84 protein-coding genes and 3 pseudogenes (1 of these 87 running past the window's edge) are annotated in these 115,343 nt (G+C 72.7%); 42 read left to right on the top strand and 45 right to left on the bottom strand.

The window, feature by feature from the left end:
- Together AB0E02_RS13080 and xylB are read right to left on the bottom strand one after the other, a co-directional pair.
- A protein-coding gene (locus AB0E02_RS13080) for an ROK family protein (protein WP_362138311.1) crosses the window boundary here: on the bottom strand, positions 1–526 show its 5' end (the start). The gene continues 761 nt to the left of window position 1, outside the view; only the first 526 of its 1,287 coding nucleotides appear in the window; its start codon is at positions 524–526; its stop codon lies beyond the left edge, outside the window.
- Positions 527–695: 169 nt separating this feature from the next.
- Positions 696–2,126: a xylulokinase gene (gene xylB / locus AB0E02_RS13075; protein ID WP_362138309.1), complete on the bottom strand. Its 1,431-nt coding sequence runs from the start codon at positions 2,124–2,126 to the stop codon at positions 696–698.
- Positions 2,127–2,279: 153 nt separating this feature from the next.
- Between xylB and xylA the strand changes: the two genes are divergently transcribed.
- A complete protein-coding gene (gene xylA, locus AB0E02_RS13070) occupies positions 2,280–3,443 on the top strand; it encodes a xylose isomerase (RefSeq protein WP_362138307.1) in 1,164 nt (387 codons plus the stop codon).
- Positions 3,444–3,456: 13 nt separating this feature from the next.
- Here xylA and AB0E02_RS13065 read toward each other — a convergent pair whose 3' ends face one another.
- Entirely contained in the window at positions 3,457–4,434 is a 978-nt protein-coding gene (locus AB0E02_RS13065; protein WP_362138305.1) for an acetylxylan esterase, read from the bottom strand.
- A gap of 135 nt (positions 4,435–4,569) precedes the next feature.
- Here AB0E02_RS13065 and AB0E02_RS13060 point away from each other — a divergent pair, with 135 nt between their 5' ends.
- A complete protein-coding gene (locus AB0E02_RS13060; protein ID WP_362138303.1) occupies positions 4,570–5,379 on the top strand; it encodes a hypothetical protein in 810 nt (269 codons plus the stop codon).
- Positions 5,380–5,400: 21 nt separating this feature from the next.
- Here AB0E02_RS13060 and mmuM read toward each other — a convergent pair whose 3' ends face one another.
- The 4 genes from mmuM to AB0E02_RS13040 form a co-directional block, all read right to left on the bottom strand.
- The gene (gene mmuM / locus AB0E02_RS13055; RefSeq protein WP_362138301.1) at positions 5,401–6,321 is read right to left on the bottom strand and encodes a homocysteine S-methyltransferase; all 921 of its coding nucleotides are present in this window, start codon (positions 6,319–6,321) and stop codon (positions 5,401–5,403) included.
- 114 nt (positions 6,322–6,435) lie between these two features.
- Entirely contained in the window at positions 6,436–9,453 is a 3,018-nt protein-coding gene (locus AB0E02_RS13050; RefSeq protein WP_362138299.1) for a glycoside hydrolase family 2 TIM barrel-domain containing protein, read from the bottom strand.
- 191 nt (positions 9,454–9,644) lie between these two features.
- Complete coding sequence (locus AB0E02_RS13045; protein ID WP_362138297.1) at positions 9,645–11,048, bottom strand: SWF or SNF family helicase; 1,404 nt, start codon at positions 11,046–11,048, stop codon at positions 9,645–9,647.
- Entirely contained in the window at positions 11,045–13,996 is a 2,952-nt protein-coding gene (locus AB0E02_RS13040; RefSeq protein WP_362138295.1) for a DEAD/DEAH box helicase, read from the bottom strand. Before AB0E02_RS13040 ends, AB0E02_RS13045 begins: the two co-directional genes overlap by 4 nt.
- A gap of 199 nt (positions 13,997–14,195) precedes the next feature.
- Here AB0E02_RS13040 and AB0E02_RS13035 point away from each other — a divergent pair, with 199 nt between their 5' ends.
- On the top strand, positions 14,196–14,378 hold the full coding sequence (locus AB0E02_RS13035) for a hypothetical protein (RefSeq protein WP_362138293.1): 183 nt from the start codon (positions 14,196–14,198) through the stop codon (positions 14,376–14,378).
- Positions 14,379–14,502: 124 nt separating this feature from the next.
- Here the strand turns inward: AB0E02_RS13035 and AB0E02_RS13030 are convergent, their stop codons facing one another.
- The gene (locus tag AB0E02_RS13030; protein WP_362138290.1) at positions 14,503–15,285 is read right to left on the bottom strand and encodes a hypothetical protein; all 783 of its coding nucleotides are present in this window, start codon (positions 15,283–15,285) and stop codon (positions 14,503–14,505) included.
- A gap of 191 nt (positions 15,286–15,476) precedes the next feature.
- Here AB0E02_RS13030 and AB0E02_RS13025 point away from each other — a divergent pair, with 191 nt between their 5' ends.
- Positions 15,477–16,373 carry an oxygenase MpaB family protein gene (locus AB0E02_RS13025; RefSeq protein WP_362138288.1) on the top strand — a complete coding sequence of 299 codons (897 nt, stop codon included), beginning with the start codon at positions 15,477–15,479 and terminating at the stop codon, positions 16,371–16,373.
- A gap of 28 nt (positions 16,374–16,401) precedes the next feature.
- Here the strand turns inward: AB0E02_RS13025 and AB0E02_RS13020 are convergent, their stop codons facing one another.
- A complete protein-coding gene (locus AB0E02_RS13020) occupies positions 16,402–17,013 on the bottom strand; it encodes a methyltransferase domain-containing protein (protein WP_362138286.1) in 612 nt (203 codons plus the stop codon).
- Positions 17,010–18,497: a cytosine permease gene (locus AB0E02_RS13015; protein ID WP_362138284.1), complete on the bottom strand. Its 1,488-nt coding sequence runs from the start codon at positions 18,495–18,497 to the stop codon at positions 17,010–17,012. Before AB0E02_RS13015 ends, AB0E02_RS13020 begins: the two co-directional genes overlap by 4 nt.
- Positions 18,498–18,745: 248 nt before the next feature.
- Between AB0E02_RS13015 and AB0E02_RS13010 the strand changes: the two genes are divergently transcribed.
- Positions 18,746–19,360 (top strand): ATP/GTP-binding protein, encoded by a 615-nt coding sequence (locus AB0E02_RS13010; RefSeq protein ID WP_362138282.1) that lies wholly within the window; start codon positions 18,746–18,748, stop codon positions 19,358–19,360.
- A gap of 51 nt (positions 19,361–19,411) precedes the next feature.
- Here AB0E02_RS13010 and AB0E02_RS13005 read toward each other — a convergent pair whose 3' ends face one another.
- Positions 19,412–19,840, bottom strand: a complete 429-nt coding sequence (locus tag AB0E02_RS13005; protein ID WP_362138280.1) for a PPOX class F420-dependent oxidoreductase — start codon at positions 19,838–19,840, stop codon at positions 19,412–19,414.
- A 167-nt stretch (positions 19,841–20,007) separates the two neighbouring features.
- On the opposite strand from AB0E02_RS13005, the gene AB0E02_RS13000 reads away from it, so the two are divergent.
- Together AB0E02_RS13000 and AB0E02_RS12995 are read left to right on the top strand one after the other, a co-directional pair.
- Entirely contained in the window at positions 20,008–20,415 is a 408-nt protein-coding gene (locus tag AB0E02_RS13000) for a roadblock/LC7 domain-containing protein (protein WP_362138278.1), read from the top strand.
- A gap of 88 nt (positions 20,416–20,503) precedes the next feature.
- Positions 20,504–21,385: a DUF6397 family protein gene (locus AB0E02_RS12995; protein WP_362138275.1), complete on the top strand. Its 882-nt coding sequence runs from the start codon at positions 20,504–20,506 to the stop codon at positions 21,383–21,385.
- Here AB0E02_RS12995 and AB0E02_RS12990 read toward each other — a convergent pair.
- Both AB0E02_RS12990 and AB0E02_RS12985 read right to left on the bottom strand, forming a co-directional pair.
- Positions 21,382–22,245 (bottom strand): acyl-CoA thioesterase II, encoded by an 864-nt coding sequence (locus AB0E02_RS12990; RefSeq protein WP_362138273.1) that lies wholly within the window; start codon positions 22,243–22,245, stop codon positions 21,382–21,384. The genes AB0E02_RS12995 and AB0E02_RS12990 overlap by 4 nt on opposite strands.
- A 52-nt stretch (positions 22,246–22,297) precedes the next feature.
- Entirely contained in the window at positions 22,298–24,811 is a 2,514-nt protein-coding gene (locus AB0E02_RS12985; RefSeq protein WP_362138271.1) for a DUF3516 domain-containing protein, read from the bottom strand.
- Positions 24,812–25,552: 741 nt separating this feature from the next.
- Here AB0E02_RS12985 and AB0E02_RS12980 point away from each other — a divergent pair.
- Positions 25,553–26,344 carry a metal-dependent hydrolase gene (locus tag AB0E02_RS12980; RefSeq protein ID WP_030810261.1) on the top strand — a complete coding sequence of 264 codons (792 nt, stop codon included), beginning with the start codon at positions 25,553–25,555 and terminating at the stop codon, positions 26,342–26,344.
- Between the two features lie 325 nt (positions 26,345–26,669).
- On the opposite strand, the gene AB0E02_RS12975 is transcribed toward AB0E02_RS12980, so the two are convergent.
- Together AB0E02_RS12975 and AB0E02_RS12970 are read right to left on the bottom strand one after the other, a co-directional pair.
- Positions 26,670–28,451 (bottom strand): ABC transporter ATP-binding protein, encoded by a 1,782-nt coding sequence (locus tag AB0E02_RS12975; protein ID WP_362138269.1) that lies wholly within the window; start codon positions 28,449–28,451, stop codon positions 26,670–26,672.
- A gap of 29 nt (positions 28,452–28,480) precedes the next feature.
- Positions 28,481–30,880 (bottom strand): ABC transporter ATP-binding protein, encoded by a 2,400-nt coding sequence (locus AB0E02_RS12970; RefSeq protein ID WP_362138453.1) that lies wholly within the window; start codon positions 30,878–30,880, stop codon positions 28,481–28,483.
- A gap of 542 nt (positions 30,881–31,422) precedes the next feature.
- On the opposite strand from AB0E02_RS12970, the gene AB0E02_RS12965 reads away from it, so the two are divergent.
- Both AB0E02_RS12965 and AB0E02_RS12960 read left to right on the top strand, forming a co-directional pair.
- The gene (locus AB0E02_RS12965; protein ID WP_362138267.1) at positions 31,423–32,166 is read left to right on the top strand and encodes a hypothetical protein; all 744 of its coding nucleotides are present in this window, start codon (positions 31,423–31,425) and stop codon (positions 32,164–32,166) included.
- Positions 32,167–32,538: 372 nt separating this feature from the next.
- Entirely contained in the window at positions 32,539–33,927 is a 1,389-nt protein-coding gene (locus AB0E02_RS12960; protein WP_362138265.1) for a cation:dicarboxylase symporter family transporter, read from the top strand.
- 52 nt (positions 33,928–33,979) lie between these two features.
- Here the strand turns inward: AB0E02_RS12960 and AB0E02_RS12955 are convergent.
- A pseudogene (locus AB0E02_RS12955) lies at positions 33,980–35,436 on the bottom strand (Gfo/Idh/MocA family oxidoreductase).
- Positions 35,437–35,722: 286 nt separating this feature from the next.
- Between AB0E02_RS12955 and AB0E02_RS12950 the strand changes: the two are divergent.
- Positions 35,723–37,093 (top strand): alpha-amylase family protein, encoded by a 1,371-nt coding sequence (locus AB0E02_RS12950; protein WP_362138263.1) that lies wholly within the window; start codon positions 35,723–35,725, stop codon positions 37,091–37,093.
- A 5-nt stretch (positions 37,094–37,098) separates the two neighbouring features.
- Here AB0E02_RS12950 and AB0E02_RS12945 read toward each other — a convergent pair whose 3' ends face one another.
- Positions 37,099–40,029, bottom strand: a complete 2,931-nt coding sequence (locus AB0E02_RS12945) for an FAD-binding and (Fe-S)-binding domain-containing protein (protein ID WP_362138261.1) — start codon at positions 40,027–40,029, stop codon at positions 37,099–37,101.
- Between the two features lie 33 nt (positions 40,030–40,062).
- Complete coding sequence (locus tag AB0E02_RS12940; RefSeq protein WP_362138258.1) at positions 40,063–40,518, bottom strand: MarR family transcriptional regulator; 456 nt, start codon at positions 40,516–40,518, stop codon at positions 40,063–40,065.
- Positions 40,519–40,614: 96 nt separating this feature from the next.
- Between AB0E02_RS12940 and AB0E02_RS12935 the strand changes: the two genes are divergently transcribed.
- On the top strand, positions 40,615–42,447 hold the full coding sequence (locus AB0E02_RS12935; protein WP_362138255.1) for an ABC transporter ATP-binding protein: 1,833 nt from the start codon (positions 40,615–40,617) through the stop codon (positions 42,445–42,447).
- Between the two features lie 75 nt (positions 42,448–42,522).
- Here the strand turns inward: AB0E02_RS12935 and AB0E02_RS12930 are convergent, their stop codons facing one another.
- Complete coding sequence (locus AB0E02_RS12930; protein ID WP_362138254.1) at positions 42,523–43,743, bottom strand: SGNH/GDSL hydrolase family protein; 1,221 nt, start codon at positions 43,741–43,743, stop codon at positions 42,523–42,525.
- A 270-nt stretch (positions 43,744–44,013) separates the two neighbouring features.
- Between AB0E02_RS12930 and AB0E02_RS12925 the strand changes: the two genes are divergently transcribed.
- A complete protein-coding gene (locus AB0E02_RS12925) occupies positions 44,014–44,616 on the top strand; it encodes a DUF6461 domain-containing protein (RefSeq protein ID WP_362138252.1) in 603 nt (200 codons plus the stop codon).
- A 211-nt stretch (positions 44,617–44,827) separates the two neighbouring features.
- Positions 44,828–45,418, top strand: coding sequence for an NUDIX hydrolase (locus AB0E02_RS12920; protein WP_362138250.1), 591 nt, complete (start codon positions 44,828–44,830; stop codon positions 45,416–45,418).
- Here the strand turns inward: AB0E02_RS12920 and AB0E02_RS12915 are convergent.
- From AB0E02_RS12915 to AB0E02_RS12895, 5 genes are all read right to left on the bottom strand, one after another.
- Positions 45,312–46,034, bottom strand: a complete 723-nt coding sequence (locus tag AB0E02_RS12915; RefSeq protein WP_362138248.1) for a hypothetical protein — start codon at positions 46,032–46,034, stop codon at positions 45,312–45,314. The genes AB0E02_RS12920 and AB0E02_RS12915 overlap by 107 nt on opposite strands.
- A 153-nt stretch (positions 46,035–46,187) precedes the next feature.
- A complete protein-coding gene (locus AB0E02_RS12910; RefSeq protein WP_362138247.1) occupies positions 46,188–47,591 on the bottom strand; it encodes a hypothetical protein in 1,404 nt (467 codons plus the stop codon).
- 137 nt (positions 47,592–47,728) lie between these two features.
- Positions 47,729–48,409: an LUD domain-containing protein gene (locus tag AB0E02_RS12905; RefSeq protein ID WP_362138243.1), complete on the bottom strand. Its 681-nt coding sequence runs from the start codon at positions 48,407–48,409 to the stop codon at positions 47,729–47,731.
- Positions 48,406–49,908 (bottom strand): lactate utilization protein B, encoded by a 1,503-nt coding sequence (locus AB0E02_RS12900; RefSeq protein ID WP_362138241.1) that lies wholly within the window; start codon positions 49,906–49,908, stop codon positions 48,406–48,408. The genes AB0E02_RS12905 and AB0E02_RS12900 overlap by 4 nt, the downstream gene beginning before the upstream one ends.
- Positions 49,905–50,696 (bottom strand): (Fe-S)-binding protein, encoded by a 792-nt coding sequence (locus AB0E02_RS12895; RefSeq protein ID WP_362138239.1) that lies wholly within the window; start codon positions 50,694–50,696, stop codon positions 49,905–49,907. Before AB0E02_RS12895 ends, AB0E02_RS12900 begins: the two co-directional genes overlap by 4 nt.
- 121 nt (positions 50,697–50,817) lie before the next feature.
- Between AB0E02_RS12895 and AB0E02_RS12890 the strand changes: the two genes are divergently transcribed.
- Entirely contained in the window at positions 50,818–52,122 is a 1,305-nt protein-coding gene (locus AB0E02_RS12890) for an MFS transporter (RefSeq protein WP_362138237.1), read from the top strand.
- On the opposite strand, the gene AB0E02_RS12885 is transcribed toward AB0E02_RS12890, so the two are convergent.
- Both AB0E02_RS12885 and AB0E02_RS12880 read right to left on the bottom strand, forming a co-directional pair.
- The gene (locus AB0E02_RS12885; protein ID WP_362138235.1) at positions 52,082–53,350 is read right to left on the bottom strand and encodes an NAD(P)-binding domain-containing protein; all 1,269 of its coding nucleotides are present in this window, start codon (positions 53,348–53,350) and stop codon (positions 52,082–52,084) included. The two genes, AB0E02_RS12890 and AB0E02_RS12885, sit on opposite strands and share 41 nt — an antisense overlap.
- 101 nt (positions 53,351–53,451) lie before the next feature.
- Positions 53,452–53,891, bottom strand: a pseudogene (locus AB0E02_RS12880) (alkanesulfonate monooxygenase); the annotation flags it as partial.
- Positions 53,892–54,060: 169 nt separating this feature from the next.
- Here AB0E02_RS12880 and AB0E02_RS12875 point away from each other — a divergent pair.
- From AB0E02_RS12875 to AB0E02_RS12865, 3 genes are all read left to right on the top strand, one after another.
- The gene (locus tag AB0E02_RS12875; RefSeq protein WP_030804470.1) at positions 54,061–54,483 is read left to right on the top strand and encodes a secondary thiamine-phosphate synthase enzyme YjbQ; all 423 of its coding nucleotides are present in this window, start codon (positions 54,061–54,063) and stop codon (positions 54,481–54,483) included.
- Between the two features lie 579 nt (positions 54,484–55,062).
- On the top strand, positions 55,063–56,550 hold the full coding sequence (locus AB0E02_RS12870; protein ID WP_362138451.1) for a HEPN domain-containing protein: 1,488 nt from the start codon (positions 55,063–55,065) through the stop codon (positions 56,548–56,550).
- A gap of 1,402 nt (positions 56,551–57,952) precedes the next feature.
- Complete coding sequence (locus AB0E02_RS12865) at positions 57,953–58,762, top strand: universal stress protein (RefSeq protein WP_362138233.1); 810 nt, start codon at positions 57,953–57,955, stop codon at positions 58,760–58,762.
- Positions 58,763–59,225: 463 nt separating this feature from the next.
- Here the strand turns inward: AB0E02_RS12865 and AB0E02_RS12860 are convergent, their stop codons facing one another.
- The 4 genes from AB0E02_RS12860 to AB0E02_RS12845 all read right to left on the bottom strand — a co-directional run bounded on the left by AB0E02_RS12860 (position 59,226) and on the right by AB0E02_RS12845 (position 63,530).
- A complete protein-coding gene (locus tag AB0E02_RS12860; protein WP_362138231.1) occupies positions 59,226–59,840 on the bottom strand; it encodes an ATP/GTP-binding protein in 615 nt (204 codons plus the stop codon).
- Positions 59,788–60,150 (bottom strand): DUF742 domain-containing protein, encoded by a 363-nt coding sequence (locus tag AB0E02_RS12855; RefSeq protein ID WP_362138449.1) that lies wholly within the window; start codon positions 60,148–60,150, stop codon positions 59,788–59,790. The genes AB0E02_RS12860 and AB0E02_RS12855 overlap by 53 nt, the downstream gene beginning before the upstream one ends.
- A 487-nt stretch (positions 60,151–60,637) precedes the next feature.
- Entirely contained in the window at positions 60,638–61,114 is a 477-nt protein-coding gene (locus tag AB0E02_RS12850; protein ID WP_362138229.1) for a roadblock/LC7 domain-containing protein, read from the bottom strand.
- Entirely contained in the window at positions 61,095–63,530 is a 2,436-nt protein-coding gene (locus AB0E02_RS12845) for an ATP-binding protein (RefSeq protein ID WP_362138447.1), read from the bottom strand. The genes AB0E02_RS12850 and AB0E02_RS12845 overlap by 20 nt, the downstream gene beginning before the upstream one ends.
- Positions 63,531–64,170: 640 nt before the next feature.
- Here AB0E02_RS12845 and AB0E02_RS12840 point away from each other — a divergent pair.
- Together AB0E02_RS12840 and AB0E02_RS12835 are read left to right on the top strand one after the other, a co-directional pair.
- Positions 64,171–65,307 carry a substrate-binding domain-containing protein gene (locus AB0E02_RS12840; protein WP_362138227.1) on the top strand — a complete coding sequence of 379 codons (1,137 nt, stop codon included), beginning with the start codon at positions 64,171–64,173 and terminating at the stop codon, positions 65,305–65,307.
- A gap of 178 nt (positions 65,308–65,485) precedes the next feature.
- Complete coding sequence (locus AB0E02_RS12835) at positions 65,486–67,108, top strand: toll/interleukin-1 receptor domain-containing protein (protein ID WP_362138225.1); 1,623 nt, start codon at positions 65,486–65,488, stop codon at positions 67,106–67,108.
- A 33-nt stretch (positions 67,109–67,141) separates the two neighbouring features.
- Here the strand turns inward: AB0E02_RS12835 and AB0E02_RS12830 are convergent, their stop codons facing one another.
- Both AB0E02_RS12830 and AB0E02_RS12825 read right to left on the bottom strand, forming a co-directional pair.
- A complete protein-coding gene (locus AB0E02_RS12830) occupies positions 67,142–68,554 on the bottom strand; it encodes an amino acid permease (protein WP_362138223.1) in 1,413 nt (470 codons plus the stop codon).
- A 488-nt stretch (positions 68,555–69,042) separates the two neighbouring features.
- Entirely contained in the window at positions 69,043–69,693 is a 651-nt protein-coding gene (locus AB0E02_RS12825; RefSeq protein WP_362138220.1) for a helix-turn-helix domain-containing protein, read from the bottom strand.
- A gap of 299 nt (positions 69,694–69,992) precedes the next feature.
- Here AB0E02_RS12825 and AB0E02_RS12820 point away from each other — a divergent pair, with 299 nt between their 5' ends.
- The gene (locus AB0E02_RS12820) at positions 69,993–71,546 is read left to right on the top strand and encodes an MFS transporter (protein ID WP_362138218.1); all 1,554 of its coding nucleotides are present in this window, start codon (positions 69,993–69,995) and stop codon (positions 71,544–71,546) included.
- Positions 71,547–71,702: 156 nt separating this feature from the next.
- Here the strand turns inward: AB0E02_RS12820 and AB0E02_RS12815 are convergent, their stop codons facing one another.
- Positions 71,703–72,671 (bottom strand): alpha/beta fold hydrolase, encoded by a 969-nt coding sequence (locus AB0E02_RS12815; protein ID WP_362138216.1) that lies wholly within the window; start codon positions 72,669–72,671, stop codon positions 71,703–71,705.
- A 375-nt stretch (positions 72,672–73,046) separates the two neighbouring features.
- Here AB0E02_RS12815 and AB0E02_RS12810 point away from each other — a divergent pair, with 375 nt between their 5' ends.
- Together AB0E02_RS12810 and AB0E02_RS12805 are read left to right on the top strand one after the other, a co-directional pair.
- Positions 73,047–74,306, top strand: coding sequence for a helix-turn-helix domain-containing protein (locus AB0E02_RS12810; RefSeq protein WP_362138214.1), 1,260 nt, complete (start codon positions 73,047–73,049; stop codon positions 74,304–74,306).
- Between the two features lie 2 nt (positions 74,307–74,308).
- The gene (locus AB0E02_RS12805) at positions 74,309–74,890 is read left to right on the top strand and encodes a GNAT family protein (protein WP_362138212.1); all 582 of its coding nucleotides are present in this window, start codon (positions 74,309–74,311) and stop codon (positions 74,888–74,890) included.
- A gap of 37 nt (positions 74,891–74,927) precedes the next feature.
- Here the strand turns inward: AB0E02_RS12805 and AB0E02_RS12800 are convergent, their stop codons facing one another.
- The 3 genes from AB0E02_RS12800 to AB0E02_RS12790 form a co-directional block, all read right to left on the bottom strand.
- Entirely contained in the window at positions 74,928–78,956 is a 4,029-nt protein-coding gene (locus AB0E02_RS12800) for a hypothetical protein (protein WP_362138210.1), read from the bottom strand.
- 39 nt (positions 78,957–78,995) lie between these two features.
- Positions 78,996–81,818, bottom strand: coding sequence for a hypothetical protein (locus AB0E02_RS12795; RefSeq protein ID WP_362138207.1), 2,823 nt, complete (start codon positions 81,816–81,818; stop codon positions 78,996–78,998).
- A gap of 210 nt (positions 81,819–82,028) precedes the next feature.
- Positions 82,029–82,547, bottom strand: a complete 519-nt coding sequence (locus AB0E02_RS12790; protein ID WP_362138205.1) for a hypothetical protein — start codon at positions 82,545–82,547, stop codon at positions 82,029–82,031.
- Positions 82,548–82,703: 156 nt separating this feature from the next.
- Between AB0E02_RS12790 and AB0E02_RS12785 the strand changes: the two genes are divergently transcribed.
- Both AB0E02_RS12785 and AB0E02_RS12780 read left to right on the top strand, forming a co-directional pair.
- The gene (locus AB0E02_RS12785; RefSeq protein WP_362138203.1) at positions 82,704–84,731 is read left to right on the top strand and encodes a tetratricopeptide repeat protein; all 2,028 of its coding nucleotides are present in this window, start codon (positions 82,704–82,706) and stop codon (positions 84,729–84,731) included.
- A gap of 252 nt (positions 84,732–84,983) precedes the next feature.
- Positions 84,984–86,105, top strand: a complete 1,122-nt coding sequence (locus AB0E02_RS12780) for a hypothetical protein (RefSeq protein ID WP_362138201.1) — start codon at positions 84,984–84,986, stop codon at positions 86,103–86,105.
- Here AB0E02_RS12780 and AB0E02_RS12775 read toward each other — a convergent pair.
- Positions 86,078–86,311, bottom strand: a pseudogene (locus AB0E02_RS12775) (DUF2267 domain-containing protein); the annotation flags it as partial. The gene AB0E02_RS12780 and the pseudogene AB0E02_RS12775 sit on opposite strands and share 28 nt — an antisense overlap.
- A 203-nt stretch (positions 86,312–86,514) precedes the next feature.
- Here AB0E02_RS12775 and AB0E02_RS12770 point away from each other — a divergent pair.
- Positions 86,515–87,147: a GPP34 family phosphoprotein gene (locus AB0E02_RS12770; protein ID WP_362138198.1), complete on the top strand. Its 633-nt coding sequence runs from the start codon at positions 86,515–86,517 to the stop codon at positions 87,145–87,147.
- A 17-nt stretch (positions 87,148–87,164) separates the two neighbouring features.
- Here the strand turns inward: AB0E02_RS12770 and AB0E02_RS12765 are convergent, their stop codons facing one another.
- Positions 87,165–87,923, bottom strand: a complete 759-nt coding sequence (locus tag AB0E02_RS12765; RefSeq protein WP_362138196.1) for a dienelactone hydrolase family protein — start codon at positions 87,921–87,923, stop codon at positions 87,165–87,167.
- Positions 87,924–88,380: 457 nt separating this feature from the next.
- On the opposite strand from AB0E02_RS12765, the gene AB0E02_RS12760 reads away from it, so the two are divergent.
- From AB0E02_RS12760 to AB0E02_RS12750, 3 genes are all read left to right on the top strand, one after another.
- On the top strand, positions 88,381–89,763 hold the full coding sequence (locus AB0E02_RS12760; protein ID WP_362138194.1) for a family 2B encapsulin nanocompartment shell protein: 1,383 nt from the start codon (positions 88,381–88,383) through the stop codon (positions 89,761–89,763).
- On the top strand, positions 89,750–91,342 hold the full coding sequence (locus AB0E02_RS12755; protein ID WP_362138192.1) for a SufS family cysteine desulfurase: 1,593 nt from the start codon (positions 89,750–89,752) through the stop codon (positions 91,340–91,342). Before AB0E02_RS12760 ends, AB0E02_RS12755 begins: the two co-directional genes overlap by 14 nt.
- A 241-nt stretch (positions 91,343–91,583) precedes the next feature.
- Positions 91,584–92,060 (top strand): J domain-containing protein, encoded by a 477-nt coding sequence (locus AB0E02_RS12750; protein ID WP_362138190.1) that lies wholly within the window; start codon positions 91,584–91,586, stop codon positions 92,058–92,060.
- 22 nt (positions 92,061–92,082) lie between these two features.
- Here the strand turns inward: AB0E02_RS12750 and AB0E02_RS12745 are convergent, their stop codons facing one another.
- On the bottom strand, positions 92,083–92,226 hold the full coding sequence (locus AB0E02_RS12745) for a hypothetical protein (RefSeq protein WP_199812497.1): 144 nt from the start codon (positions 92,224–92,226) through the stop codon (positions 92,083–92,085).
- A gap of 316 nt (positions 92,227–92,542) precedes the next feature.
- Here AB0E02_RS12745 and AB0E02_RS12740 point away from each other — a divergent pair, with 316 nt between their 5' ends.
- Positions 92,543–92,746, top strand: a complete 204-nt coding sequence (locus AB0E02_RS12740; RefSeq protein WP_362138188.1) for a hypothetical protein — start codon at positions 92,543–92,545, stop codon at positions 92,744–92,746.
- A 271-nt stretch (positions 92,747–93,017) separates the two neighbouring features.
- Here AB0E02_RS12740 and AB0E02_RS12735 read toward each other — a convergent pair whose 3' ends face one another.
- A complete protein-coding gene (locus AB0E02_RS12735) occupies positions 93,018–93,614 on the bottom strand; it encodes a TetR/AcrR family transcriptional regulator (RefSeq protein WP_362138186.1) in 597 nt (198 codons plus the stop codon).
- Positions 93,615–94,152: 538 nt separating this feature from the next.
- Between AB0E02_RS12735 and AB0E02_RS12730 the strand changes: the two genes are divergently transcribed.
- The 7 genes from AB0E02_RS12730 (at position 94,153) to AB0E02_RS12700 (ending at position 104,619) form a co-directional block, all read left to right on the top strand.
- The gene (locus AB0E02_RS12730; protein ID WP_362138184.1) at positions 94,153–94,824 is read left to right on the top strand and encodes a 2Fe-2S iron-sulfur cluster-binding protein; all 672 of its coding nucleotides are present in this window, start codon (positions 94,153–94,155) and stop codon (positions 94,822–94,824) included.
- Positions 94,821–95,813: a xanthine dehydrogenase family protein subunit M gene (locus AB0E02_RS12725; RefSeq protein WP_362138182.1), complete on the top strand. Its 993-nt coding sequence runs from the start codon at positions 94,821–94,823 to the stop codon at positions 95,811–95,813. Before AB0E02_RS12730 ends, AB0E02_RS12725 begins: the two co-directional genes overlap by 4 nt.
- Positions 95,810–97,975, top strand: coding sequence for a xanthine dehydrogenase family protein molybdopterin-binding subunit (locus tag AB0E02_RS12720; protein WP_362138180.1), 2,166 nt, complete (start codon positions 95,810–95,812; stop codon positions 97,973–97,975). Before AB0E02_RS12725 ends, AB0E02_RS12720 begins: the two co-directional genes overlap by 4 nt.
- Entirely contained in the window at positions 97,956–99,113 is a 1,158-nt protein-coding gene (locus tag AB0E02_RS12715; RefSeq protein WP_362138178.1) for an XdhC/CoxI family protein, read from the top strand. Before AB0E02_RS12720 ends, AB0E02_RS12715 begins: the two co-directional genes overlap by 20 nt.
- 748 nt (positions 99,114–99,861) lie before the next feature.
- The gene (locus tag AB0E02_RS12710; RefSeq protein WP_362138176.1) at positions 99,862–100,785 is read left to right on the top strand and encodes an LLM class F420-dependent oxidoreductase; all 924 of its coding nucleotides are present in this window, start codon (positions 99,862–99,864) and stop codon (positions 100,783–100,785) included.
- Between the two features lie 279 nt (positions 100,786–101,064).
- Complete coding sequence (locus AB0E02_RS12705; RefSeq protein ID WP_362138445.1) at positions 101,065–103,665, top strand: SpoIIE family protein phosphatase; 2,601 nt, start codon at positions 101,065–101,067, stop codon at positions 103,663–103,665.
- 198 nt (positions 103,666–103,863) lie between these two features.
- Complete coding sequence (locus tag AB0E02_RS12700) at positions 103,864–104,619, top strand: GNAT family N-acetyltransferase (protein ID WP_362138174.1); 756 nt, start codon at positions 103,864–103,866, stop codon at positions 104,617–104,619.
- Between the two features lie 16 nt (positions 104,620–104,635).
- Here AB0E02_RS12700 and AB0E02_RS12695 read toward each other — a convergent pair whose 3' ends face one another.
- A complete protein-coding gene (locus AB0E02_RS12695; protein WP_362138171.1) occupies positions 104,636–106,117 on the bottom strand; it encodes an MFS transporter in 1,482 nt (493 codons plus the stop codon).
- Between the two features lie 162 nt (positions 106,118–106,279).
- Here AB0E02_RS12695 and AB0E02_RS12690 point away from each other — a divergent pair, with 162 nt between their 5' ends.
- On the top strand, positions 106,280–107,152 hold the full coding sequence (locus tag AB0E02_RS12690) for a helix-turn-helix transcriptional regulator (RefSeq protein ID WP_362138169.1): 873 nt from the start codon (positions 106,280–106,282) through the stop codon (positions 107,150–107,152).
- Here the strand turns inward: AB0E02_RS12690 and AB0E02_RS12685 are convergent.
- On the bottom strand, positions 107,097–108,392 hold the full coding sequence (locus AB0E02_RS12685; RefSeq protein ID WP_362138167.1) for a cytochrome P450: 1,296 nt from the start codon (positions 108,390–108,392) through the stop codon (positions 107,097–107,099). The two genes, AB0E02_RS12690 and AB0E02_RS12685, sit on opposite strands and share 56 nt — an antisense overlap.
- Complete coding sequence (locus AB0E02_RS12680) at positions 108,389–109,234, bottom strand: alpha/beta hydrolase (RefSeq protein WP_362138165.1); 846 nt, start codon at positions 109,232–109,234, stop codon at positions 108,389–108,391. Before AB0E02_RS12680 ends, AB0E02_RS12685 begins: the two co-directional genes overlap by 4 nt.
- Before the next feature lie 147 nt (positions 109,235–109,381).
- Here AB0E02_RS12680 and AB0E02_RS12675 point away from each other — a divergent pair, with 147 nt between their 5' ends.
- The 4 genes from AB0E02_RS12675 to AB0E02_RS12660 all read left to right on the top strand — a co-directional run bounded on the left by AB0E02_RS12675 (position 109,382) and on the right by AB0E02_RS12660 (position 112,445).
- Positions 109,382–110,155 carry a DUF72 domain-containing protein gene (locus AB0E02_RS12675; protein ID WP_362138163.1) on the top strand — a complete coding sequence of 258 codons (774 nt, stop codon included), beginning with the start codon at positions 109,382–109,384 and terminating at the stop codon, positions 110,153–110,155.
- 67 nt (positions 110,156–110,222) lie between these two features.
- A complete protein-coding gene (locus AB0E02_RS12670) occupies positions 110,223–110,489 on the top strand; it encodes an acylphosphatase (RefSeq protein WP_362138161.1) in 267 nt (88 codons plus the stop codon).
- Positions 110,490–110,983: 494 nt separating this feature from the next.
- The gene (locus tag AB0E02_RS12665) at positions 110,984–111,190 is read left to right on the top strand and encodes a hypothetical protein (protein ID WP_362138158.1); all 207 of its coding nucleotides are present in this window, start codon (positions 110,984–110,986) and stop codon (positions 111,188–111,190) included.
- Between the two features lie 121 nt (positions 111,191–111,311).
- Positions 111,312–112,445, top strand: coding sequence for a PP2C family protein-serine/threonine phosphatase (locus tag AB0E02_RS12660; RefSeq protein WP_362138156.1), 1,134 nt, complete (start codon positions 111,312–111,314; stop codon positions 112,443–112,445).
- Here the strand turns inward: AB0E02_RS12660 and grpE are convergent.
- Together grpE and dnaK are read right to left on the bottom strand one after the other, a co-directional pair.
- Entirely contained in the window at positions 112,402–113,094 is a 693-nt protein-coding gene (grpE, locus tag AB0E02_RS12655; RefSeq protein ID WP_362138154.1) for a nucleotide exchange factor GrpE, read from the bottom strand. The two genes, AB0E02_RS12660 and grpE, sit on opposite strands and share 44 nt — an antisense overlap.
- On the bottom strand, positions 113,091–114,974 hold the full coding sequence (gene dnaK, locus AB0E02_RS12650; RefSeq protein ID WP_362138152.1) for a molecular chaperone DnaK: 1,884 nt from the start codon (positions 114,972–114,974) through the stop codon (positions 113,091–113,093). Before dnaK ends, grpE begins: the two co-directional genes overlap by 4 nt.
- Between the last annotated feature and the right edge of the window lie 369 nt (positions 114,975–115,343).

Raw genomic sequence — 115,343 nt, 5'->3', positions numbered from 1 at the left:
CCGCCCGCCAGCCGAGGTTGGGCGCGTGCACCACGGTCGTCCCGCCGCGGGCCACCAGCCCCGGCACCGCCACCGCGAGTCCGGCGGGCCGCAGCCCCTCCGCGGCGATCCGCCCGGTCACCTCCGCGAGCAGCGCCACGAGCCGCTCCAGTACGGGCCCGGGCGCGCTGTTCCGGTTCGCCGCGCCGACCGCCGCCCGGGCCCGTATCCGGCCGCGCAGATCGATCGCGCACACCGCGAGGTGATCCACGCCTATCTCCGCCCCGAGCCCCGCCGGGCCGCGGTCGCTGACCACCAGTTCGCTCCCCGGCCGGCCCCGGCCGCGGGGCGCCGCCGGCCCCGACTCGGCCAGCAGCCCGGCCCGCAGCAGCTCGTCCACCAGCGGCGCCACGCCCGCCCGGGTCAGCCCGATCCGCGCCGCCACCGCCGGCCGTGACAGCGGCCCGTGCGCGGCCACGGTCTGCAGCACCCGGGCGAGGTTGCGCCGCCGGATGCCGGCCTGGGTGTCGTTGCCGGGCGGGGTCACGGGTCTCCTTGGAGGTGTCGGGCCGAGTCCCCCGGCGTGAGGGAGGCGTCGGTGTCACGGCAGGGGGCGCCCGGGCCACCGCAGGGCGGCAGGGCGGGTGCGTACGGGCGGACCGCACCGGCGGATCGGTACCGGCGGATCGGTACGGCCGAGGACTCAGCGGCGGGATTCAGCGCCGCAGCAGGGCGTCCGCGTCGGTGAGGGTGGCGGCCAGCCGGTCCAGGGCGGCGTCGTCCCGCGGCTGGGCCTCGTACTCCGTGCCGCGCGCGGTGCCCCACCGGCGGGCCACCGCCGCGGGGTCCTCGCCCAGCAGCAGCCCGGCCGCCTGGGCCGCCGCGCCGAGCGCGACCAGCTCCTGGGCCTCGGGCACCACCACCGGGCGGCCGGAGAGCCGGCGGACCGTCTCCCGCCAGGCCCGGCCCTTCGCGCCGCCGCCGATCAGCAGCAGCGGCGTCCCGGCCGCGGCGTCCGCGTCCAGCACCTGCTCCAGCGCCCGCAGCAGCGCGAACACCGCACCGTCGTAGGCGGCCTGGAGCAGCTGCCCGGCCGTGGTGCCGTGCCGCAGTCCGTGCACCAGGCCCGACGCCCCGGGCAGATTCGGCGTGCGCTCCCCGTCGAGGAACGGCAGCATCACCACCTCGCCGCCCGCCTCCACGGCCTCCCGGTCGCGGCCCAGCAGCGCCGCCACCCGGTCCACCGCGAGCGTGCAGTTCAGGGTGCAGGCCAGCGGCAGCCAGTCGCCCCGGGCGTCGGCGAAACCGGCGACGGTGCCGGTCGGATCGGCCGGGCGGTGGGTGGAGACCGCGTAGACCGTACCCGAGGTGCCCAGGCTCAGCACCGGCTGTCCGGGGCGCAGGCCGAGGCCGAGCGCGGCCGCCATGTTGTCGCCGGTGCCCGCGGCCACCAGGGCGCCCCGGGGCAGCGGCAGCTCACCGGCGTGCACCGTCCCGGCGGCCTCGCCCGGCCCGGCGACCCGGGGCAGCGCCTCCGGGGGCAGCCCGACGTGCGCCAGGATCTCCGGGTCGTACGCCCCGGTGGCCGAGGCCCACCAGCCCGTGCCGGAGGCGTCCCCACGGTCGGTGACCGCCTCGCCGGTCAGCCGCCCGGTGAGGTAGTCGTGCGGCAGCCGCACCGCGGCGGTGGCGGCGGCCGCGGACGGCTCGGTCTCCCGCAGCCAGGCCCACTTGGCCACCGTGAACGCCGGGCCCGGCACGCTCCCCACCCGGTCCGCCCAGGCCCGGGGGCCGCCCCGCTCGGCGATCAGCCGCTCGCTGTGGCCGGCGGCGCGGACGTCGTTCCACAACAGGGCCGGGCGCACCGGCTCGCCGGCCGCGTCCAGCGTGACCAGCCCGTGCTGCTGCCCGGCGACCGACACCGCGGAGACCTGCCGGGCGGCGTCCCCGCACTGCGCCAGCGCCTCGCCCAGCGCCCGCCACCACTGCCGGGGGTCGCTCTCCTTGCCGGGACCGCCGCCGACCGTGTGCGGTGCCTGCCCGCGCGCCACGACCACACCGGTCTCCGCGTCCACGACCAGCGTCTTCGTGGACTGCGTCGAGCTGTCCACCCCGAGGACGAGCGGTCCCGCTGCCTGTGCGCCCATCGTGCTCTCTCCCTTGGCGGCCCGCTGCCACGAAGACTGCGGAGCCTGCTCGCACGGTCTGCTTCCAGGGGGTTCCCCGGTGTGCCGCCGCATATTAGTTTGGCCGCCGCGGAATTTGTAAAGTGCCTTGACGAAATGGCCGAGGGAGATGCGATGCGTTGTGAGCCGGTGCCCGGGGACAAATTCAGCTTCGGTCTGTGGACCGTCGGCTGGCAGGGCCGCGACCCCTTCGGGGACGCCACCCGCCGCGCCCTGGACCCGGTCGAGACCGTGCACCGCCTCGCGGAGCTCGGCGCGTACGGCGTGACCTTCCACGACGACGACCTGATCCCGTTCGGCGCCGACGACATCCGGCGCGAGACGGCCGTCAAACGCTTCCGCCAGGCGCTGGACGGCACCGGCCTGGTCGTCCCGATGGCGACCACCAACCTCTTCACCCACCCGGTGTTCAAGGACGGCGCCTTCACCGCCAACGACCGCGACGTCCGCCGCTTCGCGCTGCGCAAGACGCTCCGCAACATCGACCTCGCCGCCGAACTGGGCGCCCACACCTATGTGGCCTGGGGCGGCCGGGAGGGCGCGGAGTCCGGCGCCGCCAAGGATGTGGCGGCCGCCCTCGACCGGCTCAAGGAAGCCTTCGACCTGCTCGCCCAGTACGTCGTCGAGCAGGGCTACGACCTGCGGTTCGCCATCGAGCCCAAACCCAACGAGCCGCGCGGCGACATCCTGCTGCCCACCGTCGGCCACGCCCTCGCCTTCATCGGCCGCCTCGAACGCCCCGACCTCTTCGGCGTCAATCCGGAGGTCGGCCACGAGCAGATGGCCGGCCTCAACGTCCCGCACGGCATCGCCCAGGCCCTCTGGCAGGGCAAGCTCTTCCACCTCGACCTCAACGGCCAGAGCGGCGTCAAGTACGACCAGGACCTGCGCTTCGGCGCCGGCGACCTGCGCGCCGCGTTCTGGCTCGTCGACCTGCTGGAGACGGCCGGCTACGACGGGCCCCGGCACTTCGACTTCAAACCGCCGCGTACCGAGGACCTCGACGGCGTCTGGGCCTCCGCCGCCGGCTGCATGCGCAACTACCTGATCCTCAAGGAGCGCGCCGCGGCCTTCCGGGCCGACCCGGCCGTCCAGGACGCACTGCGCGCCGCCCGGCTGCCCGAGCTGGCCCGCCCCACCGCCGAGGACGGCCTGGCCGGGCTGCTCGCCGATCCCACCGCCTACGAGACCTTCCGGCCGGAGGCGGCCGCCGCCCGCGGGATGGCCTTCGAGCACCTGGACCAGCTGGCCCTGGACCACCTGCTCGGCGCGTCCTGAACCGGCCGGCCGGTCAGGCCGCCGGCCGCCCGAAGAGCCGGCGGACGAAGGCGAGTTCGGCGGTGCGCTGGTCGGTGCCGCCGGTTTCGTGGGCGTTGAACCGCCACACCTTCAGTTCCTTCTCGCCCGCGTAGTGGTGGTACGCGGCGAAGCCGGTGGACGGCGGCACCACGTCGTCGCGCAGCGCGGTCGCGAAGAGCGCCGGTGCGGCGGCCCGGACCGCGAAGTTCAGCCCGTCGAAGTGGTCCAGGGTCGCCAGGGCCCGGTCGACGTGGTCCCGGGCGCCGGCGAAGTAGCGGCCGAGCTCGCCGTACGGGCCGGCGTCGGTGACCTCGACGGCGCGGCGGATGTGCGTCAGGAAGGGCGCGTCGATCAGGGCCCCGGCCAGGCCCGGGGCCAGGCCGGTCACAGCCAGGGCGAGCGCCCCGCCCTGGCTGTGACCGGCGACCACCATCCGCTCCTCGTCCACCTCCGCGTGGCCGCGCGCGGCCTCCACGGCCCGTACCGCATCGGTGAACAGCCGCCGGTAGTAGTGGTCGTCGGGATCGAGCAGGCCCTGGGTCAGCCGGCCGGGAACGCCCGGGTTGCGGTAGCCGGCCGGGTCGGGGGTGTCACCGGGGCGGTCCGGGCCGCTCTGGCCGCGGACGTCCATGACCAGGGTGGCGTAGCCCGCCGCGGGCCACAGCAGCCAGTCGTGCGGCCGGCGCCGGCCACCGCCGTAACCGAGGTACTGCACGATGCACGGCAGCGGCCCGGCGGCCGTCCGCGGGATCAGGAACCAGCCACGGATCCGGTGCCCGCCGAAGCCCGAGAACTCCACGTCATAGGTGCGCAACAGGGCCAGCCCGGCGTCGAGCGCGGTGAACCGCGCGGCCAGGTCATGGGCGCGCGCCTCGGCGAGCGTGCGCTCCCAGAACGCGTCAAATCCGGGCGGCTCGGGCAACGGGGGGCGATAGGTGCGCAGTTCGTCCAGCGGTAGGTCGGTGAACACGCAGAACCTCCGGGCCGTAGGGTGGCTTGCTGCCTGTCGCCAACGGTGCCCAGCAGGCGGACATTTCAGACCGGAAGTGTTCCAGGTTGGTCACCGCGTCCCGTGAACCCCAGTAAAGAAGCGATCATTTCCGTTATGAGCTTTCCGCCCCCGCCGCCCGGCCAGCCGCACCCGCCGAACCAGCCGCCCCCCGGCAACCCGGGCGGGTTCGGACCGCCGGCCGGCGGATACGGCCCGCCGCCCGGCGGCAACCAGGCCCCCGGTGGCTTCGGTCCGCCCGCGGGCGGCTACGGCCCTCCGGGCCCGGGTGGCCCGGGCGGCCCCGGCGGCTGGCAGCAGCCCCCCGGCCCGCCCAACGGCGGCGGCAACGGCAAGCTCATCGCCGCCATCATCGGCGGTGGCGCGGTCGTGCTGGCCGCCGTCATCGCCGTCATCGTGATCGCCAACAGCGACGACAGCGGCAACAACCGCGCCCAGCCGTCGTCCAGTTCGAGCGCCTCCGCCACCCCGTCCGAGAGCGCCTCCGCCACCCCCTCCGACGACCCCTACGCCTCGCCCAGCGGCGACCCCGAGAGCTCGCCCAGCCCTTCCGCCGGCACGAGCCCCTTCTACCTGCAGAAGGTCGGCGACTGCTACGACCTGGACCCGGGCGGCAGTGGCAACAACACCGAGGCCTCCTGCAACAGCCCGCACGACGCCGAGATCGTCACCACCCACCGCCTCGGCGAGGGCCTGACCAGCGATTCCGACATCCAGGACAAGGCGTCGTCGCTGTGCCGGGACGAGCTGGAGCGCAAGGCCTCCCGCCAGCCCACCGGCACCGCCGAGGGAACCTACGTGCAGTACCCCAACCTCAAGGGCTACAAGCTCGGCATCAAGACCGTCAGCTGCAGCCTGATGGGCAACCGCAGCAACACCCGGAAGCTCACCAAGCCGCTGTCCTGAGCACCGCCCGACCGATGCGTGTCAGCGGCCGAGGCCGGCCGCCAGCTGCGCGATGGCGTCCGGCCCGACCCGGCAGCAGCCGCCGATCAGCCGGGCGCCGTCCGCGACCCAGCCGGCGACCCGGCCGGCGGTGAACTCCGGTATGCCGCACCACGTCCGCGCCTCGGCGTCCCAGCGCTCGCCGCTGTTCGGATACACCACCACCGGCTTGCCGGTGACCTGCGCGGCCAGCGGCACCGCCCGGTCCGCGTCGTCCGGCGCGCAGCAGTTCACCCCCACGGCGATCACCTCGTCCACCTCCGCCGCGAGGGCGAACGCCTCGGCCAGCGGCTGTCCGGCCCGGGTGGTGTCGCCGGCGACGCTGTACGACAGATACGCCGGCACGCCCAGCCCGCGCACCGCCCGCAGCAGCGCCCGGGCCTCGTCGGCGTCCGGCACCGTCTCCAGCGCCAGCACGTCGGGGCCGGCCGCCGCCAGCACCTCCAGCCGCGGCCGGTGGAAGCGCTCCAGCTCCGCCACCGACAGGCCGTACCGGCCGCGGTACTCGGAACCGTCCGCCAGCATCGCGCCGTACGGACCCGCCGAGGCGGCCACGTACAGCGGTCCGGGGGCGCCGCCCGCCCGCGCCCGGCCGGCCGCCTCGCGGGCCAGCGCGACGCTCCGCCCGAACAGCTCCGCGGCCTCCTCGGCGCCGATGCCGCGCCGCGCGAACCCCTCGAACGTCGCCTGGTAGCTGGACGTGATCGCGACCCGCGCCTCCGCCTCGTAGTACGCCAGATGCGCCCGCACCACCGCCTCCGGCTCCTCGGCCAGCAGCCGCGCCGACCACAGCTCGTCGCTCAGGTCGTGCCCGGCGGCCTCCAGTTGGTTGGACAGCCCGCCGTCGAGGACCACCGGCCCCGCGGCGAGGGCGTCGGCGAGCGTCGGGACCGTGCTGGCCATGGTGCGAACCCTCCTCGTGTGCTGCCGGGCGGACCTTTTCCCAGCTCCTTCGGATCGTAGCCCCGCCCACTGACAACGCCCGTGACCTGCGCCGACGGCAAGACCCGAGGCCGCTCAGGGCAGCGAGGCGAAGACGAACGAGAACCGTGCCGAAGCCGCCGTCAGCCGGTACTGCGGCAGCACCCCCGGCCCGCACGACTGACTGCCGATGCCGTGCTGGGCGTGGTCGAGATGCAGCCACAGGACGTCGCCCGGCCGCAGGTCCGGGGTGTGCCGGGCCGCGGTCAGCTCCTCGTCGGACCAGCGGCGGGCGGCGAAGGCGAAGTCCGGGTCTCCCTCGACCCGGAGGCCCGAACCGTCCGACCGGGTCAGTTCCAGCCGGCGCACACCGGGCCGGGAACCGTTCTCCTGCGGCCGGACGTACGGCGTCTGCAGCTCTTCCACCGACCGCGACCAGCGACCGGTGCGGACCGCCGCCCGGGTGTCCGGATAGCCCTCACCGGGCCCGCCGCCGTACCACTGTGCCCGCCCCAGGCTCCCGCACACCGCCATCCGCACCCCGAGCCGGGGCAGCGGAACCGGCCAGTCGCCCTCCGGATCGACCGCCAACTCCAGCCGCAGCAGGTCGCGTCGGGCCGTCCACCGGTAGACCGCGCGCAGCGCGAGCGGGGAACCGGCCGCGGCCACCCGGGTCCGCACCACCAGGGCGGGCCCGTCCGGTCCGACGGCGTCCACGCGGTGCCGCATCCGGTGCAGGCCGAGCCGGCGCCATTCGGTGGCCGGCCGCGGCCCGGGCTGCCAGGGCGCGGCCTCGTCGTTGTCGGTCGGCGCCCGCCAGACGTGCAGCCGGGGGCCGCCGATCCGCACCCCGTCCAGATAGTCCAGCGTCCCGGTCGTGGCGTCGAAGGTGCCCGGCCCGAGGACGAGCACATTGCCCTCGCCGCGGCGCGGGGTGGCGGTGGGCACCGGAGGCACGTACGCCGGGCGCGGTACGGCCCGGAACTGGCCCCACGCCACCTCGTGCCCGGCCGGTGCCCAGGCGGTGTCCCCGGCCAGTACGGCCCGCACCGTCCAGAAGGCCTCCCGGCCCTCGTCCCGCTCCTCCGCCATGTCCGGCAGCGCCGTCACGACCGACTCGCCCGGTGGCGGCGTGGGCAGCTCCAGCCACCCGCTGCCGCACGGGTTGCCCTCCACCTCGTAGCGCCACAGGAACGAAAGGTGCCCGAGCCCGGCGAAGTCGTACAGATTGGTGATCCGGACCGTCTGCCTGCCGTCGTCACGGTCGGGCCCGGCCTCTATCCGCACCGGCTCGACGACCTTCTTCAACTCGACCAGCCCCGGCGACGGCGTCCGGTCCGGCAGCACCAGGCCGTCACAGACGAAGTTCCCGTCGTGCAGTTCCTCACCGAAGTCGCCGCCGTAGGCGTGGTACACCTCGCCGTCCGGCGTCCGCTGCCGCAGCCCGTGGTCGATCCACTCCCACACGAAGCCGCCCTGACAGCGCTCGTAGGTCTCGAACAGCCGCTGGTACTCACCGAGACCGCCCGGACCGTTGCCCATCGCGTGCGCGTACTCGCAGAGGAGGAACGGGAGGTGGCGGCGCCGGGCGTCCAGCGCGGGGTCGTCCAGCGGCGCCTCGGTGCGCCGGCCGATCCGCGTCACCTCGGCGTGATCGGCGTACATCCGGGAGTAGACGTCGGTGTCGGCGCAGCTGCGATCGCCCTCGTAGTGCAGCGGACGGGACGGATCGCGCTCGCGCATCCACCCGGCCATGGCGGACAGCCCGCGGCCCGTCCCGCACTCGTTGCCCAGCGACCACAGCACGATGCTGGGATGGTTCTTGTCCCGTTCGACCATCCGGCGGGCCCGGTCCAGCAGCGCCGGCTCCCAGCGCGGGTCGTCGACCGGATTGTCCCGCCAGCCCTGCTGCCCGAACCCGTGCGTCTCCAGATCGCACTCGTCGACGACCCACAGCCCCAGCTCGTCGCAGAGGTCCAGGAACGCCGGGTGCGGCGGATAGTGGCTGGTGCGCACCGCGTTGATGTTGTGCTGCTTCATCATCAGCAGGTCCTGGCGCATCACCTCGGGCCCCACGGTGCGTCCGTACCGCGGATGGAATTCGTGCCGGTTGACGCCGCGCAGCAGGATCCGCCGGCCGTTGACCTTCAGCAGCCCGTCCTCGACGCACACCGTACGGAACCCGATCCGCAGCGGGACGGTCTCCCCGGAGGTGACCAACTCGCCGGTGTACAGCCGGGGTTCCTCGGCCGTCCAGGGCTGCACCGGCACCGTCGCGCTCTCCCCGGTCGCCAGGTCCAGCCCGAGCTCCGGTACGGTCACCCGCCCGGCCGGGGTGCACTCCACCCGCAGGGTGCCACGGCCCGTACGGTGATCGAATCCGGCATGGACGAAGTGGTCGGCGACCGACCCTTCCGGACGCCGGTGGACCGAGACGTTCCGGAAGATCCCGGGCAGCCACCACTGGTCCTGGTCCTCCAGATAGCTGCCGGCCGACCACTGGTGGACCCGCACCGCCAGCACATTGCCGTGCGGCCGCAGCAACTGCCCCACCTCGAACTCGTGCGGCAGCCGGCTGCCCTGGAAGTGCCCCAGTTCCTGCCCGTTGAGCCAGACCCGGGCGCAGGACTCCACCCCGCCGAAGTGCAGCACGGCCGGCCCCTCGCCCCAGCCCTCCGGCAGATCGAACACCTGCCGGTGGTCACCGGTCGGGTTCTCGTCCGGCACCCGCGGCGGGTCCACCGGAAAGGGATAGGCGGTGTTGGTGTACACGGGGGCGCCGAATCCCTTGAGCACCCAGGTGCCGGGCACCCGCAGCTCGTGCCACTCCTTGTCGTCGAAGTCCGGCCGGGCGAACGCCTCGTCCTCGGCGTCGGCGCGCGGCGAGAGACGGAACCGCCAGGTGCCGTGCAGCGACATCCGTGGCGCGTCCGAGGACGCGTACCAGGCGCGCGGCGGCAGCGTCCCCCGGCCCGGCGAACGGTCCTCGTAGTACGGGAGCCGGTCGTCCGCCGGACCCGGGCGGCCCGGTGCGGGCTCCGTCCGGCGGCCGGACGGCGGCGGGGGCCGGTCGTGCGGCGCATGCTGCGGCGGGTGCGGGGAAGTCCCGGTCACTGGTCCTCCTGCTGCGGGCGACGTGCCTGGCGTTGGGGGGATCGCCCTCAGCGAATCACGCGCGGGGGCACGGCGCAGCCGGATGACCGGATTCGGGTGGCCGGGGGCTCTGCGCGGGCCCGGCCGCCCGGGGAGCGAACGGCCCCTCGGGGGGCGGGACCTGACCCGCCCCGCCCCCGAGGGGCCCCGCCTCAGCCCTCCGCCGACGCCTCCGCCAGCGCCGCCGCCGGATCGTCCGAGGCCGGGCCGGCGGGCACCCACTGCCCGCGCTCCTTGCGGTACGGCCACCAGCGGCCGTCCCGCCCGTACCGCAGTTGGGCGGCGCCGCCGATCACCGTCCAGCGGTTGCCGGTGGCCCGCAGCCGGGGCCGGGTCCCGTCGTCGTCCCAGGCGGCCGCGAGCCGGTCGGCCGCCCGGGCCAGCGCCGCCGCATCCGGGGCCCACTCCTCCTCCAGCACCGCCAGCCCCGCGGTACCGCCCAGCTCCCAGGCGCGTACGGCCCGCGCCAGACCGCGTGCGTCCCGCCCCGAACCGGCCGCCAGCCGCCGGGATACGACCTGGTCCGGACCGGCCGCCGCCAGCCGCACCGCGTCCTGACCAGGCGTCAGTGCGGGCGGCTGCGGAGTGTCCGCGTGCCAGGGGGAGAGCGCGTCCGCCAGCAACCGCTGGGCGCGCGCCGCCGCGTCCCCGATCAGGAACTCCAGCGCCGCCACCTCCACCCCCGGCGCGGGCCGGGTGCCGCCGCCGAGCACCGGAGCGGCGCCCGGCCCGTCGACCGGCGGGGGCGGCGCCGGCAGCGGCGGCAGGATGTCGCGCGCCGCGTACGCCTCGGCGGCCGGAACGCCCGCGCCGGGCCCGGGCTGCGCCGGGACCCCGGCCGCCGCGGGAGTGGCCGCCCGGGCCGCGCTGCGCGCCTGCAACTCCCCGAGCAACCCCCGCTCGCCGCGGCCGCGCACCAGCAACAGCACGAAAGGGTCCTGGTCCAGCAACCGCGCCACCTGATAGCACAGCGCCGCCGTATGTGCGCAGTGGTCCCACGCCCCGCAGCTGCACTCCGCCTCCAGGTCACCGATGCCCGGCAGCAGTTCGATGCCCGCCGCGGCCGCGTCCTCCACCAGCGCCGGTGGCATGTCCCGGTCGAGCAGTGCCGCGATGTGCCCGGCCCGGTCCGCGACGAGATCGAGGAGGCGGTCCCATGCGTCGTCGTCCAGCCGCTGCAGGAGCACGTCGGACCGGTGCCGGGTGTGGTCCCGGTCCTGGACGACCGCGGTCAGCCGTCCCGGGCGCACGGAGACGGCACCGACCGCACCGGCCCGGGCGTGCCGCCGGCCCAGCTTCAGCTGCTGCCCGTCCAGGGCGGTGTCCTCCAGCGCCTTGAGCCACGCCTGCCCCCACCACGTACGGGCGAAGCCCCGGCCCTGGGCGGGCGGCAGCGCGGCGAAGGTGCGCTCGGCGTCCGGGGCGTCTTCGTGAGGACCCTCCCCGGCTATGCCTTCCTCGTGGGCGTCGCCCCCGTAGGCGCCGTCATTGTCGTCACTGGCGGCACTGTCGTCACTGTCCTCGAATCGCCCCGTCATCGCTCCTCGTCCGGTCATCGCTCGCTCCCTCGCAGTGCGACCAGGTCCGCCAGCTCGGCGTCGGTGAGTTCGGTCAGTGCGGCCTCGCCGGAGCCGAGCACCGCGTCCGCCAGCTGCTGTTTGCGCAGGAGCAGGCCGGCGATCCGGTCCTCGATCGTGCCCTCCGTGATCATGCGGTGGACCTGCACCGGCTGGGTCTGCCCGATGCGGTACGCGCGGTCGGTGGCCTGCGCCTCGACGGCCGGGTTCCACCAGCGGTCGAAGTGCACGACATGGCCCGCCCGGGTGAGGTTGAGCCCGGTGCCGGCCGCCTTCAACGACAGGAGGAACACCGGAACCTCGCCGTCCTGGAAGCGGCGCACCATCTCCTCCCGGCGCGCCACCGTCGTTCCGCCGTGCAGAAGTTGCGAGGCCACGCCGCGCGCCGCCAGATGCCCTTCCAGCAGCCGCGCCATCCGTACGTACTGGGTGAACACCAGCACGCTCGCCCCCTCGGCGAGGATCGTGTCCAGCAGCTCGTCGAGCAGCTCGACCTTCCCCGAGCGGCCGCCGATCCGAGGCTGCTCCTCCTTGAGGAACTGCGCGGGGTGGTTGCAGATCTGCTTGAGCGAGGTGAGCAGCTTGACCACCAGCCCGCGGCGGGCGAACCCGTCCGTCCCGGCGATCTCGTCGAGCCCCTCGCGCACCACCGCCTCGTAGAGCCCGGCCTGCTCCGTGGTCAGCGCCACCGCACGGTCGGTCTCCGTCTTGGGCGGCAGCTCCGGCGCGATGCCCGGATCGGACTTGCGCCGGCGCAGCAGGAACGGCCGCACCAGCCGGGCCAGCCGGCCGGCCGCCGCGGCCGCCTCGGGGGACGCCGCCGGACCGCCCTCGACGACCCGCGCATACCGCGTCCGGAACCGTCCCAGCGACCCCAGCAGGCCGGGCGTCGTCCAGTCCAGGATCGCCCACAGCTCGGTCAGGTTGTTCTCCACCGGGGTGCCGGACAGCGCCACCCGGGCCTTGCCCGGAACGGTCCGCAGTGCCTTGGCGGTCGCCGAGAACGGGTTCTTGACGTGCTGCGCCTCGTCCGCGACGACCAGCCCCCAGGGCACCTCCGCCAGCTTCCCGGCGTCCAGCCGCATCGTCCCGTAGGTGGTGAGGACGAACTCGCCGTCCGCCAGGTCCGCCAGATTGCGGCGCCCGGCGTGGAAGCGGCGCACCGCGGTGCCCGGCGCGAACTTCTCGATCTCCCGCTGCCAGTTGCCCATCAGCGACGTCGGGCACACCACCAGCGTCGGGCCGGCCGACGCGGGGTCGGCCTGCCGGTGCAGATGCAGCGCGATGAGGGTGATCGTCTTGCCCAGCCCCATGTCGTCGGCGAGACAGGCGCCCAGTCCCAGCGACGTCATCCGGTGCAGCCAGCCCAGGCCGCGCAGCTGATAGTCGCGCAGTGTCGCGCGGAGCGCGGGCGGCTGGCTGACGGGGCCGGTGTCGGTGCCCTCCGGGTCCGCGAGCCGGTCGCGCAGCCCGGCCAGCCACCCGGTCGCCTGCACCGCCACCCGGTCACCGGCGCCGTCCTCGGCGCTCCCGGTGAGCGCGGCGCCGAGCGCGTCGAGCGGGGTGACCTTACGGTCCTGCCGGTCCCGGGCGGCCCGCACGGCCTCCGGGTCGATCAGCACCCACCGGTCGCGCAGCCGCACCAGCGGCCGCCCGGCCTCGGCCAGCCGGTCCAGTTCGGCCCGGTCCACCTCCTGGCCGCCCACCGCGAACCGCCAGCTGAAGGAGAGCAGGGCATCCGCGGACAGCAAGGAGGGCGGCCCCGATTCCCGGCCGCCCACCGGGTCTTCGGTATCGGGCGGCCCCACCACGGCGCGGCTGGTCAGCGTGCGCGCCAGCTCCTTCGGCCAGTGGACCTGCACCCCGGCCGAGGCCAGCGCCCGGGAGGCCGGGCCGAGCAGTTCGGCGACCTCCTCGTCGGCGAGATCCAGCGCGTCGGGCACCGCCGCCGACAGCAACGGGCCGAGCGGCGCCCAGACCTCGGCCGCCCGGCGCAGCGTGCGCAGGGTGTCCATCCGCGCCCGCGGACCGAACGCCTGCCCCGCCGTCGACGCCCCCGCCCACACCTCGGCGGCATCCGCCACCAGGGCCGGATCGGTGAGGCTGTGCACCTGCAGGACCGCGCGGAAGCTGACCTCGCTCGCCGGGGCCGGCGTGGCCCCGTCCACCGGACCGCCCACCGCCGCGTCCGTCTCCAGGCCGTGCGCCTCCACCCGCAGGGAGATCCGTACGCCGGCGTCATGGCCGGCGGCCACGTCCGCAGCCCAGTCCCGCTGTTGGGGGATGTGCTGCGGCGCGGCCGCGGCGAAGGCGGGCGACCCGGTGGCCAGCGCGGCGGCGGGGGAGCGCGGCAGCCCGTCCGCCACCGCGTCGAGGAACGCCCGCAGGTGCCGCTCCGGCTCGGGCAGCTCCACCGGGTCCGTCCCCGGCAGCGGGACGGCGTGTGCGTACGGCGGCATCGCGGCGGCGAGCTCCCGCAGCCGTTCGATGTCGGCCGCATCGAGCGGGCCCAGCCGCCAGGCGTCGTGGCCCTTCGGGCTCACGCCGGGCAGCAGCCGGCCACGGGCGGCCAGCTGGAGAGCGAGGACCGCCGCGGCGCCCCAGAAGGCGGCCGCCGGATGGGTGGTCCGGCCGGCCCGCAACCGGGTGAGGACGGGCACCGCGTCGGCCACCGGCAGCACCAGCGCCGGCACCTCGCCGGCCTGGACGCCGCCGTCCTCCTCCGGCAGTACGACGCTCAGCCGCTCCACCACGGGCCCGCTCCCGTCCGGCGCGCCCTCCTCGGTGAGGGCCGCCGCCACCGGCTCACCATCGGGACGCCAGAAGGCGATCCGGCCGGCCCGGGGTGGATCCGACGGCAGGAAGACCGCCGGGCAGCGGGCGAGCCCGGAGAGCTGAGCGGGGGTGGCCGCACGCGTGGATGTCACAGGTTCCCGAACTCCTCAAGTTTGACTACCGGCGCCTGGAGCGCCCGAGGGTACCGGACGCCGGGCCCGAACGAAGAACGCGCACTCCCCGGGGCCGCACCCGGCAACCCGTGCGGCACGACAGGGAACCCGCGGCGCGGAATCGGCGTTCAATGGAGTACGACAGAGCGCGGCACCGGCCGCGGAAGGGACGTGAAGGATGTCCACACAGGCGAAGGTCGCGATCGGCGGCGTCGCGGTGGGAGTGGTCCTGCTGTGGCTGCTGCCCTTCTGGGCGGCCCTCTTGGTCATGGTCGGAGTCCCGGCCGTCGCATATCTGGCCCTCGACTCCTCCCAGCGCCGCCGCCTGCGCCGGGTCGGCCACAAACAGCTCGGACGCTGACGCCGGAAGCGGGGCGGGCGGGCCCCGTGGGCCGGCATGCCCGGGGCCCGGACCGGCCGGCGGCTCACCGGCCGACGGCTCGCCTCGGTGGCCCGGGCAGCCGGCGGTGCGCCGGGGCGCCGGCTCAGACCGGCCGGGCCGCCAGCTCGTCCAGCGAGGAGAGCAGCCCGGGCAGTTCGGGCCCCCGGCCCACCGGATGCACCTCGCCGGGCTCCTCGTCCAGCAGCACGAACGCGATGTCGTCGGTGCGCGCCACCATGCTCCAGCCCGGCCCGTCGACCCGCAGCGTGCGCGCCTCACCCGCCGCGAACGACGACCGCACGCGCCCGGGCGGCGGCGGCTCCGCCAGATAGCCACGCGCTTCCTTCAGCACCCGGCGCACCCCCTCGTGCGCCGCGTCCCCCGGTTCCGCGAACGTCACCTCACCGTCCACCTGCTCGCGCCACATCGCCCACTGCAGCGCGATCTCGTCCGCACCGAGCCGCCGTTGGGCCGGCCCCCACTCCTCCGCGTCCGGCGGGCAGAGGGGCGCCGGCTCACCCTCCTGCCGCTCCGGATCATGCGGCGCCGGCACCCCCGGCGCCGACACGGCGAGCGCCAGCGGCCAGCCCGGGAGCGCCGCGACGATGCTGCCCTCCCCGGGCGAGAGGTCGTACTCCATCCCGCAGTCCCACGCCGCGATGGCACAGGCCACCAGCGACACGTCCTCGGTCACCACCGTCCAGCGGGCGCCGCCGCCGTCCTGCCCGAGGACCAGCCCGTAGCCCTCGGCGTACGGTTCGAGCCCGAGGCCCGCGCACACCTCGGGGTAGTCGTCGCCGAGCACGCTCGGGAACTGCCCGGGCGTCAGCAGCACCGCCGTCAGCACGAACAACTGGTCGTTGTCGGCGCTCTCGGTCGTGGGCACGCGGACCTCCCCTTCCCAACCTTTGCGGAGTACGTCGGCGCACCTTAATTGCCCCGTCGGGAGCTTGTCACCACTCCTACGCTGGGCTTATGCCTTCCTACAGGGTCGGGGGGAGGTGGTGTGCCCGGTCTGCCGGGGCTCCCGGGCCGCTCCTAGACTGGGCGCTCCGGCGAGGGAAGGACGGTTGTCACGTGCGGCGCTACGACTGGCTGAAGGAGATCCGCAGGCTCGATCCCGAGCGCGACTGCTTAACGATCTACCGCATCATCGCCACCCATGAGTTCCCCTGGGACCTGACCCGCGCCCTGGAACTGGCCCTCTACCGCACCTACGCCGTGCCGAGCATCGGCCGGCTGCTCGCCGAGACCGCCGAACTGACGGACCGTACGCAGAAGCGCTACGACGACACCGCCCTCCTCCTGGACGCCGTACTGGAGCACGGCTTCGACGGCGAGGACGGCCGGACGGCCATCCGGCGCATCAACCAGATGCACCGCAGCTACGACATCTCCGACGAGGACATGCGCTATGTCCTGTGCACCTTCGTGGTGACGCCCAAGCGCTGGCTCGACGCCTACGGCTGGCGGCGGCTGACCCCGCACGAACAGCGTGCCGTCGCCGCCTACTACCGCACCCTCGGCCGCCACATGGGCATTCCCGAACTCCCGTGCACCTACGAGGACTTCGAGCAGTGCCTCGACGCCTACGAGGCGGCGCACTTCGGCTGGGACGAGGGCGCACGACGGGTCTCCGACGCCACCTTGGACCTGATGGCCGGCTGGTACGGCCCGCTCGCCCCGATGGTGCGCCGCGCGAGCATGGCCCTCCTGGACGACTCGCTGCTGGACGCCTTCCGCTACGACCGGCCGGCTCCCGCGCTGCAGAAGACGGTGCGCGGCGCCCTGAAGCTGCGCGCGAAGGCCGTCCGGCTGCTGCCGCCCCGCCGCACCCCGCACTACGCCCGCCAGAACCCCGAGATCAAGGGCTACCCGAACGGCTACCGGGTGGCCGAACTCGGCACCTTCCCGGTCTCCCGGCGCCTCGGCGGCTGCCCGGTCCCGCACGGGGAGGGCCCGGTGGCCTCCTGACCCCGGATGCCACGGGCCGGGCCGCGCCTCAACCCCGGCGGACCGCCAACGCCAGATAGCGCGCGTCCCGGTCCTCGTACCGGATCAGCTCCCAGCCGCAGCGGGCGAGCAGGGGCCGCAGGTTCGGCTCCGCCCGGAGGTCGTCGGGTGTCACGGCCCGCCCCTTGCGCGCGGCGAGGGCGGCCCGCCCGATGGGGTGGAAGAGCGCGAGCCGGCCACCGGGCCGGACGACCCTGGCCAGTTCGGCGAAGCCCGCCTCCGGGTACGGCAGATGGGAGATGAGCCCGGCGGCGAAGACCGCGTCCAGCGCGGCGTCCGGCAGCGGCAGCCGCGTCGCGTCCGCGAGCAGCAGCGGCGCGCAGCGGTCCCGCCCGGCCCGTACGGCGGCCGCCAGCATCTCGGGCGTCAGATCGGCGCCCAGCACCGTCCCCTGCGGCCCCACGGCCTCCCGCAGCGCCGGCAGCGCCCGGCCCGTGCCGCAGCCGGCGTCCAGCACCTTCTCGCCCCGTTGCAGTCCCAGCTCGGCGACGCCGGCGGCGTAGGCGGGGCCGTCGTCGGGGAACTTGTCGTCCCAGCCGGCGGCACGCGGCCCGAAGAACGCCCGCACCTCGTGCGGCCGCTCACCGTGGTGGTCGGTCATCGGTCTCCTCCAGAGGTGTGACGACGGGCACCGAGCGATGCGGTGCAGGCGTACAGCACGCCGGCGACGGGCAGGGCCACCACGACGCCGAGGTTCATGGCGCCCAGCGGGCCCCGCGCGGCGCCGTCGGTGAGCAGGAAGCCCACCACCGTGGCGATGTGGGGGTCGGCGGAGGTGATCAGGCCCAGCCCGACGACGGTGCCCACGCCGAGCGAGAACACCGCCGGCCGGCCCAGGGCCCTCACCCGCACCAGGTCGAAGCCGGTGTGGCGGCGGCGCCACTGCTCCACCAGGAACACCGCCGACCAGGCCGACATCGCCACCCCGATGACGGCCAGGAACGCCTGGAAGGTCGCGAAGAAACTGGGCGAAACGAACAGCACGTACCAGCCGCCGGCAGCCATCAGCACGCCGTCCGCCAGAACGGCCAGATGCCGCCGGATCGGAATGCCCAGGGCCAGCATCGACATGCCCGAGCTGTAGATGTCCATGATCGCCCCGGAGGCGAAGCCCCCGATGGCGGTGAGCAGATACGGCACCAGGAACCAGGTGGGCAGCTCGGCCGCGAGCGCCCCCACCGGGTCGGCGGCCGCCGCCCCGGCCAGTTTCGGATCCCCGGCGTTCAGCACCACCCCGAACACCAGCAGCACCAGCGGCGGCAGCACCCCGCCGAGCGTGGTCCACCCCGTGATCGCCCGCCCGCTGGTCGTCCGCGGCAGATAACGGCTGTAATCGGCACCGCAGTTGACCCAGCCCAGGCCCAGCAGCGTCATCGCGAACACGATGCCGCCGACGAACGTGCCGAGGCCGCCCGCCCGGCCGTGCCCCAGCGCGGACAGGTCGATGCGGTCGGCCATCAGCACCAGGTACACCACGGTCAGTGCGGTGATCGCGGCGGTCAGGTACTTCTGCACCCGCATGATCAGCGCATGCCCGTAGATGCCGACCACCACGACCACCACCGCCGTCGCGGCAAAACACAGCGCCTGCGCCGTAGTTGTCGGCGTCCGTGCGTCGGCCCGGGCGAAGACGCCGGGAGCGACGCGCGCCAGGATCGCCGCGCCACCCAGAGAGGACAGCGCGACCAGGACGGTCTCCCAGCCGACGTTGGAGACGTAGCTGAACAGCGTGGGCAGCTTGTTGCCCTGCCGCCCGAAGGAGGACCGGCCGATGGCCATGGTGGGAGCACCGGTGCGCGTCCCGGCTATCGAGATCAGCCCGACCAGGAGGAACGAGAGCACATAGCCGAGCGCCCCGGAGGCGATCGCCTGCCAGGGGCTGAGACCGAGGCCCATGAGGTAGACGCCGTAGGCGAGGGACAACAGGGAGAGCCCGGACGCGGCCCAGGGCCAGAACAGCGACCTGGGGCTGCCGTGCCGCTCGGTGTCCGGCACCGGATCGATGCCATGGCGTTCGACCGCACCGGCGGAGACCTCCGCCGCGGCGGACGGGACGGTCCGCTCCTCCGACTGCTGCTGCGTCATGCGGACATGATCCCGCACCGGCCCCCGCAGTGGCGGCCCGGTCCGTCTATCACGGATACGGAGGCCGCCGGGCTTCCTGATCGCAAGACTGAGCGGCTTTGGCAATTTCGGGGACATTCCGATCAGTGGGCGGTACGGTCCTCGCCATGGATTTCGGACGGCGCTCTGCCGCCGAAGGCTCCCCTCGCCGAGCCGTGCATCCGCATTCCCCGTGACGCGCAGGACCCGCATCCTTAAGGAGACGGCCGATGAACGCCGCACCAGGGACCCCGGAGGGCGCAGCCCCGGGCCCCGGCCCCGAACTGGCCCTGAAGATCTTAGTCGCGGGCGGTTTCGGGGTGGGCAAGACCACCCTGGTGGGCTCGGTCAGCGAGATCCGCCCGCTGCGCACCGAGGAAGGACTCAGCGAGGCCGGGGAGGGGGTGGACGACACCGGGGGAGTGGACACCAAGGCCACCACCACCGTGGCGATGGACTTCGGCCGCATCACCATCCGGGAGGGGCTCTCCCTCTACCTCTTCGGCACCCCGGGGCAGGACCGCTTCTGGTTCCTGTGGGACGACCTCTCCGAGGGCGCGCTGGGCGCCGTGGTCCTCGCCGACACCCGCCGGCTGCAGGACTGCTTCCCGGCGGTCGACTACTTCGAGCGCCGAGCGATCCCGTTCCTGGTCGCCGTCAACTGCTTCGCCGACACGCGGTCCTACGGGGCGGACGAGGTGGCCCGCGCGCTGGATCTGGACCGCGGCACCCCGGTCGTCCTCTGTGACGCGCGGGACCGCGACTCCGGCAAGGAGGTGCTGGTCCGGCTCGTCGAGCACGCCGGCCGGCGGCACTCCCCCCGGACACCGGCCCCGGTGGGATGACCTGCGGACGGGCGGGGCGCGGCCCCCGGAGGGCCCGCGCCGCGCACCGGTTCAGTCCGCGATCGCCGCGAGTCCGACGACCTTGTCGATCGTGACCCGCACCACCACCTCGCCCGGCACGCCGTTGCGCGCGCCGTATTCCTCCGCACGGTCCTCGCCCATGTAACGGGTCGCGATCCGGGTCGCCCAGTGCCGTACGTCGGCCAGGTCGTCGCTGATCTCCGCCGAGCCCTGCACGGTCACGAAGGAGAACGGCGGCCGGTCGTCGTCGACGCACAGGGCGAGCCTGCCGTCGCGGGCCAGATTGCGTCCCTTGACCGTGTCCGCACCGGTGTTGAACACCAACTCGTCGCCGTCCAGGAGGAACCAGATCGGGGCGAGGTGCGGGCTGCCGTCCGCCCGCACGGTCGCCAGCTTTCCGGTCCGGGTGCCCTCGGAGAGGAACCTGCGCCACTCGTCGTTCGTCATCTTGTGTGCCATGCCGACATCCTCTCCGCGCGTCGGCGCGGGCGCCGCCTGGCACGCCGGGCCGCGGGCCGCTTGCCGAGACGGCGGAGGTGGGACAGGCTGGCACGGCAGTCCGCGGAGGGACCATGGGCTGCCGTCCGGCCAGGACCGCGGCCGGGGACACGGGGAGGAAGCGTCACATGGCATTGAGCAGCGGACTCGACTGGCTGCTGGACGACCTGACCAAGCGGGTGGAGAAGGTACGGCACGCGTTGGTGCTCTCCAACGACGGGCTGGTGACCGGCGCGAGCGAGGGCCTGGGGCGGGAGGATGCCGAGCATCTCGCGGCGGTCGCCTCGGGACTGCACAGCCTCGCCAAGGGATCGGCGCTGCACTTCCGCGGCGGGCAGGTCCGGCAGACCATGATCGAGTTCGACGACGGGGTGCTGTTCGTGACGGCGGCCGGGGACGGCAGCTGCCTGTGCGTGCTGGCCGGCGCGGACGCCGACCTGGGGCAGATCGCCTACGAGATGACGCTGCTGGTCCATCGCGTCGGCGAGCACCTGGGCGTCGCGGTGCGCCGGCCGGAGAGTTATCCACAGGTCTGAGGCGGGGGTTGACGCACTGTCACCGCCTGCGGCTATGGTCGTGACTGTCAGTGATCGACGCTGACCGACCGAGTTGCGGGGGAACGACATGACAGTGATGTGTGACGGGCAGCAGACGCTCCCGAAGGGCCGAGCGGCCCATGAACTGGAGCTGCGCAGCGGCGAGTTCGAGCTCGCCGTCCAGCTCGGAGAAGTCCGTACGGTGCCGCCCGGCAGCGCCGACGACCCACCGGGCGCCGGAGTCCTCGGCGGGCGCCGGGTCCCGGCCGAGGAGATCGCCCGGCTCCAGGCCGAGCCCGGCTTCCCGGAGGCGCTCCGCGAGCGCATCCGCACGGTCGGCACGACCGAGGCCGCCCGGCAGATGGGCGTCGGACCGGGCCGGGTGCTCCGCCTGACCCGCGCCGGCTGCCTCGCGCCCGTCCGGTTCTACGTGAACCGCTACGGCGCGGTGGTCTGGCTCTATCTCGCGTCGGAGGTCGCCGACTTCGCCGACCGTGAACCGGACCTGCTCCGGGGCAACACCCCCGCGGCGATGCGCGTGATGCTCGACGGCGGACAGGACTGGCGGGCCCGACAGTGGCGCAGCCGCCGGGTCGCGCAGCTCATGGGGCAGACCGACGACCCCTGGGAGTCGGCCGCGGTGATCGCCGCCGTACTGCCCCCGGAGGAACTGGCCTCGGTGGTCGGCAACCCCCTGGAGCGGTCCGTGCTGCGCCGGCTCCGGCCCACTCTCGCGACGATGATCACCGCCACTCCGGCGGCCCGGGAAGCTTGCGAACGGGTGCTGACGGCCGACGAGTTCGACGAGGTCCTGTGGTACCGCGTCCATCTCGCCCGGGCCCTCGAAGAGGCCCGCAGAGAGGATCCGGGACGGGTCCGCCGGATGTTCCCCGTGGAGCTGGCCGTCCGGCCGGGTCAGCCACCCGGTTTCCGGAACAGCCCCTCCTGGGAGGGGCTCGCACGTCCCTAGTGAGGACGGAAAAGGCCCTCCTGGACGACCGAGACCAGCAGCCTGCCCTCGCGGTCGTAGATCCGCCCGCGGGCCAGGCCCCGGCCGCCGGTGGCGATCGGGGACTCCTGGTCGTAGAGGAACCACTCGTCCGCGCGGAACGGGCGGTGGAACCACATCGCATGGTCGAGCGAGGCCATGTCGAAGCCGCGCGGACCCCAGAGCGGCTCGATCGGGATGCGGACCGCGTCCAGCAGCGTCATGTCGCTGGCGTAGGTCAGCGCGCAGGTGTGCACGAGCGGATCGTCGCCCAGCGGCCCGACCGCCCGCATCCACACCGCGCTGCGCGGCTCCGCACCCTCGATCTCGTCCGGCGTCCAGCGCAGCCGGTCGACATACCGGATGTCGAACGGCTGGCGACGGGCCATCCGCTCCAACGCCTCGGGCAGCCCGCCCAGATGCTCACGGACCTCCTCCACGACCGTCGGGAGGCCCTCCGGGTCGGGCACCGCGCGACGCATAGGCAACTGATGTTCGAAGCCGGGCTCCGGCTTGTGGAAGGAGGCGGTCAGATTGAAGATCGTGCGTCCCTCTTGGACCGCGACCACCCGGCGCGTGGTGAAGGAACGCCCGTCACGCACCCGCTCGACCTGGTACACGATCGGCACCCCGGGCCGGCCCGGGCGCAGGAAATACGCATGGAGCGAGTGCACCGGGCGGTCACCGTCGGTGGTCCGCCCGGCGGCGACCAGCGCCTGGCCCGCGACCTGCCCGCCGAAGACCCGCTGGAGGCTCTCCTGCGGACTGCGGCCGCGGAAGATGTTCACCTCGATCCGTTCGAGATCCAGCAGGTCGACGAGCTTCTCCGCAGGATTGGTCATGACCGATGGCCCTCCCTCACATGCCCCGGCGGCCTCGGGCGAAGCCGTCGCCTCACAACTGACCCACGTCCGTGACCCGCACGACCGCGCGCCCCTCCTCGTCCGAGGCGGCCAGATCCACCTCGGCGGAGATGCCCCAGTCGTGATCACCCTTGGGGTCGGCGAAAGTCTGCCGCACCTTCCACAGCCCGTGCTCGGCGTCCTCCTCGATCTGCAGGAGTTTCGGGCCGCGCGCGTCCGGGCCGGTGCCCAGGTCCTCGTACTCCTCCCAGTAGGCGTCCATCGCCTCGCCCCAGGCGTCCGCGTCCCAGCCCGACTCGGCGTCCATCTCGCCGAGTTCCTCGACCTTGTCCAGCGCCGCCAGCTCCACCCGCCGGAACATCGCATTGCGCACCAGCACCCGGAAGGCCCGCGCATTGGCCGTGACCGGCCGGACCTGATCCGCCCGCTCCTGGGCCTGGTCCGCCGTCTCCTCCTCCGGATTGGCCAGCTGCTCCCACTCGTCCAGCAGGCTGGAGTCCACCTGCCGCACCATCTCGCCCAGCCAGGCGATGATGTCCTGGAAGTCCTCCGACTTCAGATCGTCCGGCACGGTGTGGTCCAGCGCCTTGAAAGCGCTCGCGAGGTACCGCAGCACGATGCCCTCGGTGCGCGCCAGCTCGTAGAAGGAGGTGAACTCCGTGAAGGTCATGGCGCGTTCGTACATGTCGCGGATGACCGACTTCGGCGACAGCGGATGGTCGCCCACCCAGGGGTGGCTCCTGCGGTACAGCCCGTACGCGTGGAAGAGCAGCTCCTCCAGCGGCTTGGGGTACTCGACGTCCATGAGCCGTTCCATGCGCTCTTCGTACTCGACGCCGTCGGCCTTCATCTGGGCCACCGCCTCGCCGCGCGCCTTGTTCTGCTGCGCGGCCAGGATCTGCCGCGGATCGTCCAGCGTGGACTCCACGACCGACACCATGTCCAGCGCGTAGGACGGCGACTCCGGGTCGAGCAGGTCGAAGGCGGCCAGCGCGAACGTCGACAGCGGCTGGTTGAGCGCGAAGTCCTGCTGCAGGTCCACGGTCAGCCGGACGATCCGGCCCTCCGCGTCCGGCTTGTCCAGCCGCTCGACGATCCCGCCGTCCAGCAGCGACCGGTAGATCGCGATGGCCCGCCGGATGTGCCGCAGCTGGTTCTTGCGCGGCTCGTGGTTGTCCTCGAGCAGCTTGCGCATCCCCTCGAAGGCATTGCCCGGGCGGGCGATCACCGACAGCAGCATCGCGTGGGTCACCCGGAAACGCGAGGTCAGCGGCTCCGGATCGGACGCGATCAGCTTCTCGAAGGTGTTCTCGCCCCAGTTGACGAAACCCTCCGGCGCCTTCTTGCGGACGACCTTGCGCCGCTTCTTCGGATCGTCGCCGGCCTTCGCCAGCGCCTTCTCGTTCTCCACGACGTGCTCGGGCGCCTGCGCCACGACGAAGCCGGCGGTGTCGAAGCCGGCCCGCCCGGCCCGGCCCGCGATCTGGTGGAACTCCCGCGCCCGCAGCGTTCGCACCCGCGACCCGTCGTACTTGGTCAGTGCCGTGAACAGCACCGTCCGGATGGGGACGTTGACGCCGACGCCGAGGGTGTCCGTTCCGCAGATGACCTTCAGCAGGCCCGCCTGGGCGAGCTTCTCCACCAGCCGGCGGTACTTCGGCAGCATCCCGGCGTGATGCACGCCGATGCCGTGGCGTACGTACCGCGACAGATTCTTGCCGAACTTCGTGGTGAACCGGAAGTTGCCGATCAGCTCGGCGATCTGGTCCTTCTCCGCGCGGGTGCACATATTGATGCTCATCAGGGCCTGCGCCCGCTCCACGGCGGCGGCCTGCGTGAAGTGCACGATGTAGACGGGGGACTGGCGGGTCTCCAGCAGCTCGGTGAGCGTCTCCGTCAGAGCAGTGGTGCGGTACTCGTACGACAGCGGGACCGGCCGGGTCGCCGAGCGCACCACCGACGTCGGCCGCCCGGTGCGCCGGTTGAGGTCCTCCTCGAACCGCGACATGTCGCCGAGCGTCGCCGACATCAGCACGAACTGCGCCTGCGGCAGTTCGAGCAGCGGAATCTGCCAGGCCCAACCGCGGTCCGGCTCGGCATAGAAATGGAACTCGTCCATCACGACCTGGCCGATGTCGGCGTCCTTACCGTCCCGCAGCGCTATCGAGGCGAGGACCTCGGCGGTGCAGCAGATGACCGGGGCGTCGGCGTTCACCGACGCATCGCCGGTGAGCATGCCGACGTTCTCGGTGCCGAAGAGCTTGCACAGATCGAAGAACTTCTCCGACACCAGCGCCTTGATCGGGGCGGTGTAGAAGGTGACCTGATCATGGGCGAGGGCGGTGAAGTGCGCGCCGGCCGCCACCATGCTCTTCCCGGAGCCGGTGGGGGTCGACAGGATCACGTTCGCCCCCGAGACCACCTCGATCAGCGCCTCCTCCTGGGCGGGGTAGAGCGAGATCCCCTGCTGCTCGGCCCAGCCCGAAAAGGCTTCGAAGAGGGCATCGGGGTCGGCGTCGTTCGGCAGATGATCGATGAGGGTCACGCCCCCATACTGCCTGTCTTCACCCCGGATCAGAGAACCGGTAACCCATACGGAGATCAACTGAACCCCCCGTGGACGGTCCGGCACCGCCCGCTCACCTTCCGTGAGGGATGGCTACCCTCTGAGTCCGTCCCTCTGAGTCCGTTCACTGCGGCCGTCCCTCCGAGTCCGTTCACTGAGTCCGTTCACTGCGGCCGTCCGCTGCGGCCGTCCACGGCGCCATCCACTGCGGCCGTCCGCTGTGGCATCCGCTGTGGTCGTCTTCTGCGGTCGTTCTCTTTGGTCGTCCTCCCAGGCAGGCCGTTGTGCAGGTCGCCGGACGGGGCCCCGCCTCCGGACGGAGATCATCTCCCGCTACGCTGAGTCGCCGACCCGGCGTCAGCAGCGCGGACGGTGAGCGTGCCGGACGCGACACACCTACCGGGCACGACACACCGACGGGCGCGATGCAGTAGCCAGGCACGACCGATGTACCAGGCATGGCATGACGGACCTGCCAGGTGCGACGTCCGCGCCAGGCACGGGAGGTGTGCCGGGTTCGGGCGGTGTGCCGTGCGTGGGAGGTGTGCCGGGCACGACGTCCGCGCCAGGCACGACTACGCGCCCGGCACGGGAGGCGTGCCGGGCACCAGGCGCGAGCCCGGTATGACGCACGAGCCGGGCGTGAGGCGTGGGCCGAACACCGGAAAAGCCGAGCACGGACAACGACAACAACACGACAACAAGGGGTGGGGAACAACCATGATGGGACCGGCGCACTCGCTGTCCGGGGCGGCGGCCTGGCTGGGGGTGGGCGCGGCGGCCGCAGCCGCGGGACATCCGATGCCCTGGCCGGTGCTCGTCTGCGGGGCCCTGATCTGTGCCGGGGCGGCGCTCGCCCCGGACCTCGACCACAAGTCCGCGACCATCTCGCGGGCCTTCGGGCCGCTCTCGCGGATGGTGTGCGAGGTCGTCGACAACATCTCGCACGCCGTCTACAAGGCGACCAAGATGCGCGGCGACGCCAACCGCTCCGGTGGACACCGCACGCTGACCCACACCTGGGTGTGGGCCGTGCTGGTCGGCGGCGGCATGGCGCTGCTGGCGATGCGGGGCGGGCGCTGGGCGGTGCTCGGCATCCTCTTCGTCCATATGGTGCTCGCGATCGAGGGGCTGCTGTGGCGGGCCGCCCGGGTCTCCAGTGATGTGCTGGTGTGGCTGCTCGGTGCTGCCTCGGCCTGGATCCTGGCCGGCATCCTCGACCAGCCGGGCAACGGCGCGCACTGGCTGTTCACCGAACCCGGCCAGCAGTACCTCTGGCTGGGCCTGCCGATCGTGCTCGGCGCGCTGGTCCATGACATCGGCGATGCCCTGACGGTTTCCGGCTGCCCCATCCTGTGGCCGATCCCGATCGGCCGGAAGCGCTGGTACCCGCTCGGCCCACCCAAGGCCATGCGGTTCAAGGCCGGCAGCTGGGTGGAACTGAAGGTCCTGATGCCGGTGTTCATGCTCCTGGGCGGACTCGGCGGGCTGGGGGCGCTCGGCTTCATCTGAGTGCGGCGGAGGTGGGGGTGGAGGGGTGGGGGCGGGGCGGGGGAGAGAAGCGGGGAGCGGTCCGGTGGGTCGCCCCGAGGAGGCGAGGGCCGGCGGCCCGCCCGTTCGCCGCCCCACCCTGCCCCACTGCCCCGCCCCCCACTGCCCCAGCCGCCCCACCCCCTGCCCCTAGTGCCCCACCTGCCCCACCGCGCCGCCCGTCTCAGTGCCCCACCCGCCCCAGTGCCGCACCCTGCCCCTCTGCCCCGCCCATCCCCGCGCCCCGCCCATCCCCCCGCCCCGCCCGTCCCACGTGGCGCGGTTGCCCCGCTTCGCTGCCCGTCGGCTATCCGTGCCAAGACCGCCACAGTGCCGCGTAGGGGCCGTTTGCGGTGACCAAGTCGTGGTGGGCGCCGAGTTCGCTGATGCGGCCGTTCTCGACTACGGCGATCACATCGGCGTCGTGGGCGGTGTGCAGGCGGTGGGCGATGGCCACGACCGTGCGGCCGTCCAGCACCTTGCCCAAGGAGCGCTCCAGGTGGCGGGCGGCCCGCGGGTCGAGGAGTGAGGTGGCCTCGTCGAGGACCAGGGTGTGCGGGTCGGCCAGGACGAGACGGGCCAGGGCGATCTGCTGGGCCTGGGCGGGGGTCAGGGTGTGGCCGCCCGAGCCGACCTCGGTGTCCAGGCCCGCGTCCAGGTCCCGGGCCCAGCCCTCGGCGTCCACCGCGCCCAGGGCGGCCCACAGTTCGGCGTCGTCGGCGTCGGTGCGGGCGAGCAGCAGGTTGTCGCGCAGCGTCCCGACGAAGACGTGGTGTTCCTGATTGACCAGTGCGACCTGCTCGCGGACCCGCTCGGCGGGCATCGCGGAGAGCTCCGCACCGCCCAGCGTCACGCTGCCCGTACGGGGCCCGTAGATCCCGGCGAGCAGCCGGCCCAGCGTCGATTTGCCGGCACCGGACGGGCCGACCAGGGCCAGGCGGCTGCCGGGACGGATCCGCAGGGAGACCTCGCGCAGGACGTCGACGCCGGTGCGGTAGCCGAAGCTCACGTCATCGGCGTGCACCTCGCGACCCTCGGGCAGCCGCTCCGCCTTCGTCGTCTCGGGTTCGATCTCCCGGACGCCGACGAGCCGGGCGATGGACACCTGGGCCACCTGCAACTCGTCGTACCAGCGCAGGATCATGCCCACGGGATCGATCATCATCTGGGCGAGCAGCGCACCGGTCGTCAGCTGGCCCGCCGTGAGCCAGCCCTGCATCACCATCGCCCCGCCGAGCAGCAGCACCGCGCCCAGCAGCACCACGTGCGTCAGGTCGACGACCGGGAAGAGCACCGACCGCAGGAAGAGGGTGTAGCGCTCCCACTGGGTCCATTCGCGGATCCGGCGCTCGGAGAGGGCGATGCGGCGGGCGCCCAGGCGGTGCGCCTCGATGGTGCGGCCGGCGTCCACGGACTCGGTGAGGACGGCGGAGACCGCCGCGTACCCCGCTGCCTCCGAACGGTAGGCGGACGGCGCCCGCTTGAAGTACCAGCGGCAGCCGACGACCAGCAGGGGCAGCGCGATCAGCACGGACAGGGCGAGCGGCGGGGCGGTCACGGTCAGCCCGCCCAGCAGCAGCGCCACCCACACCACACCGATCGACAGCTGCGGCACGGCCTCGCGCATCGCACTGGAGAGCCGGTCGATGTCCGTGGTGATCCGGGACAGCAGATCGCCGGTGCCGGCCCGCTCCAGAACGCCCGGCGGCAGCGCCACGGACCGTACGAGGAAGTCCTCGCGCAGGTCCGCCAGCATCCGCTCGCCGAGCATCGCACCGCGCAGCCGGACCATGCGGACGAACACCGTCTGCAGGATCAGGGCGAGGGCGAACAGGGCGACGGTACGGCCGAGTTGGAGATGCCGATCGCCCGCGGAGAGCTTCTCGACGACCCCGCCCAGCAGGTACGGCCCGGCCATCGAGGCGATCACCGCGGCGGCGTTGACGGCGACCAGCACGGTGAACTCCCGGCCGTGCCGACGGATCAGCTCGGCGACGTAGCTCCGTACCGTCGCCGGGGAGCCCACGGGCAGGGTGGTGAGCGTCTGCGGGGCGTCCGGATCGTGCTCCGGCGGCGCCAGGCCGATCATGGGGTCTCCTCGGTCTCGATCGATCTCGATCATGCGGTCTCGTCGACCTGAGCGGTCGTCAGCACCCGTTCGGGCTTCTCGTCCCGGGCTTCTTCTGCGGCCAGGTCCGTTGGGGCCAGGTTCGTATGCGCCGCTGCTTGGGCTTCCGGGCCCCGGGCAGCCTGGGCTTCCGTCTCCCGAGCGGCTTTGGGTTCCGCTTCCCGTGCAGCCTCGGCTTCCGTCTCCCGTACGGCCTCGGCCTCCCCCTCCCGAGCAGCCTCGGCTTCCGTCTCCCGAGCGGCCTCGGCTTCCGTCTCCCGATCGCCCTCGGGGTCTGTCTCCCGGGTGACAACGGCGCGGTAGGCGGGGTGGCTGTGCAGCAGTTCGCGGTGCGGAGCCTCGGCGACGACCTTGCCGTCGTGGAGGAACGCGACCTGGTCGGCGCGGTCCAGGAGCAGCGGGCTGGAGGTCAGCACGACCGTCGTACGGCCGGTCCGGACCTCCCGCAGGCCGTCGGCGATCCGGGCCTCGGTGTGCGCGTCCACGGCGCTGGTCGGCTCGTCGAGCACCAGCACCTCCGGGTCGGTGACCAGCGACCTGGCCAGCGCCAGCCGCTGCCGTTGGCCGCCGCAGAGTGACCGGCCGCGCTCGGTGATGTGAGTGCGCATCGGGTCACCGGAGTCGTCGAGCGAGGCTTGCGCCAAGGCGGTCAGCACATCGCCGCACTGGGCGGCGGTGAGTGCCTCCTCGGCGGCCAGCCGCCCGGAGGACGGCACGTCGAGCAGCTCACCGAGCGTGCCGGACAGCAGCATCGGGTCCTTGTCCTGTACGAGCACGGCCCTGCGGGCGGCGTCCCGCGGCAGGTCGTCCAGCGGGATGCCGCCCAGGGTGACCGACGGCAGGCCCTGCCCCGCACCGCCACTTGCCCGACGGGCCGCGCCCTCTCCGCCAACGCCGCCGCACGCGCTCTCTACGCCATGCGCGCCCTCTCCGCCAACGCCGCAGCCGCACGCGCTCTCTACGCCGTACGCGCCCTCCACGCCATGCGCGCTCTCTATGTCATGCGCGCTCTCTACGCAGCGCGAGCCCTCCACGACGCGCGTGCCGTCGCCACCATCCACGTCGTGGGGCCCGTCGCCCTGCGCAGAGGCCGCGACCGCACAGCCCACGTGGTCGGCAGGGGCCGCCCAGGCCGCATCGCCGGCGGGGGCCGCGTGGTCCGCAGGGCTGGGACGGTTGGCACCCTGCGCCTGGCCTGCAGTTACCGACGGAGCCGTACAGACCGCCCGGTCCCCATGGGCATGACCGCCCAGCCGTTCCGCGAGGCGGCCGGCCGTGTCCGGGTCGCCGCAGACCACCGCGGTCAGCCGGCCGGCCGGTGCGGTCAGGCCGCTGACCGGGTCGTGCAGATCGCCGCTGGGCAGAGCGTGGTTGTCCCCGTCCCGGCCGCCGGCCGGCCGGTGCTGGGCCAGGACCCGGGCGGTGCGCCGGGCCGACGGCCGGGCGAAGGACAGCGCCTGGGCGATCTCCTCGAAGTGCCGGAGCGGCAGCAGCAGGAACGTGACCGCGCTGTAGATCATGACGAGTTCGCCGACCGCGACCGTGCCGTCGAGGGCGAGCCGGGTGCCGTACCAGACCACCGCGATCAGCAGCAGGCCCGGCAGCACGACCTGGACGGCCGCGATCAGCGACCACATCCGGGCGCTGCGGACGGCGGCCCGGCGGACCTCCTGGGAGGCGGCGCGGTAGCGGCCGAGGAAGAGCTCCTCGCCGCCGATGCCGCGCAGGACGCGCAGGCCGGCGACGGTGTCGGAGGCGAGTTCGGTGGCCCGGCCGGCCATCTCGCGCTGGGCGTCGGCCCGTCGGGCGGCGGGCGGCAGCAACGGCAGTACGGCCAGTGCCATGACGGGGACGCCGAGCGCCACCAGGACGCCGAGGTGCGGTTCCCGGACGACCAGGGCGGCCGCGACCGCGACCGCGGTGACCGCGGCTGCCCCGAACCGGGAGATCGTCTCGACGAACCAGCCGATCTTCTCCAGGTCACCGGTGCTGACGGCGACGATCTCACCGGCCGCCACCTGCCGGGTCATGGCCGAACCCAGCTCCGTGGTCTTGCGGGCGAGCAGCTGCTGCATCCGGGCGACGGCGGTGATCCAGTTGGTGACCGCGGCGCGGTGCAGCATCGTGCCGCCCAGCGCGATCAGCGCACCGAGCACCAGGATCAGCCCGCCGGACAGTGCCAGCCGGCCGCCGTCGCGGTCGACCGCGGCCTGTACGGCCATGCCCACCGGCAGCGGGAAGGAGGCGATGGCGCCGAAGTTCACCAGGCCCCAGGCGAGGGCCTTCAACTGGCCGCCCAGCTGCTGTCTGTAGAGCCAGCGGAGGAAGCTGCCGCCCGTACGGACGTCGGGGACACCGGGGTCGGGATGCGGAAGGTCGCGGATCTGCATGATGCCCCAGGCGAAGTAGTCGTGGCTGAGTGGCTGAGTGGCTGAGTGGCCCACTGGCCCACTGGCCCCCTGGCCGCGTGGCTGAGTGGCCGAGTGCCGTAGAAGTCCTAGAAGTCGCGGACGTGGTGGTCGAGTGGCCGTGGAAGTCCTGGACGTCGCGGACGTGGTGGTCGAGTGGCCCTGGAAGTCGCGAAAGTCGCGAAAGTGGTGGTCGAGTGGCCGCGGAAAACGCGGAAGTCGGGGAAGTCGTGGTCGAGTGGTGTGGTGGAGGTCGCGGAAGTCGTGGTGGGGTGGTCGAGGAGGGGGCGGCGCGCCGTCTCCGGTCCCGCGCCCGGCCCCTTTTCGGCAGGCGAAATTCCCCTCGTACCGGTCAGGTTGCCCGTCCCGTTGCCGGCGGAGGTCCTGGAAGACTGGCCCGGGGAGTGGGCTGGTTTCAATCGATTTTTCCGCTGCGACCGCGCGTTCAGGACAATCGTCCGGCACGGCTCACCGATGTGACGGGCGCTGAACGGACGTCAGTCGCGTGGTGCGACCATGGGGGCATGCGACGTGCGGGCGGTGTGATGCGGAGGGCGGCGGTGGCCGCGGCGGGACTGGTCCTTCTGGCCGGTTGTGGCGGGGGCGGTCAGGACGGCAAGGACGACGGGGCGGGCAAGGGGGAGCGCCCCGGCGGCCCGGCCCGTGGCGCGTCGGCCACCACCCACCTCAAGAACATCCCCGGCATCGGCACCGCGCTCCGGTCCCGCATCCCCGCCGGCTCCCGTCAGGTCGTGGCGGTCTACGGCAAGGCGGCGGACTCCGCCGACGCCACCGTCGTCCTGTACGAGAAGGGCCCCAAGGGCTGGGACCGCAAAGGCCGCTGGCCGGCGCACAACGGCCGGCGCGGCTGGACGACGGACCACCACGAGGACGACAAGCGGAGCCCGGTCGGGGTGTTCACGCTGACCGACGCGGGCGGGGTGCTCGCGGATCCTGGTGCCAAGCTGCCCTACACGCACTCCACCGCCTTCACCCCGCCGTCGTACTGGTCCAAGAACACCCGCCATGACTTCGATTACGTCATCGCGATCAACTACAACCGGGTGAAGGGCGCCTCGCCGCTGGACCCGACCCGTCCCCAGGGACAGTCCAAGGGCGGCGGGGTCTGGCTGCACCTCGACCACGGCAGCGGCACCTCCGCCTGTGTGAGCGTCTCGAAGTCCGCGATGCAGACGCTGCTGCGCACCCTCGACCCGGCGCGGCAGCCCGTGGTGGTCATGGGGGACGCGGCGCATCTGGCGGCCTGACAGCCGTACGTCGGGGAAGAGGCACCGCCCCGTATCGACCCAAGCCGTATCGGTCCCAAGCAGTGTCGACCCCAAGCCCTTACGGCCCCAAGCCGATACGTGGACGAGCCGTCACATGGACAAGCCGTCACGGCCGCAAGCCGTTACGGGAACGAGCCGTAACGGGGACAACTGCGGCACCGCCGGAGGAAGCGGGGCGCGTCCGTCGCTCCCGCCCAATTGCGTACGGGCCGTGCGTTCCGCCTTGGATCAAGCTCCAAGATTTTCCCGGAAGTTACAGCGAGCTCTTTCGTGGGGTACTCCAAGCGACCATAGTGACGGACCGCGGAAGTCCACTTCCGCATAACAAAATTCGTCCATGGAGGAGTGCCCGTGCCGCACGCCACCGCACCTTTCGTCCGCCGCGCAGGCCGTCTGCTGCGCACCAGCCTGTTCGTGCAGGTACTCGTCGCCCTCGTCCTCGGTGTCGTCGTCGGGCGGTTGTGGCCGCAGGCCGGGTCGGCGCTCCAGCCGCTCGGGGACGGCTTCGTCCGGCTGATCAAGGCGATGATCGCGCCGCTGGTCTTCTGCGTCGTCGTCGCCGGTATCACCAAGGCGGGCGACCTCAGGGCCTTCGGCCGCATCGGCGTCAAGGCCCTGATCTGGTTCGAGGTGGCCACCAGCATCGCCCTCGTCGTCGGCCTGCTGGCCGGCAACGTCTTCGCGCCCGGTGCCGGGATGCACGTCGACCCCGCGTCCCTGGACAAGGGCGCGGTGGACGCCAAGACGGGCGGCGGACATCTCCCGTCCGCCGCCCAGTTCGTGCTGGAATCGCTCCCCAACAGCGCGGTGGGCGCGTTCGCCGAGAACTCGCTGCTCCAGGTCCTGGTGCTGGCCTGCCTGGTGGGTGCCGCGTTGCTGCACCTCGGCCGGCAGAAGGTGCCGCAGGTGCTGCCGCTGATCGAACAGGCCCAGGAGGTCGTGTTCACCATCGTCGGCTACATCATGAAGCTCGCCCCGCTCGCGGTCCTGGGCGCCACCGCCCACCTCGTCGGCCAGTACGGACTGGGCGCGATGTCCACCTACGGCAAGCTGATCGCGGTCTGCTACGGCGTCGCACTGGCCTTCCTCGTGTGCCTCGGCCTGGCGCTGAAGGCCGTCACCGGGCTCAGCCTCTGGAAGTTCGTCCGCTACACCCGCGAGGAACTGTTGCTGGCGCTGGGCACCGGGTCCAGCGAGACCGTGATGCCGCGGATGATGCAGAAGCTGCGGGCCGCGGGCTGCCGGGACGACGCGGTGGGCCTGGTGCTGCCGACCGGCTACTCGTTCAACCTCGACGGTGCCTCGATCTACCTGTCCATCGGCACCCTCTTCATCGCCCAGGCCATCGGCGTCGACCTGTCGCTGGGGCAGCAGGTCACCGTGGTGCTGGTGCTCATGCTGACCAGCAAGGGCATGGCGGGCGTACCCGGTTCGGCGTTCCTCGCGCTGTCCGCGACCGCCTCCGCGCTGGGCGTCATCCCGGCCGCCGCGGTCGCCCTGCTGCTCGGCGTCGACCGGATCATGGACTCGATGCGGGTGGCGACGAACCTCCTCGGCAACTGCGTCGCGGTGTTCGCGGTCTCCCGCTGGGAGGGCGCACTGGACCGGGTGACGGCCAAGCGGGTCCTGAACGGCGAGCAGCCCGCCCAGCCCATTCAACCCGCCGAAACGGCCCGGCCCACCCCGCCCGTCGACGCCACCCGGCCCGCCGAAGCCGCGCCGAGCACGCACGACACCTGAGGCGGACGGCCCGGCGGACACCCGCTCCGCCGGGCCCGTACGTCAACCCGCCCTACTCCTCCGGTTTTTCCGAGTCCATCCCCGGCCGGGCCTTCTTCCACAGTCCGCGGGTGAAGTCCGGGATCTCCTGCGGCGCGCCGTTCGCCTTGATGGAGCGGTCGCTCAGCGGCACCGGCGCCGTCCAGGTCGCCGCGTCGTAGACGTCGAAGTCCGGCACCAGACCCAGCCGCATGCACTGGATCAGCCGGAAGACCAGCATGTAGTCCATACCGCCGTGGCCGCCGGGCGGGTTGGCGTGCTCCTTCCAGAGCCAGTGGTCCCACTGCGCGTACTTGCCGAAGTCGCCCCATTCGTCGTTGTTCTGGTCCGGCTCCAGATAGATCCGCTCCGGGTAGTCCTCGAAGAGGCCCTTGGTGCCGCCGAGACTGTTGATCCTGCTGTACGGGTGCGGGGTGGAGACGTCGTGCTCCAGCCGGATCACCCGTCCCTTGGCGGTCTGCACGAGGCTGACCGTCCGGTCGCTCTCGATGTACGACTCCTTCCAGCTGGGGTCGTCCGCCGGCATGTGCTCCTTGCGGTATGCGGCGAGCCCGCGGGCCGGGGAGCCCATGCTGGAGATGCGCACCGCGCGGTCACCGCGGTTGAGGTCCATGTAGTTGGCGACCGGGCCGAAGCCGTGGTTGGGGTAGAGGTCGCCGCGCAACCGGGTGTGCCAGAGCCGGCGCCAGGGACCCTCGTAGTACTTGGGATCGAACATCAGGCCGCGCAGATCGTGGATGTACGCCCCCGCCCCGTGCAGCAGCTCGCCGAACAGTCCGGCGTGCGCCATCCGCAGCACCCGCATCTCGTTCTTGCCTAACAGCAGTTCTCCAGCTGCATGCAGTGTCTGCGGGTACGTTCGGAGAGGTCGACTAGTTCCCACAGCTGGTCCAGGCGGAGCGCGATCGGACACTCCACGCCGACGTGCTTGCCGCTCAGCATCGCCGTCTTCGCCATCTCGAAGTGCCAGTCCCAGGGCGTGGCCACATAGACGAAGTCGACGTCCCCGCGCTTGCAGAGCTGCTCGAAGTCATGGTCGCCGTTGGTGTAGACGGCGGGTGCGGGCTGTCCCGCGGTGGTGACCTTCTTGGCGGCCCGGGCGGTCTTCTCCTTGACCGGGTCGCACAGGGCGACCACCTGCGCGCCGGGCATCGCCAGGAACAGGTCGATCATGCTGCCGCCGCGGTTGCCGAGGCCGATGATGCCGACGCGGACGGTGGAGCGCCGCTCGAACGGGACCCCGATCATGGTTCTGCCCTTGGCCGTTGGCGTTGCGTCGGCGTCGTGGGCGGCACCGGCTGTCCCGGGAGTGGCCGCCGCTGCCTGAGGTACCGTCAGCCCGCCCAGCCCCAGTCCCGCGCCCGCCGCACCGGCGGTCCACAGGACGGAACGGCGGCTCGGTCCGGCCCCGTCGTGGCTGTGGTCATGGCTGTGGTCGTGGTCGTGGTTCTGCGATCGTGCCTCGTTCATCGGTCCTCCAGGGATCGGTGGTGCGCCGGGGCATACGTGAACCTCGGTCAGGACCTTGTCGGCCGAGGGCCGGAGGCACAAGAGGGCCGAGTGGCGCCGCAAAGTCGCGGAAGCCGCAGCCAGCATCTTTCGCAACTCGTTGAAATGTCTTGCAGAAAGCCTTGACGTGTTAATGACATGAACGGCAGGCTCCGGTATCGGACAACCCCCCATGGCGGCCTGGCGCGTGGCTGCTCCAGTGGGCGCGGTACGGCATGGCCGTGCCCCATGACGAAGGAGCCACAAGATGCAGCAACGATCCCGTGTGCTGGGCGGGACGCTCGCCGGAATGGTGGCCGCGGTCGGCCTGGCCACCGTCGCGCCCTGGCCCTCCCAGGCCACCCCGCCCGGCCAGAAGACCGTCACCGCCACGCTCTTCGAGCGGAAGTACGTGGACGTCGCCAAGGCCTGCACCGAGCAACTGGGTCCGGCCGGCTACGGCTTCGTCGAGGTCTCCCCGGCCTCGGAGCACATCCAGGGCGGGCAGTGGTGGACCTCGTACCAGCCCGTCAGCTACAAGATCGCCGGCCGGCTCGGCGACCGCGACGCCTTCGCCTCGATGGTCCGCGCCTGCCACGCCGCCGGCGTCAAGGTCATCGCCGACGCGGTCGTCAACCACATGGCCGCCGGATCCGGCACCGGCACCGGCGGCACCCGGTACAGCAAGTACAACTACCCCGGCTTCTACCAGGACTGGGACTTCCACGGCTGCCGCAAGAGCATCTCCGACTACACCAACCGCGACGACGTCCAGACCTGCGAACTGGTCGGCCTCGCCGACCTCGACACCGGCAGCGACTACGTCCGCAGCACCATCGCCACGTACCTCGACGACCTGCGGTCGCTGGGCGTGGACGGCTTCCGGATCGACGCCGCCAAACACATCTCCGCCACCGACCTGGCCGCCGTCAAGGCCAAGATGAAGGACCCCGGCTTCTGGGTGCAGGAGGTCATCTACGGCGCCGGTGAGGCGGTGCAGCCCGACGAGTACACCAGCATCGGCGACGTCGACGAATTCCGCTACGGCGCCCACCTCAAGAGCGCCTTCCAGAGCGGCAACATCGCCCAGCTGAAGTCCGTCGCGGACGGCAAGCTCGGCAGCGACAAGGCCCGCACCTTCGTCGACAACTGGGACACCGAACGCAACGGCTCCACGCTCACCTACAAGGACGGCGCCGCCCACACCCTCGCCAACGTCTTCATGCTCGCCTCGCCCTACGGCTCACCGAACGTCTACTCCGGCTACGAGTGGACCGACAAGGACGCCGGACCGCCCAGCGGCGCCACCGGCTGGACCGACGAGCACGCCAAGCGGGAGATCACCGGCATGGTCGGTTTCCGCAACGCGGTGGGCGCAGCCGGGCTGACGGACTGGTGGGACAACGGCGGCAGCGCCCTCGCCTTCGCCCGTAGCGGCAAGGGCTTCGTCGCTCTCAACAACGGGGACGCCGCGCTGACCCGGACCCTCGCGACCTCCCTGCCCGCCGGGACGTACTGCGACGTGGTGCACGCCGCGCCGTCCTCCTGCGACGGACACACGGTCACCGTCGGCGACGACGGCAAGGCGCAGGTCACCGTGCCCGCCAGAAGCGCCGTGGCGCTGCACGTCGGCGGCTGACCCGGTCAGTCCGGCCGGGTCGCCCGCTCCAGCGCCAGGAGGGCCGAGCAGTAGCCTCGGCCCTCCGTGGCCAGCTCCATCCCGATCTCGCACATCCGGTTCGCCGACAGATGCAGGTCGAAGGGGCGCCCGGTGACCTCCGCCGCCTCCTTCGCGGTGGCCGCCCCGGTCAGTTCCGGGTGCAGCATCCCGCGGTCCCCGGCGAACGCGCAGCACCCCGCGTCGTCCGGCACCACCACCTCCCGCGCACACGCCTCGGCGACCCGCCGCAGCTGCGTCTCGTCCCCCAAGTGCCGCATGGCACAGGTGGGATGGAGCACCGCGGAACCGGCCGTCCGCCGGACCGTGAGGCGCGGCAGCAGCTCCTCGGCGGCCCAGACGACCGAGTCGACGACGGTGAGCTCAGCGTGGAGCTCGCGGTTCTCCGGCGTCAGATACGGCACGACCTCCCGGCCCAGGCCCAGCGTGCACGAGGACGCGTCCACCACCAGGGGCAGCATCCCGCCGGCGGTCCAGCCCCAGGCCGCCTCGACGATGCGGTTGGCCATCACCGCCGTGCCGTGCTCGTAGCCCTTGGAGTGCCAGATCGTGGCGCAGCACCTCCCGGGCACGTCCCCGGGGATCCACACCGGCCGGCCGGCCCGCCCGGACACCGCCACCACCGCCTCGGGCAGCGACGGCCCCCGGTGCCCCGCGGGCTCCCCGAAGATCCGGTTCACACAGGCCGGGTAGTAGACCGCGGCCGCGCCGGCCCGCCGCGTCACCGGCAGCCGGCGGGCCGCCGGGCCGGGGATCCGCGGCAGCCACTCGGGCACCAGGTCGGGGCGCACGGCCCGGCGGACGGCCCGGGTCAGCGCGGCGGCCGGCCGGTCACCGATCCGGTCGGCGGCCGCCACCGCCAGCCGCGCCGCCCGCTCGACCGCTCCGAACCGCCGGGCGGTCCGCTCGGCGAGCCGCTCCTCGCGCAGGGAGTGGCGCCGGTGTCGGAAGTCCTTCATCAGCCGGCCGGTGTCGATGCCCACCGGGCAGTCGAGCATGCAGGTCGAGTCGCCGGCGCAGGTGTCCACCGCGTCGTAGCCATAGGAGTCCAGCAGTGCGCCGGTGACCGGCGATCCGGCCGGCTGGCGGAGCATCTCGCGGCGCAGCACGATCCGTTGCCGCGGCGTGGTGGTCAAATCCTTGCTGGGGCAGGTCGGTTCGCAGAAGCCGCATTCGATGCACGGGTCGGCGAGCGCCTCGATGCGCGGAATGGTCTTCAAGCCCCGCAGATGTGCCCGCGGGTCGCGGTCGAGCAGGACGCGCGGGGCCAGGATGCCGGCCGGATCGAAGAGGTCCTTGATCCGCCACATCAACTCCGTGGCCCGCGGCCCCCATTCGAGCTCCAGGAACGGGGCGATGTTGCGGCCGGTGGCGTGCTCCGCCTTCAGCGAGCCGTCGAACCGCTCGACGGTCAGCCGGCAGAAGTCCGCCATGAACGCCGCGTAGCGCGCCACGTCGTCCGGCTCGGCCGCGTCGAAGGCGAGCAGGAAGTGCAGATTGCCGTGGGCGGCGTGGCCGGCGACCGCGGCGTCGAAGCCGTGCCGGGCCTGGAGCTCCAGCAGCGCCGCGCACGCCTCGGCCAGCCGGGCCGGCGGCACCGCGAAGTCCTCGGTGATCAGCGTCGTCCCGGCGGGCCGGGAGCCGCCCACCGCGCTGACGAACGCCTTGCGGGCCTTCCAGTAGCCGCCGAGGACGTGCGGGTCCCGGGTGAAGGCGTTGGTGACCGAGGCGACCGGCGCGACCGGTTCCAGCCCGGCCAGCACCCGGGCCGCGGCCTCCTCGTACCCCCGCAGCGCGCCCTCGTCGGGCGCCCGGAACTCGACCAGCAGCGCCGTGGTCTCCTTGGGCAGCGCCGCCCAGTCCGCCGGCACCCCGGCCACCCGCACCGACGCCCGCAGGGTGTTGCCGTCCATCAGCTCCACCGCCCGCGCGCCGGCCGCGGTGAAGTGCGGTACGGCCGCGGCCGCGGCGCCGAGCGTACGGAAGAACAGCAGCGCGCCGGCGGTGTGCCGGTCCAGCGGCAGGGTGTCGAAGACCGTCTCGGCGAGGAAGCCCAGGGTGCCCTCGGAGCCGACCATCAGCCCGCGCAGGATCGCCACCGGCGTGGCACCGTCGAGGAAGGCGTCCAGGCGGTAGCCGTTGGTGTTCTTGATCGCGTACTTGGCGCGGATCCGGGCCACCAGCGCGGCATCCGCCTCGATCTCCGCCTTGAGCGCCAACAGGCCCGCGCACAGCGCCGGTTCGGCCCGCACCAGCTCCGCGTCGGCGTCCGGGTCCGCGGTGTCCACGATCGTGCCGGACGGCAGGACGACGGTGGCCGACGCCAGCGTCCGGTAGGAGTTCCGGGTGGTGCCGGCCGTCATGCCGGAGGCGTTGTTGGCGACCACCCCGCCCAGGGTGCAGGCGATCGCGCTGGCCGGGTCGGGGCCGAGCAGCCGGCCGTACCGGGCCAGGGCCGCGTTGGCGCGCAGCACGGTCGTCCCCGGCCGGATCCGGGCCCGGGCGCCGCCGTCGAGGACCTCGATCCCGGTCCAGTGCCGCCGCACGTCGACGAGGATGTCCTCGCCCTGCGCCTGGCCGTTGAGGGAGGTGCCGGCGGCCCGGAGGACCACTTCCCGGCCCTTGCCGTGGGCGTAGGAGAAGACCGCCGAGATGTCGTCGATGTCCTCGGCCACCACCACGACCTGCGGGACGAAGCGGTACGGGCTGGCGTCGGAGGCGTAGCGCACCAGGTCGGAGACGGTGTGCAGGACCTTCTCCGGGCCGAGCAGCGCGATGAGGTCACCGCGCAGCGGCTCGGGGGTGCCGGACGCCAGACGGTCGGCCACCCGGTCGGGTGCCGGCCGGCCGCCGGCGGTGGGCCGCAGGGCCCCGGGCTTCGGCTCCAGCAAGGGCATGGCGGGCACTCCTCCGGATGAGGGGGCGTCAGGTCAGTGCGGGTCACCCGGCCCGTCGACCAGGGTGGACAGCAGACCCCCGAGCACCTCGCGCTGATCGGCGGTCAGCGGAGCCAGGATCTCCTCCGCGGCGGCCCGGCGCGCGCTGCGCAACGCGCGCAGCGTGGACCGGCCGGTGTCGGTCAGCTCGATCCGCACCACGCGCCGGTTGGCCGGATCCGGTACCCGGCGGACCGCGCCGTTCGCCTCCAGGGCGTCCACCAGGGTCGTCACCGCCCGCGGGACGACCTCCAGCCGCTGGGCGAGGTCCGCCATCCGCGGCGGGGTGTCGCGGTAGTGGTCCACGATCCGCAGCACCCGGGACTGGGCGGGGGTGAAGGCGATGTCCAGGTGCGCCAGGTGGCGCTTCTGCGCGCGGTGCATCCGGCGGGTCAGCCGCACCAGTTGTTCGGCGAGGTTGCTGCTGACCGTCGGCTCAGGGGAGGGCATGCCCCGAGAGTATCAGGACCTGGTTCATTGTGAGTATAGGTAACAATGAGCTAGGCTCAGTGAAGTCCCGCTGTCCCGTACCCCTCGTAGGAGCCCATGCACCGCGACGAACCCCGATGGACCCCGCCCCCCAAGGACCCCGACGCACCGGTCCAGCTCCGGCGGATCCTCACCCTCTTCCGCCCCTACCGCGGCCGGCTCGCCCTCGTCGGGCTGCTCGTCGGCGCCTCCTCCCTGGTCTCCGTGGCCTCGCCGTTCCTCCTGCGCGAGGTCCTCGACGTCGCCATCCCCGGCCGCCGCACCGGACTGCTCACCCTGCTCGCCCTCGGCATGATCGCCACCGCCGTCACCACCAGCGTCTTCGGCGTCCTGCAGACCCTGCTGTCCACCACCGTCGGTCAGCGCGTCATGCACGACCTGCGCACCGCCGTCTACGCCAAGCTCCAGCGGATGCCCCTGGCGTTCTTCACCCGCACCCGCACCGGCGAGGTCCAGTCCCGGATCGCCAACGACATCGGCGGCATGCAGGCCACCGTCACCTCCACCGCCACCTCCCTGGTCTCCAACCTCACCTCGGTCATCGCCACCGTCTGCGCCATGCTCGCCCTCGACTGGCGGCTGACCGTCGTCTCCCTCCTGCTGCTCCCGCTCTTCGTCTGGATCAGCCGCCGGGTCGGCAACGAACGCAAGAAGATCACCACCCAGCGGCAGAAGCAGATGGCAGCGATGTCCGCGATGGTCACCGAATCCCTCTCGGTCAGCGGCATCCTGCTCGGCCGCACCATGGGCCGCGCCGACTCCCTCACGAAGAACTTCGCCGACGAATCCGAGCGCCTGGTCGACCTGGAGGTCCGCGCCAACATGGCCGGCCGCTGGCGGATGGCCACCATCGGCATCGTCATGGCCGCCATGCCCGCCCTCATCTACTGGGCCGCCGGCCTCGTCCTCCAACTGGGCGGACCGGTCTTCTCCATAGGCACCCTGGTCGCCTTCGTCTCCCTCCAGCAGGGCCTGCTGCGCCCGACCGTCTCCCTGCTGTCCACCGGCGTCCAGATGCAGACCTCACTCGCGCTCTTCCAGCGCATCTTCGAATACCTCGACCTGCCGGTCGCCATCACCGAACCCGCCGCCCCGGTCCGCATCCCGGCCCCGCGCGGCGAGATCCGCTTCGAGAACGTGCGGTTTCGCTACGACCCGGACGCCGCGCCCACCCTCGACGGCATCGACCTGACCGTCCCCGCCGGCGGCAGCCTCGCCGTCGTCGGCCCCACCGGCAGCGGCAAGAGCACCCTCAGCTACCTCGTCCCCCGCCTCTACGACGTCACCGAAGGCCGGGTCACCCTCGACGGCACCGACGTCCGCGAACTGGACTTCGACACCCTCGCCCGGGCCGTCGGCGTGGTCTCCCAGGAGACCTACCTCTTCCACGCCTCGGTCGCCGACAACCTGCGCTTCGCCAAGCCCGACGCCACCGACGACGAGATCCACCGCGCCGCCAAGGCCGCCCAGATCCACGACCACATCGCCGCCCTCCCCGACGGCTACGACACCCTCGTCGGCGAGCGCGGCTACCGCTTCTCCGGCGGCGAGAAGCAGCGCCTGGTCATCGCCCGCACCATCCTGCGCGACCCACCGGTGCTCGTCCTCGACGAGGCGACCAGTGCCCTGGACACCCGCACCGAACACGCCGTCCAGCGGGCCATCGACGAACTGTCCGCGGGCCGCACCACCCTCACCATCGCGCACCGCCTCTCCACCGTCCGCGACGCCGACCAGATCGTCGTCCTGGACGCCGGCCGGATCGCCGAACGCGGCACCCACGACGAACTGCTCGCCGCCGACGGCCGTTACGCGGCGCTCGTCCGGCGTGACGCACACCTCACTCCGCCCGGCGAGCAGATCATGGCCGAGAAAGTGACTCATGGGTAACATCCGGGGTGGCGGCGGCCGGTTGACCGGTCGGGGCGGCCGCCGCCCCCACTCCTGCCCTTCCCCGGCCGCCCGTCACAGCGCTGCGAGATCCACCGCCTCGGCCATCGCCCGGTACCCCGCGTCACCGGGATGCTTGTGGTCGCCGCTGTCGAAGTGCGCCGCCAGCGCCTCCGGATCGCCCGGGTCCGCCAGCGCCGCCGCGAAGTCCGCGACCGCGTCGAACTCGCCCGAGGCCCGTATCCAGTCGTTCACCTTCCGCCGCTTCGCCTCCGCGCCCGGCGTGTGGTACTCCGCCCCCTTGAACGGCATGATCGTCCCCCCGACGATCCGCACCCCCGCCGCCCGCGCCGCCGCGATCAACTCGCGGTAACCCGCGATCAGCTCGTCCGCGGACCGGTCCGGGGCCGGCTTGTACGTCGGCAGGTCGACCTCGCTGAACCCGATGTCGTTCAGCCCCACCAGCACCACCACGGAAGCCACCCCCGGCCGGTCCAGCACGTCCCGTCGGAAGCGCCCCACCGCCCGCTCCCCGAACCACGCGGAATCGCTCAGCAGCAGATTCCCGCCGATGCCCTGATTGAGCACCGGCCGCACCCCGCCCTGCCCCGCGAGCCGTTCGGCCAGCGCGTCCGCATAGCGCCCGTTTCCGTCGATCGTCGAACCGAAACCGTCGGTGATCGAGTCCCCGAAGACCACCACCGTGTCCCGCCGCGCCGGCCCGCCGTCCGCCAGCTCCACCGCCGCGAGGAAGTACCACGACACCGTCGTCTCCCCGAACACCGCCGGGTCCGTGGCCGTCAGCCGGCCCCCGGCCGCCCGGTACGCCGTGGCGTACGCCTGGGCGTGGAAGGTCGCGGGACCCGTCGGCCGGGCGAAGTACAGCGACACCGTGAGCGACTCGAACGGCGCCACCGCCACCTCGACGGCGTCACTGCGCACCTCCCCGCCCGCCGGGATCCGGACCCCCGCCGCCCCGCCGAACGTGAGCCGCCGCACCGTCCCCTCCTGCACCCCGGCACCCTCCCCGGTACGGGCCAGGGACGCGCCGGCCACCTCCAGCGGCCCGGTCCCGTACCGGTTCGACAGCACGATCCGCGCCGCCGTACCGGAACCGGTGACCCGCACCACCTGGCGCACCGTCTGCTCCGCGAACCCCTCCAGTGCCCAGTTCTCGTGGAACCCTTCACTGGGACGCTGCACGGAAGCCGCCCAACCCGCCTGCCAGTACGGCGGGTTGCCGTTCCCGTTGCCGTTGCTATTGCCGCTGCTGTTGCCGTCCACGATCTGCTGCATGGTCCGTCGCCTCTCTCTGTCGATCACCCGGTGGCGATGACAGCGAGTCTGCTGGCGGCCGCGCAGCCCACCCAGCCCTCTGGTCTGCGTACGTACGGCATGCCTACGCATGCCAGGGTCAGTCTGCGGAAGCAGCGCCCGGCGCCCCAGCTTGAAGGGGGCCGGGATGTGCGGCGGTTCGGGAGTTTCGCGGCCGGTCCGCGGGTACCCGAGGTGGAGGGGGACCGGCTGGACGCCGGTGGGTCAGTGGGGCGTGGCAGCATCCTGGGCATGACGAGTGCAGGCGTAGGCCGCGGGCTGGACCACTTCCGTGCAGACATGCCCCTCTACACGCTGACCTTCGGGAAAGGCCTGTCCCCGACGGACCTGCTGGCCCGCATGCGGGTCGACCCGGAGACCCTGGCCCTGCGCGATCCCGTGGGCCTCGACGACGAGTTCGGCGACACCCTGCTCGACGAGGACGAGCCGGTGGTGACGACCGGCACCGACGGCGGGTGGTCCTGGGCCTGGGAGCAGGGCGGCAGCCACGGGCTGGACGAGCGGATCCTGCGCGCGGTCTCGCACGGCACGGAGGCCGTCGCCCTGTACTACAACGAGAAGCCGATTCACTGGTTCAAGTACGCGGTGGAGGGCGACATCATCGTCGATTTCCACACCCTTGAGCCGGTCGGCCCGACCGGGGTGGACCCCCGGCGGCTCGATGAGTTCATGAGCCCACTCGGTCTCCTTCCCGGGCAGCCGGCGCCGCCGCACAGCGTCCTGGCTCTCGCGGAGAACGCCTTCGGGCTGCGTGTCACCCCGGCCCGGGACGGCGAAGAGCGCTGGAGCGGCAGCCTGCTGTCCCTGTCCGGGCAGGCGTCGCAGCCGCACTGAGCGTCCGCCCGGCCTCGCGGCGGCGGGGCCCGATGCACGTGCGCCGCCAATACAAGCCGTCCGCACGCCAGTTCACCGTTCGCCACGCCGCCGCGCCCCGTCCGGCCCGCAGCACCGGCCGGTACGGTGGACGTCCGCCACGGGCCTGCCGCCCGTCCTCTCGTTGACGAGAAGTCCGGGCCGCCCGTCCTCTCGGAAAGCGAGAAGTGCGATGAACCAGACAGCAGCCCACCCCCGTCTCGCCGCGGCGGTGGTGGTGCACAACGGCCGCGTGCTGATCGTCCGCCGCAGCTACCGCGAGCGCTTCCTGCCCGGCGCATGGGGCGTCCCCTGCGGCAAGCTGGAAGCGGGGGAGACCCCCGAAGCCGGCGCCCTGCGGGAGCTCAAGGAAGAAACCGGGCTCCTCGGCGCCATCGTCGCCCACACCGGATCCGCCAGCTTCCTCAGCGACTACCAGGGCCGACGGGTGCGCAACCACCAGGAGAACTTCCTCGTCCGGCCGCTGACCCTCGACGTCGTCCTGCCCAGCCCCGACCAGGAACACCGCTGGGCCCGGCCCGCCGAACTCGCCGACGCCGGCGTCGACGCCTACAACCTCGGCGTCATCCGCCAGGTCTTCGGCGGCCGGCTGGACGCCTCCGGACTGCGCACCATGACCGCCCGCTACGGCTACCAGGGCCTCGCCCCCACCCCCTTCACCAGCCCAAAGAGCGTGCCAGCGCGTCGAGTTCGGCAAGATACACGGCCGGTGCGAGGGGAGTCTTGGGCGGCGGACCGGCCCGCCCGGCGAGGCCGCCGCTGACCCCGCCGGCCCGGCCGGGCACCCTGACGTACACATCGGTCACCGAGCGCTGCGGGGCGGTCTCCAGGAATAGCGTCACCGTCGGCTCCTCGCTCACCACCCGGTGCAGCGTACGGGCGTCCAGCCCGTAACTCCGACCCGCCCCGTACCGCTCTGCACAGACCAGCCGGAGCCGGGATTCACCGACCCGCCGCAACCGCCAGGCCCCGCCCGGCCCGTCGATCGTCTCCCGATACACCACCGCCGGCAGCCCCTCCGCCGCCGGCTCGTAACACTCCATCCGCACCTGGCCCCGCACCACCGCCGACGCGATCGCACAACGGTGATTGTGGATGTCCTCCGGCTCGGCGCCCAGCGGACCGGGCCAGAAATGGACCCGCAACATGAACCGCGGCGCACCCGACAACAACACCAGCTTGTCGAAGCCCAGCACATGCCGGTACGACAGCCGCGTGCACTCCGGAAGGTCCACCGCACCGGCGGATAATCGGCGCACCAGCGGACCCAGCACCTCCGGCCGTGCCAGCTCGGCCACCACCGCACGCGCCGACTCGGGCGACGGCGGCCCACCGCCCAACCGGTCCACCAGCAGCCGCCGAACCTCCTCGACCTGCATCTCCGCCTCCCGTCCACCGGCACCGCCCGGCCGCCCGCTGCGCCGCACCGGCACCGCCCGTCGGCACACACCCCGCACCTCACCGGCGTCGGCACCGTCCGCCGGCGCACCACATCCCGCGCTCCACACCGCACCCCGCCCACCCCGCCGGCTTCACGGCCGGTAGGACATCAGCGCATACCGCCGCAGCACCGACAGCCCCTGATACGCCATCCACACCGGATTGCCCATCGGCCCGTCGTCCCAACGCCACACCCCGCCCCGCTGCACGGCCCGCACCCGCGCCACCGCGGCGGCCAGCTGGGCCTCCCACACCGGTAGCCCCACCCCCTCCGCCGCGATCTGCCGCGCCCCGTCCGTCATCAGCGCCCGCGCCACCCACGCCGCCCCGAAATGCCGCACCGACAACAGCTCTTGGTGCAACGGATCGTCCTGGCCCGGCCGCCTCACCTCCTCCTGGCAGTTCGCCAGGTCGCCCGCGCCCGCCCCCGGCAGCGCCGCCCCCGCAAGCAACCAGCGCAGCCCCTCCTCCCGCACCGCACGCTGCCGGGCATCCTCACCCAGCACCCGCGCGGCCCGGTCCAGCGTGACCACCGCCCGCGCCGTGTGCACCGCGGACGGCGCCGGATTGCCCCGGCCCGTCGCCAACGCCGCACCCCAGCACCGGTGATGACCCCTCCCGGGATCGCCCGTGGCGCCGTTGACCAGCACCGCCCGCAGCCCGCCCAGTGACGCCGAACCCGGCGCGGCCCGTAACAGCCCCCGCAGCACATTCGTCACCACGTAGGTGTTCGCCAGGCCGAAGGCATCGTGATCCGGATCCAGCAGCGCCTCGCACGAATGGATCTCGGCCTCCAGCAGCCGGGGGTCCGCACCCGCCCGGGCCAGCGCCCCCAGCACCACCGCGGTCACCTCCGGACGCGCCCCGCTGCCCTGCGAACGCGCCGCCCAGCCACCCCCCGGAAGCCGCAGCCGCCACAACGTCTCGGCCACCTCACCCGCGCGTATCCGCCCGTCGTACGGCGCGATGTCCAGCAGCAGATGCAGCCCGTACGCCGTGCCGAACGCCGTCGGATGCACCGGCGGTTCGCTCTCCGCCAGGGAATGCGGCCAGCCCGTCAACGGCCCGTGCCCGGGCACCTCGATCACCGACAGCCCGCGCCGCAACGCCTCGTACGCACCGTCCATCAACTCCGGCAGCGAACCCGCCGGCGACGCCACCGGCCCCGGCGCCGGCACCCCCGCACCCGCCGCGGCCGCGGCCCGGGCCCGCACCAGCGCCGCCGACAGCCACACCACCGCCCCCACGCCCACCCCGGCCGTCGCCGCCAGGCAGTACCGCGCCGCCTCACCGGCCAGGCCCTGCGGCAGCAGCCCCACCAAGGTCTGGAACACCGCGAAGGCCGCCGCCGGCACCCCGAGCCGCGCCAGCCAGGTCAGCAACCGGGACGGAGCCGACGGCGGCCCGGCGGACGAAGACGGCGGCCCCGGAACCGGCGCCGGCCCGCCGCCCCCGGCCACGCCGGAACGCCGTGCGCCGACCTCCTGACGCAGCATGGTCCGCTCCCTCCCCCCGGGCGCCGGCCCCCGCACCGAGCGTGCGAAAGACATCCCGATCAGTGTAGGAATCCCCACTGACAACGGGGTCGCACACCTGTCGCAGTCGCCCTCCGGCCACCCGCCGGACCCGCCCCTCAGCCCCCGCCCGCGTCACCGTCCCCGGCCGCCTCCACCAGGACCACCTCCAGCGTCCGCGGACCGTGCACCCCCTCCACCCGGTCCAACTCGATGTCACTGGTGGCCGAAGGCCCGGAAATCCACGTCAGCGGACGCCCCGGGACCAGCCGCGGCAGCGCCTCGGGCACCGACCCGACCACCTGCCCGGGCACCCGGACCACGCAGACATGGTGATCGGGAACCAGCGTGATCCGCCGTCTTCCCTGGTCAGGCCCGGCATCCAGGACGAGCGTGCCGGTCTCCGCGATCGCCACCGCGCACCCCGTCACCACACTGTCCACCGCGTCCAGTTCCCGCGCCGTCTGCTCCGCACGGTCCTCGACCACCTCCGCCGCCACCTCGGCCAGCCACCCCGGCTCCAGCCCCCGCGGCACCACCACCCGCCGCGCCCCCCGCTCCGCCAGCAGCCGGCCGATCAGCGCCGGCAGTCCGCCAAGATCGCTGCGGTGCACCGACGCCCGGTAATCCGCCAGGTTCTCGGCCAGCAGATCGACCGTCTCCGCGGCCGTACGGGACCCGTGCACCCGCCGGTAGTCCCGCACCAACGGCGGCTCACCCGCACCACCCGGCGCGCCCTCCCGCGGCCCCTCCGCGAGCGCCCGCCGCACACGCGCCAACACCACGTCCCTGCTGCTCATTCGGCGTCTCCCTCTCCACGGGACGGCTGCCCGGACGACCCGCCACGCGTACGCCGCCACCAGTCACGGAACGACTCCGGCGGCACCGCCGGGAGATCACGGGTCTGCGACCACGCCCGCCCCGGCCCCGGCAACCGCCGCGGGTGCAGGCCCCGCGTCCGCGCCGCCAGCCGCATCCCGCGGCGCAGTACCCCCGGGTGATCGAACGCCCAGGCCGCCGCCCGCATCGCCGCCCGCTCCGCGGCATGTCCTTTGGCCGGTTTCAGTACCACCCGCGCCCCGTCCCGGACGCCCGGACCGCCCTCCACCACCCGCTCGCGCAGGTGCACCAGCACCTCCGGGATGTCGATGGCGACCGGACACACCTCGTAACACGCCCCGCACAGCGACGACGCATACGGCAGCGACTCCTCCAAGGGGCCGGTCAGACCGCGCAGTTGAGGAGTGAGGATGGCGCCGATCGGACCCGGGTACGGCGACCCGTAGGCATGCCCGCCGGCCCGCTCGTACACCGGGCACACATTGAGACACGCCGAACAACGGATACAGCGCAGCGCCTGACGCCCGACCGTATCGGCCAGCGTGTCCGTCCGCCCGTTGTCCAGCAGCACCAGATGGAACGTCCGCGGCCCGTCCCCGTCCACCGTCCCCGTCCACGTCGAGGTGTACGGATTCATCCGCTCCGCGGTGGACGAGCGCGGCAGCAACTGCAGGAAGATCTCCAGATCCTGCCAGGTCGGCACCACCTTCTCGATGCCCACGACCGAGATCAGGGTCTCCGGCAGGGTCAGACACATCCGCCCGTTGCCCTCCGACTCCACCACCACCAGCGTGCCGGTCTCGGCCACCATGAAGTTCGCCCCGGAGATCCCGACCTTCGCGGTCAGGAACTTCTCCCGCAGATGCAGCCGCGCCGCCTCCGCCAGCTCCGCGGGCGCATCGGACAGCCCCTCCGGCGCCGGACGGCCCCAACGCCCCATCTCCCGCCGGAAGATGTCGCGGATCTCCGCACGGTTGCGATGGATCGCCGGCACCAGGATGTGCGACGGCAGATCCGCCCCGAGCTGCACGATCAACTCCGCCAGATCCGTCTCGTACGCCCGGATCCCGGCCTGCTCCAACGCCTCGTTGAGCCCGATCTCCTGCGTCGCCATCGACTTGACCTTGACGACCTCCCGCTCCCCGGTCGCCCGCACCAGCTCCGTGACGATCCGGTTGGCCTCCGCCGCATCGGCCGCCCAGTGCACCCGGCCGCCGGCCGCGACGACCGCCGCCTCCAACTGCTCCAGATAGCGGTCGAGATGCCGCAGCGTCCGGTCCTTCACCGCGGCCCCCGCGGCCCGCAACTGCGCCCAGTCGTCCAGCTCCGCCACGGCCCTGGCCCGCTTGTCACGGATGGTGTGCGTGGCGTGCGTGAGGTTCGCGCGCAACTGCCCGTCCCGCGTGGAGACGGCCGCGGCCCGCGGAAAGGCCGGCATGCCCAGGTACGTCCCGCTCATCGCCCGCCGCCTTCCGCCGTGCGCCCACCGTCCCCGGTACCGGCGCTCTCCTCCGTACCGGCCAGGATCTCCGCGATGTGCACCGGCCGGACCGCCGCGCCCTGCCGCGTCAGCATGCCGCCGATGTGCAGCAGACACGAGTTGTCGACCGTGCAGACCGCCTCCGCGCCGGTGCCGAGCACATGCCGCACCTTGTCGGCCCCCATCGCCGCCGAAACCGCCGGGTTCTTCACCGCGAACGTGCCGCCGAAACCGCAGCACTCCTCGGCGCCCGGCAGCTCCCGCAGCTCCAGCCCCTTCACATGCCGCAGCAGCCGCAACGGACGATCGCCCAGCCCCAGCATCCGCAGCCCGTGACAGGTGGGGTGATACGTCACCGCATGCGGGTAGTACGCGCCGACGTCCTCCACCTTCAACACGTCCACCAGGAACTCCGTCAGCTCGTACGTCTTCGGCACCGCCAGCGCCGCCGCCTCCGCGAGCTCCCGGCCGCGGCCCTCGGCGGCCGCCTTCGCCCCGATCCGCGGGTAGTTGTCCCGCACCATCGCCGCACACGAACCGGACGGCGTGACCACGTAGTCGTACTCCCGGAACGCCCGGTGGAAGCGCCGTACGAGCGGCTCGGTCGCATGCCGGTAGCCGGTGTTGAACTGCGGCTGTCCGCAGCAGCTCTGCTCCTCGGGGAAGCCGACCTCCACCCCCAGCCGCTCCAGCAACGTCACCACCGCCCGGCCCGTCCGCGGCTGCAGCAGATCGTTGATACAGGTGACGAACAGTGCTACGCGCACGTTGCCATCTCCTTTCGGCCGCTCCGGCCTCTGGCGGCCATCCGCTTCCGCGGTACATGATCACCTGTCGGCTCATCCTGCCCCAGCAGCCGGCCGAGGAGAAGAACCGGAGCGGAGGACCATGTCGAACGCCGAAACCCTGACCGCGGACCGGGCGCCGGGAGGCGGCCGCCCGGCGTCCCGGCTGCGCCAGCTGGCCGCCGCCTCCATAGGCAACGCCGTCGAGTGGTACGACTGGTACGCGTACTCCTTCCTGGCCGTCTACTTCGCCGACCAGGTCTTCCCCAAGGGCGCCGGCAACTCCCTGGTGCCGCTGCTCTCCACCTTCGCCGTCTTCGCGGTCGGCTTCTTCATGCGGCCGGTGGGCGGCCTGCTGATGGGCGCGGTCGCCGACCGCCGCGGCCGGCGCACCGCACTGACCGTGACCATCCTGCTCATGGGCGGCGGCAGCCTGCTCGTCGCCCTCACCCCCACCTACGCGGCCACCGGCCTCCTCGCACCGGTCGTGCTGGTCCTCGCCCGTCTGGTCCAGGGCCTGTCCGTCGGCGGCGAATTCGCGGCCTCCACGACCTTCCTCGTCGAGTCCGCCGGCCCCGGCCGCCGCGGCCTGTTCTCCAGCTTCCAGTACGTCTCCACGACCCTCGGCCAGCTCCTGGCCTCCGGTACGGCGGCGCTGCTCGCCGGTCTGCTCACCGAACGGCAGATGGGCCAGTGGGGCTGGCGGGTGGCCTTCCTCGGGGGTGCGCTGCTGAGCCTGCTGGGCCTGTGGATCCGCCGCGGCGCCGAGGAAACCCGCAGCGCCGAACAGCAGGCCGCCGACCGCCCCGGCCTCTTCGAGGCGCTCCGCCGCCACCCCCGCCAGTCCCTGCTGATCTGCGGCATCACCGCCGGCGGCACCATCGCCTACTACACCTGGACGACCTACCTCCCCACCTACGCCCAGGTCAACGCGGGCTTCGACAAGGGCGATTCACTCATCGTCGGCACCCTGTCGCTCGCCTTCTTCGCCCTGCTCCAGCCGCTCGGCGGCCTGCTCTCGGACCGCATCGGCCGCAAACCGCTGCTGCTCGGCTTCTCCCTGGGCTTCGCGGTCCTCGCGGTGCCGCTGCTCCACCTGGTCACCGACGCGTTCGTCTCCCTGCTGCTGGTGCAGTGCGCCGGCATGGTGCTGCTCACCGGCTACACCGCGATCGCCGCGGCCGTGAACGCCGAGGTCTTCCCCGCGCGGGTGCGTGCCGCCGGCATCGGCTTCCCGTACTCCCTGACCGTCGCGCTCTTCGGCGGCACCGCCCCGTACGTCGGCACCTGGTTCCAGCAGGCCGGTCACGCGGGCCTCTTCCCCTGGTACGTGTCCGCGCTCTGCCTGGTCTCGTTCGTCGTCTACCTCACGCTTCCGGAAACCTCGCGGGAGAGGCTGGAGCGGTAGGGCGCCGGGCCGGGCGCAGGGTCAGTAGTCGGCGGATGTCGTGTACGGCCGCCCGGCCTGCGCGGTTGGCGCCGATGGTGCTGGCGGAGGGGCCGTAGCCGACGAGGTGCACCCGGGGGTCGCGCAGCGTGCGGGTGCCGGCCATCCGTATGCCGCCGCCCGGCTCGCGCAGTTTCAGCGGGGCGAGGTGGTCGATGGCCGCGCGGAAACCGGTCGCGTAGAGGATCACGTCCGCTGCCACCCGGCGGCCGTCGGCCCAGACCACACCGGTCGGCGTGATCCGTTCGAACACCGGCAGCCGCTCCAGTACGCCGCTCTCCCGGGCCTGCCGGATCGCGTCCGTCATCGGCAGCCCGGTCACGCTCACCACGCTCTGCGGCGGCAGGCCCTGCCGGACCCGCTCCTCGACGAGTGCCACCGCCGCCCGGCCCTCCTCCTCGCCGAAGGGGCCCTCGCGGAAGACCGGCGGCCGCCGCGTCACCCAGGTCGTGGCGGCCGCGACCGGCGCGATCTCCAGCAACTGCTGCACGGCCGAGGTCCCGCCGCCCACCACCACGACCCGCGCGCCACGGAACTGCTCCGGCCCCTCGTACCGGGAACTGTGCAGCTGCCGGCCACCGAACGTCTCCTGCCCGGGGAAGCGCGGCCAGAACGGCCGGTCCCAGGTACCGGTCGCATTGATCAGGGCCCGGCTCGCGTACCGCCCCTCCGACGACTCGACCAGCAGCCGCCCGTCCGCGCCCTCGCGGACCGCCAGGACGCTCACCGGGCGGTGTACCGACAGCCCGAAGGTCTGCTCGTAACTCTCGAAGTACGCGCCGATCACCTCGGAGGACGGCCGCCCCGGATCGGCGCCGCTCAGCTCCATCCCGGGCAGCGCATGCATCCCGTGCACCTTGCCGTACGTCAGCGACGGCCACCGGAACTGCCAGGCACCCCCTGGGCGGGGGGAGTGGTCGAGGACGACGAAGTCCCGGTCGGGCCGGTAGCCCACCCGTTGCAGATGGAAGGCGGCGGCCAGACCGGCCTGGCCGCCGCCGATCACGACGACGTCCGTCTCGACCGCGGGGGTGGTGTCGAGGGCGCCGGGGAAGGCCGTGGGGATGGCGCTGGTGTGGGGGAGGGGGAGGGTGCTGGCGCTGGGTATGGCGCTGCCGCTGTGCTCGGCGAGGGCGCCGGACGCGTCCGGTGTCGGGTCGGGGGCCGCGGCCACCCCGGTGTAGTTCATGTTTCTGCTAACTGGGGGAGGGGGCGTTCTCTTCCCGGCCGGCCGGCTGTCCCAGGGGCCCGGATCCCGGAGCCCGGAGCCCGGGCCCGGCGCGCCGGTCCTCAGCGCCCGCCCGCGATCAGCAGGGGTGCCCCGCCCGGTGCGGAGGCCGGGCGGCCGTTCGCTGCCGGTACGGCGTCCAGCGGGGAGCGCACGGCAGGCAGCAGGCCGCGGGCGGCCAGTTCCGGACGGACGCCCTCGCCGAACCAGTAGGCCTCCTCCAGGTGCGGATAGCCGGAGAGTACGAAGTGCTCGATGCCCAGTGCGTGGTACTCCTCGATCCGGTCCGCCACCTCGGCGTGGCTGCCGACCAGCGCGGTCCCGCACCGCCCCGTACCAGACCGACCCCCGCCCACGGATTGGGCGCGATCTCCAGCTTGTCGCGCGAGCCGCCGTGCAGTGCCGGCACCCGCTGCTGGCTCACCGACTCGCTCTTGCCGAGGGCCTGTTGGGCGGCCGCGACGGTCGCCGGATCGAGGCCGTCCGGCAGACGGTCGGCGGTTGGCTGAACGTAGCGGTGCGGTCGGAGAGGGGGCAAACGTCGTCTCAGGTCGTGGACCTTCGTTTCCGCGGCTGAAACACCCTTGCCACCCGCGCCCGCCACCTTGCGGGCCAGGGCGACCGGGGCGACTGGGGCGACCGGGGCGGCCGTCCCGTACGAAGATGAACGCATGAGCTCTGCATTCACCAGCCGCACCCTGGACATCACCACCGGTTCGACGGAGACCGTCGCCGACCTCACCGCCGACTGCGCCGCCTTCCTCCGGGACGCCGCGGACGGCCGTGACGGCCTGCTCAACGTCTTCGTCCCGCACGCGACGGCCGGCATCGCCGTACTCGAGACCGGAGCCGGCAGCGACGAGGACCTCCTCGCCGCCCTGCACGACCTGCTCCCCGCCGACGACCGCTGGCGCCACCGCCACGGCAGCCCCGGCCACGGCCGGGACCACGTCCTGCCGGCCCTGGTCCCCCCACACGCCACCCTCCCGGTCATCGCCGGCCGCATGGCCCTCGGCACCTGGCAGTCCGTCTGCCTGGTCGACACCAACAAGGACAATGCCAACCGCCAGGTCCGGCTGAGTTTCCTGGGGTGACCGGGGCGACCGAGAGTTCCGTTCTCGCCGGTCGTGGCGTTGAAGAGGACCGTGATGGCACCGAGGTGGAGGACGGTCTCCCTGCCGGTGTCGCGGCGGACAGGAGGCTGCGCCCGGATGCCCGGATGCCCGGATGCCCGGATGCCTGGATGCCCGGATGCCGGCGAGGTGTGAGGCGGCCCTCGATGAGTACTCCGCCGGGTACGGGGCCTACGGGGCCCGAGTCCCTCCCCGGCGGCGTCGTGTCAGCCCGCCGTTACCCGGTCTTCACACCACAGCCGCCGCTCTGGCCCCGTCAGGGGCAGCCGGACGGTGTGGCAGACGTCCGGGCGGCATGCTCACACCCATCGAGTTCGCACTGAGGACAACCGCCTCGGCCGCCTGGATTCCAGCAACTTGACGTCACGTAAACCGGGGTACATCAAATCCTTCATCGGACCCGGAGCGGTTCCCTCAGCGCCCGGAGCCGTGCCTTGTTGCCGGCCCCGGTTGATTTCTTCCCCGGACACAACGCAGGAATAATTCGGACGAGTGCCGGGCGTGAACCTGCGAACGCTCCGTACGACGGGAAAGGTGAAGATGATGGGCAGTGAGCCGCTGAATCTCGACGCGTCGGGCGAGTGGGCGGGCTTGTGGTGGCTGCCGGAAGACCCTGGGTGCCAGGTGCCAGGTGTGCTCCGCTACGAGCCCGAGGGCGGCTTGACACTCTCTTTGATCGGCGCGTTCGAGGACCGGGTCACGACAACGCCTGCTCCCGGTGTGCTGATGGTCCATGAGGGCCGTCGAACGTGGGGTGTGATCCATGGTGCCGCCGATCAGCGCGAGATCAGCCTCCTCGGCTGTTTGCCTGTCGACGGCCGGCGGACCTTCGGCGCGCGGATAAAGACCCCCGACAAACAGACCGTCGTGGCAACGACGGCACTCATCGGGGCGCACGTCGGCAGTGAAGACGAGGCGGCGTTCTCCACAACAGAGGTGTCGGTGGAGGACCTCGGGCATTGGGCGGCATCGTCAGTGTTCGAAGGGTTCCTGGGTACGTCCGGCGGGCGTCCTGATGGGAGTGGCACCCTCTCCGTCAAGCCCGTGGAGGTGCAGTCGGTCGAAGTCGACGGGACGGAGTTCGTGCTCGCGCACCGCCACACGCTGCCGTTCTTCGATCAGCGTCGGGGCGGAACCGTTGGTCGCATGCGGGATACCGCGTACCTGCGGATCACCCGGCGCGAGGCGTCCTCATTGCGTGAGGCGATGGGCCATGCCCGGTTGATACAAGACCTGATCGCCATTGCCACTCACCGTGCTGCAGGCATGATCTGGGTACGCCTGAAACTGGCCTCGGACGACGCCGTGTCGGAGTCCGGCGGGCTGCGGCCGGAGCGGAATGTCGACGTGCTGTACTCGCCCTCCGTGGTCGGGAAGCACGATGCGAAGGCAGCCGCTCATCATCGTGTGTTCTTCACGTGCGAGGCTCTGCCCTTCGAGGAGATCATTCCCCGCTGGTGCGATATGCACGAGCGGCTGCAGTCCGCGACAAACATGGTTCTGGGGCTTCGGTACGCGCCGGCACGGTACGTCGAGAACAATCTCCTGACGGCGGTGGGAGCGGCTGAGGTGCTGCACCGTGGCTTTGACATCGACGAATCGCCGATCCCGTCGGAGGAGTTCAAACCGATGCGCGAAGCGATGCTGGCTCAGGTGCCCGAGGAGCACAGGCAACGGATCCGCAGCCTCCTGCGCAATGACCCGACACTTCGGGATCGGTTGTACGCACTCGCGGCCCGCCCCGACCAGGAGGCGCTGTCCGCGCTCGTGCCTGACGTGGACCGGTGGGCCAGGCGGACGACCCGAGCGCGAAACGACCTCGCCCACGAGGGGCGAACCCCCCACCACAAGCGCGAGGAACTGATCGCCATTGTGGACGTCACCACTGCGGTGGTCATCCTGAATCTGCTGAACGAACTCGGGTTGCCGGCCGAACGCCAACGAGAGGTCGTGCGTGACCACCCGCAGTTGCGCGCTACGGCCAGGAGCGCACGGGACTGGCTGACTCCGTCCGAGGCGGACTCCTGAGTCGGATGGTCAAGAACGCGACTGGTTCCGCGACCGGCACGCTGACCGGCTTTCCGCCCGTTCGGCCGGCCTGACGATTCTCCTGACTGCTGTTGCGCCTGAGACCGGTCGGCGTCCCCGCTCCGATCGACCGGACCACCGCCACGAAGGGACGCGTTCCCTGTCGACCAACCGGGCAAGCCGGGGGTCGGCAGGGCGTAGTGCCGCACCAGGGACGCATCGGTATACCCCGGACCTGGCGAGGGGGCGAGGTGGGCCGGACATCGCCGCGCCAGTAGGGTGCCGCCATCTGGGGGCGGCGACCGGAGGAAACGGACAACCGCATGGACTACTGCGTTGGATGCGGGAGCTATCTCGATGGGGCGGAGCCGTGCCCGGCGTGCGGCCATGCCCACGGTGGCGTAGCCACCGGGTACCCCCCATCACGGCCGCACCCCCTCTACCGGAGTGACGTCCCGCTGACGCCCGAGCCGCCGGTCCACGAGCACACGGGAACCTACGGGCACACCGGGAGCCTCAAGGCCCCGCACACCTACGAGCAGACGCAGGCGTACGAGCCCCTGGAGTCGTACGAGACAGGGCCCCTTCCCGAACAGGGCGGCGAGCCCGACGGACCCGGCCTGGCCGACGGAGACTTCGACCCCGGCACGGCCACCGGCTTTGACGCGGCTGCGGCTGCCGGTCCCGGTGACGGCAACGAGGCGTACGCCGCCCGCCGGTCGTCGGCGACGCGCCGCCGCGGCACTGGCCCGCGCCGGGCGCGACGCCGTAAGGGCGGCAAGACCAAGATGGCCCTCGGCGTCGCGGGTGGGGTCGTACTGGTCGGCGTCGTCGCGACAGGCCTGTCGGGGGAACTGCTGCCCACTGGTCCGCCACACGGAAGGCACACGGAGTCGCAGGCGTCGCCCACGCCCACCGCCACGTCCGCCACCGCGGAGCCAGCACCAAGCCGGACCGCGGGAGAGCCGGCTCGTCCGTCGCACGCCGTGAAGCCGTCGGCCTCGGCATCGGACATCGCCGTCTCCCACTCTGCGGTTCCCGCATCCGCGACCACGGCACCGCCCGTCGCCACCCGACCCACCGCCAAGCAACCGCCCCGGCCAAAGCCGTCCCCCACCAACGCGGGGGCGAACCGGACGCCCGCCCCACGCGCCCCACGGTCGCGGACCTGCTTCCTCTTCTGGTGTTCCTAGGCGATCGATGCCAAGGGGACTGGAGCCGGAACCAGGAGCCGCACCAGGTTCGGGCGACCTGTTGAGGCAACTCCGTGCAGAAGGGTGGCGATGAGCCACCCACCTGTGTCAGCGCCCCAAATGCCCCACCGACGCCAGTCGCTCGGCCGGATTGCAGCAACGCCTGACCGGGGTGAGGCTTGGAAGCTGAACCGAGCGATGGAGGAGCGGTGGGCAACCTGGTCGTCGTGGGAGTGGATGGCTCGTCGTCGAGCCTTGCCGCGGTGGAACAGGCCGCCCGGGAAGCCCAGCGGCGTCGTTCGGATCTGCGGGTGGTGAACGCCTTGAGCTGGCCGGTCCGGCCCATGCACACGCCGCTGGACCCGTCGCCGCTCGATCGTTTGGTGAACGATGCCGCGGACCGGGCCCGGAGCGTGGCGCCCGAGCTGCAGGTCACCGCGGCCGTGGTGACGGGTGAACCGGTGGCGGTTCTGGAGGCCGAGTCGCGAGCCGCGGACCTGGTGGTCGTCGGCCCCCGGGGCATGGGGGGCTTCATGGGCTTGCTGCTGGGATCAACGGCGGCGTCGCTGGCCGCCCATGCCCGGTGTCCGGTGATGGTGGCCCGCGAGGAACCGGCGGAAGCCGGGCCGATCGTGCTGGGCGTCGACGGCTCGCAGGTCGGTGCGGAAGCGGTCGAATTCGCCTTCGCCGAGGCAGCGCTGCGCGGAGCCGAGGTCGTCGCCGCGCATGCGTGGCTGCCGGATTACGCGCCGCCCGGTACGGGCGTCGAAAGCGCGGAGCGCCTGCTGGCCCAGGCGATCGCCGGCCGGACGGAGAATTATCCGGACGTCACGGTCAGACGTGAAGTTCTGAGCGGCGAAACCCGCGAGGTATTGATCGAGGCGAGCCGGACTGCCCAGCTCATGGTCGTCGGAGCCAGGGGACGCGGTGGCTTTGCCGGATTGCTCCTGGGCTCGGTGAGCCAGGCGCTGCTGCACCATGCGCACTGCTCCGTCACCGTCGTCCGCGGAAAGGCATGACCGGCCCGCGCGCCTGACGACCCGTACGGCCTGCTGACGACTCGTACAGCCTGCTGACGGCCCGTACAGCCCGCTGCGATGAGGCCCGCTTGCCCGCTGTCGCGTGGACGGCAAGTACAGCGTGGGCGAGCACGGCTAGGGCGCCGCGCGTACAGTCGCCCCCTGGCGGCCGTCATGCGAGACGACAGGGCGACGGTCATCACCTGGACGGCCTATTGCGGTCGCGGCGCGAAGGGAATCCCGCCCTGTCGGGCGCTGCCACAGCCCGAGGATCACCAGAACCGCGGAGACGAGGCGCGGCAGCTGCCCGACGCGGCACATGCTCGCCGCGGGGTTGCCCTGGACCAGGCCGCATCGCCGCGGAATCCTGCTGCTCGACGCCGCTCGTCAAGACCGTCCGCCACCTCGGCTGGCGACAAGAGCACGGCTTCGCTCCTCGGCCTCGCGAGCGGCGGCGTCCCGGTCACTCCCCCGTAGCGTCCTCCGCGCGGGAGAGGGCGACCTGGAGTACGACCAGGAGTGCGTCGCGGACCGAGCCTGTTTTGCGGGCGTCGAAGACGGTGAGGGGGACGTGGTCGGAGACGTCCAGGGCCCAGCGGACCTCGTCGAGGTCGTGGTGGATCTCGCCGTCGAAGGCGTTGACGGCGACGGCGAACGGGATGTTCTTGTGCTCGAAGTAGTCGACCGCGGCGTAGCAGTCGTCGAGCCGTCGGGTGTCCACGATCACCAGGCCGCCGAGGGCGCCCTCGACCACGTCGTCCCACATGAAGCCGAACCGGTCCTGGCCCGGGGTGCCGAACAGGTACAGCTTCAGCGTCGGGTCGATGGTGATGCAGCCGAAGTCCATGGCGACGGTGGTCGTGGTTTTGCCGGGGGTGTGGGAGAGGTCGTCCACGCCCGCCGCGACCTCTGTGATGGCGGCCTCCGTGGTCAGCGGCCGGATCTCGGAGATGGCGCCCACGGCCGTCGTCTTGCCGACGCCGAAGCCGCCGGCGATGACCAACTTGACCGGAACCGGCGGCGGTTCAACCGCTGTCACGGAGTGTGTCCCGTGAGTCGGGGACGGCACGGAGACCATCGATAACCCTTCGCAGTACGGAGATGTCCTGGGTGGTGCCGGCGTGCGGGACGTGGACCGCCAGATGCCCGGCGGTGCGCAGGTCCTCCGCCAGCACCCGGACCACGTTGAGGTGGAGGCGCAGCCGCGCGGCCAGTTCGGCCACCGACTGCGGCTGTCGGCAGGCGGCGACGATGTCGTGTTGTTCGAAGGCCAGGGAACCCAGGACGGAGATCCCGGACGCGGTCGCGACGATCTGGGTCTCGACCGGGAGCGGTGGGCCGGTGCCGCCCCCCGCCACCCGCCCGGCCGTCAGCAGGAAGGGCCGGATCGCGGGAGCGCGGCCGACCGGTTTCGATGGGCCCGGGGCATCGCTCGCTGACTCGACAGCCGACTCGCCAGCTGAAGTTGACGCGCCTGTTCGCTCGTCCGCTGGCTCGTCCGTGCGCTCGCCCGTTGACTCGCCTGCTCGCTCGTCCGCCGGCGCGCCCGTCCGCCCGTCCGTTGGCTCGGCCGTCCGCTCGTCCGCTGACTCGTTCGGTGACTCGTTCGGTTCTGGTTCACCGGCCACCATCATGATCCTCTTCTCGGCGCCCGCAAAGATCCTCTTCCAGTGCCTCTTCCAGGGCCGGCAATGGTTCTGTTCTCAGCGCCGGCCCTGCCCTCCTGCTCAGCACCGGCCCTGAACCGCTGCTCAGCACCGGCCCCGCCCTGCTGCCCAGGGCCGGCCCTGACCGCTGCTCAGCTCCCGCCCCTGACCAGCCGCTCAGCGCCCGCCCCCCAGCGCCTTCCGCGGCGGTGGTGGGGGGCGGCACAGGTCAGCGGGCCGGGGTCGCGCCGGCTGTTTTCTTGAGTTCCAGGACCAGTTGGGGGGTGAGTGCGCTCCCGGCACGGTTGGCGAAGAGGGTCATCTCGTAGGCGATGTTGCCGAGCTTCGCCTCCTTCGAGGTGACCACGCCGAGGACGGCACCGCAGCCGATGGCCGAGACCAGCACATGGCCGCCCTCCAGGTCGATGATGACCTTGTTGAGGCCGCCCAGGCCGTAGTTGCCGGAGGCGCCGGCGGCCAGGCTCGTCACGCCGGACACGATCGCCGCGAGCCGCTCGGAGTCGGCCTGTTCGCGCAGTTGGGAGACGGCGATCAGCAGGCCGTCCGACGACACCGCGATGGCGTCGACGACCCCGGCGGTCTGGGTGGCGAACCGGTCCAGCAGCCAGGTGAAGTCGGCCGCGGCGGCTGTCAGATCGGTCGGTTCCTCCCGCTCGGAACCGCTGTTACCTGTCGGCGTGCTCACTGCCCGACTCCTTCCGGGTTTGCTGGTGTGTCGATGGCGCCGGTTCGCTTGTGGCGGGCGCACTCTCTTGCTCCGCCCTGCGTACCGCGGCCTCGAATTCGTCGAGTTCCGATCGGACCGCGTCGGCGTCGACGGGCCGGCGCACGGCCTGGGCCGCTCGGTCGGCCGTCGGGGAGGTCATGTCGAGCGTCGCGCCCCGTACCCGCCGTCGCAGCGGCCGGACGGACCGGTCCGTCCGGGGCGCGGACGCCGGGGTGTTCCGCTCCGCGTCGTCCGTGCCGCGGCGCGGCAGGCGCCGGGGGAGCTCGCCGTCCCGGGAGGTCCCGCCCGGCTGCCGTTGGGGCGCGGTGGCGAGGGCCCGTACGGGCAGGGGCGTGGCGGCGGAGGCGGATGCGGAAGTGGAGGTGGAAGCCGAGGCGGATGGGGGCTCGGCTGCCTTTGGTGCGAGCTCGGGCTCGGGTGTGGGCTCGGGCTCGTTCGTGGGTGAGGGCTCGGCCTGTGCCGTTGGCGCTACTTCCGCCGATTCCGGAGGGGGCGTCAGGGCCGGCGTCGGGGCGGGGGTCACCGCCAGCAGCAGCGCGGCGGGGAGCCAGACGGTGCCGGTGACCCCGCCGCCCGGGGTGCGGCTCAGGGTGACCCGGATGCCGGAGCGCCGGGCGAGGTTCCCGACCACGAACAGGCCGAGGACCTTGGTCGGTACGAGGTCGAGCCGTTCCCGGCGGACCAGCCGGGAGTTCTCCTCCGCGAGGCGTTCCGCGCTCATGCCGAGGCCGTGGTCGATGACCTCGATCAGGGCCCCGCCGTCCGAGGTGACGTCGGTTCCGGGCCGGACGACGACCTCGACGGGCGTGTCGGACGGGGAGAACGAGACCGCGTTCTCCAGCAGTTCGGCGAGCATCAGCGTCAGGTCGTCGACGATGTCGGGCGCGACCACGACCTCGGTCTCGGCCCGTAGTGACACCCGCTGGTATCCCTCGATCTGGCCGAGGCCCGCCCGGATGACGTTGGCCAGACCGGTCGGCCGGGCCTCCACCTCGGGGTCCCGGATGCCGGCGAGCAGCATCAGGCTGTCGGCGTTGCGCTGGAGGCGGACGGCGATGTGGTCGATGCGGTACATCCGCTCCAGGACGTCGGGGTCGGTCTCCTCGCGTTCCACCGCGTCGATCAGCATGAGCTGGCGCGACGTGAGGTTGCTGACCCGGCGTCCGACGTTGCCGAACATCTCGGCGACGTTGCGGCGGCTGAGCACCTGCCGCTCCAGCAGCGCCGCGGCGGTGACCTGTACCTGGTTGAACGCCTCGGCCAGGTGGCCGATCTCGTCGCGGACCGGGACCGGGATCGGCCGTGGCCGCAGCGGGGTACGGTCCGTGGAATCGTCGTCCTCGACCCTGGCGAGCTCCTCGCCGGCCACGTCGACCACCTGCTGGGCGGCGCCGGTCAGGGCCGCCAGGGGGCGGACGACCGAGCGCCGGACCAGGACGGAGAAGGTCAGCCAGGCGGCGAAGCCGAGCAGGGCGAGGCCGAGCATCGTCAGCGCGTTCTCGAGGGCGCTGTGCGAGAGGCCGTCGGCCCGGGCGGCGATCTGCTCGATCAGTGACCGGGTGACGGAGAGGCGGGCCTCGGCCTGCCGGGTTCCGGCGGCCATCGCCTTGCGCAGCTGGTGCGGGGTCTGGCCCTGCAGGGAGCCGGGGTCGATCTGGAGCTCCGCGAACTGGGCCTCGATGCCGTTCTGTTCGGCGTCCCGCTCGATCGCGTCGAGCGCCAGGACCTGCTCCGGGTCGGCGATCCGGCCGAACCGTGCGGTCTGCTCCTCGTAGAGCTTGTGGGCGCCGACCGCGCGGGTGTATTCGGTGAGCGCGTTGGCGTCCCGGGTCTGGGCGGAGAACACCCCGCTCTCGAAGGCCGCGTGGGCGGCGTCGGCGCGCAGCACCGTGTCGAGGAGGTTGGTGACCGAGGACGACGAGGTGCCGGCGTAGCGGTCCAGGCCGATGCCGTCGATCAGGTAGCCGACGGCGGCGGCGTAGGCGGGGTCGATGGTGGCGGCCGGCACCGATCCGCGTTCGACCTTGTCGCGCAGTACGGCGAGACCGCGGATGTACGCAAGGGCGCGGGCCTCGTCCTTCGGCAGGCCCGGGCCGAACGCGGAATGCACGGCGGTGACCTGCTCGTCGGTGTCCTGCTGGGTCCGGCGGTAGGCGGCGGTGGACGGCAGTGCGGCGCCGGGCCGCACCGACTCCTGCTCCACGGACAGCAGGAGCGCCTGCCGGTGTTCGGCCTGCACGTCGTTGATCAGCCGGGTGACCTGCTCGCTGTCCCGCACCAGCTCCGCGCTGCGGCCGGCGTCCTGGGCCTTCTGCACCTGCGAGTTGACGCCGATGCCCAGCAGCACGCCGACGACCGCGACGGGCGCGATCACCAGGACGTTGAGCTTCCGCCGGAACGGCCAGCGGTCGAGGAGGGCGTCCGCCTGCTGACGGAACCGCGGCCGCAACGGTGAACGCCGGGACGGATCGGGTTCGTGTTGCGGCGGGTCCACTGCGTCCACGGACACCCGGGCCTCCTTACGACGTGCTGCTGAGCGGTGACCGAGGTGGTGGTGCCGACCGCCGACGACGGGCAACGTGACGACGGTGAAACACGAAGATTGCGAGGTTCGCACCTCAATGCGAGCGAAAGGTTTCCGCCACACGGTCAACCGGCCGTGAACACTACCGCTTGTGCACGGGCATGCAAGACGTGGCTCATCGAGGCCCCGCACTATTCAACTCTTCGTCACTTTTGGTCTGTTAAGGCCCAGTGATATGCCTGGTCACCCACGCTCCGGCGACCGCCGGGAAGCGGAACGAAGGAGCGGGAAAGGGAGTGAAACCGTGCGAAGGGGGAGAGAAGGCGAGCGCGAACTGGCGCGATTCCACCGGGTCCGGCACGGGCGGCATACGCGGCATCTCCGACGGTGGGGGCATCTCCCCAAGGCGGCTGCCCGACGGACCACCGTCACCCGTAACCTGTCTCCCCCCACCCCACCCGTACCCCCATCCTGCGCTGCGAGGACACCCGTGCACCCCACCCGCAAGGCGGTCATGACCGCCGCCGCACTCCTGGTCATGGCCACCGCCGGCTGCGATGCCGGCGCCGGTGCCGCCGCCTCCCACAAGAGCTCCGCCAAGCCCGGCTGCCCCACCGCCCGCTCCCGGGCCGCACAGGCCGTCAAGAAGGCCGAGGCGGTCAACGCCCCCTGGAAGGGCCCCACCACCGGGCCCAAGGCCGTGCACGGCAAGACCGTCGTCTACATAGCCCAGACCCTGACCAATCCGGGCGTCGCCGGAGTCGCCCAGGGCTTCCAGGAAGCCGCCAAGATCCTCGGCTGGCACGCCCGCACCCTCAACGGCCAGGGCACGCCCGGCGGCCAACGGGCCGCCTTCCGGCAGGCCCTCGACCTCAAGCCGGACGGCATCGTGCTGAGCGGGTTCGATCCCGGCATCGCCCCGGAGGACGTCAAAAAGGCCCGTACGGCGGGAATTCCGCTGATCGGCTGGCACGCCACCGCGGCCCCCGGCCCCAGCAAGGACCTGCAGCTCTTCAGCAACATCACCTCCCAGGTCGAGGACGTCGCGAAGATCAGCGCCGACTGGATCATCGACCGCTCCAACGGCCGTGCCGGTGTCGTCCTGTTCACCGACGCCTCGGTGCCGTTCGCGAAGCACAAGTCCGACCTGATCAAGAAGGCACTCGCCACCTGCTCCGGCGTGCGGCTGCTGAGCTACACCAACATCCCCATCCCGCAGGCCAGTAGCCGCTCCATCGGGGAAGTCCGCTCGCTGCTCTCCCGCTTCGGCCACAGGTGGACGTATTCCGCGGCCATCAACGACCTGTACTTCCAGCACGCCGCCCCCGCCCTGCGCGCCGCGGGCAAGGACGGCGCCGGCGCCCCCTACAACATCGGTGCCGGCGACGGCGATCCGTCGGCCTTCCAGCGCGTCAACGGCAAGCAGTTCCAGGCCGCCACCGTCCCCGAGCCGCTCTCCGAACAGGGCTGGCAGATCATCGACGAGTTCAACCGCGCCTTCGCCGGCGCCCCGGACAGCGGGTACGTCGCCCCCGTCCACATCGCCACGGCCACCAACAGCGGCGGCGCACTGTCCTGGGACTCGGAGGGGTACCGGCAGGCATATCGAAAGATCTGGGGCGAGTGAGGGGCTTTGGCGACTGGCGGAGGCGGGCCCGGTGCTCGTTCTGCCTCCTGTCCGCGCCGTGAGCGATGACCTGGCTTGTCGCCGGCGGGCATAATCGGGTGGCCGTGCCAAGTGTCGAAATCGCATGCGATTACAGTCGCTGAGGCCGGTGTGCGTACCGGCGCGGTTCGATGGGGGAGTGGTGGAGAGCGAAGCCCGCCGCGCGGCGTCGGCCTATGACGCGTTCATCAGTTACCACGCCATGGATCTGCCGGTGGTGCACCGACTCGTCGAGAGGCTGCACGAGGAGGGCTTCCACGTGTTCCTCGACGACTGGTGCCTGGTGGCCGGCGAGCCTTGGCAGGAGCGGCAGAGCGAGGCGCTGGCCGACAGTTCGTGCTGCCTCGTGATGTGCGGTGCACATGGTCTGGGGCCGTGGCAGGAGGAGGAAGTCCGGCTCGCGGTCAGCGCCCGGGTCAGCGGGCGCTCCCTTCGGGTCATTCCCGTGTTGCTCCCCGGCGCCTCCGATTTGGAGGATCTCGACTTCCTGGAGCGTTTCACCTACTGCGACTTCCGGGGCGGACTGGACCAGCCCCGGTCCTTCACCCGCCTGTGTGCCGGAATCCGTGGTGAGGCGCCCGGGCCGCCGCAGACCGCGGTGTCGGCGTTACGGGCCGGGCAGCCGTCGCCCGCGGCGACCTACCGGTCGGCCTTCCACGCCCCGGCCAGCGGCTGGCAACGGAGCTCCGCCGTGGCGGCCGCCCACGCCGCGGTGACCGCGGGCGGGGCACCGGTCGTGCTGTGCGGGCTCCCCGGCGTCGGGAAGACCCATGTGCTCTGCGACACCGCGGACGGCCTCCGGGCCGGCCGGACCGTGCTCGCGCTGTCCGCGGGCGGCACCACGGCCGCCGAGCCGCGCTACCTCGTGGAGGAGGTCAACGCCTGGCTGGACCGGACGTTCGGCCGCGGGTTGACCGACGAGGAGCTGTACCTCCACGACTGGCCGGACGCGCTGGCCGCCCTGCTGGCCCGCGTCGCGGAGGAACCGCTCCTGGTGCTGCTGGACGACCTCGGCACGGACCAGGCCGGGGGCACCGTGCTGCGCGCCTTCGCCGGCCATCCGGACTGCCTGGTCCTGGCCACGGCCGCCGAGCACCTCGTCGACACCGCCGACGTCCGCCACGTCCTGGTGCCGCCGATGTCCCGAGCCGAAGGCACCGACTTCATCGCGCACATGGCGGAGCGCACGAACCTCCCCGTCGAGGCCGAGGAGTTGGCGGAACAGCTGCCGGCCGACGTGCTCTCCCATCCGCTCGCCCTGCGCACCTTCCTCGCGCACACCGCCTACGTTCCGGCGGTCCTGCTCGTCCGCCCCGGCCTCCCGTCGGACGTCCTCTCCGCCCGGAAACTCGTGTCCACGGCCGTGGTCCGGCTGCCGCCCGTGCACCGCAAGGCCCTCGCATGGGCCGCGGTGCTCGGCCGGGTGGCACTGGCGGACCTGCTCTCGGCCGGGATGGCCCTGCCGTCCTGGTTCACCCTCGCCTTGTCCGATCTGGTGCCGCGCTGCCTCGTGGTCCAGGTGACCGGCGGGGTCGAGGTGCCCCAGCTCGTCATCCAGGCCCTGGACGACGTGGAGCCCACGGCACGCCGGACCGCGCTGCACGAGATCCTCACCGAACTGGCACGTCTGGCAGCCGACGCGGAGCGCGACGGGCTCGCGTCGCTCGCGGGGGTGCTGACGCCGATGGCACGCGTAAGTGCGGAAACCGCGGTCCCGCCCGGGCCCGGCGGCTGCCGGACGGCCGGTGTCCCGCCGACCTGACGCAGGAGGCGGACCGGCCCAGGGCCCCCGGCCTCAGCCCGTGGTCTTCTCCCGCCGGTCGCGCCGCTGCTTGAGGTGGCCGGCGGTGGCCAGGGCGGCCACCACGAGGGCCGTGCCGGCGAGCTGGTTGCGGCCGTCGGCCGAGGCGGCCATGACGGCGAAGATGCCGAGGATGGCGGCGAACGCCAGCCAGGTCAGGTACGGGAAGCCCCACATCCGCACGGAGAGCAGCTCGGGTGCCTCGCGCTCCAGGCGGCGGCGCATCCTCAGCTGGGTGAGGCAGACGATGGACCAGACGACCAGCACCGCGCAGCCGGCGATGTTCAGCAGCCAGGCGAACACGGTGGTCGGCCAGACGATCCCGGCGATCACGGCGGCGAAGCCGAAGGCGCAGGACGCCAGGACCGCCGCGGCCGGCACGCCCCGGGTGACCCGGCTCAGGAAGCGCGGGCCCTGGCCCCGGTTGACGAGGGAGTACGCCATGCGCGAGGAGCCGTAGATGTTGGCGTTCATCGCGGAGAGCAGCGCCACCAGCACCACGACCTGCATGATCGTGCCGGCGGCCGGGATCCCGAGCCGGTCGAGCACGGTGACGTACGGGCCCTCCGTGGCGACCTTCGGGTCGTTCCACGGGACCAGGGTGACGACCACGGCCATGGAGCCGATGTAGAAGACGGCGATGCGCCAGACGGCGGTGCGGACGGCGCGGGCCACGTTCCGGCTCGGATGGTCGGACTCCGCCGCCGCGATGGTGACGGTCTCCAGACCGGCGAAGCCGGAGATGGTGGTGAGCAGGCCGGCGGCGAGTCCGGCGGCGCCGGTGGGGAAGAAGCCGCCGTGGCCGGTGAGGTGGCGGGTGCCGGGCGGGTTGCCGAAGACCCCGAGGATGCCCAGCAGACCCAGCACCAGGAAGGCCACGATCGTCGCGACCTTGATCGCGGCGAACCAGAACTCGAACTCACCGAAGTTCTTGACGGCGGTCAGGTTGCTGGCGCAGAAGAACGCCATGAAGACCGCCACCCAGCCGTAGCCGGGGAGGAACGGCACCCAGGTGTGCATGATCGTGCCGGCCGCGGTGGCCTCGGCGGCCACGCCGGCGCAGAGCATCAGCCAGTACATCCAGCCCGAGGTGACCCCGGCCCACGAGCCGAGCTCCTGCTCCGCGTGCACCGAGAACGAGCCGGTGGAGGGCCGGGCGGCGGACATCTCGCCGAGCATCCGCATGATCAGCATGACCAGTGCGCCGGCCCCGATGAAGAGCAGCACGATCGCCGGCCCGGCCGCGGCGATACCGGCCCCGGAGCCGACGAAGAGCCCCGCGCCGATGACGCCGCCGAGCGCGATCATCGACAGATGACGCTGCTTGAGGCCGTGCGACAGCACGGACTCGCCGTCCGGTGCGGCCTGCGGGGAGTCCTCGGGGGACCGGGTGTTTGTCCGGCTCATGGTCGTGCCTGTTCATTGGGTGAGACGTCGGTGAGCCGGAAAAGTCTGGGGGTCCGACCTGCCCGTACGACGTGAACGCCCACTATTCGGACCGTTCGCCTACAGGGGGTGAAGGGGTTGACACGGGAGGTTGGTGAGGTGGCGGCGCGCGGCCGGATGTTGCCGGAAGGGGGCGGCGCGCTTGTGTGTTGTGTCACTGCGTGGGTGGGAGAGGGGATGGACCCCGGGGCCCTCGCGCGAAGCGGCAGCTCACGCTGGTCACCAGGCTGGGTGACCCGGATGGTCCGCCTGAGGCGGTGGGTGCGTCGCCACCGCCGCGACGCGGCCGCCCATCTGCTGCGCGGCACCTGACACGGCCTCGGCACGCGTGCGGTCGGCCTCGCCTTCTGGTGGCTCCGGCAACAGCTGTAGCCGACAGGCGGGTTGGGTCGTAGCGGGTGTGCACCGTGCCGTCCGCGTCCTTGATGACGTCCCGGACGACGAGCTTTCTAGTCGGCAGGGCCGGGGCTGTTGTCCAGCTCCGCGCGGGCGGACCGTAGGCACGTACGCGCCGCGGCCGGGGTGAGGCCGGCGGCGATGAGGACGGCCAGGGCGGTCGCGTCGCCGGTGGGGTCGTGCCAGGAGGACGGGTCCTGCGCCTCGATGAGGGTCAGGGTGAGGGATTCCAGGGCCTGGGCGAGGACCGGGGCGGGGAGGTGGTCGGAGAAGACGCCTTCCCGCTGGCCGCGTTCCAGGATCGCGGTCGCCTCCGCGCGCACCGGGGCGAGCGCGGCGCGGATGCCCTCCTCGCCCAGGTCGCGGCGGCCGAGGGCGATGAGCATGCGGTAGCGGTCACCGACGGCCCGGACGGCCAGCGTCTTGCGGGCCAGGGCCGTCGCGGGCGCGGCGTCGGACTGCCGCACCGAGGTGAACGCCTCCTCCAGTGACTGTGCGGCCTCCTCCGCGAGCGCGGCGATCAGGGCCTGGCGGTTGGGGAAATGGCCGTAGAGCGTGCGGCGGACGACACCGGCCGCGCGGGCGATCTCCTCCAGGTTCGCTTCGGGGTTGCGGCTGAGCTCCTCGCGGGCGGTGGCCAGGATGCGGGCGCGGTTGGAGCGGGCGTGGCTGCGCTGCGGGGCGGCCCCTGGGCGGGTGGTCATGGGCGTGCGGCTCCTGTGTCGGCGATGCCTCTCCATCCTACTTACTTGCACAGTGCTGTGCAGGTTCATATGGTTGCACATGGCTGTGCAAGTTCGGCTTCGCCGTTTCCTGCTGTCGCTGTCGCTGCTGTTCTCCTCCTTTCTTTCCTCCTCCCTTTCCTCCTCCCTTTCCTCCTTCCTGTCCTCTTTCCCGTTCCCCTCGCCGTGGAGGTTCCGTGTCGCCCGTCGATCCCGCATCCATATCCCCGCCGGCAGCGCCCGCGGCTGGGCGCCGTGCGTCCACGCCCGCTCTCGCGCCCGTGGAGCAGCGGGAAGCCCCGTATCCGCGCAGGTGGTGGGCCCTGCTCGTGCTCTGTCTGAGCCTGCTGATCGTGGTCATGGCGAACACCTCGCTGATCGTGGCCGCGCCGGACATGACCAGGGACCTGGGCCTGAGCAGCAGCGATCTGCAGTGGGTCGTCGACGGCTACACCGTCCCGTACGCCGCGCTGATGCTGGTGCTGGGCGCGATCGGCGACAAATACAGCCGTCGCGGCGCGCTCCTCACGGGTCTGGTGGTCTTCGCCGGCGGTTCGGTCATGGGCAGCCTGGTCGACCGGACCGAGCTGGTCATCGCGGCCCGGGCGGTGATGGGCGTCGGCGCCGCCGTCGTCATGCCGGCCACCCTCTCCCTGCTCGTCGCGGTCTTCCCGAAGGCCGAGCGCGCCCGCGCCATCACGGCCTGGACCGCCACCTCCGGTCTCGCCATCGCCGTCGGCCCGCTGGTCGCCGGATGGCTGCTGGAGGACCACGCCTGGGGCTCCACCTTCCTGATCAACGTCCCCGTCGCGGTCGTCGCGGTCATCGGCGCGCTGGTCCTGGTGCCGTCGTCCAAGGCGCAGGGCATGGGCCGGATCGACTACGTGGGCGGTCTGCTGTCGATCGTCTCCGTCGGCAGCCTGGTCTACGCGACGATCGAGGGCCCGCACTTCGGCTGGGGCGCCGGCCCGGTCACCGCCGCCGTGGTCGCGGGCCTGGGCCTGCCGGCCTTCGTGGCCTGGGAGTTGCGGCACCCGCACCCCATGCTGAACGTACGGAAGTTCACGCTGCGCCCCTTCAGCGGCTCCCTGCTCGCGGTGCTGTTCTTCTTCTTCGGCACTTTCGGCGCGCTCTACTACTCCACGCAGTTCCTGCAGTTCGTCCTCGGCTACGACGCGCTGCAGACCGGCGTACGGCTGCTGCCGCTGGCCGGTGCGGTGTTCGCCGGCGCGGCGGTGACCGGCCGGCTGACCCCGCGGCTGGGCATGAAGGCGATGGTGGTGGCCGGTATGGCGATCGGGACCGCGGGGGTCTTCCTGCTCACCCGGATCGACCAGGGCTCGGCCTACGCCGACTTCCTGGCGCCGATGATGATGCTGGGCTTCGCGATCGGCCTGAGCGTGTCCCCGGCCACCGACACCATCATGGGGTCCTTCCCGGAGGACGAGCTGGGGGTGGGCGGCGGCGCCAACGACACCGCCCTGGAACTCGGCGGCTCGCTCGGCATCGCGGTGCTGGGGTCGCTGCTGGGCACCTCCTATAGGGACCGACTGACCGACCTGGCCGGCGGCCATCTCCCGGCCGCCGCCATGGACGCCGCCAGGGACTCGGTGGGCGGCGGCCTGGCGGTCGCCGAACGGATCGCCCAGGACCCGTCCGGCGGCCCCCTTCAGGCCCACGCCCTGGTCGACGCCGTGCACCGGGCCTTCGCCCACGGCGTCGCCACGACCAGCCTGACCGGCGGCATCATCATGGCCATCGGCACCCTCCTGGTCCTCGCCGTCCTGCCGGGCCGGAGGGTGACCGGGCGGACTGCCGACTCGGCCGCCGGCTGAGGTGGCGCGGGGCCCGGCCGGGGATCTCAAGTACCGGCCGGGCGGCGCGGCTCGGGTCATCTCGCCCACGGCACCGGCCCGCCGTCCAGCCCCGGAGGCCATGTGGCCACGCGGAACGCTCCGTGTGGCCACATCTGCATGCTTGGTGACGTCGCGTCAGCAGGCCGGGCGCTGGGTGTGGGCCGGGTCGAGGGCGTTGAGGGTGAGGGTGGTGGCCGTGGGGTCGTAGCTGATGTCGACGTGGTCGGTGCGGTCGGCGGGGCAGTAGTCCTGGACCGTGAGGTTGCTGACGTTCGGGGCTGCGGCGAGGTAGGCCGAGGTGTAGGGGGTGATGACCTCGTCGTGGCGGCTGGTGATGACCGTGTACGTGACGTCGGGGTGGGTCTCGCCGCCCGCGTTCAGGTCGTTGAGGAAGTCCGAGCCGGTGACCTGCTGGCGGCATGCCGGGCAGGAGGACTCCATCATGGCGTCACCGCCGGGGAAGAGGTGGGCGAGGAGGCCGAGGCCCCAGAGCGACGTGCCGTGGTTGGTCGGGGTCAGGGCGATGAGCTTGGCCACCTTGGTCGAGCCGCCGAGATTCTTGAAGTAGTAGCGCGGCAGCAGGCCGCCCTGGGAGTGGCCCACCAGGTCGACCTTCGCGGCACCGGTCGCGGCCCGGACCCGATCGACGAAGGACGCGAGTTGGCGTGCGGAGGTGGGGATGTCGCCGGTGGCCATCAGCGGTCCGGTCGAGTCTCGGCCGTAGTTGAGGGCGTAGACGCAGTAGCCGGCATCCTTGAGCCGGGGCGCCAGACCGGCCCAGTTGGCGTAGCGGTTCTCGAACGTACCGTGGACCAGTACGACGGGACGCGGATGGCCGGCGGTGGGACGGCAGTTCCCGTCGTTCGCCCCGGTCGGAACGGCCGTGGGGTGGAGCGCGGAGTACGCGAGGGCCGGCAGGAAACCGTCCTGGCGCGGGCCGACCGGATCGTCTGCCGCAACGCTCGGGGCGGAGCTGCCCGCGGACGGCGTGGCCTGGGTCGGGGCGGCGCCGGCGAGACCGAGGCAGGTGGCGGCGGCGAGCCCGGTCAGGGCCGCGGTCAGCAGCCGCAGTCGGGGAGCGGGCCGGGATCTGAAGGTGCGCATGGGGATCTCCTCTGCCGTGCTCTGGAGGGGGGTGCGGCGGAGGTCCCGTGCGCCAAGTGCCTTGGATCGAGGCAGGGTTGGTCAACCCTCGGTCCCGTCCTTTGCCCCTGTGGTTCTTTGTCGCAAGGGCGAGACACGGAAGCTACCGCCGCGTAACGTCGGATCCACACTGGCGCCGTGCGCGGAAGCCCTACCAGGCAGAACGGGCGCGGAGCGGAGAAGATGTCATCCGCGTGACATGTTTCCTCGGCTCCGCCTCACCGGGTGCAGCCCGTGCCCGGAAGCCCGTGCCCCGCCCCCGTGTGTCCCCGTCCCCACCCCAATCCCCGCCCCCGTCCCCTCCCATCTCCCGCCGCCCGAGACGGAGTTACTGCGATGGCGTCATCGGCCGAGACGTTCCGGCGTGAGCCCTGGCACGAGCTGCCCGTGGCGCTGGCCGCACTGATCCGCCCGCGGATCGACGCCATCGTCGCCGACATGGTCGAGGCGATCCGCGAGGAGGTGTCCGCGTACCGCCGCCCGCTCGACTCCGCCGTCGGACGCGATCTCCTCGACTCGATCCGTCGCGCCCTGCGGCAGTTCGCGGAGCTGACCGAGCATCCCGACAGCCCGCAGGACCACCACATCCGCCACTTCCGGCACCTGGGCCGCATCGAATTCCTCAACGGCCGTACGACGGACGGGCTCCAGGCCGCATTCCGTGTCGGCGCGCGGGTGGGCAGCCGACGGTACGCCGAGCTCGTACAAGAGGCGTCGCTGCCGCCCCAGATCGTCGTACCGCTGCACGAAGCGGTACTGATCCACATCAACGCCCTGTCCAACGAGGCGGTGCGGGGTTTCCTCGCGGCGCAGCTGCGCTCGGAGGACGAGCTGAAGCGGGCCCGCCGCACCCTGGTGGAGCGGCTGTTGGAGCAGCCCCGAGGGGGAGGGCCGGAGCAGGCACCGCTGGGGCCGCTGGCGTCCCGCGCCCGCTGGCCGCTGCCGCGGACGGTCGCCTGCGTCGTGGTCCGGTCGGCGGGCCGGTTCACCGTACCGGGCGCCGACGCCGAGCTGCTCACCGTCCACCGGGGCAGCGACGCGGTGCTGGTCGTTCCCGAGCCGGGGACCGGCGGACTGGTCGACCGGGTGCGCACCGCCGCCCGGGGCCGCGTCGCCGCCGTGGGTCCGGCCGTCGCCGTGCACGAGGCCTGGCTCTCGCTGCAGTGCGCCCGTCTCGCCCTCGACCACCGTGCCGAACGGGCGCCGGGCGCCGAGCCGGACGGCGGGGTGTTCCTGCACGCCGACGAGGAACTGGCGGACCTCCATCTGCTCCGGAGTGCGCACATCGGGCTGCTGCTCGGCCGGCGGGTGCTGGGCGCGTTCGCGGACCTGCCGCGGGGCCGGGCCGTGCGGCTCGCCGAAACGCTGGACGCCCTGCTGATGTCCTGGGGGCGTACCGCACCCGAGGTGGCAAAGGCCCTGGGCATTCACCCGCAGACGGCCCGCAAACGGCTGCGCCGGCTCGACGAGCTCTTCGGCGACCGGCTCGGCGACCCGCACTTCCGGTTCGAGGCCCAACTCGCCCTGCGCACCTATGCGTTGCGGCGGAACGCCATCTCGCCCACGACCCCCGATGCTCCCGACCGCGGAAGGTGACCATGTACGCGATATCCCTCGGTGACGACGGTGCCGAGCTGTGCCCGCTGGAGCCGTGGCAGGCCGGCGAGTTCCTGGCCCACATCGACCGGGGCCGGGAGTTCATCGGGCAGCACAACGGGCTCCCCGACATCGTGACGGACCTGGCGTCGAGCCGGGCGTTCCTCCAGGGGTACGCCGAGAAGGCCGCCGCCGACACCGGGCGGATCCACGGCATCCGGACCGACGGCACGCTGGTCGGCGCGGTCATCCTGCGGACGATGGACATCGCGCAGGGCAACGCCGAGGCGGGCTGCTGGCTGGAACCGTCCGCGGTCGGCAAGGGGCTGGCGACCCGGGCCGCGCGGGTCCTCATCGACTGGACCGTCGAGGAGCGCGGCATCCACCGGGTGGAGTGGTGGGTCTCGTCGACGAACGCGCCCAGCATCGCCGTGGCCCGGCGCCTGGGCATGACGCGGGACGGCGTACTGCGCGAGAGCTACCTCTACCGGGGGCAGCGGCACGACGAGGAGATCTGGTCGGTGCTGGCGTCGGAGTGGCGGGCGGGGAAGGGCGCCGGCGCGTGGTCGAGCCGGGTGCGCTGACCCCGGGCCGGCCGGGGGGGAGGGGTTTGCCGCTTCCCTAGAGCGGCACGGTGTCGGCGTAGATCACCTGGGTCCCGAGCGGGCCGAAGAGCTCGCTCACGGCGAAGTCCGAACCGGAGACCGCGCTTTCGGTCACCAGCAGCCGCAGGGGGCCCGGGGGCAGCGGTGAGGGCAGGGAGAACTCGCCGGAATAGGTCTGGTCGGGGCGGGAGGTGTCCTCCGGGTCGAGCAGGATCTCGGTGTCGTCGAGCTTTCGCCAGGCGACCGCGTCGTCCGGGATCTCCGGGTCCCGCTGCCACAGGGACACACGCACCTCGGGGCTGACGCCTCCGCCGAGGGTGAAGTCGCTGAGGTAGTTCGGCCCGGAGAGCCGCACGGTCAGCGGGTCCGTTCCCTCGACGGTCAGCACCCGGTCGGGCAGGGTCCGCAGCACGGGCGTGTGCACGATCGGGGACAGGTGCTCGCCCTCCAGGGAGTCCGGCTGGAAGCGGGCGAGGGCCAGCCGGACGAACGGGAGGTAGGCGTCGCCCAGGTCGACGTCCAGATCGCAGACCCAGCGGCCGCTCTTCTCGGCGAACTGCGGGCGGAAGCCCACCGCCGTGACCGTGAAGCCCGGGAAGAAGGCGTCCGGGTCCGGCAGCACCAGGCCGGACCTGACCTGTTCGGCGCCGGGGAAGTGGGCCGGCGTGGGCAGCGTGACCGGCGCGGACCGGTGCGCGGGGTCGCGGCCCATCAGGGTGATGAAGGGGTACGCGCCCTCGCTCGGCTCCTCGCCCTCCTCCGGGACGAGCACCGCGAGCAGTTCGCCGCTGCCGGAGGTGAACCACGGCCGTGCGAGGTAGAGGCGCAGCCCGCCCCCGCGGCGGTGCCGGGCGAGGGTCCCGGGCAGGGCGCCGGACGTTTCGAAGGCCAGGGTGGGGAGGCAGTCGAGCACCTGGGGCGCGGCGGGTCTGCTGCTGCTCAGAACGGTGTGCGGCACCGGCTCGCCCCACTGTGCCAGCAGTTTCTGCTCCGGGTCGGCGGCGAACTCGGGCGGGAAGCAGTCGCCGAACGGTGTGGTGGCGATGGGCCGGTACGTCACCTGCCGGTGCTTGGTGTCGCCGAACTCCTGCATCTCCGGTGGGGGCGGGACGTTTCCCGGGTCGTTCGCCACCGCCGCGGCGGCACCGGTGCTGAAGAACAGCTGGTTCCCGTCGAGGCTGCTGGGAACGTCGTTGACGTCGACGCCCGGGCCGAACGGAACGGCCAGGGCCAGCGGCAGGCGGAAGACCGGGGCGGTGAGGTCCCGCGTCCGGGGCCCCGGCTCGGCGAGGTCGTCGATCTCCTCCGTCCAGTGCGCGACGAGGTCGATCCGCTCGGTGCTGGGCGCGTCCACTTCGAAGAACCCGGCCAGGTGTTCACCGGTGTCGCCGAGGCCGCGGCCGGTGATGTCGAACAGGGTCAGGGCCGGGGCGAGCAGCGGCCGCTGGACGGCGTGGGTGAGGGTCAGTTCGTGCCAGGGGGTGGTCATCCAGTGCCGGTTCGCCCGGGCGGCGCCCATCACCTTCTCGAACTGCTCGCCGTCACCGAGCGCCTCCCGGCACCAGTGGAGCATGCCCAGGATCTTCTCGTTGGCCACCGCCTTGGAGCAGACCCGCACGGTGCGGACCGCGGCCTTCGGCAGCGCGACGGTCAGGACCCGGGCCGCCGCGTCCAGTTGGGGCGGGCCGGTGCCCTCGACGAGGCGCAGCCGCAGGGACTTCGGCGTGGACCAGTCCGGTCCGGCCCAGGGCACCTCGAAGGGTTCCTGGTCCGGCACGCCGGGCAGACCGCGGAAGACCACGCCGAGCGACAGCGGATCGGGCAGGTACGGCAGCTCGATCTGCTCCCCGGTGTGCACGACGTAGCGCTGCGGCGGGCTGTCGTCCGGCGGGCCGTCCTCCGGCGAGCCGTCCGACGAAGGGCCGGGTCCCGGTCCGGGGAAGTCGACGAATGCGACGCCGTCCAGCGACGGGTCGTCCAGCTGACCGCTCTCCCGCACGGCCAGTTCGTACACCGCCCGGCGGGTCTCGGGGTCGGCGGAGCCGATCGCCGCGTCGAGCAGGCCGTGCCGCTCGACGGCCTCCAGCGAGGCCTTGGGGGCGACCAGGTGCCGTTCGTCGACCGCCCGGTACGGCGGATGCGTGCCGCCGGCGACCGGCGGCCGGGCGTTGAAGTCGTCCGCGTACTGCTGGGGGGACTGCTCGGCGGTGCTGCGGATCACCAGCCGGTGTGCCGAATCGCCCTCGGTGAACGGCGCACGCGGCAGCACGGTGGGCGCGGCCACGGCCTCGTAGCGGCGGAAGACCTCACCCCCGGCGGAGGGCAGGACCAGCACGTCCTGGTCCATGAGCCGCTCGGCCTCGTCCAGGGAGGGGCCGTTGCCCGCGAGGTCGACCGTGCGGATGCGCAGGCGGTAGGAGCGGCCGAACCGCAGCCGGGGCAGCGTCCCCGGCAAGGTCTCCGCCTCGATCTGCAGCGGCAGGGTCGTGGTGGCCCGGTTGGTGATGCGCCGCGGCCCGGGCGGTTCGTCGCCGTCCTCGCCGGCCGGGCCCTCGTCGACCAGTGCCAGGCCGGGGCGGGGCGCGGACAGTGCCCAGCCGTCCCAGCAGACGAGGTGCTCGTGGACGTGGAGCCGCTCGGCGGCCCCCTCCGGCCGGGTCATGCCGGGCTGGAAGAACCCTTCGTCCGTCACCGTGGCGATCGGCCCATCGCCGTCCCCGTCCGGCGGGTTGTAGTGGACGATGCGCTGATGGAGCGAGAACCACTGCTGCCGGCTCTCGTCGAAGACGTCGACCCGATGGCCGCGCACCAGGTCCTCGGCGGTCAGGACGGGGGAGCCGCCGTTGCCGAGGGCGTCCTGCTGCGCCGCGGCCCGCCGGAACCCGGACTGCAGGGCCTGGGCGCGCCCGCCCTGTACGACGGCGAGGCCGGCCGTCCGCAGGCTCGGCGGCGCCGAGTGTTCCGGCGTCCTCCCGTCCGGTGAGACGTCGTCCGGCACCGACGCGGCGGCGGATGCGGCGAGCAGCTTGAGGTTCACGCCGTCGATGTCGGCCTGCTCGATGGCGTACTCGGAATCGGGCAGCGCCAACAGGCCGCGGGCCGGCGGCCCCAGGGGGTCCCCGCCGGAGGCGGCGGCGCAGAAGTCCTCGCCGGGGACCAGCGCGTACCGCGTCGCCGGGGTCAGGTCCTGGGAGGCCGCGTCGGGCACCAGGGACGCGAACCGCGGGGCCATCGCCAGGCCCCGCTCCCCGCGGGCGGGCGTCAGCCGGCCGACCGGCAGGGTGAGGTCCACGACCAGGCCGAGCCGGCGCAGCAGCGCGGGGTGGTCGCCCAGGGCGGAGAGCATCTGGTGGAAGTCGATGGCCGGCGGCACCGGGCGGGGCGGGGGCTCGGGCGGCGGTTCGTCAAGGGGCCGGGGCCCGGCGAACGTGGCGAGCTGCTTCTCCTGCTGGTGGAAGGCGAGGAAGGCGTCCTGCGGGCCGAGTTCGGGCTCGGCCGGTCCGTCGGGCCGGTCGGCGGCGAGCTGGTCGGCGGCGGCGAGGGTGGCCGCGATCTCCTGCAGCCGGGTCGGCATGTCCTGGGCCGGGGCGAAGCCGGCGAATTGGCTCATACCGCTGGCGGTGGGGAGCTCCTCCGGCGAGCCGGCCGCGGCGGCGGCGAACGCCCCGCGCGTGGTGTCCGCGAGCCCCCTGGCCGGGTACGACACCTTGACCGGTTTGCGGAAGTCGTCGAACTCGAAGGGCGTCACGGGGGTGTGCGGCGGGAAGAGGCGCTGCCACAGTGCCGAGTCGGCGGCCGGGCCGGAAACCGTGAGCGGCCCGGCCTCGCCGTCGGACGCCGTGCCGTTCGCATCGGTGGTGACGACGAAGAAGCTCGCGGTGGCCAGCCGTGCGGGCCAGTCCTGGAAATCCGGGAAGTCGGCGAGGGTGACCTCGCGGTCGGCGCCCAGTCTGGGGGCCACGAAGAGCGAGAACCGGGCCTGGCTGCCGTCCGGGCTCAGCCCGGCCGGCAGCAGGACCCACTGGATGCGCTGGTCGATGGTCACGGTCCGCTCCCGCCCTTCCGCAGCTTCCGCCCGGCCGCCTCACGGGGCGAAGGCCAGGCAGTACCGGTCCCAGTCGGCCGGCTCGACGCAATCGGCGAAGCCGGGATCGGCGGGCGAACCGCCGAACCGGCGCTGGAGGCTGAGCGTGACGGACTTGGTGAAGAAGGCCACCCGCACACTGACGCAGAGACTCCCCGCACCGAACACCTCCGTGGTGTGCTTGTCGCTGTCCTTGACGTAGGTCAGCTGGAGATAGAACTCCACGGAGACGCTGACCACCCCGAGGACGGAGAGGTAGCCCCCGCAGCGCAGATAGCCGGTGAGCGTGACGGACTGTCCGGTGAGGGCGAAGTAGACCCCGCCCATGAGATGGACGCCGCCGCTGGCGACACCGAGGTCGAGGGAGGCGTTGCCGCCGAACTCCAGTGATTCTTCGACCAGTTCGACCCGGCGGGTGCTGACGATCATGGAGAAGAATCCGCCGCCGCCGAAGAGCGAGACGCTCAGGTTGAACGGCTGGTGCCGCTCGGAGACGGCGAAGCGGAACGAAACCGGCCGGTCGTCGAAGGGGACCGTCAGCTCCGCGGTGAGGGTGACGTTGCTCAGCGCGAAGACGCCGAGCTGAACGGCCGGAACGGCGAGCATGTAGCCCGCGCTGATGCCCGTCGGCGAGGGCCTCACAAAGGCGCCCGTGCCGAATCCGTCGACCGGCAGCAGGTCCTTGAGCGCGTTGACGAATTCCAGGGCGTCGACGAGACGGACCTTCAGGCCCTCGGCGGTCAGATCGGGACGGCTTCCCGGCCGCGTGGTGAAGGCGAGCCGCCCGATGTCGACCCGCACGATGCCTGCGAAGTCGAGCGCGAAAGCCTTGAGCTCGCCGTGCACCGTCGACTGCTGCAGCGCCCGGGGCGAGCAGACGGTGGTGGCCTCCATGGCCAGCGAGGCACCCCTGAGATCGAGGGAGAAGACGCCGGGGCTGATGTCCACCGGCTCGCGCCGCAGCCGGGGCTTCCAGAGATAGCGGACCTCCCGGCCCGCCGCCAACTCGCGGGCCCGCATGATCGGTACGGGCAGCAGCTGGTCGGCGCCGCCCTCCAGCCTGCGGCGGATCTCGTCGTCGGCCAGCCCGGCCAGCTCCCGGACGGCGGAGCCGTCGACCTGGTCGAGCAGGTCGAACAGGTTGATGACACCGAGCAGTTTCGCCGCGCCGAAGATCTCCCGGAGCTGGTCCGTGCTCAGCCCGGAGGCGGCCGCCCGGGCGTCGGCGAAGGCGGCCGGGAGCAGGCCCGCCCGCGCGGTGACCGCCCGGACCGCGGAGTCCGGACTCGCGACACCGCCGCCCTTGCCCGCACCGAAGCGCACCGGCACCTCTTCGGCCAGGGAGAGGAAGGCGCCGGTCGCCTGCCCGGCCATGCCGTCGTTCAGATAGGCGTCGTGCAGGGCGACCTCGGACTCGGTGGCGAGCCCGGTCAGCTGCTCCACGGCGGGGACCCGTACCTGCGCCGTCTGCAGGATCGGCAGGGCGCCCAGCGGATGGCCCGGCGCATGCGACATGACCAGCTTGACCGAGCTCACCGGAAGCGCGGTGGTCCCGGGCGCACCGTCGGGCGGCCGGGCCAGGGCCGCCGTCCGGCCGTTCAGCGCGATCGTCCGGCGGTCCTCGAACAGCGGGTCGTTGTAGTCAAAGATCCGCAGGCTGCCCACCGCCCGCGCGTCGACGAACAGCAGCGGCATCGTGAAGCTGAGGGCCCGGCCTTCGCTGTCGGTCCCGACGACCGTGAACCGGTAGGGCTCCTCGCTGCCTTCCAGGGTCACCCAGAACTGCTCCTCACCGTCGTCGACGACCGGCGGCGTGGTCGTGTCGAGGATGCGCAGCGACCGGAACGGCATCTCCCGTCCCCCGTGCGGAAACCCCACGTCCCCGTAGAACACCTCGGGCTCGCTGACGCTGATCCGCGTCTCCTGCTGCAGATAGGCAACGGAGGTGCCGTCACCCGGGTCCGAGAACTTGCGCTCACTGGTACGGATCAGCAGGGCCCGGTGCCCGGTGCTGAGGTAACCGCGCTGGGCGACCTGCACCACCTGGTCGCGGCCCAGTTCGGCGACGTGGTGATAGGACGCCAGATTCGTCCCCGGCACCGGCTCCCAGGCACCGGCCATCCGCACGGACGCACCGAGCGGGGTGAGGACGAACCGCTCGGCGTGCAGCGGTCTGCGCACCGGGACACCGTCCGGACCGACCAGGTCCACGTCATGGGTGAAGGCGACGAGATCCGTGCGGTTGTCGTCGGTGAGCGGGAGATCGGTGCGCGGCGGCCGGTCGCCCGGCGCCGCGAAGGCCCGCAGCAGTGCGTCGCCGCCGTTCTCCCCGTGCAGCTCGGCGTGGAACAGCTCGCACCGGCCGTCGAGCGTCACGGCCTGACGCGGCGTCGCCCACTCGACGGCCCCCTCGTGCCCGAGCAGCACCCGGGTGGGGAACTCGATGGCCGTGCGCGGCACACCGCCGAAGACGTTGACGGTGGACGGGTCGGGAGGGTCGTCGGGCACGGTCGTGGACCGCAGGTGGTTCCAGTCCAGGAGGGCCGCGGCGGAGAGTTCGACGGAGTCCTCACCGTCGGGGAGCCGGAACACCAGCGTCGTGCCGCCGGACACGAACGAGGGCACGGTCTCGGGGAAGTTGCCCGGCGCCGCGTGCACCACGTTCTCGCTGATGTGCTGTGCCGGCAGGCTGAACATCAGCAGCGCCTCCGCGGACGGATCCTCCCGTACCAAGTGGGTCCCGTCCCGCCGGAGATTGCTCACCTCGACCCGGAGCTGCAGCAGGTCCTCGACCCGCAGCAGGGAGAAGGGTTCGGCGGTCATGCGAGCCGCCTTCCGAATGACGTCGGAGCGTGCCTGCGGAAGCCTCGTGGGCAGGGACGTCACACCGCGCACGAAGGCGCTTCCGTCCTCTTCAGTGTCGCGAACGGGTGACCGGCACGCATCTTTTGCCGGCGCACGGCGCAGCGCGTCCAAGAGGCGGACCGGCGGGGCGACCTCCCTTCATCGCCCGCCGGTCCGTGACCCGGCAGGTCACTTGGTCAGCACGTTCGCGGCGATGATGAACAGCCCGAGCAGCGCGTCCACGCACCCGACCCGGCACGACGCCGGCCAACTCCGCCCCGCCGCCCGGGCGCTCCACAGGCCCCAGCCGAACAGCGCCACCGTATTGATCGTCAGGGCCACGTCGATCGCGCCCTCCTCGCCCCACCACTCCAGGTAGGAGCCGAACAGCGCGGCGACCGTCGGCAGCGCCGCGACCACCAGCGGCCACTCGGTGAGCATCGACCGGACCGCGCTCGTGGTGACCGGGGCCGCGTCGGCCGTGCGGTGGGCGATGGCGTGCGCGTAGCCGTGGGCCGCGGCCGACGCGATGCAGGCCACCAGCACCCACGCCGCGTCGTAGCCGGGGTCCAGGGGCCCGTGCTCGCCCCCGAGGGCGGCCGCCAGCGCACTGGCGAGGACCGATCCGTAGACCCCGCCGAACAGGAACCGCTGCAACGGCTCCCCGCGGCGGGCAGGAGGGCTGGCCCGACTGACCTTGTCGCTCAACTTGCCACCTCGCGGGACGGACGGGGACGGTACTGCCACGGTCCCAAGAGATGGGCCCGCATGCCACGCGGGCCGATCGGCACGGACACCGCCGGAGTACGGGCGGCCGCCGGAAAACCCGCTTGGGCGACGCGGCGGTCGGCTAGAAAAGGGACCGTGAACCAGTCATCCAACGACTTGAGCGGGAACGTCACCGGGCCGGTCGTGCAGGCGGGCCACGTAGGGCAGTTGCACCTCGCCCACCCGGCGCCCACCGCGCTGGCGGGACTGCCACCGGCGCCGCCGGAGTTCACCGGCCGTGAGGAGGCGCTGCGCACCCTGACCGCCGCACTGCGCCCCGGCCCCGGCTCCCCGACGGCGACGGACCCCACCCCGGACGTCGCGGCCACCCCGCAGACCGCGGCCACGCCGCTCGCCGTGTCCACGCTCGTCGGCACCGCCGGCGTCGGCAAGACCGCACTCGCCCTGCGCGCCGCGCACGACGCCGTGGCGGCGGGCTGGTTCCCCGGCGGCGTGCTCTTCATCAACCTCCAGGGCTACGACGAGAACCGCTACGTCCGGCCGGACCTCGCGGTCTCCGTCTTCCTGAGCGCACTCGGCGTCCCCGACGAACTCTTCCCGCCCTCCTTCGAGGGCCGGCTGTCGCTGTACCGCTCCCAGCTGGCCGAACGCGCCGCCCGGCACGGCGCCGCGCTCGTCGTGCTCGACAACGCCTCCTCGACGGACCAGGTAGGCCCGCTGCTGCCCGGCTCCCCGGCCCACCGGGTCGTGGTCACCAGCCGCCGCACCCTCGGGGACCTCCCCGGCTCCCGGATCCTCGACCTCGGCGTCCTGGCACCGGCCGAGGCCGCCGCCCTGATCAGCCGCACGCTCCGCATGCGCCGCCCCGACGACACCCGCGCCCTGGACGAACCCGACGCCGTACGCGACCTCACCGCACTGTGCGGCCACCTTCCCCTGGCGCTCGCCGTCGTCGCCTCGATACTGGCCGGCGACCCGGAGCAGTCGGTCGGCGAACTCACCGCGGCCCTGCGCGACCGCGCCACCCGCCTGGAGGAGCTCTCCTACGGTGACCGCCATTCGGTGACCGCCGCCTTCGACCTGTCGTACGCCCGGCTCACCGCCGAGGAGGCCCGGATGTTCCGGCTGCTGTCGCTCAATCCGGGCCAGCAGGTGAGCGTGGAGGCGGCCGCCGCGCTCGCCGGGGAGCCCGTCCCCCGGGCCAGGAAGCTGCTGCGGGCGCTCCGCGACGTCCACATGGTCGAGCCCGGCAAACCCCGCGGCTGGATCCGCTTCCACGACCTGCTGCGGCTGTTCGCCGAGCGGCGCCGCCACGAGGAGGAGGACGCGGCGGGCGTCGAGGCCGCCGTCGACCGGCTGCTGGCCCACTACCGCGATGCCGCCCGGGACGCCACCGAGCGCATCGTGGCGGCGGCCCGCGCGCGCGGGCGGGACGACGCCGCGGAGGACTGGCTCGACACCGAGCGCCTGAACCTGCGGTCGGCCCTCCATCTGGCGCAGCGGCACGGCCGGCCCGCCGTGGTGCTGCCGCTGGCGCACGACGTCAGCTGGTTCCTGCGCCGTCAGCAGGACTGGGACGCCGGCCTGGAGGTGTGCGACATGGCCGTGGAGTTCGCCGGCACCGTCGCCGACCGCGCCCAGCAGGCCCTGGCCCTGTACGACAAGGGCGACTTCCTCAAACACAAGCAGGACTTCGACCAGGCCCTGCCCCTGTTCGCCGAGGCACTCGACCGCTACCGCGCGCTCGGCGACCGTACCGGCGAGGCCCGTACGCTGCACAGCATGGGCACGGTCGCCCGTCGCCTCGGCCGGTACGCGGAAGCGGAAGGCCATTACGCCGCCGCGCTACCGCTCTTCCGGGCGCTCGACGACCACCAGGCCACCGCCCACACCCTCTTCAACCTGGCGTTCACGGCCCGCCTGCAGGGCAGCCACGCGGCGGCCCACGACCACTACCGGTCGGCACTCGACCGCTACCACCGGCTCGGCCACACGGTCGGGCGGGCCCGCACCCTGCAGCACCTCGGCCACCTCGCCGCGGCCGCCAACCGGCCGGCCGAGGCCCGCAGTTACTGGGAACGGGCCCGCACGGCGTACGAGGAGGCCGAACTGCCGCTGGCCGCGGAGGAGGTCACGGAGCTGCTGGACGGGCTGACGGCGTGAGCGGGGCCGGCGGTGAACGGTGTGAGGCGGGCGGGGTGACGGTGTGCGGCCGGCCCCCGCGGCCGCGGGCAAGGGGGCGGCGGGTCACCATGTGGGCCCCGCGCCAGGCCACGGTCCGCGCCCGGCCCCCGACGACCGGTAACGGCCCGCACCGTAGTGCCGGCGGACGCACCGTACCGCCAGCGGACGCGCCCCGCGTCCCGCGGGCGCATCATGGGCCCAGGGATGGTTCCGTTCCCGGTGGGAGTGGCGATGCGACTTTCTTTCCTCGAACCGCTCTACAAGGAGGCCGGCCCGTTCGCCTCGGTGTACCTCGACACCTCGCGCGACAGTGCCATTGAGGACCCGGATTCCGCCATCGCGCTGCGCTGGCGGCATCTGCGCGACGACCTGCTCGCCGAGGGGGCGGACCCGCAGTCCATCGCCGCCGTGGCGGGCACCGTCGGGGACGACGTCCGGGTGCCCGGCCGGCACGGGCAGGCCCTGTTCACCGCGCACGGGAAGCTCGTCCTCCAGGACGAACTGCCCCGCCCGCCGGCACAGGACACCGCCCATTTCGGCGCCCTGCCCGACACCCTGCCGCTGATCGCCCAGCACGCCCCCGAGATCGCCTATCTGGCGGTACGTGTCCACTACACGGGCCGCCACTCCACCGACGCCGAGGGCACCGTCCGCATCGACACCGAGTCCGGGACCTGGCCCCTGACCAAGGTGACGCCGGGGGACCGGCTCCACATGGAGGTCCCGGTGGCCGAATGGCAGCACCTCGCCGAACGGCTCGGCCGGCAGCTGGAGACGCAGGCCCGCCGCCGCGGCGCCGAGACGCTGGTGCTCGCCGGCGACACCTGGGCCCGCGGCATCCTGGCCCGCCGGCTCCCCACCCATCTGCGCAGCCGGCTCGCCACCGCCGAAGGAGGCGGCCAGCCGGAAGCGGGACGGGCGCTGCTGGAGGGCCAGCTCGACCGCCTCTTCAGCGGACGCATGGCCGCCCACGACCGCACCCTCCTGGAGACCTTCATGGCCCGCCGGGCCCACGACGGCGCCTGTGCCGAGGGGCTCGCGGCCACGGTCGCGGCACTGCAGCGCGGCCAGGTCAGCGCGCTCTTCCTCAACAACCACCCGGAGTCGCCGTTGCGCCTGTGGGTGGGCCCGGAGCCCGGCCAGCTCGCCCTCACGGAGAGCGACCTGCGGGTCTACGGCGTGACGACCGTACGCGAGGAGCGCGCCGACGCCGCGCTCACGCGCGCCCTGGTGGGCACCGGCGCGGAGCTCGTCCTCGTCCCCGAGGAGCAGCTGAGGCTGCGCGAAGGCGTCGGCGTGCTGCTGCGCTACGCCGATGCCCTGCGCTACGGCGACGAGGCGCAGGCGGCCTGAGGCCCGGCCGGTCGGTCGCTGAGCACCGGCTTCCCGAAGAAGACGGCGTAGCCCGAGGGCAGCGGGCCGAGGACCTGGTTCAGCTCCCCGCCGGACACGGCCTCCGCCACGGTGGAGAGCACGGCACAGGCGTCCCCCTCGGCCGTCCGGGCCCGGGCGCCGGTGCCTTCGGCCACCCGGCGCAGGAATTCCTCCCGGCCGTAGCTCCCGGTCCGCCCGTCGGGCCGCAACGTCTCTTGGCCGTCCGGCATGTTCTGGGGCGTCGTGGCGTCGGGGCGTCTTCCTGGCACGCGTTCCCGATGTGGCTCGGGGATATCGCACACGGTCCCGGCGATTCCGTGCCACCGTAGGTGTGGGATGCAGCCGGGCCCACCACTCCGTAAGCTCGAAGCAGAAGTGGGGAGCCGTCATGACCACACCGCGGGACCTGCTGATCGTGGCCCTGGGCGAGGCGTCGCCCCCCGAGCAGGGCGACCTGTCGCTCGCGCTCGCGGGAGCCGAGCTGATCGACCTGCTGCGGGCACAGGCCGCCGCGCTGGACGGCGAGCGCATCATCCCCGGTTACCGGCCGGCCGTGACTGATCGCCTCCTGGACGAGGCGGCGGGAGCGCTCGTCCAGCAGCAGCCGTACGAGTCGGTCGAGGACTGGCTGTGGCGCAGGGGCAGCGGCCTGTTCACGACGTATCTGTCCGCCCTCGAAGCGGACGGCGAGCTCACCCGCGAACGGCGTGGCCACTGGCGGCCGTTCCGGACCGGTGAGTTGGTGCTGACCGAGTCCCCCGCGCGCCGCGCGGCGGCGGACCGCTGGGCGGCGGACGAACCCGTCCTCGCCGCCCTCGCGGAAACCCTCGGGATCGGCGAGGAACCGGCCGGAGAGCCCCGGACCGGCGGTCTCCGGGACGACGGGCCCCCGGCGGACGAGTCGGTGGAGACGGTGCTCGCCGCCGTCCATGACGCGCTGAGCGAGCTGGGGTACCAGCGACAGCGGCGCGCCATCGACAAGGCCGCGTTCGACAACGTCTGGCGGGGCGGCGACGGGTGACGCCCGGGCGGGCCGGCTCAGCCGAGCGTGCGCCCGAACAGTTCCAGCAGGTTGCGCCAATGCCGGTCGTCCGCCGCGCCGTTGTAGGCGGCGGTGTCGGTCTGGGTGTAGCCGTGCCGGGCGGCTTCGTACACCTCGCTGCGGTAGCGCACGCCCGCGGCGTCCAAGGCCCGTTCCAGGGCCTTGATTCCCTCGGCCGGCATCGACGGATCCTGATCGGCGTGCCCGAAGTACGCCTCCGCGGTGAGGCGGTCGACGAGCCGGTGCGGGCTGTCCTCGGCGTCCGTGGCCAGACGGCCGGCGTGGAAGGAGGCCACCGCCGCGATGCGGTCGGGGTGGGCCGCGGCGGTGCGGAGCGCGAGGACGCCGCCCATGCAGTAACCGGTGGTGCCCACCGGGCCGTCGGTGACCAGCGGCGAGGCGGCCAGCCAGTCGAGGTACGCACCGGCGTCCCGCACGGCCCGCTCCGGGGTGAGCTGATGGAGGAGCGGCAGGAGCTGCTCGAAGATCTCCGGCCGCTCGGCGGCGCCGATGAAGTCGGGGAGTTCCACCACAGGCGCCCGCCCGGCCCGGTACAGGACGTTGGGCACCAGCACCGTGTAGCCGTGGCCGGCCAGGCGCCCGGCCATCGCCTCCAGCGAGGGGCGCAGCCCGTAGGCGTCCATGTACAGCAGGACCCCGGGATGCGCACGGCCGTTGTCGGGGTGGGCGAGCCAGGCGTCCACGACGCCGTCCCGCGTGGGAATGTCCAGGGCCGTACCGTGCACGGTGCTCATATCCGTACCTTTCCTCGGGTTTCGTACAGCGTCGGGCAGCCCCCGATCCACTCCGCGGCACAACACGGCACAACACGGCACAACACCGTGTCGCGACACCGGCCGGCGTCATAAACCATCGCCATAAGCCGCCCTTTAGGAAATGCAAAGCAGTGTTATGAGGGGAAATCAGGTCGTATGCGCAACGCCAGGCTGTGCCTGGTGGGGCTTTCGGGAACCGCCGGACGGGTGACACCGCGGCCCTTCAACCATCCCCCCCGTGGTCATGGCGATAAGTCGACCCGTAGTCGTACGTCCATGCGGAGTTGAGATGTCAGAACGGCGCCCAATTCCGGCCGGAGACCGGCGACCGGTCGGTTGCGGGTATGCGACGCCCGCCCGGACGATCTCCCTGTTCCCGCATGTCGACCGGCCGAATGCCGGCCGTCCGGCATGCCTGTGTGCGAGGAGGGGTCCCGTGACCGACCAGTTGAGCCTCAGCCCGGATGCCGCACGGCAGCTCGCGACAACCACCAAGACCACCCCGCAGATGCGCGGCATCACGCCGCGCTACCTGCTGCGCGCCCTGCCCTGGGTGGACGTCGAAGCGGGTGTGTTCCGCGTCAACCGGCGCCGTACCTACGTCCTCGGCGATGACCGCATCAGCACGCACAACGACGGCGGTTCGCCCCGGGTCATCCCGGGCGACCTGCGGGAACTGCCGTACCTCCGGGAGGCCGACGACGCCCTGCTGACCGAATTGGCCGGCGCCTTCACGGAAGTGCCCTTCGAGGCCGGGCAGATGCTGGCCCAGGACGGTGAGGCGCACGACCAGCTGTGGGTGATCGCCCAGGGCCGCGCCGAGAAGCGGGTGAGCGGCCGCTACGGCGAGGACGCGGTGCTCGAAGTGATCGGCGACGGCCAGTTCTTCGACCTCGACGCCTGGACCCGCGGCGAGCCCATGCCGTACCGCGTCAGGGCGCTCACCCCCGGTGTGGCCCTGTGCCTCGACCGCAGCGCGCTCGCCGGACTCTGCGACCGCGACGCGACGGTGCGCGGCGCGCTGGACGCCTACCTCTCGACGGACGGAGTGCTGCCCGGCGCCGAGGTGCCGGTCGACCTCAGCTCCGGCCACGTCGGCGAACCCGACCTCCCGGGCACCTTCGTCGACTACGAGGACACGCCCCGCGAGTACCACATGACCCTCGCGCAGACCGTCCTCCGCGTCCACACCAGGGTCTCCGACCTCTACAACGGGCCCATCGACCAGATCCGCGCCCAGTCCAACCTCACCGTGCACGCCCTGCGCGAGCGGCAGGAGGCCTCGCTGCTCAACCACCCGGAATTCGGGCTCTTCAACAACGTGGCGCCCGGTCAGCGGGTGCAGGCCCGCACCGGCTCACCGACCCCCGACGACCTGGACGAGCTGCTGACCCGGGTCTGGAAGCAGCCCGGCTACTTCCTCGCCCACCCCAGGGCCATCGCCGCGTTCGCCCGGGAATGTACGCGCCGGGGTGTGCCCCCGGTCATCGACACCAGCTTCGGCAGCCCGCTGCTGACCTGGCGCGGTGTGCCGCTGCTGCCGTCCGACAAGGTGCGGTTCTCCGGTGGCGCGGGCATCGGCACGACCGAGATCCTGCTGATGCGGGTGGGCGAGGCCGAACAGGGCGTGGTGGGCCTGCGCCCCGCCAAGATCGAGGACGAGGTGGAACCCGGCCTGTCGATGCGGAACATGGGCGTCGACCAGAAGGGCATCACGTCGTACCTGATGACGGCGTACTTCAACACCGCGGTACTGGTGGAGGACGCACTCGCCGTCCTCCAGAACGTCGAGGTCGCCAACTACCATGACTACTCCTGACGCCCTCCGGGGCGCCTGGCCGAGCGCCCCGGCCGCGACCACGCCACCCGTCACGGCACCGGCCGCGCCACCGATCACGGCAGGGGTCGCCGCGCCCGTTGCGACGCCGGACGCGACGGCCGTCACGGCGCCGCTCGCGGACCCGGTCGCGGGTTCGGGGACGGCTCCGGTTACGGGCCCGGGGGCGGACTGGGGGACGGCTCCCGCCACGGCTTCCGTGCCGGCTTCGGTGCCGACGTCCGTCCCGCATCCCGTCACCGGTCTCGTCACGGACCCCGTCACGGACCCCGTCGGCGCGCAGGCCCCCGCCGCTGCCCCGGCCCCGCCGTCCACCACCGTCCTCCCCGGCCAACCGGCCGGGTTTTCCCCGGAGTTGGCCCGGCGGGACATCCCGATCCTGCACCGGACGGTGAACGGGCACCCCCTCGTGTGGCTGGACAACGGAGCCACCACCCAGAAGCCGCGCCAGGTGATCGAGGCGCTGGCCGGCTTCTACGGGTCCGCCAACTCCAACATCCACCGCGGCGCGCACACCATGGCCCGGGAGGCCACCGAGGTGTACGAGGCGGGCCGGGCGGCGGTGGCCCAGTTCCTGGGCGCGCCGTCCCCGGACGACATCGTCTTCGTACGCGGCACCACCGAGGCGGTCAACCTCGTCGCCCAGAGCTGGGGACGGGCCAACCTCGGCCCCGGGGACGACATCCTGGTCTCCACACTGGAGCACCACTCGAACATCGTTCCTTGGCAGCTGATCGCCAAGGAGACCCGGGCCCGGGTGGTCCCCGTACCGCTGCAACCGGACGGGCAGGTCGACCTCGACGCGTACGCCGATCTGCTCTCCATGCGCACCCAGCTCGTCGCGATCAGCCAGGTCTCGAACGTGCTCGGCACCGTCGTCCCGGTACGCGAGATGACGGCGCTGGCGCACCGCTACGGCGCGAAGGTGCTGGTGGACGGCGCGCAGGCGGTGGCGCACTTCCCGGTCGACGTAACGGACCTGGACGCCGACTTCTACGCGTTCTCGGGCCACAAGCTGTTCGCCCCCACGGGCATCGGCGCCCTGTACGCGAAGCCGGACGTCCTGGAGAAGATGGCGCCGTGGCAGGGCGGCGGCAACATGATCGAGTCCGTCGACTTCACCCGCACCACCTACGCCCCGGTGCCGCACCGTATGGAGGCCGGCACCGGGCACATCTCCGGAGTGGTGGGTCTGCTGTCCGCGCTGAACTGGCTGACCTCCTTCGACCGGAACGCCATCGCCGCCTATGAGACGGCGCTGACGGCCCACGCCCAACAGGCGCTGTCCACGGTTCCCGGACTGGAACTGCTGGGTTCCGCGCCCGGCCGGGTCGGCGTACTGACCTTCACCCTCGCCGGCCAGGACCCGTCACAGATCGCCGACTGGCTGGACCGGGACGGCATCGCCATCCGCGCCGGCCACCACTGCGCCCAACCCGCCCTGGCCCACTACGGGTTGACGAGCGCGGCGCGTGCCTCGCTGGCGCTCTACAACACCCCGGAGGAGGTGGACAAGCTCATGGCCTCGCTGCAACAACTGCAACTGCAGCAGGGCGCTTGACGGACCGACCGCGGGCGGCCGGCTCGCCCGCCGCCGCCTCGCCCCGTCCCGCCGTCGCCGTCCGGATCACGGTCGGCGACGGCGGGACGCCGTGGTCAAGGCATGCGTCGTCCATGCGACGACGCGCTCCTGCGGCCGGCTCCCCCGGCATTCAGCGGGGAATTTCGGGTATGGGTCCGGTCGATGGCTACCCGATGCCTGCCTACGTATCGGATGCCTGCCTGAGCAGGAGGTGACGGCGATGCCGGGACCGCAGCCCGATCACTACGCCGTGCTCGGTGTCCAGCCCTCCGCATCCGCGCGCCAGATCACCACGGCCTACCGCCGCCTGGTCCGCAGCCTGCACCCGGACACCGGCCCCGCCCGGCCGGCAGCGGAACAGGAACTCGCAGAGGTGCTCACGGCCTACCGCGTCCTTCACGACCCGCGGAGCCGGGCCCGTTACGACGCGGACCGCGCCCTCGCTGAGCGTGACCGCCGCTACGCCCAGCGGCCGGCTCCCCGCGCTGGACCGGGCCGCTCGGCCCCCGCCCGGACCCGCCGCCCACGGCCGTCGGGCGACGAAGCCGACACCGTGATCGTGCTGCGCTTCGGCCCGGTGCGCATCGAACTGCTCGGCGTCCGTCACGCCGAGGACGATGCGCCGGCGACCGACGGGCTCGAATCCCTGGAGTGGCTCCTGCGCCCGCTGTGGCAGCGAGGCCGCCAGGGGCGGTAGTGGGGACGGGCGTGGCGCGCCCTCACTCCGGCACCGGAACCTGCCCCTCCGGGTACTTCCTGACCCACGTCGCGCCGCACTCGGCGCAAGAGGAGTACTCGATCAGCTCGCCGTCTTCGGTGACGCCCAGGCTCTGTATCAGGCGGACGTGTACATGTGCACCCATCGGGGTTCCTTTCCGCTGTACGGCAGAAATTCCGCAGCAAGGCAAAGAACGCGAAATGCCGAACATCCTGGACATAGGGCCCGCCAGGGTGTCAACGAAGTGATCGCACTCTGAGACGAGTCGGACGCCCGTCCGTGACGTTCGGTGAGCGACCGCCCCTCGGCGAAAGCCGACCAACGCCCGCCGTGCCGCGCACCTCGACCGCCCCGACCTCCGGTAACCCGGCTGCCCCCGCCGTGTCCTGGCCCAAGCGCGTCTCGTTGACCGAACGACCGCCAACTACAGTCGGTAACCACTTCGGGAGGCACCTGTGCGCGTGCGCAAGACGACCCTGACCCTCGCGGCCACCGCCGCGGCCCTGGCGGGACTGGCGGGGGCCGGGCCCGCCGCCGCGGGCGACACCGGCACCCGGCTCCCGGTCGCCGAGACCGCCGACACCGTGCAGGGCATGGGATCGGCGGTGGCGCACCGGCTCGGCCTCGCCGTCACCCATCCGAGCCCGGACCGCCGGGCGCGGTAGACGCACGCGGTTTCCGAACCCGGTATCCGAACCCGGCAGCCGAACCCGGCAGCCGAACGAACGGCCTACGGCCTTCAGTCCTGACCGACCGCGGCGTCCGCTACCGCGGCATGCCGGAACCGGCACCGTTGATGTCGAGCCGCGCCGCCACGGCCGATGTCCACCGCCCACTCGTGCGAGCGGGCGTCCCCAGGGCGCATGAATTACGGGCCGCTGCCGGGGGGGTTGGTGGTGAAGGGCGGGGGTCAGGAGGGTGCGGCGTCGGTGGTGCTCAGCTTTTCGGAGCGTCGTGGTGTGAGGCCGGGGCCCCGGTGCGGAGGCCGTCCATGACCAGGTCGAGGAGGCGGCCGGCGCGGGACTGCCAGTCGCTGTGCGGGTCGATCTGCCAGAGACCGGCGATGGCGAGGGAGAAGTCGTCGGGGGTCATGCCGGGGCGGATGGTGCCGGCCTCTTCGTTGGCCTTCAACAGCAGGGCGACGGCGGACGTCACCGGGCCGTGCCCGGAGGCGGCCAGGCTGCCGTGCGCGGTCGCCTTGCGGAGCGCGTCGGCCAGACCGGCCTTGGCCATGGCGTACTGGGCCAGGCGGTCCATCCATTCCCGCAGCGCCTGGTCGGGGGAGCGGCTGTCGAGCAGCTGGGCCGCGGTGTCGGCGACCTGCTGGACCTCGTAGCGGTAGACCTCAAGGACGAGCGACTCGCGGTTGGGGAAGTTGCGGTAGAACGTCGCCTGTCCGACGCCGGCCTTCTTCGCGATCGCGCTCAGCGGGGCGTCGGCCGCGCGCGTCAGTTCCTCCAGGGCGACTTCCAGGATGCGCTCGCGATTCCGTTGCGCGTCCGAGCGCAGTGGAGCGTCCTTCTTCTCCTGCACTCGTCCTCCTTTCGGGAATCACTGCCGGATCGGCCTTGCTAACCGGACAGGTGTCCGGTAGATTTGCGGTAATCGGATAGCTGTCCGGTTAGCTCCACCATAGCGGCAGATACGGGTGGTGGGGTGGTTGCTCTTCCGTACTTGCTACGTTCACCACGTTTTATCGCGTTTGCCACGTTCGCTATGTTGCCGTGCTCATCGCACGTATTGATCGCAATGCACTGCACTGACCTGCACTGCACTCGATGTCTGTCCTGACGTACTGACGCACTGAGGTGCTGACCCACCGACGTGCTGGATGACTGCCCTTCCTGAAGGCGCCCTGACTGAAGGTGTCCTTCCGAAGGTGCTCTCGGCTCGGATGCCGGACGCCGGACGCCGAGCCCTGCAATCTGCCCTTGCCCTGAACGCCTAGCCTTGCCCGCCTTCTTGACCGTCCGTCCTTCCCTGGCCTCTCCATCCCTGTCCTTTTCCTTCCCTGTCTCCCCTCCCGTTTCGCGCATCGGATACGTGAAGCCACACGCGAAAGAAGCTGATCATGGCCCTATCGACGTCCAGTGCCATCACCCTGAACATCAACGGCGAGAAGCATGCGCTGTCCGTCGACCACCGCACCACGCTGCTCGACGCGTTGCGCGAGCGGCTCGATCTGACGGGCACCAAAAAGGGCTGTGACCAGGGTCAATGTGGTGCTTGTACGGTGCTGATCGATGGGCGCAGAGCCGTCTCCTGCCTGCAACTCGCGGTGGCCGCCGAGGGACGGGAGATCACCACGATCGAGGGCGTGGCGGACGGTGAGACGCTCCACCCGGTGCAGCAGGCCTTTCTCGACCTCGACGGCTATCAGTGCGGGTACTGCACACCGGGGCAGATATGTTCCGCGCTCGCGGTGATCGAGGAGCACGCGGCCGGCTGGCCGAGCGCGGCGAGTGCCGATGTGCGGCCGGAGGCTGGGGTTCCGCCGTTGACGCCCGAGGAGATCCGGGAGCGGATGAGCGGCAACCTGTGCCGCTGCGGGGCGTATGTGTCGATCGTTCAGGCTGTCGCGCGAGCGGCAGCCGCGCACGGCGCCGGATCGACGCAGGGGATGGAGACCAAGGGGACGGAGACCCGGGGGATGGAGACGCAGGAGAGCGAGACGCGGGAGAGCCAGAGTCAGGGGTTCGAAGCGGATGCGGCGGGTTCGGCGGGTGCGGAGGTGACGGCATGAGGGAATTCGGTTATCAGCGGGTGTTCGATGTTCCCGGGGCGGTCGCGTTGCTCGGGGCCGATCCGGAGGCGCGCTGTCTTGGCGGTGGCACCAACCTCGTCGACCTGATGAAGGCCGGGGTGGAGCGGCCCGGGCTGCTCATCGACGTACGTGAACTCCCGCTGTACGGGATCGAGTTCACGGAGAGCGGTGGACTGCGGATCGGTGCCACGGTGACCAACAGCGATCTCGCGGCCCATCCCGAGGTGCGGCGCCGCTACCCGGCGTTGGCGCAGGCGGTGCTCGCCGGTGCCTCGGGTCAGTTGCGCAACATGGCCACCGTCGGCGGGAACCTGCTGCAACGGACGCGCTGCGGGTACTTCACGGACCTCGCCCGTCCCTGCAACAAGCGGGTGCCCGGCAGTGGTTGCTCCGCCATCGAGGGCGAGCACCACCATCACGCGATCCTCGGCGCGTCCTCGCACTGCGTCGCCGTCCACCCCTCGGACATGGCGGTGGCGCTGGCCGCCTTCGACGCCGTCGTCCACTACGAAACGGTGGACGGGCCGGGGGAGTTGCCGTTCGCGGAGTTCTATCTGCCCGTGGGGGACACCCCGCATCGGGAGACCGCACTGCCCGCCGGGGCGCTGATCACCGGCGTCACCCTGCCGCCACTGCCGGTCGCCGCCGCTTCGCGCTACCGCAAGGTGCGGGAGCGCGCGTCGTACGCCTTCGCGATCGGCTCGGTCGCCGCCGCCCTCGACGTCCGCGACGGGGTCGTGCGCGAGGTGCGCCTCGCCCTCGGGGCGGTGGCGTCACGGCCGTGGCGGGCCCTGGCGGCCGAGCGGGTGCTGATCGGGAAGCCGGCCGGTGCCGACGCGTTCGCCGCCGCGGCGGACGCCGAACTCGCCGCTGCCGAGGCACTGCCCCACAACGGATACAAGGTGACGCTGATGCGCAATCTCGTCGTCGCCCTGCTGACCGAGCTCGCCGAGGAGGCCGCGCGATGACCACGACGACGACGGAAACCACCGCGGTACGGAAAGCCGTCGGCACCGCGCACACCCGGGTGGAGGGCCTGGCCAAGGTCACCGGCGCGGCGCGCTACGCCGGCGAGATCCCGTTCGCCGAGCTCGCCCACGGCTGGCTGGTGGTGTCCACCATCGCCCGCGGCCGGATCCGCTCGGTGGAGTCCGGTCCCGTCCTGGCGATGCCCGGCGTGCTCACCGTGCTGCACCACGGCAACGCCCCGCGCGTGGACACCAACTACGTCAGCATGCTGGGCGTTCCGCCGGACCCGACCTGCGCGGTGTTCCAGCACGACCGGGTGCCGAGCCTGGGCTGGCCGGTGGCGCTGGTCGTCGCGGAGACGTCCGAGCAGGCCAGGGAGGCCGCCGAAGCGCTGGTGGTGCACTACGACCAGGAACCGCACGACATCGATTTCGCCGGCGGCCACCCGGACGCCTACCCGCTGGACGGTCATCTGCCGGCGGTGGCGGAGAAGGGCGACCTGGAGGCCGAACTCACCGCGTCCGCCGTCGTCCTGGACGCCGAGTACACCACTCCCGAAGAGCACCACAACCCGATGGAGCCCCATGCGGCGACGGCCCGTTGGGACGGCGGCCGGCTGGAGGTCGTCGACTCCAACCAGGGCGCCACCTGGGTCGTGGGCGAGCTCGCCAGGCTGTTCTCGCTCGACCCGTCCGCGGTGCGGGTACGGTCCGAGCACGTCGGCGGCGGCTTCGGCAGCAAGGGCGTGCGCGCACACCAGGTGTCCGCCGTGATGGCCGCGACCGCCCTCCAGCGCCCCGTACGCGTCGTCCTGACCCGCCGTCAGATGTTCTCGCTGGCCGGATACCGCAGCCCCACCAGCCAGCGGGTCAGGCTCGGCGCCGACGCCGACGGGCGGCTGCGCGCGCTGGAGCACCGCGCCCTGAGCCTGACCTCGACCGTGCACGAATTCATCGAGCCGAGCGCCGCCGTGGCCCGGGTGATGTACGACGCGGACGCCCACCACACCACCAACAAGGTCGTACGGCTCGACGTGCCGACGCCGACGTTCATGCGTGCGCCGGGCGAGGCGCCGGGGTCGTTCGCGCTGGAGGCGGCGCTCGACGAGCTCGCCGAGAAGTGCGGGATCGACCCGATCGAGCTGCGGCTGCGCAACGAACCCGAGAAGGGCCCGGTCTCCGGCCTGCCGTTCAGCAGCCGCAACCTGCGCGCCTGCTTCGAGGAGGGTGCCCGCCGGTTCGGCTGGGCCGACCGGGACCCGCGTCCCGGGCTCCGCCGTGACGGGCGCTGGCTGCTCGGCACCGGCACGGCCGCGGCCTCCTTCGGCGCCGGAGCCGCACCCTCCACGGCGGCCCTGACGGCCGAGGCCGACGGCACCTTCACCGTGCGGATCGCCGCGGCCGACATCGGCACCGGAGCGCGCACCGCGCTCACCCTGGTCGCCGCCGACGCGCTGGAGGTCCCGCCGGACCGGGTCCGGGTGCGCATCGGGGACAGCGACTTCGGCCCGGCGATGATCGCAGGCGGCTCGATGGGCACCCGCTCCTGGTCCTGGGCGGTGCTGACCGCGGCGAAGGAACTGCGCGAGCGGCTCGCCCTGGGCGCGGACCTCCCGCCGGAGGGCATCACCGTACGGTCGGACACCACCGCGGCGATCGGCGCCCTCGCGCAGAAGGAACGGCACTCCTTCGGCGCACAGTTCGCCGAGGTCGGGGTGGACGTCACGACCGGCGAGGTGCGGGTACGGCGCATGCTCGGCGTCTTCGCGGCGGGCCGGATCGTCAATCCCCTCACCGCGCGCAACCAGTTCGTCGGTGGCATGATCTGGGGCATCTCCATGGCCCTGCACGAGGAGGCGGTCCGGGACCGCGCCTCGGGCGGCCACGTCGGCGCCGACCTCGCCGGCTATCACGTCGCCACACACGCCGACGTACCGCTCGTCGAGGCGGACTGGGTGGACGATCCGGACCCGGACGATCCGGTGGGCATCAAGGGCATCGGTGAGATCGGCATCGTCGGTGCCGCGGCAGCCGTCGCCAACGCGGTCTGGCATGCGACCGGTGTACGACACCGGCATCTGCCGATCCGGCCGGACCGGGTCCTGCGGGCGGGGACCGGACGAGGAAGCGTGGGAGAGCGGGATGCTGGACATCGCCGATGAACTGAACCGGTGGACCGAGGAGGGCCGGGAGTTCGCCGTCGCCACGGTCGTGGGCGTCGGCGGCAGCGCCCCGCGCAGCCCCGGCGCCGCCCTCGCCGTCGACAGCCGGGGCACGGCCATCGGGTCGGTCTCCGGCGGCTGCGTGGAGGCGGCCGTCTACGACCTGTGCGCCCAGGCGCTGCAGGACGGCACGACCGTCCGCGAACGCTTCGGATACAGCGCCGAGGACGCCTTCGCGGTCGGCCTGACCTGCGGCGGAACGATCGACGTCCTGGTCACCCCGGTGACCGCCGACGCCCCGGACCGGCCGGTGTTCGCCGCCGCGCTGACGGCCGCCGCCCGCGGCGAGGCGGCGGCCCTGGCCCGGGTGATCCGGGGCCCGGCCGACCTCCTCGGCCGGGCGCTGCTCGTCCGCCCGGACGGCTCCCACGAGGGCGGTCTCGGCGGCGGGCCGGAGCTGGACCGGACGGCACGGGGCGAGTCCCGCGCCATGCTCGACGCGGGCCGCACCGGCAGCTTCGACGTCTCGGCGGGCGGCACGCGCTGCGAGGCGGATCTGACGCTGTTCGTCGAGGCGAACGTACCGCCGCCCCGCATGATCGTCTTCGGCGCGGTCGACTTCGCCGCGGCCCTGGTGCGCACCGGCAAGTTCCTCGGCTACCACGTCACCGTCTGCGACGCCCGCCCCGTCTTCGCCACCCGGGCCCGCTTCCCCGAGGCCGACGAGATCGTGGTCGACTGGCCGCACCGCTACCTCCGGCGCACCGCGACCGACGGCCGTACGGCCCTGTGCGTGCTCACCCACGACGCCAAGTTCGACATCCCCCTGCTGGAGGTGGCGCTGCGCCTGCCGGTCGGGTTCGTCGGCGCGATGGGGTCACGCCGTACCCACGAGGACCGCGACCGAAGACTCCGCGAGGCCGGCCTCACCGACCGCGAGCTGGCCCGGCTGCACTCACCGATCGGCCTGGATCTCGGCGCCCGTACGCCCGAGGAGACCGCGCTCTCCATCGCCGCCGAGATCGTCGCGGCCCGTCGCGGCGGTACGGGCCGGCCGCTGACCGGCTCCGGAACCCCCATCCACCGCGACCCCGCCGACCCGCCCCCGGGCCCAGCCGGCTCAACCGCCGCCGCCTGAGTCCCCTCGCACGTCAGCCCCCTCGGCCGACCCCGCAGGCGTCTCGGCCACCCACCCTGTCGGTCACGTGGCCGCGTCGGCCACGGCCCGCGTCGGCCACGCAAGCGTCTCGCCACCCACCCCATCGGTCACGTAGCCGCATCTGCGACGCACCCGACCGGCCGCGTAGCCCTATCTGCCACTGACCCGCGTCGGTCACGCAGGCGTCTCGGCTACCCATCCCGTTGGTCGCGTGGCCGCATCTGCGACGCACCCGACCGGCCGCGTAGCCCTATCTGCCACTGACCCGCGTCGGTCACGCAGGCGTCTCGGCTACCCATCCCGTTGGTCGCGTGGCCGCATCTGCGACGCACCCGACCGGCCGCGTAGCCCTATCTGCCACTGACCCGCGTCGGCCGCGCAGGCGTCTCGGCCACCCACCCCGTTGGTCGCGTGGCCGCATCTGCGACGCACCCGACCGGCCGCGCAGCCCCATCCGCCACTGACTCGCGTCGGCCACGCACCCCACCAGCCCCAGCCCACCAGCCGCCCGCCCCGCCGCCCACACACCCCCACCGGCCACGCGCCCCCACCAGCCACACACCACCGGCCACCCACCGCGCCGCCCACACACCAGCGTCGGCCACGCACCCTGCCGCCCACGCACCCCACCAGCCAGACCCCACCACCCAAAAGAATTCACACAGCCGACAAAAACCGTCACGCCCACCCCGGAATGATCGGCCAACTCCCTTCTGTTCCAGCTGACATGACTGTGGGAGTAGCACTCAACGCGACCGACCCCGACAACCAGATCGACGCCACCGTGCGGCTCGCCGCGGAGGCGGCGGCTGCGGGGTTGCGGTCCGCGTGGTTCGGCCAGACCTTCGGGGCGGACTCGCCCCAGCTCGCGGCGATCGTCGGGCGCGAGGTCCCGGAGCTCCAGGTGGGCACCTCCGCGATCCCCGTCTTCGGACGCCACCCGCTGGTCGTCTCCAGCCAGGCGCTGACCGCCCAGGCGGCCACGCACGGCCGCTACCACCTCGGACTCGCCCTCGGCACCAAACTCCTCACCGAGTCCGGCTTCGGCCTCCCCTTCGAACGGCCGGTCGCCCGGCTGCGGGAATTCCTCACCGCGCTGCGCCAGCTGACCGAGACCGGCACCGCCGACTTCCACGGCGAGCTGCTGACCGCCGCCACCCCGATCCCCGCGCGGGTTCCGGGCGCCGAAGCGGGGGTGCCGCTGCTCGTCGCCGCGATGGGCCCCCAGGCCCTGCGGGTGAGCGGTGAGCTGGCCGACGGGATCCTGCCGTACCTCGCCGGGCCCCGGGCGCTGGCCGAGCACATCGTCCCGGCCGTCACCGCCGCGGCCGAGGCCGCCGGCCGGCCCGCGCCCCGGATCGTGGCGCTGGTGCCCGGCCTGGTCACCGACGACGCCGACGCGGTGCGCCGGACGTTCACCGAGCAGCTCGCCTTCTACGAGCAGATCCCGTCCTACGCCCGGGTCATCGGGCTCTCCGGCGGAAAGCGGGCGGCCGACGTGGCCGTGATCGGCGACGAGCGGACGGTCGCGGCGGAGGTCCGGCGCTATCGGGACGCCGGGGCGACGGAGGTCGTCTTCTCCGGTACGGAGCTCGCCGGGGCCGAGGACCGGCGCCGCACCTGGGAGTTCCTGGGCGAGCTGGCCGGCTGAGCGCGGCGGCCGGGCCCCGGAAACACCGCCGCGCGGGCCCGGTCCCCGCCGTACAGTCATGCGATACCTCAGCGTGGTGCGTACCGGCCACCTCGGTGCGCGAGGTACATATGGAACATGGCCCGATTTTCCGGCCGCTTTCCGTGGTTCGCTCCGACCCGCAGGCACACCGGTCGGAGCCCGGGCGTCAACGGCCGGCGGGCGCGGGACGCCGGCCCGCCGAAGCCGCTGATCCAGCGCCTGCGCGCCCTGGTGGACGTGCACAGCGTCGCCGGCCAGATGTTCCTCCTGCAGGTGCTGATCGTGCTGCTGCTCGTCGTGGCCGCGGTGATCACGCTGCTGGTCCAGGCGCGCAGCGACCGGTTCCAGGGCGCGCGGGACCGTTCGCTCGCCTCCGCCGAGTCCTTCGCGCACGCCCCCGGCCTGCCCGCCGTGGTGAAGAAGGGCCATCCGGGCGCGAGCGTGGTGCTCCAGCCGCTGACCGAGGACGCCCGCAAGCGCGGCGGCGTGGACTTCATCGTCGTCATGGACCGCAAGGGGATCCGCTTCACCCACCCGATCCCCAACCGGATCGGCAAGAAGTTCGTCGGCAACATCAAGCCCTCCCTCGCCGGCCGCACCACCATCGAGAGCGTCTATGGGCCGCTCGGCCACGAGGTGCAGGCAACGGTCCCGGTGAAGGACGCCCAGGGCAAGGTGGTGGCCCTGGTGAGCTCCGGCATGCGGGTAAGCCGGGTCAGCAGCGCCGTCGACCGTCAGCTGCCCGTCGTCATCGGTGCCGGCGGCGCCGCGCTCGCCCTCACCACGGCCGGCACCGCACTGGTCAGCCGCCGGCTGCGGCGCCAGACCCGGGGGCTCGGCCCGGCGGAGATGACCCGGATGTACGAGCACCACGACGCGGTGCTGCACGCCGTGCGCGAGGGGGTGCTGATCCTCGACGCGGACGGGCGGGTCCTGCTGGCGAACGACGAGGCCCAGAAGCTGCTGGGCCTGCCCGCCGACGCCGAGGGGCAATGCCTCACCGGCCTCGGCCTCGACTCCCGGATCGCCGAGCTGCTGACGTCCGGGCGGGCGATCTCCGACGAGGTGCTGCCGGTCAACGACCGGCTGCTCGCGCTGAACATCCGGTCCACCGACCGCCAGGGCGGCCCGCCCGGCAGCGTCGCCACACTGCGGGACTCCACCGACCTGCTGGCCCTCGCGGGGAAGGCGGAGGTCACCCAGAGCCGGCTGCGGCTGCTGTACGAGGCCAGCGTGGCCATCGGCACCACCCTCGACGTGCGCCGCACCGCCGAGGAGCTGACCCAGGTCGCCGTGCGGTGGTTCGCCGACTACGCCAGCGTCGACCTGGCCGAAGCCGTGCTGAGCGGCGGGGAGCCACCGGTGGGCTCGTACCGCGAGGCGCCCGAGCTGCGCCGGGTGGCGGTCACCGGGATCCGCGACGACCACCCCCTCTACCGACCGGGCGAGGTGCACACCTACCTCTCGCTCACGCCGATGGCCACCGGATTCGTCAGCGGCCAGTCCGTGCTCGTGCCCGATGTGCGGGCCGCCGGCGACTGGTACCCGGACGACCCCGGACGGCTGGAACTGGTCATGAGCCACGGCTGCGAATCCCTGATCACCGTTCCGCTCCAGGCCCGCGGCGTCCGGATGGGGATCGTCAACTTCTGGCGCTCCCGGGAGCGGCCCTTCGAGGAGGGCGAGCTGTCGCTGGCCGAGGAGATGGCGGCCCGGGCCGCCGTGTGCATCGACAACGCGCGCCGCTTCACCCGCGAGCACGCCATGGCCGTCACCCTGCAGGAGAGCCTGCTGCCGCGCGGTCTGCCCGAACAGAGCGCCCTCGACCTCGCCCACCGCTACCTGCCCGCACAGACCGGGGTGGGCGGCGACTGGTTCGACGTCATCCCGCTGCCCGGCGCCCGGGTCGCGCTGGTCGTCGGGGACGTCGTCGGGCACGGGCTGCACGCCGCGGCGACCATGGGCCGGCTGCGTACCGCGGTGCAGAACTTCTCCACCCTCGACCTGCCGCCCGATGAACTCCTCGGCTTCCTGGACGAGCTGGTCAACCGCATCGACGAGGAGGCCATCGCGGCGAACGACGAGGCCACGGTCGCCGGCGCCACCTGCCTCTACGCGATCTACGACCCGTCCTCCGGCCGCTGCGCACTGGCCCGGGCCGGCCACCTCCCGCCGGCCCTCGTCCACCCGGACGGCACCGTCGCCTACCCGGACCTCCCGGCCAGCCCACCGCTCGGCGTCGGCGGCCTGCCCTTCGAATCGGTGGAGCTGCTGCTGCCCGAGGGCAGCAACCTGGTCCTCTACACCGACGGCCTGGTGGAGGACCGCAACCACGACATCGACACCGGCATGCACCAGCTCGCCACGGCCCTGGCGCACCGCGACCGGACGCCGCAGGAGACCTGCGAGGCCGTGCTCGGCGCCCTCCTCCCCGACCGGCAGCGCGACGACATCGCTCTCCTCGTGGCGCGCACCCGCCTGCTGCCGCCCGACCGGATCGCCGAGTGGGAGGTCCCCGCCGAACCCGCGGCCGTCGCCGAGGCCCGGGCGAACCTCACCCGGCAGCTGCTGGAGTGGGGCCTGGAGGAGGAGGTCTTCACCACCGAGCTCATCCTCAGCGAGCTGGTCACCAACGCCATCGTCTACGCCTCCGGCCCGATCGGCGTCCGCCTGCTGTACGACCGCACGCTGATCTGCGAGGTCTCCGACACCAGCAGCACCGCGCCGCATCTCCGGTTCGCCGCGGGCGAGGACGAGGGCGGCCGCGGGCTCTTCCTCGTCGCCCGCATGGCAGGGCGCTGGGGCACCCGTTACACCGCCGAAGGCAAGATCATCTGGGCGGAACTGGCCCTGCGCTGACCGGCCGCGGCCCGGCGCGGAGGTGGATTTGCGTCCGGCCCGGGGCGGTGTGCAACAGTGGGCCGTCCGGTCGGCCGGGCCCGCCCCCGTGCGCTGCCGCCGCCGGGCTCCCCCCACCTTCCCGGACGGTTCCGACCGCGCCCCGCGCGCGGCAGCGGCGCCGCCGCCTTCCCGTGTCCGTACGTCCCCCTGAGAGCGATGCTGGCAACGACCCTCGTCCCCCGGGCCACCGATCTCTTCGACCAGGGCCTGGAACGCCGTTCCGCGCTGCTGCGTTTCGGCGCCGCGCGGCAGCGACCGGCCGGCCGGCCCGGCTGGTCCGGCGACGGCGCCGTGGCCTGGCTCGACGACACCCGCGGGCATGTGTGGAGCGTCGGCGGACCACAGGCCGCGGCCGGACTGGTGCTGCGCGCCGCGCTGGGCCTGCCCGACCGGGTGCGGGAGTTCACCGGCCCGCGCGGCACCCAGGCCCTGGTCGGCCGCCACCTCCCGGTGACCGACGTCGTCGAGTGGGTCTTCCGCTGGACGCTGCACGAACCGCCCGTCCAGCGCGCGGAGGAGCGGGTGGTCGTCCTCGACGAGACCCACCACGACGAACTGCTCGCCTTCCTCGGGGTGCACAGCCCGGCCCACTCCACCGGACCCGGCTCCTCCGCCGTCAGCCTGTGGGCGGGCATCCGCGACGCGGACGGGAACCTCGTGGCCTGCGGCGCCCTGAGCAGCCTGCGGGACACCGGCGCCCCGCTCATGGCCTCCGTCGCCACCGACGCCGCGCAGCGCGGCCAGGGCCTCGGTGCGGCGCTGACCGCATGGCTGACCCGGTACGCGGTGCGTCGGCACGGCTTCTGCACGCTGTGGCAGCTCGCCGACAACGCGCCCGCCGACCGGCTCTACACCCGCCTCGGCTACCGCAGCGAGGACCCCTGCGTGTCCGCCCGCCTCGCCACGCACTGACCCCGCACGACGCCGCTCACGGGCCGTCCGGCGCCGGGTCCGGCAGGGCCCGCAGGAGCAGCGAGAGGGCGACGGCCAGCGCGAGGTCGAAGAGCAGCGCCGCCATCAGGGCGTGGCCGTAGGCGCCGACGTCGTGGCGTGCGGCGTGGCCCAGCGTCCCGTAGAACAGGACGCCGACCAGCGCGACCCCCACCGAGCCGCCGATCTGCTGGCCGGTGGAGAGCACACCGGAGGCCATCCCGATCTCCGCCGGCCGGATGCGGGCGAGCACGGCGTTGAGCAGCGGCGTGACCAGGACCCCGTTCCCCAGGCCCACGACGAGCAGCGGCAGCGCCAGCGACCGGGCCGTCAGCGTCTGGCCGGCGAGCCCGACGACACCGAGCGACACCGCGTGCCCGAGCCCGAGGACCAGCGCCCCGGCCTGCAGCAGCCGCTTCCCGTACCGCGCCAGGCGCCCCGCCGCCAGGCTCCCGGTGAAGAAGCCCGCGGCGAACGGCAGGTAGAACACCCCGGCGCCCAGCGCGTCCAGCCCCAGCCCGTCCTGCACGGTCACGGACAGCACCAGGAAGAAGGAGTTGATCCCGAAGTACGCCAGGAGGACCAGCACCATCCCGATCGCGAAGGCCCGCTCACGCAGCAGCCCCGGCCGTACCAGCGGGGACCGGCCGCGCGCCTCGACCCGGCGTTCCACGACGCCGAAGCCGAGCAGGGCGAGCACACCCGCGGCCAGGCTGACCCACGTCCAGGCGGGCCAGCCGGCCTCCCGGCCCTCCACCAGGGGCACGACCAGGAGGAACAGCGCCACGGTCAGCACCGCCACGCCCGCCAGGTCCAGCCGGCGGCCCTCGGGCGCCCGCGACTCGGGCAGGAGGGCCGCGGCGAGGGCCAGCGTCAGCAGCCCGACGGGAACGTTGACCCAGAAGATCGGCCGCCAGGACGCGCCGAACAGGTTCGCGGAGAGCAGGACTCCGCCCAGCAGCTGGCCGGCCACCCCCGCCGTGCCGATCACCGCCCCCAGCACACCGAAGGCCCGGGCCCGTCGCTCGGGCGGCAGCAGCACCTGGATCGTCGAGAACACCTGCGGGAACATCACCGCGGCCCCGAGCCCCTGGACGAGCCGGGCCGCGATCAGCGCGCCGGCCCCGGGCGCGGCCGCGCAGCCCACCGACGCCAGGGTGAAGACGCCCATCCCGAGGAGGAAACAGCGCTTGCGGCCGAACCGGTCGCCGAGGCGGGCACCGGTGATCAGCGCGACGGCGTAGGTGAGTTGATAGCCCGCCAGGATCAGCTGCACATCGGCGTCCGAGGCACGCAGATCGTCCTGGATGGCGGGCGCCGCCACCAGCACGATGAAGGTGTCGAGCACGGCCATGAAGACGCCGGTGAGGACGACGGACAGGGCCCGCCACGGAGCGGGCGGGCCGGCCGCCGCGGTGTGCGGGGCAGCGGCGGCGGGCGAGGTCGGTGCCGGATCGGCCGGCGCTCGGAGAGGAGTCATACCTGCGACCCTGGCCCGGGCCGCGGGAGCCATACAGAGGCGAATTATCCTGGTGGCAGCGGTACCGGTGTCGGCCGAACGCCCCCCTCAGGGCTTCGCCGCCCCGGGCCGCGGTACGGGCAGCGGTGGGCGCACGGCACGGTGCGCGGGGGAGAGGGATCGATGGCCGACCGGGAACGGCGCCGGGTGCTGGCGGAGTTCCTCCGCTCGCGACGCGAACGGGTCCCGCCCGCCGACGCCGGACTCCCGGCCGGCCCTCGCCGCCGTACCCCCGGGCTGCGCCGCGAGGAGGTCGCCGTCCTCTCGGGCGTCAGCGTCACCTGGTACACCTGGCTCGAACAGGCCAGGGACATCAGCGTGAGCCGTCAGGTGCTGCACAGCCTGGCCCGGGCGCTGCGGCTGTCCCCCGCCGAGACGCGCCACCTGTTCGCCCTGGCCGGGCAGCCGCTGCCCGAGCCGGCCGGCGACCACCCCGGCGGGCCGGAACTGCAGCGCCTGGTGGACGCGCTCGACCCGCACCCCGCGTACCTGCTCGCACCCAACTGGGACCTGCTGGCCTGGAACCGCGCCGAGGCCGGTCTCATCGGCGACCCGGCCCACTGGGACGCCTCCGAACGCAACCTGATGCGCCTGGTGTTCACCCGGCCCAGGATCCGTACGCTCCTGGCCGACTGGGACGGCCAGGCCAGGGCCCTGCTGGAGCAGTACCGCGCCAGCGCCGACCGGCATCCCGACGACCCGGAGTTCCGCCGGCTGACCGGCGAACTGTGCGCCCGCAGCGCGGAGTTCAAGACCTGGTGGGCCACCCATGACGTGGCGGACTTCCGGCCGGCGCGCAGGGAGTTCGACCATCCGTCACTGGGCCGGCTGACCTTCGACTACGTCAAGCTCGCGGCCGTGGACGCGCCGGGCGTCACCCTGGTCTCCTGCCTGCCCGCCGACGCGGCGACCGCCGCCAGACTCCCCGAACTCGCCGCGCTCAGCCCGGCCGGGGATCCCCGTCGGGAGGGCGGATCCGCAGCGGCAGGGACTTGAGACCGTGGATGAAATTCGACACCAAGTGCCGTGGCGGGCCCGCGAGTTCCAGGACCGGCAGCAGGTCTCGGGTCTCCTCGTAGAGCACCCGCAGCTGCAGCCGGGCGAGATGGGCGCCCAGGCAGACGTGCGGGCCGTCACCGAAGGAGACATGGGGGTTGGGCGTACGGGCGAGGTCCAGGCGGTGCGGAGCGGCGAACACCCGCTCGTCGTAGTTGGCCGAGCCGTGGAAGACGACCACCTTGTCACCGGCACGGACCGGGCGGCCGGCAATTTCCGTGTCGCATACCGCGGTACGGCGGAAACTGAGCACCGGCGGGTGCCAGCGCAGCAGCTCCTCCACGCACGAGGACGTCGCCACGGCACCGGCACGCAGCGCGCGGTAGGCGTCCGGATGCCGGGCCAGGGCCAGCAGGCCGCCCGGTGCCGCGCTGCGTACCGTGTCGTTCCCCGCGATGGTCAGCAGGAAGAAGAACATCTCCAGCTCGGGCGTGGCCAGTTGGCGGTCCGTGGCGAGGACCGTCAGCACGTCGTCGCCGGGGTGCCGCCGCTTGTGGGCGGCCAGCTCCCGCGCGAACGCGAACATGTCCTGCAGCATCGCCGGCGAGCGCGGGTCGGCCGGACGGCCGTCCGGACCGGATGCCGGCGGGCCGGATTCGTCCGGGTCCTGGTAGCCGATGACCCGCCGGGTCCAGTCCAGCAGCAGCCCGCGTTCACCGGGCGGCACCCCGAGCACGTCGGCGAGGTTGAGCAGCGCGTAATCGTCGGTGACGGTGGTGACCAGGTCGACCACACCGCTTCCGGCGCGCGCGGTGTCGAGCGCCGCGGTCAGCAGGCCGCGGGCCCGGTCGCGCACCGCCGTCTCGAAGCGGTCGATCCGGCCGCGGGTGAAGGCCCGACCGACCAGCCGACGCAAACGACCGTGCAACGGGGGATCCTGATTGAGCATCATGCGCCGGATGAACGGCAGGTCGGCGGGGGTCGGATCGCGGATCTGGGTGGCCCCCAGGTACGACGAGAAGGTGCGGGCGTCCTTCAGGACCCGGACGACGTCGGCATGCCGGGTGACCGCCCAGAACCCGGGCCCGGCGGGCCAGCCGAGTACCTCGTGCTCCTCCTGCCAGACCACCGGGTGCCGGTCGCGCAGCAGCCGGTAGGCGGAGTGCGGCAGCCCCTGGGCATAGCCGCGGGGGTCGAAGACGTCGGGTATCCCGGGAGCGTCGGCCGCCGGAGACGTCATCCCGCCTCCGGCACGTCGGCGGCCCGGACACCGCGGCCCCTGTCCCCGTCCCTGTCCCCATCTCCGTCCCCGTCGCCGTCCGCGCGCAGGAAGTCCTCGACGGCGCGGATCAGCTCCAGCGGCGTCTCGTCCATCGCGTAGTGCCCGGCCGCCGACAGCTCGATCAGCTGGCTGTTGGCGTACCACCGCAGCCACGTCCGGCGGGTCAGTTCGGCGGTGAGCGCGGGGTCCAGGGAGCCGGTCACCGCCAGCGCCGGCACCGGCGAACCCTCGACGTCGTCGGCGAAGCCCTCACCGGCCCAGGAGTCCAGCCAGGTACGGAACGCCGTCGGATTGCTGCGCTCCAGTGACCGCCGCACCATCCGGTCCAGCCAGGCGTCGGGGCGCCGGCCGCCGGACGTGAGGTCGATGATGGCCCGCCGGCTGTCCGGGGCGTGCGCCGCCGAGGCGAACAGTGCCCACTGGTCCGGGGGCAGCGGAAACCCGGAGGCGGGCACCGGCGAGATGCCGACCAGCCGCCGGACGCGCGCCGGAGCCGCGGCCAGCACCCGCTGGACGACGCTGCCGCCCATCGAATGGCCGATCACCGAGAACCGGTCCCAGCCCAGCCGGTCGGCGAGCGCCAGCACATCGGCCGCGCCCTCCGCCGTGGTGTACGCACCGGCCGCGTCCTGCGCCTCGCCGTAGCCACGGAGGTCGACCAGTGCGTACTGGAAGGCGGCGCGGTCGAGGTCGGGGAGGAGCGGCGCGAACGCGGACCGGTCGGCGAACCACCCGTGGACGGCGATCACCTTGTGCGGACCCTTGCCGTGCAGGGCGTGGGGCAGGACGAAGGAAGTCACGGGCCCCACACTGACCGTCACCGCACGCCTCCGCAAGGGCGTCCCGGCGCGGGCGGGAGCCGTGGGGCGGCCGTGGCGCCGATGGCGCCCTGATGGTGCCGGAGGGTGCCTGATAGGGCGCGCGCACCAGCGGGCAGGCATCCGGACATGACCGTCCTCCTCGGAACCTCCGGCTGGCAGTACAAGGACTGGCGCGGTGTCCTCTACCCGCCGGACCGGCCGCAGCGGCTGTGGCTGGAGGAGTACGCGCGCGGGTTCGCGACCGTCGAGAGCAATGCGGCCTTCTACCGGCTGCCCGAGGAGAAGACCTTCGCCGCCTGGCGGGACCGGACCCCGGACGGCTTCGTGATGGCCGTCAAAGCGAGCCGCTATCTGACCCACATCAAGCGGCTGCGCACCCCGGAGGAGCCGGTGGACCGGCTGATGTCACGGGCCGCCGCCCTGGGACCGCGGCTCGGGCCCGTACTGCTCCAGCTGCCGCCCACGCTGCGGCGGGACGCCGGGCTGCTGGACGCCTGCCTCGACTGCTTCCCGGCCGGTACGCGGGTGGCCGTCGAGCCCCGGCACGACTCGTGGTGGACCGAGGAGGTCCGGGAGGTGCTGGAGCGTCGGGGCGCGGCGCTGTGCTGGGCCGACCGGGGGTCCCGTCCGGTGGCACCGCTGTGGCGGACCGCCGACTGGGGCTATGTGCGGTTCCACGAGGGCCGCGCGGCACCCTGGCCGCGTTACGGGAGGAAGGCGCTCGCCACCTGGGCGCGCCGGATCGCCGACACCTGGCCGGACCGGGCCGACGTGTACGCGTACTTCAACAACGACCCGGGCGCCGCGGCCGTGCACGACGCGAGCGTGTTCGCGCGGGCGGTGGCGGCCACCGGGCGCACGGTCAGCCGTACGCCGTCCGGGCACGAGGGACAGACCTGACGACGGAGCAGCCCCGACGAGCGGGCAGACGTGACGAGAGGGAAGCCATGAGGCGAGGTGAGGACGGATGATCCGCAGGCGGGTGGTGGTCTCCGGGACCGTGCAGGGCGTGTTCTTCCGCGACACCTGCCGGCGCACTGCCGAGGCGCGGGGCGTGTCCGGCTGGGTGCGAAACGTTCGGGACGGAAGCGTGGAGGCCGTGTTCGAGGGCGATCCGGAGAGCGTGCAGCAGCTGGTGGAGTGGGCGCACCAGGGGCCGCCCGCGGCGGTCGTCGACGCGGTGTCGGTGACGGAGGAGGAACCCGAGGGGCTGCCGGGCTTCGAGGTCCGGTAATCGCCCCGGACGCCTGAAGTGCCGATTTCGTCCGGCCTGGCCAATTGCGTGTGCCGTCGGGTCATACATCCCGACATCTCTGGTCATCCCGGCCCCCGCATCCCCCCTCGAAACGTAAATGCAGATATGTCCAGTCGCGGCCGGGTGCGATGCCTTTTCCAGGGGTGCGGCGCCTTTTCGCAATGGCCGGGACGTTGCTTCCATCGGTGTGTGGTTCGTTGGATTCGTCACCCCGTGACTGACAAAGCTGCACTTCAGCGGGGTTGTGAGGGCGAACGTGAACATCCGGAAAGGAAAATGGGTGGCAGGTTGCCTGACGCTTCGTCGGCGTGATTGCATCCTTCCGGTGCGGGAGGTTGATCACCGCGGCCCGGATTATCGGGCGGTGAACTCGCTGCCGCCGGACCGTGCGTAATTTTTCTTGCATGTGGAGTGCATGAATTCCGCGCGGCGTCCGCCAGGAAAATTGAGAAGTAATGAAGGAAGGGCACGTCATGCGTGACATCGTCGAGACCTGCGAGATTGCCGACAGCGAGCTGGACAACATTTCCGGTGGTCTCGCCAGCGCCGGTGCCGAGGTGGCCGGCCACGGTGGCTCGGTGGCCATCGGCGACGTCGTCGGCACCGCCCAGTCGCTCGTCCCCGCCCTGCCCACCGGGCAGCTGGCCGGTCTCGCCACCGTGCAGACCAGCGACGTCTGAGACGTCGCGGCAGACCTGCGGAGCCGGCGCGGCACCGCGTCGGCCAGGACCCCGGGACCCACGGTCCCGGGGTCCGTCCCGTTGCCCGGCATGGCCGGCGACAGGGGTGTAAAGAGGAGTTATGCGCCTCCGGCACGGTCCTGACCCGCCCGCCGGCTTCCGGCGGCGGAGCCCCGGCCTGCTGATCGTCCCGCTGGCGATCATCGTGTCCGTGACCGTGGTGGACATCAACTCCCCGACGAGCATCCACCTCGGCCCGTTCCTGGTCGCCGCGCCCGCGATCACCGCCTCCTTCGCCGGGCCCGGCCTCACCGCCGCGGTCGGCGCCCTCGCGGTGGCGGCCCAGCTCCTCGTCGGCATGCTGCACGGCGGTCTGATGACCCCCAATCACCAGGCACAGGTCGCCGCCCTGCTGGTGATCTCCGTGCTCGTCACCGTCTTCCGGTACGTCCAGGACCGGCACCAGCGGCGGTTCAGCCAGGTGCAGTCCGTGGCCGTCGCGGCGCAGCAGGTCCTGGTGCGGCCGCTGCCCGAACGCATCGGCCCGCTGCGGATCGCAGCCACCTACCTCGCCGCCGACGCCGAAGCGCTGATCGGCGGCGACCTGTACGCGGTGGCGCCCACCCCGGGGGCCACCCGGCTCGTCGTCGGCGACGTCCGCGGCAAGGGCCTGTCCGCCATCGGGGAGGCGGCGGTGCTGATCGGCGCCTTCCAGGGCTCCGCCTACCGCAACCTCTCCCTGCCGGGCATGGCGGCCCACCTGGGGAACTCCGTGCACTGGAACACCGCGCACCGCACCGCCGCCGATCCCGAGCCCACCGAGTCCTTCGTGACCGCGGTCGTGCTGGACGTCCACCACGACGAGCCGTTCCTCACGATGGTGAACTGCGGGCACCCGCCGCCGCTCCTGGTGCGGGAGGGCAAGGTCCGCCCCCTGGAGGTCCGGGACCCCGCGCTGCCCCTGGGAATCGGCGCCCCGCCGGAGGGCGACTACCAGGTCGAGACGTTCGGCTTCGCCCCCGGCGATCTGCTCCTGCTGTACACGGACGGGGTGATCGAGGCCCGGGACGCGACCGGCGCGTTCTACCGGCTGACGGACCGCGTCGCCCGCTGCACGGAGCGGGACCCGGGCGCACTGGTGGCACACCTCCGCGACGACCTGCTGGCATACGTCGGCGGAACCCTCGGCGACGACGTCGCCCTCATCGCCCTCACCAGGACGGACGGGCCGGAGCCGCGGGCGGATCGCCCGTGACCGACACCTGCGCGGGACGCAGCAGATGCTCACCGACGCGGTAACCCTGCCGCAGCACCGCCGTGCACACGGCACCCGAGGGGCTCTCGGGACGGCTCATGGCCGTGAAGGTGACGGCCTCGTGGATCTCCGGATCGAAGGCGTCGCCCACGCTGCCGAAGGAGATCAGGCCCAGCGCGGTCAGTTCGGCCACCAGCGCCCGGGCGACCCGCCCGAAACCACCCGTGACCTCGCCCTGCCCGGCCGCCTCCTCGACGGCGTCGAGCACGGGCAGCAACCGGCCCAGCACGTTGACCACGGCGATCTCACCGACCGCCAGCCGGTCCCGGTGCACCCGCTTGCGGTAGTTGTCGTACTCGGCCTTGAGGCGCTGCAGATCGGCCGTGCGCTCCTGCAGTTCGGCGGTGCGCTGCCGCAGCTCGGCGCGGAGCACGGCCTCCTGGGCGGACGTACCGGCCTCTTCGGACACGCGGGACGGCGGGGGACCGGTGTCCCGGTCGCTCCGCTCGGTACGGGGCGGCGGGGAACCGGCCTCGTTCCCGGAGCCGGCCTGCTGCCCGCGCCGTCCGAGCTCCGGCCGGTCCGCGCCGCTCCCGACGATGGCCAGCGGCGGCCGGGCCGTGCCGCGGAGCCGGGTCGGGCGGCTCATGGCGTGCCTCCCTCCCGCTTGTCGTCGTCGACGATCTCGGCATCGACGACATCGTCGGCGGCGTCGGACTTGCCCTGCTCACCCGCGCCGCCCCCGGCGCCACCGCCGCCACCCGCGGCGGCCTGTGCGGCCTGGGCGTCGGCGTACATGGCTTGGCCGAGCTTCTGGGAGACGGCCGCGACCTTCTCGGTGGCGGTGCGGATCTCCGCGGTGTCCTCGGTCTTGAGCTTCTCCTTCAGCTCACCGACGGCGGTCTCGACCTCGGTCTTGATCTCACCGGGGACCTTGTTCTCGTTGTCCTTGAGGAACTTCTCGGTCTGGTAGACGAGCTGCTCGCCCTGGTTGCGGGTCTCCGCGGCCTCGCGGCGCTGCCGGTCCTCCTCGGCGTGCCGTTCGGCGTCGCGCACCATCTGGTCGATGTCGTCCTTCGGCAGCGAGGAGCCGCCGGTGACGGTCATCTTCTGCTCCTTGCCCGTGCCCAGGTCCTTCGCGGTCACATGCATGATGCCGTTGGCGTCGATGTCGAAGGAGACCTCGATCTGCGGCACCCCGCGCGGGGCCGGCGGCAGGCCGGTGAGCTGGAACATCCCGAGCTTCTTGTTGTACGCCGCGATCTCGCGCTCGCCCTGGTAGACCTGGATCTGCACGGACGCCTGGTTGTCCTCGGCGGTGGTGAAGATCTCCGAGCGCTTGGTCGGGATCGTCGTGTTCCGCTCGATGAGCTTGGTCATGATGCCGCCCTTGGTCTCGATGCCCAGGGACAGCGGGGTGACGTCGAGGAGCAGGACGTCCTTGACCTCACCCTTGAGGACACCGGCCTGCAGGGCGGCCCCCACCGCCACGACCTCGTCCGGGTTCACGCCCTTGTGCGGGTCCTTGCCCGTGAGCTCCTTGACCAGCTCCGTCACCGCGGGCATCCGGGTCGAACCGCCGACCAGGATCACATGGTTGATGTCCGAGAGCTTGATCCCGGCGTCCTTCACCGCGTTGTGGAACGGCGTCTTGCAGCGCTCCAGGAGGTCCGCGGTCAGCTGCTGGAACTGCGAGCGGGTGAGCTTCTCGTCCAGGTGCAGCGGGCCCTCCGCCGAGGCGCTCAGATACGGCAGGTTGACCGTCGTCTCGGTGGCCGCCGACAGCTCGATCTTCGCCTTCTCCGCGGCCTCCCGCAGCCGCTGGGTGGCCATCTTGTCGTTCGACAGGTCGATGCCGTACGCGTTCTTGAACTGCTTGGCCAGGTGGTCGACGATCCGCTGGTCCCAGTCGTCACCGCCCAGATGGGTGTCGCCGTTGGTGGCCTTGACCTCGACCACGCCCTCGCCGATCTCCAGCAGCGAGACGTCGAAGGTGCCACCGCCGAGGTCGAAGACCAGGATCGTCTGGTCGTTCTCCTTGTCCAGGCCGTACGCCAGCGCCGCGGCGGTCGGCTCGTTGACGATCCGCAGCACCCGCAGGCCGGCGATCTCCCCGGCCTCCTTCGTGGCGGTGCGCTGCGCGTCGTTGAAGTAGGCCGGAACGGTGACGACGGCGTCCGTCACGTCCTCGCCCAGGTAGTCCTCGGCATCGCGCTTGAGCTTCTGCAGCACCCGCGCGGAGATCTCCTGGGCGGTGTACCGCTTGCCGTCGATGTCGCCGCTGGCGGGGAAGCGCCAGTCCGACTCGCCCATGTGGCGCTTGACCGACCGCGCGGTGCGGTCGATGTTGGTCACGGCCTGCCGCTTGGCGATCTCCCCGACCAGTACCTCACCGCCCTTGGCGAACCCCACCACCGACGGGGTCGTGCGGGCCCCCTCGGCGTTGGTGATCACCGTGGGCTCGCCGCCCTCCAGCACACTGACCACCGAGTTCGTCGTACCGAGGTCGATACCCACTGCACGTGCCATGGTTCTTCTCCTCACCTAGCGGCCCGGGGCGCTCGCCGCGGCAATTGTCCCATATTGCCGCTTTGTGGTCCGCGTACGTACCCGTCTGTCCCGCCGTTGCGCTTTGCGGTGCCGCCGCACGTACCCGTCTGATCCGCCGCGGCTGGTCTCGCCGTTGCGCTTTGCGGCGCCCCGCACGTGGCTGTCTGCTGCGCCGCGGGGCTCGCTCGCCGTTGCGCGCTTTGCGGCGCCCCGCACGCACCCGTCTTCCCCGCCGCTGGGATTGCTCGCCGTTGCGCCTGCGGCGGGCTGGGTGGTGTCGGGTGCGGTGACGGGCCTCCGGGGCCGGTTGTGTGGACTGCTGTCGCTTTACGTCCACACAACCGGCCC

This window comes from Streptomyces sp. NPDC048196, from assembly GCF_040652715.1.
Taxonomy (GTDB): domain Bacteria; phylum Actinomycetota; class Actinomycetes; order Streptomycetales; family Streptomycetaceae; genus Streptomyces; species Streptomyces siderophoricus.
The sequence above is the reverse complement of the archived record's forward strand: the minus strand, read 5'-3'. Positions and strand labels throughout refer to the sequence as shown.

Bases quoted from the DNA above. Each gene is read 5' to 3' on its own strand.
- AB0E02_RS12730 (WP_362138184.1), top strand. From the start codon at position 94,153: ATGGCCCTATCGACGTCCAGTGCCATCACCCTGAACATCAACGGCGAG.
- AB0E02_RS12890 (WP_362138237.1), top strand. From the start codon at position 50,818: ATGTCGAACGCCGAAACCCTGACCGCGGACCGGGCGCCGGGAGGCGGC.
- AB0E02_RS12710 (WP_362138176.1), top strand. From the start codon at position 99,862: ATGACTGTGGGAGTAGCACTCAACGCGACCGACCCCGACAACCAGATC.
- AB0E02_RS12695 (WP_362138171.1), bottom strand. From the start codon at position 106,117: ATGACTCCTCTCCGAGCGCCGGCCGATCCGGCACCGACCTCGCCCGCC.
- AB0E02_RS12720 (WP_362138180.1), top strand. From the start codon at position 95,810: ATGACCACGACGACGACGGAAACCACCGCGGTACGGAAAGCCGTCGGC.
- AB0E02_RS12770 (WP_362138198.1), top strand. From the start codon at position 86,515: ATGACCACACCGCGGGACCTGCTGATCGTGGCCCTGGGCGAGGCGTCG.
- AB0E02_RS12875 (WP_030804470.1), top strand. From the start codon at position 54,061: ATGAGCTCTGCATTCACCAGCCGCACCCTGGACATCACCACCGGTTCG.
- AB0E02_RS12860 (WP_362138231.1), bottom strand. From the start codon at position 59,840: ATGGTCTCCGTGCCGTCCCCGACTCACGGGACACACTCCGTGACAGCG.
- dnaK (WP_362138152.1), bottom strand. From the start codon at position 114,974: ATGGCACGTGCAGTGGGTATCGACCTCGGTACGACGAACTCGGTGGTC.
- AB0E02_RS12940 (WP_362138258.1), bottom strand. From the start codon at position 40,518: ATGCCCTCCCCTGAGCCGACGGTCAGCAGCAACCTCGCCGAACAACTG.
- AB0E02_RS12675 (WP_362138163.1), top strand. From the start codon at position 109,382: ATGACCGTCCTCCTCGGAACCTCCGGCTGGCAGTACAAGGACTGGCGC.
- AB0E02_RS12910 (WP_362138247.1), bottom strand. From the start codon at position 47,591: ATGCTGCGTCAGGAGGTCGGCGCACGGCGTTCCGGCGTGGCCGGGGGC.
- AB0E02_RS12950 (WP_362138263.1), top strand. From the start codon at position 35,723: ATGCAGCAACGATCCCGTGTGCTGGGCGGGACGCTCGCCGGAATGGTG.
- AB0E02_RS12765 (WP_362138196.1), bottom strand. From the start codon at position 87,923: ATGAGCACCGTGCACGGTACGGCCCTGGACATTCCCACGCGGGACGGC.
- AB0E02_RS13010 (WP_362138282.1), top strand. From the start codon at position 18,746: ATGAACGCCGCACCAGGGACCCCGGAGGGCGCAGCCCCGGGCCCCGGC.
- AB0E02_RS12755 (WP_362138192.1), top strand. From the start codon at position 89,750: ATGACTACTCCTGACGCCCTCCGGGGCGCCTGGCCGAGCGCCCCGGCC.
- AB0E02_RS12920 (WP_362138250.1), top strand. From the start codon at position 44,828: ATGAACCAGACAGCAGCCCACCCCCGTCTCGCCGCGGCGGTGGTGGTG.
- AB0E02_RS12995 (WP_362138275.1), top strand. From the start codon at position 20,504: ATGACAGTGATGTGTGACGGGCAGCAGACGCTCCCGAAGGGCCGAGCG.
- AB0E02_RS12905 (WP_362138243.1), bottom strand. From the start codon at position 48,409: ATGAGCAGCAGGGACGTGGTGTTGGCGCGTGTGCGGCGGGCGCTCGCG.
- AB0E02_RS12690 (WP_362138169.1), top strand. From the start codon at position 106,280: ATGGCCGACCGGGAACGGCGCCGGGTGCTGGCGGAGTTCCTCCGCTCG.
- AB0E02_RS12665 (WP_362138158.1), top strand. From the start codon at position 110,984: ATGCGTGACATCGTCGAGACCTGCGAGATTGCCGACAGCGAGCTGGAC.
- AB0E02_RS12885 (WP_362138235.1), bottom strand. From the start codon at position 53,350: ATGAACTACACCGGGGTGGCCGCGGCCCCCGACCCGACACCGGACGCG.
- xylB (WP_362138309.1), bottom strand. From the start codon at position 2,126: ATGGGCGCACAGGCAGCGGGACCGCTCGTCCTCGGGGTGGACAGCTCG.
- AB0E02_RS12725 (WP_362138182.1), top strand. From the start codon at position 94,821: ATGAGGGAATTCGGTTATCAGCGGGTGTTCGATGTTCCCGGGGCGGTC.
- AB0E02_RS12815 (WP_362138216.1), bottom strand. From the start codon at position 72,671: ATGCGCACCTTCAGATCCCGGCCCGCTCCCCGACTGCGGCTGCTGACC.
- AB0E02_RS12900 (WP_362138241.1), bottom strand. From the start codon at position 49,908: ATGAGCGGGACGTACCTGGGCATGCCGGCCTTTCCGCGGGCCGCGGCC.
- AB0E02_RS12970 (WP_362138453.1), bottom strand. From the start codon at position 30,880: ATGCAGATCCGCGACCTTCCGCATCCCGACCCCGGTGTCCCCGACGTC.
- AB0E02_RS12925 (WP_362138252.1), top strand. From the start codon at position 44,014: ATGACGAGTGCAGGCGTAGGCCGCGGGCTGGACCACTTCCGTGCAGAC.
- AB0E02_RS12930 (WP_362138254.1), bottom strand. From the start codon at position 43,743: ATGCAGCAGATCGTGGACGGCAACAGCAGCGGCAATAGCAACGGCAAC.
- grpE (WP_362138154.1), bottom strand. From the start codon at position 113,094: ATGAGCCGCCCGACCCGGCTCCGCGGCACGGCCCGGCCGCCGCTGGCC.
- AB0E02_RS12935 (WP_362138255.1), top strand. From the start codon at position 40,615: ATGCACCGCGACGAACCCCGATGGACCCCGCCCCCCAAGGACCCCGAC.
- AB0E02_RS12745 (WP_199812497.1), bottom strand. From the start codon at position 92,226: ATGGGTGCACATGTACACGTCCGCCTGATACAGAGCCTGGGCGTCACC.
- mmuM (WP_362138301.1), bottom strand. From the start codon at position 6,321: ATGGCCAGCACGGTCCCGACGCTCGCCGACGCCCTCGCCGCGGGGCCG.
- AB0E02_RS12780 (WP_362138201.1), top strand. From the start codon at position 84,984: ATGCGACTTTCTTTCCTCGAACCGCTCTACAAGGAGGCCGGCCCGTTC.
- AB0E02_RS12705 (WP_362138445.1), top strand. From the start codon at position 101,065: ATGTTCCTCCTGCAGGTGCTGATCGTGCTGCTGCTCGTCGTGGCCGCG.
- AB0E02_RS12715 (WP_362138178.1), top strand. From the start codon at position 97,956: ATGCTGGACATCGCCGATGAACTGAACCGGTGGACCGAGGAGGGCCGG.
- AB0E02_RS12830 (WP_362138223.1), bottom strand. From the start codon at position 68,554: ATGAGCCGGACAAACACCCGGTCCCCCGAGGACTCCCCGCAGGCCGCA.
- AB0E02_RS13035 (WP_362138293.1), top strand. From the start codon at position 14,196: ATGTCCACACAGGCGAAGGTCGCGATCGGCGGCGTCGCGGTGGGAGTG.
- AB0E02_RS12965 (WP_362138267.1), top strand. From the start codon at position 31,423: ATGCGACGTGCGGGCGGTGTGATGCGGAGGGCGGCGGTGGCCGCGGCG.
- AB0E02_RS12870 (WP_362138451.1), top strand. From the start codon at position 55,063: ATGATGGGCAGTGAGCCGCTGAATCTCGACGCGTCGGGCGAGTGGGCG.
- AB0E02_RS12825 (WP_362138220.1), bottom strand. From the start codon at position 69,693: ATGACCACCCGCCCAGGGGCCGCCCCGCAGCGCAGCCACGCCCGCTCC.
- AB0E02_RS13015 (WP_362138284.1), bottom strand. From the start codon at position 18,497: ATGACGCAGCAGCAGTCGGAGGAGCGGACCGTCCCGTCCGCCGCGGCG.
- AB0E02_RS13060 (WP_362138303.1), top strand. From the start codon at position 4,570: ATGAGCTTTCCGCCCCCGCCGCCCGGCCAGCCGCACCCGCCGAACCAG.
- AB0E02_RS12990 (WP_362138273.1), bottom strand. From the start codon at position 22,245: ATGACCAATCCTGCGGAGAAGCTCGTCGACCTGCTGGATCTCGAACGG.
- AB0E02_RS12975 (WP_362138269.1), bottom strand. From the start codon at position 28,451: ATGATCGGCCTGGCGCCGCCGGAGCACGATCCGGACGCCCCGCAGACG.
- xylA (WP_362138307.1), top strand. From the start codon at position 2,280: ATGCGTTGTGAGCCGGTGCCCGGGGACAAATTCAGCTTCGGTCTGTGG.
- AB0E02_RS13000 (WP_362138278.1), top strand. From the start codon at position 20,008: ATGGCATTGAGCAGCGGACTCGACTGGCTGCTGGACGACCTGACCAAG.
- AB0E02_RS12660 (WP_362138156.1), top strand. From the start codon at position 111,312: ATGCGCCTCCGGCACGGTCCTGACCCGCCCGCCGGCTTCCGGCGGCGG.
- AB0E02_RS12670 (WP_362138161.1), top strand. From the start codon at position 110,223: ATGATCCGCAGGCGGGTGGTGGTCTCCGGGACCGTGCAGGGCGTGTTC.
- AB0E02_RS12685 (WP_362138167.1), bottom strand. From the start codon at position 108,392: ATGACGTCTCCGGCGGCCGACGCTCCCGGGATACCCGACGTCTTCGAC.
- AB0E02_RS13005 (WP_362138280.1), bottom strand. From the start codon at position 19,840: ATGGCACACAAGATGACGAACGACGAGTGGCGCAGGTTCCTCTCCGAG.
- AB0E02_RS12980 (WP_030810261.1), top strand. From the start codon at position 25,553: ATGATGGGACCGGCGCACTCGCTGTCCGGGGCGGCGGCCTGGCTGGGG.
- AB0E02_RS12805 (WP_362138212.1), top strand. From the start codon at position 74,309: ATGTACGCGATATCCCTCGGTGACGACGGTGCCGAGCTGTGCCCGCTG.
- AB0E02_RS12700 (WP_362138174.1), top strand. From the start codon at position 103,864: ATGCTGGCAACGACCCTCGTCCCCCGGGCCACCGATCTCTTCGACCAG.
- AB0E02_RS13020 (WP_362138286.1), bottom strand. From the start codon at position 17,013: ATGACCGACCACCACGGTGAGCGGCCGCACGAGGTGCGGGCGTTCTTC.
- AB0E02_RS12810 (WP_362138214.1), top strand. From the start codon at position 73,047: ATGGCGTCATCGGCCGAGACGTTCCGGCGTGAGCCCTGGCACGAGCTG.
- AB0E02_RS12915 (WP_362138248.1), bottom strand. From the start codon at position 46,034: ATGCAGGTCGAGGAGGTTCGGCGGCTGCTGGTGGACCGGTTGGGCGGT.
- AB0E02_RS12750 (WP_362138190.1), top strand. From the start codon at position 91,584: ATGCCGGGACCGCAGCCCGATCACTACGCCGTGCTCGGTGTCCAGCCC.
- AB0E02_RS13045 (WP_362138297.1), bottom strand. From the start codon at position 11,048: ATGACCGGACGAGGAGCGATGACGGGGCGATTCGAGGACAGTGACGAC.
- AB0E02_RS12795 (WP_362138207.1), bottom strand. From the start codon at position 81,818: ATGACCGCCGAACCCTTCTCCCTGCTGCGGGTCGAGGACCTGCTGCAG.
- AB0E02_RS12945 (WP_362138261.1), bottom strand. From the start codon at position 40,029: ATGCCCTTGCTGGAGCCGAAGCCCGGGGCCCTGCGGCCCACCGCCGGC.